The organism is Ruminococcus sp. NK3A76 (genome assembly GCF_000686125.1).
Classification (GTDB): Bacteria; Bacillota; Clostridia; order Oscillospirales; family Ruminococcaceae; genus NK3A76.
Genome location: NZ_JMMA01000002.1, coordinates 692,057 through 807,399 on the forward strand (window position 1 = coordinate 692,057; position 115,343 = coordinate 807,399).

General features: G+C 41.9%; 77 protein-coding genes and 2 pseudogenes (2 of these 79 running past the window's edge). 51 read left to right on the forward strand and 28 right to left on the reverse strand.

Translation table 11 applies throughout. The features are described from left to right. From CD05_RS17310 to CD05_RS0103365, 7 genes are all read left to right on the forward strand, one after another. A protein-coding gene (locus tag CD05_RS17310; RefSeq protein WP_051588800.1) for an SNF2-related protein crosses the window boundary here: on the forward strand, positions 1-2,868 show its end. Its footprint begins 5,766 nt before the window's first position; the window shows 2,868 of its 8,634 coding nt (coding positions 5,767-8,634); the start codon falls outside the window, past its left edge; its stop codon occupies positions 2,866-2,868. Between the two features lie 3 nt (positions 2,869-2,871). Next, positions 2,872-4,002, forward strand: a complete 1,131-nt coding sequence (locus CD05_RS0103335; RefSeq protein ID WP_028509293.1) for a DUF3848 domain-containing protein — start codon at positions 2,872-2,874, stop codon at positions 4,000-4,002. Between the two features lie 2 nt (positions 4,003-4,004). Next, entirely contained in the window at positions 4,005-5,093 is a 1,089-nt protein-coding gene (locus tag CD05_RS0103340; protein ID WP_028509294.1) for a DUF3848 domain-containing protein, read from the forward strand. Next, a complete protein-coding gene (locus CD05_RS0103345) occupies positions 5,090-5,713 on the forward strand; it encodes a DUF3848 domain-containing protein (RefSeq protein WP_028509295.1) in 624 nt (207 codons plus the stop codon). The genes CD05_RS0103340 and CD05_RS0103345 overlap by 4 nt, the downstream gene beginning before the upstream one ends. A gap of 4 nt (positions 5,714-5,717) precedes the next feature. Next, entirely contained in the window at positions 5,718-9,980 is a 4,263-nt protein-coding gene (locus CD05_RS19455; RefSeq protein WP_051588801.1) for a YodL domain-containing protein, read from the forward strand. Positions 9,981-10,273: 293 nt separating this feature from the next. Then, entirely contained in the window at positions 10,274-11,380 is a 1,107-nt protein-coding gene (locus tag CD05_RS0103355; RefSeq protein WP_028509296.1) for a site-specific integrase, read from the forward strand. A gap of 203 nt (positions 11,381-11,583) precedes the next feature. Continuing rightward, on the forward strand, positions 11,584-12,309 hold the full coding sequence (locus CD05_RS0103365) for a LytTR family DNA-binding domain-containing protein (RefSeq protein ID WP_028509298.1): 726 nt from the start codon (positions 11,584-11,586) through the stop codon (positions 12,307-12,309). Positions 12,310-12,534: 225 nt separating this feature from the next. On the opposite strand, the gene CD05_RS0103370 is transcribed toward CD05_RS0103365, so the two are convergent. Then, entirely contained in the window at positions 12,535-13,761 is a 1,227-nt protein-coding gene (locus CD05_RS0103370; protein WP_028509299.1) for an IS256 family transposase, read from the reverse strand. A gap of 191 nt (positions 13,762-13,952) precedes the next feature. Between CD05_RS0103370 and CD05_RS0103375 the strand changes: the two genes are divergently transcribed. From CD05_RS0103375 to CD05_RS0103455, 17 genes are all read left to right on the forward strand, one after another. Next, a complete protein-coding gene (locus CD05_RS0103375; RefSeq protein WP_028509300.1) occupies positions 13,953-15,095 on the forward strand; it encodes a GHKL domain-containing protein in 1,143 nt (380 codons plus the stop codon). A gap of 71 nt (positions 15,096-15,166) precedes the next feature. Next, positions 15,167-15,793: an accessory gene regulator B family protein gene (locus tag CD05_RS0103380; protein ID WP_028509301.1), complete on the forward strand. Its 627-nt coding sequence runs from the start codon at positions 15,167-15,169 to the stop codon at positions 15,791-15,793. Continuing rightward, on the forward strand, positions 15,774-15,878 hold the full coding sequence (locus tag CD05_RS20235; protein ID WP_242841225.1) for a cyclic lactone autoinducer peptide: 105 nt from the start codon (positions 15,774-15,776) through the stop codon (positions 15,876-15,878). Before CD05_RS0103380 ends, CD05_RS20235 begins: the two co-directional genes overlap by 20 nt. 121 nt (positions 15,879-15,999) lie before the next feature. Next, complete coding sequence (locus tag CD05_RS19460) at positions 16,000-18,468, forward strand: RHS repeat domain-containing protein (RefSeq protein ID WP_051588802.1); 2,469 nt, start codon at positions 16,000-16,002, stop codon at positions 18,466-18,468. Then, on the forward strand, positions 18,465-33,491 hold the full coding sequence (locus CD05_RS0103390; RefSeq protein WP_028509302.1) for a polymorphic toxin-type HINT domain-containing protein: 15,027 nt from the start codon (positions 18,465-18,467) through the stop codon (positions 33,489-33,491). The genes CD05_RS19460 and CD05_RS0103390 overlap by 4 nt, the downstream gene beginning before the upstream one ends. A gap of 9 nt (positions 33,492-33,500) precedes the next feature. Beyond that, the gene (locus CD05_RS0103395) at positions 33,501-33,962 is read left to right on the forward strand and encodes a hypothetical protein (protein WP_028509303.1); all 462 of its coding nucleotides are present in this window, start codon (positions 33,501-33,503) and stop codon (positions 33,960-33,962) included. A 66-nt stretch (positions 33,963-34,028) separates the two neighbouring features. Next, complete coding sequence (locus tag CD05_RS0103400; RefSeq protein ID WP_028509304.1) at positions 34,029-34,457, forward strand: hypothetical protein; 429 nt, start codon at positions 34,029-34,031, stop codon at positions 34,455-34,457. A gap of 187 nt (positions 34,458-34,644) precedes the next feature. Beyond that, the gene (locus CD05_RS0103405; protein WP_028509305.1) at positions 34,645-35,697 is read left to right on the forward strand and encodes a hypothetical protein; all 1,053 of its coding nucleotides are present in this window, start codon (positions 34,645-34,647) and stop codon (positions 35,695-35,697) included. Position 35,698: 1 nt separating this feature from the next. Then, complete coding sequence (locus tag CD05_RS0103410) at positions 35,699-37,960, forward strand: hypothetical protein (protein WP_028509306.1); 2,262 nt, start codon at positions 35,699-35,701, stop codon at positions 37,958-37,960. Between the two features lie 820 nt (positions 37,961-38,780). Then, a complete protein-coding gene (locus tag CD05_RS0103415; RefSeq protein WP_028509307.1) occupies positions 38,781-39,485 on the forward strand; it encodes a LytTR family DNA-binding domain-containing protein in 705 nt (234 codons plus the stop codon). 8 nt (positions 39,486-39,493) lie between these two features. Then, positions 39,494-40,780 (forward strand): GHKL domain-containing protein, encoded by a 1,287-nt coding sequence (locus tag CD05_RS0103420; protein WP_028509308.1) that lies wholly within the window; start codon positions 39,494-39,496, stop codon positions 40,778-40,780. A 105-nt stretch (positions 40,781-40,885) separates the two neighbouring features. Beyond that, positions 40,886-41,674 (forward strand): hypothetical protein, encoded by a 789-nt coding sequence (locus CD05_RS0103425; RefSeq protein ID WP_028509309.1) that lies wholly within the window; start codon positions 40,886-40,888, stop codon positions 41,672-41,674. Positions 41,675-42,362: 688 nt separating this feature from the next. Next, positions 42,363-43,061, forward strand: coding sequence for a DUF2705 family protein (locus CD05_RS0103435; protein WP_028509311.1), 699 nt, complete (start codon positions 42,363-42,365; stop codon positions 43,059-43,061). A gap of 13 nt (positions 43,062-43,074) precedes the next feature. Then, positions 43,075-43,707 (forward strand): ATP-binding cassette domain-containing protein, encoded by a 633-nt coding sequence (locus tag CD05_RS0103440; protein ID WP_028509312.1) that lies wholly within the window; start codon positions 43,075-43,077, stop codon positions 43,705-43,707. 32 nt (positions 43,708-43,739) lie between these two features. After that, positions 43,740-44,186 carry a DUF2712 domain-containing protein gene (locus CD05_RS0103445; RefSeq protein ID WP_037322775.1) on the forward strand — a complete coding sequence of 149 codons (447 nt, stop codon included), beginning with the start codon at positions 43,740-43,742 and terminating at the stop codon, positions 44,184-44,186. Positions 44,187-44,815: 629 nt separating this feature from the next. Continuing rightward, the gene (locus CD05_RS0103450) at positions 44,816-45,505 is read left to right on the forward strand and encodes a metallophosphoesterase (protein WP_028509314.1); all 690 of its coding nucleotides are present in this window, start codon (positions 44,816-44,818) and stop codon (positions 45,503-45,505) included. Positions 45,506-45,514: 9 nt separating this feature from the next. Next, positions 45,515-46,375, forward strand: coding sequence for a TIGR02452 family protein (locus CD05_RS0103455; protein WP_028509315.1), 861 nt, complete (start codon positions 45,515-45,517; stop codon positions 46,373-46,375). A gap of 83 nt (positions 46,376-46,458) precedes the next feature. On the opposite strand, the gene CD05_RS0103460 is transcribed toward CD05_RS0103455, so the two are convergent. After that, complete coding sequence (locus tag CD05_RS0103460; RefSeq protein ID WP_028509316.1) at positions 46,459-47,964, reverse strand: HEPN domain-containing protein; 1,506 nt, start codon at positions 47,962-47,964, stop codon at positions 46,459-46,461. A gap of 513 nt (positions 47,965-48,477) precedes the next feature. Here CD05_RS0103460 and CD05_RS0103470 point away from each other — a divergent pair. Continuing rightward, positions 48,478-49,575: a radical SAM protein gene (locus tag CD05_RS0103470; RefSeq protein ID WP_028509317.1), complete on the forward strand. Its 1,098-nt coding sequence runs from the start codon at positions 48,478-48,480 to the stop codon at positions 49,573-49,575. 213 nt (positions 49,576-49,788) lie between these two features. On the opposite strand, the pseudogene tnpA reads toward CD05_RS0103470, so the two are convergent. Beyond that, positions 49,789-50,269 (reverse strand): annotated as a pseudogene (gene tnpA / locus CD05_RS17325) (IS200/IS605 family transposase). Between tnpA and CD05_RS0103480 the strand changes: the two are divergent. Continuing rightward, positions 50,200-50,841 carry a hypothetical protein gene (locus CD05_RS0103480; RefSeq protein WP_156947277.1) on the forward strand — a complete coding sequence of 214 codons (642 nt, stop codon included), beginning with the start codon at positions 50,200-50,202 and terminating at the stop codon, positions 50,839-50,841. The pseudogene tnpA and the gene CD05_RS0103480 overlap by 70 nt on opposite strands. A gap of 325 nt (positions 50,842-51,166) precedes the next feature. Here the strand turns inward: CD05_RS0103480 and CD05_RS0103485 are convergent, their stop codons facing one another. Beyond that, positions 51,167-52,075 (reverse strand): tyrosine-type recombinase/integrase, encoded by a 909-nt coding sequence (locus CD05_RS0103485; RefSeq protein WP_028509319.1) that lies wholly within the window; start codon positions 52,073-52,075, stop codon positions 51,167-51,169. A 252-nt stretch (positions 52,076-52,327) separates the two neighbouring features. On the opposite strand from CD05_RS0103485, the gene CD05_RS0103490 reads away from it, so the two are divergent. Further along, a complete protein-coding gene (locus CD05_RS0103490) occupies positions 52,328-53,737 on the forward strand; it encodes a pentapeptide repeat-containing protein (RefSeq protein WP_028509320.1) in 1,410 nt (469 codons plus the stop codon). On the opposite strand, the gene CD05_RS0103495 is transcribed toward CD05_RS0103490, so the two are convergent. From CD05_RS0103495 to CD05_RS0103535, 10 genes are all read right to left on the reverse strand, one after another. Then, a complete protein-coding gene (locus CD05_RS0103495; protein ID WP_028509321.1) occupies positions 53,717-54,901 on the reverse strand; it encodes an aminotransferase class I/II-fold pyridoxal phosphate-dependent enzyme in 1,185 nt (394 codons plus the stop codon). The genes CD05_RS0103490 and CD05_RS0103495 overlap by 21 nt on opposite strands. A gap of 154 nt (positions 54,902-55,055) precedes the next feature. Continuing rightward, positions 55,056-56,252, reverse strand: a complete 1,197-nt coding sequence (locus CD05_RS0103500) for an ATP-binding protein (protein ID WP_028509322.1) — start codon at positions 56,250-56,252, stop codon at positions 55,056-55,058. A 353-nt stretch (positions 56,253-56,605) separates the two neighbouring features. Further along, positions 56,606-57,706 (reverse strand): hypothetical protein, encoded by a 1,101-nt coding sequence (locus CD05_RS0103505; RefSeq protein ID WP_028509323.1) that lies wholly within the window; start codon positions 57,704-57,706, stop codon positions 56,606-56,608. Between the two features lie 356 nt (positions 57,707-58,062). Further along, the gene (locus CD05_RS17330) at positions 58,063-60,141 is read right to left on the reverse strand and encodes a hypothetical protein (RefSeq protein WP_037322778.1); all 2,079 of its coding nucleotides are present in this window, start codon (positions 60,139-60,141) and stop codon (positions 58,063-58,065) included. 9 nt (positions 60,142-60,150) lie between these two features. Further along, a complete protein-coding gene (locus CD05_RS0103515) occupies positions 60,151-61,011 on the reverse strand; it encodes an ABC transporter ATP-binding protein (RefSeq protein ID WP_028509324.1) in 861 nt (286 codons plus the stop codon). Then, positions 61,008-63,311 (reverse strand): DUF3502 domain-containing protein, encoded by a 2,304-nt coding sequence (locus CD05_RS0103520; RefSeq protein WP_198021565.1) that lies wholly within the window; start codon positions 63,309-63,311, stop codon positions 61,008-61,010. The genes CD05_RS0103515 and CD05_RS0103520 overlap by 4 nt, the downstream gene beginning before the upstream one ends. Before the next feature lie 400 nt (positions 63,312-63,711). Next, entirely contained in the window at positions 63,712-64,104 is a 393-nt protein-coding gene (locus CD05_RS20510) for a hypothetical protein (protein ID WP_156947279.1), read from the reverse strand. 177 nt (positions 64,105-64,281) lie between these two features. Next, the gene (locus CD05_RS0103525; protein WP_028509326.1) at positions 64,282-64,689 is read right to left on the reverse strand and encodes a hypothetical protein; all 408 of its coding nucleotides are present in this window, start codon (positions 64,687-64,689) and stop codon (positions 64,282-64,284) included. Between the two features lie 102 nt (positions 64,690-64,791). Then, on the reverse strand, positions 64,792-65,472 hold the full coding sequence (locus CD05_RS0103530; RefSeq protein WP_028509327.1) for a DUF4367 domain-containing protein: 681 nt from the start codon (positions 65,470-65,472) through the stop codon (positions 64,792-64,794). Then, positions 65,465-66,001 (reverse strand): RNA polymerase sigma factor, encoded by a 537-nt coding sequence (locus tag CD05_RS0103535; protein ID WP_028509328.1) that lies wholly within the window; start codon positions 65,999-66,001, stop codon positions 65,465-65,467. Before CD05_RS0103535 ends, CD05_RS0103530 begins: the two co-directional genes overlap by 8 nt. A gap of 533 nt (positions 66,002-66,534) precedes the next feature. Here CD05_RS0103535 and CD05_RS0103540 point away from each other — a divergent pair. Further along, positions 66,535-66,936, forward strand: coding sequence for a GxxExxY protein (locus CD05_RS0103540; RefSeq protein ID WP_028509329.1), 402 nt, complete (start codon positions 66,535-66,537; stop codon positions 66,934-66,936). Between the two features lie 159 nt (positions 66,937-67,095). Here the strand turns inward: CD05_RS0103540 and CD05_RS0103545 are convergent, their stop codons facing one another. Continuing rightward, positions 67,096-68,487, reverse strand: coding sequence for a relaxase/mobilization nuclease domain-containing protein (locus tag CD05_RS0103545; RefSeq protein WP_028509330.1), 1,392 nt, complete (start codon positions 68,485-68,487; stop codon positions 67,096-67,098). Then, positions 68,472-68,810, reverse strand: coding sequence for a plasmid mobilization relaxosome protein MobC (mobC, locus tag CD05_RS0103550; protein ID WP_037322780.1), 339 nt, complete (start codon positions 68,808-68,810; stop codon positions 68,472-68,474). Before mobC ends, CD05_RS0103545 begins: the two co-directional genes overlap by 16 nt. Positions 68,811-69,347: 537 nt before the next feature. On the opposite strand from mobC, the gene CD05_RS17335 reads away from it, so the two are divergent. Genes CD05_RS17335 through CD05_RS0103575 form a run of 5 tightly spaced genes read left to right on the forward strand, consistent with a single transcriptional unit; the run spans position 69,348 to position 70,896 of the window. After that, a complete protein-coding gene (locus CD05_RS17335; RefSeq protein WP_084262248.1) occupies positions 69,348-69,971 on the forward strand; it encodes a CHC2 zinc finger domain-containing protein in 624 nt (207 codons plus the stop codon). Positions 69,972-69,989: 18 nt separating this feature from the next. After that, on the forward strand, positions 69,990-70,091 hold the full coding sequence (locus CD05_RS20515; RefSeq protein WP_156947281.1) for a DUF3789 domain-containing protein: 102 nt from the start codon (positions 69,990-69,992) through the stop codon (positions 70,089-70,091). Next, the gene (locus tag CD05_RS0103565; protein WP_028509332.1) at positions 70,081-70,473 is read left to right on the forward strand and encodes a hypothetical protein; all 393 of its coding nucleotides are present in this window, start codon (positions 70,081-70,083) and stop codon (positions 70,471-70,473) included. The genes CD05_RS20515 and CD05_RS0103565 overlap by 11 nt, the downstream gene beginning before the upstream one ends. Further along, positions 70,466-70,651, forward strand: coding sequence for a hypothetical protein (locus CD05_RS0103570; RefSeq protein ID WP_028509333.1), 186 nt, complete (start codon positions 70,466-70,468; stop codon positions 70,649-70,651). Before CD05_RS0103565 ends, CD05_RS0103570 begins: the two co-directional genes overlap by 8 nt. Then, positions 70,651-70,896 carry an HU family DNA-binding protein gene (locus CD05_RS0103575; protein WP_028509334.1) on the forward strand — a complete coding sequence of 82 codons (246 nt, stop codon included), beginning with the start codon at positions 70,651-70,653 and terminating at the stop codon, positions 70,894-70,896. The genes CD05_RS0103570 and CD05_RS0103575 overlap by 1 nt, the downstream gene beginning before the upstream one ends. A gap of 607 nt (positions 70,897-71,503) precedes the next feature. Here the strand turns inward: CD05_RS0103575 and CD05_RS0103590 are convergent. Next, complete coding sequence (locus CD05_RS0103590) at positions 71,504-71,737, reverse strand: hypothetical protein (RefSeq protein WP_028509336.1); 234 nt, start codon at positions 71,735-71,737, stop codon at positions 71,504-71,506. 241 nt (positions 71,738-71,978) lie between these two features. Here CD05_RS0103590 and CD05_RS17340 point away from each other — a divergent pair, with 241 nt between their 5' ends. The 3 genes from CD05_RS17340 to CD05_RS0103605 all read left to right on the forward strand — a co-directional run bounded on the left by CD05_RS17340 (position 71,979) and on the right by CD05_RS0103605 (position 75,076). Further along, positions 71,979-73,577 (forward strand): recombinase family protein, encoded by a 1,599-nt coding sequence (locus CD05_RS17340; protein ID WP_037322783.1) that lies wholly within the window; start codon positions 71,979-71,981, stop codon positions 73,575-73,577. A gap of 474 nt (positions 73,578-74,051) precedes the next feature. Continuing rightward, positions 74,052-74,621 carry a hypothetical protein gene (locus tag CD05_RS0103600; protein WP_156947283.1) on the forward strand — a complete coding sequence of 190 codons (570 nt, stop codon included), beginning with the start codon at positions 74,052-74,054 and terminating at the stop codon, positions 74,619-74,621. 8 nt (positions 74,622-74,629) lie between these two features. Beyond that, positions 74,630-75,076 carry a hypothetical protein gene (locus CD05_RS0103605; protein ID WP_028509338.1) on the forward strand — a complete coding sequence of 149 codons (447 nt, stop codon included), beginning with the start codon at positions 74,630-74,632 and terminating at the stop codon, positions 75,074-75,076. Between the two features lie 117 nt (positions 75,077-75,193). Here CD05_RS0103605 and CD05_RS17345 read toward each other — a convergent pair whose 3' ends face one another. The 4 genes and pseudogenes from CD05_RS17345 to CD05_RS21035 form a co-directional block, all read right to left on the reverse strand. After that, the gene (locus CD05_RS17345) at positions 75,194-76,882 is read right to left on the reverse strand and encodes a DUF4173 domain-containing protein (RefSeq protein WP_051588804.1); all 1,689 of its coding nucleotides are present in this window, start codon (positions 76,880-76,882) and stop codon (positions 75,194-75,196) included. 69 nt (positions 76,883-76,951) lie between these two features. Continuing rightward, the gene (locus CD05_RS0103615) at positions 76,952-77,152 is read right to left on the reverse strand and encodes a helix-turn-helix transcriptional regulator (protein WP_028509339.1); all 201 of its coding nucleotides are present in this window, start codon (positions 77,150-77,152) and stop codon (positions 76,952-76,954) included. A gap of 13 nt (positions 77,153-77,165) precedes the next feature. Beyond that, positions 77,166-77,642, reverse strand: coding sequence for a DUF2975 domain-containing protein (locus CD05_RS0103620; RefSeq protein WP_028509340.1), 477 nt, complete (start codon positions 77,640-77,642; stop codon positions 77,166-77,168). A gap of 337 nt (positions 77,643-77,979) precedes the next feature. Next, positions 77,980-78,366, reverse strand: a pseudogene (locus tag CD05_RS21035) (histidine kinase dimerization/phospho-acceptor domain-containing protein); the annotation flags it as partial. A 450-nt stretch (positions 78,367-78,816) separates the two neighbouring features. On the opposite strand from CD05_RS21035, the gene CD05_RS0103635 reads away from it, so the two are divergent. Together CD05_RS0103635 and CD05_RS0103640 are read left to right on the forward strand one after the other, a co-directional pair. After that, complete coding sequence (locus CD05_RS0103635) at positions 78,817-80,511, forward strand: SulP family inorganic anion transporter (protein ID WP_051588805.1); 1,695 nt, start codon at positions 78,817-78,819, stop codon at positions 80,509-80,511. A gap of 241 nt (positions 80,512-80,752) precedes the next feature. Then, positions 80,753-82,318, forward strand: a complete 1,566-nt coding sequence (locus CD05_RS0103640) for a hypothetical protein (RefSeq protein ID WP_028509343.1) — start codon at positions 80,753-80,755, stop codon at positions 82,316-82,318. A gap of 162 nt (positions 82,319-82,480) precedes the next feature. On the opposite strand, the gene CD05_RS0103645 is transcribed toward CD05_RS0103640, so the two are convergent. After that, the gene (locus CD05_RS0103645) at positions 82,481-83,485 is read right to left on the reverse strand and encodes a hypothetical protein (protein ID WP_028509344.1); all 1,005 of its coding nucleotides are present in this window, start codon (positions 83,483-83,485) and stop codon (positions 82,481-82,483) included. Positions 83,486-83,729: 244 nt separating this feature from the next. Between CD05_RS0103645 and CD05_RS0103650 the strand changes: the two genes are divergently transcribed. Further along, the gene (locus CD05_RS0103650; RefSeq protein ID WP_028509345.1) at positions 83,730-86,021 is read left to right on the forward strand and encodes a hypothetical protein; all 2,292 of its coding nucleotides are present in this window, start codon (positions 83,730-83,732) and stop codon (positions 86,019-86,021) included. A gap of 341 nt (positions 86,022-86,362) precedes the next feature. Here CD05_RS0103650 and CD05_RS0103655 read toward each other — a convergent pair whose 3' ends face one another. From CD05_RS0103655 to CD05_RS0103680, 6 genes are all read right to left on the reverse strand, one after another. Beyond that, the gene (locus CD05_RS0103655; RefSeq protein ID WP_028509346.1) at positions 86,363-86,578 is read right to left on the reverse strand and encodes a hypothetical protein; all 216 of its coding nucleotides are present in this window, start codon (positions 86,576-86,578) and stop codon (positions 86,363-86,365) included. A gap of 51 nt (positions 86,579-86,629) precedes the next feature. Beyond that, positions 86,630-88,846 (reverse strand): hypothetical protein, encoded by a 2,217-nt coding sequence (locus CD05_RS0103660; protein ID WP_028509347.1) that lies wholly within the window; start codon positions 88,844-88,846, stop codon positions 86,630-86,632. A gap of 106 nt (positions 88,847-88,952) precedes the next feature. Next, the gene (locus tag CD05_RS21040) at positions 88,953-90,275 is read right to left on the reverse strand and encodes an HD domain-containing phosphohydrolase (protein ID WP_051588806.1); all 1,323 of its coding nucleotides are present in this window, start codon (positions 90,273-90,275) and stop codon (positions 88,953-88,955) included. A 157-nt stretch (positions 90,276-90,432) separates the two neighbouring features. Then, the gene (locus CD05_RS0103670; protein ID WP_028509348.1) at positions 90,433-91,116 is read right to left on the reverse strand and encodes a hypothetical protein; all 684 of its coding nucleotides are present in this window, start codon (positions 91,114-91,116) and stop codon (positions 90,433-90,435) included. 61 nt (positions 91,117-91,177) lie between these two features. Then, positions 91,178-91,783 (reverse strand): response regulator, encoded by a 606-nt coding sequence (locus CD05_RS19465; protein WP_051588807.1) that lies wholly within the window; start codon positions 91,781-91,783, stop codon positions 91,178-91,180. Next, positions 91,764-93,065 carry a histidine kinase gene (locus CD05_RS0103680; protein ID WP_028509349.1) on the reverse strand — a complete coding sequence of 434 codons (1,302 nt, stop codon included), beginning with the start codon at positions 93,063-93,065 and terminating at the stop codon, positions 91,764-91,766. Before CD05_RS0103680 ends, CD05_RS19465 begins: the two co-directional genes overlap by 20 nt. A gap of 558 nt (positions 93,066-93,623) precedes the next feature. Here CD05_RS0103680 and CD05_RS0103685 point away from each other — a divergent pair. The 12 genes from CD05_RS0103685 to CD05_RS19475 form a co-directional block, all read left to right on the forward strand. Next, positions 93,624-94,094: a sigma-70 family RNA polymerase sigma factor gene (locus tag CD05_RS0103685; protein WP_037322785.1), complete on the forward strand. Its 471-nt coding sequence runs from the start codon at positions 93,624-93,626 to the stop codon at positions 94,092-94,094. Positions 94,095-94,177: 83 nt separating this feature from the next. Beyond that, on the forward strand, positions 94,178-94,579 hold the full coding sequence (locus CD05_RS20825; protein WP_198021566.1) for an Mbov_0395 family pilin-like conjugal transfer protein: 402 nt from the start codon (positions 94,178-94,180) through the stop codon (positions 94,577-94,579). An 80-nt stretch (positions 94,580-94,659) separates the two neighbouring features. After that, entirely contained in the window at positions 94,660-96,852 is a 2,193-nt protein-coding gene (locus CD05_RS0103695; RefSeq protein ID WP_028509351.1) for a hypothetical protein, read from the forward strand. Continuing rightward, positions 96,849-98,867: a type IV secretory system conjugative DNA transfer family protein gene (locus tag CD05_RS0103700; protein ID WP_028509352.1), complete on the forward strand. Its 2,019-nt coding sequence runs from the start codon at positions 96,849-96,851 to the stop codon at positions 98,865-98,867. The genes CD05_RS0103695 and CD05_RS0103700 overlap by 4 nt, the downstream gene beginning before the upstream one ends. Before the next feature lie 25 nt (positions 98,868-98,892). Next, on the forward strand, positions 98,893-99,855 hold the full coding sequence (locus CD05_RS0103705) for a hypothetical protein (RefSeq protein ID WP_028509353.1): 963 nt from the start codon (positions 98,893-98,895) through the stop codon (positions 99,853-99,855). Positions 99,856-99,871: 16 nt separating this feature from the next. Then, positions 99,872-102,433 carry an Mbov_0396 family ICE element transmembrane protein gene (locus CD05_RS0103710; protein WP_028509354.1) on the forward strand — a complete coding sequence of 854 codons (2,562 nt, stop codon included), beginning with the start codon at positions 99,872-99,874 and terminating at the stop codon, positions 102,431-102,433. Between the two features lie 42 nt (positions 102,434-102,475). Then, on the forward strand, positions 102,476-106,294 hold the full coding sequence (locus CD05_RS19470) for a DUF87 domain-containing protein (protein WP_051588808.1): 3,819 nt from the start codon (positions 102,476-102,478) through the stop codon (positions 106,292-106,294). 3 nt (positions 106,295-106,297) lie between these two features. Continuing rightward, on the forward strand, positions 106,298-106,597 hold the full coding sequence (locus tag CD05_RS0103720; RefSeq protein ID WP_028509355.1) for an STAS domain-containing protein: 300 nt from the start codon (positions 106,298-106,300) through the stop codon (positions 106,595-106,597). Beyond that, on the forward strand, positions 106,594-112,137 hold the full coding sequence (locus CD05_RS0103725; RefSeq protein WP_028509356.1) for a PLAT/LH2 domain-containing protein: 5,544 nt from the start codon (positions 106,594-106,596) through the stop codon (positions 112,135-112,137). The genes CD05_RS0103720 and CD05_RS0103725 overlap by 4 nt, the downstream gene beginning before the upstream one ends. A gap of 32 nt (positions 112,138-112,169) precedes the next feature. Further along, positions 112,170-113,105: a hypothetical protein gene (locus CD05_RS0103730; RefSeq protein WP_028509357.1), complete on the forward strand. Its 936-nt coding sequence runs from the start codon at positions 112,170-112,172 to the stop codon at positions 113,103-113,105. Next, entirely contained in the window at positions 113,098-113,655 is a 558-nt protein-coding gene (locus CD05_RS0103735; protein ID WP_028509358.1) for a hypothetical protein, read from the forward strand. The genes CD05_RS0103730 and CD05_RS0103735 overlap by 8 nt, the downstream gene beginning before the upstream one ends. Positions 113,656-113,783: 128 nt before the next feature. After that, positions 113,784-115,343, forward strand: the start of a protein-coding gene (locus tag CD05_RS19475; protein ID WP_028509359.1) for a hypothetical protein. It continues 1,752 nt past the right edge of the window; the window shows 1,560 of its 3,312 coding nt (coding positions 1-1,560); the start codon lies at positions 113,784-113,786; its stop codon lies off the right edge, out of view.

Here is a 115,343-nt window from a genome sequence, read left to right on the forward strand (position 1 = left end):
GGCGAATACAAGATTGAAGGCAAGTATCAGGACAGGTCGCTGGCATCTATGCAGACCTACGGTACAAGCAGAATGAGCAGCTATCATATCCTTGAAAATCTGCTCAATCAGCGTGATGTGGTGGTGCGTGATCGTCACGAGGAAGAAGGCAGAGTGTGGTATGAGGTCAACGCTAAGGAAACACAGCTTGCAAAGGACAAGGCTCGTATCATCAAGGAAGCCTTTAAGAACTGGCTGTGGGAGGATATGTCAAGGAGAGAAAAGTATGTAGATAAGTACAATAACCTTTTCAACGCTATTCGTGGGCGTGAGTATGACGGCTCACACCAGACCTATCCCGGCAAAAATCCTGCAATAAATATGCGCCCTCATCAGGCAAACGCTATTATGCGTGGAAAGCTTGGCGGCAACACCTTGCTTGCTCACTGTGTAGGTGCAGGAAAGAGCTTTGAGATGATCGCTATAACTATGGAGAAAAAGCGTTTGGGATTGATAAATAAAGCCTGTGTGGTTGTTCCAAAGCACTTGACTTTGCAAATGGCAAGTGAGTGGATGAGGCTTTATCCTAATGCAAAGCTGCTTGTCGCAAGACCGGAGGACTTCACAAAGGACAACAGGCAGAAATTCATAGCAAGGTGTGTTACGGGCGATTATGATGCGGTCATAATGTCTTTCACTCAGTTTGAAAGAATTCCTATGTCCGATGAATATCGCAGGCAGTTTATGGAGAATGAGCTGAATGAGTTAATGGAAGCTCTTGAAGATGTTGACAGCAGCGACAGAGTTTCCGTCAAGGCATTGGAGCGTCAGCAGAAAAAGCTGGAGGAAAGGCTTGAAAAGCTGATGAGTTCCAAAAAAGATAACAGCCTGTGCTTTGAAAAGCTGGGCTTTGATTACCTCGTCTGTGATGAAGCTCACTATTACAAGAACTGCTTTGTTGCAACAAAAATGTCCAACGTGGCAGGTGTGCAGACTACAGCCGCACAAAAGAGTGAGGATATGCTTATGAAAACGCAGTATCTTAATAACAAATACGGCTGCAATAATATCCTCTACGCTACGGGAACTCCCTGCACGAACAGTATGGTGGAGTTTTACGTTATGCAGAGGTATCTTCGCCCCGATCTTTTGGAAAAGGCAGGGCTTGAAACATTCGATGACTGGGCCTCGACGTTCGGTGAGGTAGTTTCACAGCTTGAAATAAAGCCTGCGGGAAACGGCTTTCAGATGAAAAATCGTTTTTCAAAGTTTGTAAATATCCCGGAGCTTATGATGATGTATAAGGAGTTTGCGGATATTCAGACACCCGATATGATACGCTTGCCTGTGCCGGAGCTTAAAACCGGCAAGCCTATAGTTGTTTCAGCAAAGCCCGACGATTATCAGAAGGAATATATGAAACAGCTTGCTCAGCGAGCAGAAATGATACACGGCGGAAACGTTGATCCGAGAGAGGATAATATGCTGAAGATAACCCACGAAGCAAGGCTGTTAGGTCTTGACTGTCGCTGTATGAACCCAGAGGTAGTACCTGCGCCGGACAGCAAGGTGAACAAGCTGCTTGATAACCTTGTTCGGAATTACAATGATACAATGGCTGAGCGTGGAGTGCAGATCGTTTTCTGCGATATAGCTATCAATGAAGATGCTGAGCATTTTTCCATTTATGAAGCGATAAAAAAAGATTTGGTCGAGCGAGGTATTCCGAGGGAGGAGATCTGCTTTGCAGGAGATGCCAAAACAGACAAGGCAAGAGCAGAGATGTTTGAGCAGCTTAGAAAGGGTGAAAAGCGTTTTATCCTTGCAAGTACATCAAAGCTCGGAACAGGTGCGAATATTCAAGACCGTATCTGTGCTATACATCATCTTGATATCCCGTGGAAGCCTGCCGATCTGACACAGCAGGATGGTCGTGGTGTGCGTCAGGGCAATATGTTCCCGGAGGTGGGTATCTATCATTATCTGACCGAAAACACCTTTGATGCATATATGATGGGCATAATCACAAACAAGGCTAAGTTCATAAATCAGATAATGACCTCAAAAGACCCTGTGCGTATTTCCGAGGACGTTGATGAAATGGTGTTGACCTATTCCGAAATGCAGGCTATTGCAAGCGGCAACCCTATGATAAAAGAGAAGATACAGCTTGATAACGATATTCAGACGTTAAAAATGCTTGAAAGCGAATACAAGAAATCGCTGTTTAGGTATCAGGAGCAGGCGGAGAGAACGCTGCCGCAGCGTATCGAGCAATACACCACTTATCTTGAAAAGGCAACGGAAGATCAGGAGAGCTTTATGACAAATCACCCCGAAGGAACTGCCTTCCAAATAGAGATTGACGGGAAGGTCTACTCGGAAGCGACTTCCGAGCACGTTCGTGAGGAAGCAGGTGAAGCCCTTGAAAAGCTTATAATCAAGGTTTCAACTACAGGAGAATCAATGAAGGTCGGAAAGTATTTCGGCTTTGACCTGCTGCTTGAACAGAATCCGCAAAACCTGAGTTTCTTTGAGCAGGGAGCGCCCTGTATCATATCCCTCTGCGGTTTACTGAAATACACAACCGAGGTCAATCTGCAAAATCATCAGGGCAATATGCGTAGAATAGAAAACCTTGCGGCAAACTCAATATCAAACCGTATCGTTCAGTATAAAGCCGATATTGAAAGGGCGCAGGCTAATCTTGCCGAGGCTAAGGAAAACATAACAAAGCCCTTTGACAGAGCAGAGGAGCTTGCTCAGAAGCAGGCAAGGCTTGAAGTGGTGAACGAAGCTTTGAGTAAGGGCGATGATGTTGTTCCGACGGTGGTAGAGGAGGTAGCTGACCAGCCAAATTTTAAGCCTAAAAATATGAAAAGAAGGTGAGTTATGACAACAAATCGTGAGGACAGCATCGCTGAGCTTGCCGAGGTGCTCACAAAGGAACAACTTGCAAATATCATATCCCATAATTATTCCGATCAGGCTCTTGCGGTAATGGCGGAGTTTGACAGGGGATATGTTGAACGCTTTGCCAATACCCTCTATGAAACCGAGAGTATGGAAAAGATCATAGTGGCATACCGCAACAGAATAATCGACTGGAAAGACATTTTGCATATTGCAGAATACTCCTGTTACGACTATTCAAGTGAAGAATACATAGATCAGTTTATTCGCTCTATTGAATCCAAAGAGGTCAATCATACCACCGCTGCACGGATACTTACCGCAACAGCCTATGAGCCCGATACATACAAGGGTCTGGTGGAGCTTGTAAAAAGCGGTGCATATTACCCAACGCAGTATGCAAGTATCGGGCTCAACTACAGGGTCGCTGCACAGCTGCGTGATATGGGTATTCCTCTTACTGCTATGCGAAAGGAAGGAATATACTATAATCTTGCAGATAAGTCTGAGTTTGATGAAGCTGTCAAAAACGGTGACAGAATAAAGCTTGTAAAGTTCCCTAAGCTGGCGGTCACGGTCAATGAAATGATGACCTATCCCGACTGGCAGGATTTCAAGGCTTGGTTCATAAGGCATACAGCTATCGACAGAGAAACGCTTACAAGCATAGGGCTGTCCGATCAGTACAGATATTTCTCTATGGAGCGTTATGCCGACAAGCTGGTGGAAAAGGTCGCAGCAGAGCATACTGCATTTATATCGGATATGAAACAGCGGCAGCCGGAGGAAATAATCGGGTCTGCTTATGAGATAGTCATCAAGGAGCAGATAAAGGCTTTTATGACCGAGGTGCCGCAGATAATACACGAAAACAAGGTAGATGCACTTATGTCAAGCAGGAACACGCTTGACGATATTTACAAGGAATGGCTTAGTGACGATGTTTTTGCTGATACCGACATTGAGATCATAGTGGATAATACAGCCGATAAGCTGATTGCCGCAAAAGAGCGTGAACAAAAGCTGGCGGCAGAGCTTGCAAAAAAGGCAGTTACAGAGGATATGCAGGACAAGCCACGTTTCAAGCCCGGTAAGAAAACACGGAGGTGATAATGATAACAAGGGGAGAGTGTTACAAAAAGATCGGGGAGATGGTCGATAATGTTGAGTTTTTCAAGATAGCACAGCACCGCTTCTCCGATTACACATTAAGCGTTATAGCTGAAAACAGCAGGGAGCTTGCTGACAGGCTGGCACATACAAAACTCAGCAGCGAGGCAGTTGAGCGCCTTGTAAAGGCTTATGATACCAATATTATATCCTACGGTGATCTGCTGCACATAGCTAATTACAGCCTTGTTTCGGGCGGCAGCGAGAAGTATCTCAATGATTACTTTTCTTCAATAGCCGCAGGGCTGGACACAAAGACCGCTTCACAGATCTTGGTGGCTTCAAAGTTTGAGGACTGGTCATATAACGAGATATATTCTCTCGTAAAGTCGGGAACATACACAGTGGACGACAACACCTTTGTTGCCCTTAATCCCGATGTTGCAAGAGAGATAGACAGGCTGGGGTTGGAGCTTTACGCCTATGACAAGACAAACGATTTTTACCTTGTCAAGGACATTGACAAAACAATTGCCGATGGTGACGCTATTACTTTTTCAAAAAGTGCGCTGGCAGTCAGGATAAATGAAATGCGTAACGATCCCGACTGGAACGCTTTTCGTGACTATATCGCTGAGGATATGGACGACATAAACAGTTTGACAGTCGATAGCTTGATTGAAGCCTATGAGGATTACCGCAAGGAAGAACTGAATATAGAACTCAGCCGTAAGGTGGATAAGTATTTTGAAGCCTTTATCTATGACATCAGAGAAAAGGGCGTTGATGAAGCCATTAAATGCTGCTATGAGATAACGGTAAAGACCAATATTCAAAGCTTTATTGAATCCGAGCCTGCGGATATATCACCGGAGCAGTACGGTGCGCTGCTGTCGGCAGATAATCCACTTGATGTTATATATGGTTCGTGGCTGAAACGGGAGTATCTGAGGACTTATGATGATATTCCGAAGGCAATGGAGTATGCGGCGGATAGTATTCTGGAATCAAAGAAAAGGTCGCAAGCAAAAGATAACGAAACGATATCCGATAAACCGCAGATACCTAAAAAGAAAGGCGGTGCAAGATGAATATGACAGATAATGATTTTGAGCCGCTGTACAAGCGGCAAGAGGGCGATAGTGCTTTTGATACTGCACGAAAGGAACGTCTGAAAAGTACTTTTGATGAGCTTTCTCACGAACCCGATTGGTCGGGCTTCAAGGACTACCTCAAAGCACAGCTTGGGGATAATATGGACAAGCTGACCCCATATATCTTGAATGATATGCGGAACAAATACCACGCTGAATTGTCAATGAACAGCCTCGCAGATAAGGTGGCAGATGAGTATGACCGCTTTATCAAGGATATAAAACAACAGCCTGCCGACAGGATCGTGGAGACTGCTTATGAGATAGTTCAGAAGGACGATATACGGGAGTATTGCAGCGGAACGGACTATGTTTTATCTCAGCAGGAGCTTGATGAGCTGCTTGCTGCGGATAACCTGCTTGACCGTCTTTACGATAAGTGGGACGAGCTTTCAGAGGTGCATAGTTTATATGATATGGATATGATGCTCGAAGAAACTGCATCCGATCTGAAAGCCGAAAGGCTGGAGAGGGAAAGGAAAGCAGAAATGTCAGAGTCAAAGCCTGATGACCTGACGGACAAACCGCATAAGCCAATGAAGCACGGCAGGAGGTGAGTAAATGGCTTGGAAGAAATCATACACCCCCGAAGAGCGAGCCGAGTACAAACGCAAGCAGGCAGAGGAAATGCAGGATGTTTTCAAGCGAATCGACAAGGGAGTTGAGGAGGTTTTTAACTCCGACAAATACAAGGAATACTTGAAATTCGTATCAAAATTCACGGACTATTCCGCCAGAAACACCATGCTTATAAACCTCCAGCGCCCCGATGCAACACTTGTAGGCTCCTACGGCTTGTGGAAAAGGCTCGGTCGCTCCGTCATTAAGGGAGAAAACGGAATAATGATAATGTCACCCGTACCGCACAAGACAAATCAGTATGTCGAGATCGAGCGTCAAGCAGAGGACGAGTGGGGCAACAAGCTATATAATGAGGACGGCACCGAGAAAATGGAAACGGTCGAAAAGGCTATTGTGGAAATAGCTTTCAGAAAGCAGTACGTTTTCGACCTGTCACAGACCGACGGCAAGCCCATTCCCGATCCTGTTCAGGAACTTTCGGGAGAGATAGACGAGGAAAAGCTTAATGTCATTTTCAAGGCAGTCAAAAAGGCTACGAGGATAGCCCCGGAGTATCGTAATATTACAGGCGGAGCAAAGGGATATTATTCTCCGAGTTCTAATTCCATTATCATAAAGTCTGGAATGAGTGGTGAGCAGGTGCTAAAGACTGTTGTTCACGAATCGGCGCACTGTCTGCTGCATGATCCCGATAAAAAGATCGTTACAACAAAGTCGCCCCGAAACGAAAAAGAGGTGCAGGCGGAAAGTATTGCCTTTATCGTATGCGAAAAGCTGGGCGTGGATACCTCGGAATACTCTTTTCCCTACATAGCCTCTTGGTCGGAGGGTAAGCAGCTTGACCAGCTCAACAAGTTTCTTGATGAGATACAGAAAGCCTCACAAACTATCTTTGAGTCCATAGATTCCGAACTGCTGAAATACAAAAAGCGTGATCTTACAGTTAATGAGATAATGGACGATACCGAGCTTTCAAATGTTCAGAAAGCCGAGATGTACCTTGATATAGTAACGCAAAACGGCATTGTCTTTTCCGAGGAAGAAACAGCAAAGATCACAGAGCAGGCAGAAAAGGAAACAGATATTGGTGCTGTTTTTAAGCAGATAGACGATACTGCCAATACCATAAATCAGCGTAACAGCTATGGCTATGATTTTCAGTATATGGATCCTATCGACACTACAGAGGAAGCACTTGCGGCTTTTGACAGGGGAGAGGCGGTCTATCTTCTTTATCCCGACGGTACAGAGGGTATGGCTGAAAATCGTGAGGAGATAGAGAACTTTTCCGGTCTGTTCGGTCTTGAAAAAGAGAAAAAGCAGGTGGTGGCTGTCGAGGATAATCCCGATCTGTATCCTGTTTCAAAGACAGAAGCGATAGAAATGTGGAGCAGAGGACTTGATGTTTTTATAGACGGAGTGCAGGCTGAGAGCTTAGAGCAGGTGGAAAACGCACCCGATTCAGCCCGTATCTGTCTTAGTGAATTTCAGTATTCGGCGGAACTTGATTTCGACAAAGGAGGTTTAGGAAACGTGAGAAATCAGCAGTTTTATGATAATTACAATCAGCAGAACTATCCTCAGCAGAGGAATAACAATATAATCGGGAACACGCCATATGATCAGCTTGGAGGCAGGGGAGAATTGCAGTATTATCGTGGTTTGAACACTCGGCACGCTCAGAATATAGCAAGACAGCTTGAAGCAGACGGTGTGCGTTTCAGCGGTGTTATCAAGGGCGGAACGACTACTATTACTATCAATCGTATGGATATACAGCGTTATGAAGCGGCTGTTGACAAGGTTAAGCAGACCTACGATCAGCGTAACAACAGGCAGGGAGGTTATATGAATAACGTTCCTTATCAGCAGAACGGTGATAGCCCTCAGCAGCTTGCTAAGGATATAGAGAATTTCCTGTATAACCACAACGCAAACGGCTATCGTAGCATTGCTCAGGACAGAGCAGTCTCGGCTCGCAGTATTCAGAATGATATTGCGACTGGAAATGTCGGTACGATAAATGAGTATCTTGGAATGGTAGTAAACAATGTGGGTAATGCACAGGTTTCCGGTGAGGCAAATGAGCTGCTCACAAGAGTTGGCAATATGGTGAACGCAAGACAGCAGGGGTATCTGCAAAACAGCTTTCAGAATAATCAGCCGCAGCAGACAAACCCAAATGTCATTGGCAATACGCCCTATGAGCAGCTTGGTGCTCGGAATGAGCTGCAATACTACACTAAGCTCAAAAACCGCCATGCTGACAACATAGCTGCAAAACTGAATGAGTACGGTGTGCGTTTCAGCGGTCTGCGAAAAGGATTCAGTACAACGATCACAATAAACAAGGCGGATATTCCGAGATATGAAGCGGCTGTCGCAGAGGTGAAGCAGAGCTACCAGCAGAACAGCAGAGTCAATAATCAGAATAATTATCGACAGAGCAGTTATCAGCCAGCCTTTGCTGCACCTGCTTATGCTGACAGAGGCGGCTTTGGAAACGCCAGACCGTTTATAGGGGATTTTGATAATATCCCACGTCAAGGCGGCAGTATGCCCGATGCTCTTTTCGATACGCTCTCAAATATGCCGCAGAGGTCAAATGCGGCTTTTGATTACAAGTCGGTGCCTATCGTGGTGGAATCATATATGGATGCGAAAATGAACGGGCGTTTGTCGGAGCTGCAAGCAAGCATTAAGGCTTCACAGGCTTGCAGGGATTACATAGAGCAGAATATCCACTCGGCTTATGAGAACAGGAATCTGTCGGGCTTTGTTCAGAATTTGGTTGATAAGTTCGGCATTGACCGTGCTATGTACACAGTTGCAGCAACTATTCAGCTTAAAATGCAGGACGGGCGCTTTACCAATGAGGTCAAGGACATGGCTCGTCAGTATATGTTCGATTCTGATAAGACAAGGCTGAAATTCTTGACCGAAACTCACCCTGTAATCGTGAATCATCTATTTGAGGAAATGATCGACAAGAAATTCCACTTGCAGAGAGAACACGCTGTGATCGAGGAAAAGACAGAGCTGCCCGATTATTTCAAGGACAAGTATCTGCTGCCTGTGGAAAAAGTGTCGCTTGTAGATGACTTTCGTGGAATCCCCGAAACCAAGTATTATGAAACCTCGGCAAACGAGTATTATGTTGAGGGTATCGGCTGGCTTGACAATGACGCTTATGACCGTGAGCAGAAGGAATCGGGGCTTGATGCTGACGAGTTTTACAAGAGGGTCACTAAGATCAATGCTCACTACATCGACGCTATGGGTATTCCCGGTGACGGTGATATGACACCGGAGGTATTTGATCTGATGCAGCAAAAGACCTATTCTCCCGAAAACAAGGAGGAATATGAGTGTTTCAAGGAGGCTCACAAGCGCCGCATTGCTACGGCAGGAGTTGCTGATCTACCTACCGAGTATTACGGTGTTAGGCAGAATAACAACGGAAAGTACGCTGTGGTCGGTATTGCTGCTGACGGTATCGTTACAGTTGTCAAGAGGAACTTATCTACTATACCGGAGGCAAAGACAGCTCTGCTTGATGTATATGAACAGCGCAAGACACAGGCTCATGTGGAGCTTACCCACCCGCAGACTATTGATGAAATATCTGCAAAAATGTACGATCCTTCGCAGGGTATGCAAAAATATCAGTACAGGATAGATAAGTGTGACGATAAGCCCGATTCCACACATATGCTTGTGAAATACACCCTTGATGAAAAAGAGGGCAGCTATTCGCAGACTGGTATTCTGTGTTATGGTGACTATTTCAAGTGCAATGAAGCATTAAAGGCTGCAATAGCTGCACCTACACCTCCCACACCACCGAAAGACAAGCCTACATTTGAGATCTATCAGTTCAAATCCGGTGATGATACGAGGAATATTCGTTTCATTAGTCTTGCCAGTCTTGCAGAACATGGGAGAAAGCCTGAGCTTTCGACCTATGATAAGGTCTATGAGGGGGATTTTTCAGAGTATGAGAAAAAAGGCGGAGACATAGCAAAGCAGCTTGAAGCGTTATATACCAAGTTCAACATAGATCACCCTGCGGATTTCAAGGGGCATAGTTTGTCCGTTAGCGATGTTGTGATTGCAAAGGGCAAGCCCTACTATATTGATACTTTCGGCTTCAAGGAGCTGACGGATTTTAAGACCGAGCCTGAACGTGAGCAGAAACAGGAGGAGCAGAAGAAGGCAGCAGCTAAAAAGCCTAAGAGATAATACAAATATCCGAGGTCGGTGACGAGCCGCCCTCGGAAAAATTTTATAAAAATAACCCGACAGCAGCGAGAAGATACTGTGCGGGATTTCGCAAATTCTGTACCTTTGCGAAAGTACACAAAGGCAATTTTAAGTATCAAATTAACGAATATGATAGAATTTTAAATAAAGTATATCATATAAAACGGCTTTTGTAAACCCTTTTTGCCAAATTTAATGTGAAAATAAGATAAAATCAGTCGGCTTAAAGTATATAAGCCGTCAGTTTAACAGTATGAAAAGGAGATAAACTTATGAGAAACGCATTTAATATTTACAAGAGAAAAGACGGTCGCTATGAGGGGCGTATCCCCTTTGGGCGCAATGATAACGGCAGCTTAAAATATAAGTATTTTTATTCGAGAGACCTTAACAATCTAAAAGAGAAAATGCTTTCGGCTTACACCTCTGCCGAAAAATACTCAGAGATAGCCTGCACTAAGACTCTATCCGAACTTTGTGGTGAATGGCTTGCTTGTGCAAAGCTGCGTGTAAAACAATCAAGCTACTGCTGCTACGAAAGAAACTTCAGAACTCACATTGCTCCGTTCTTTAAGAACGCTAAATACAGTGAGCTGAACTCGGTAAAAATCAATACTTTCATCGAATATCTCATTAATTACGGCAATAAAAACGGCGGAGGATTATCATCAAAAACAATACATGACATTATTGTGCTATTACGTTCTGTAGCCAAATATGCCGAAAGCGAATACGGATACAGAAATCCTATGAGAAATATAAATACGCCTAAACAGAATAAGAGATCAACAGCGGTTCTTGACAGAACTGAGCGCCAGAAGCTGCAATCATACCTTATAAACAACCTTGATAAAACAAATATCGGAATATTGCTCGCTATGTACACAGGAATGCGTATAGGCGAGCTTTGTGCTGTAACGGCGGGAGATATTGACATTTGCAATGGTGTGCTCCATATAACAAAAACCATTCAGCGTATTCCGGACAGTATGGGCATCAGCAAAACAAAAGTTATAGTTAGCTCTCCAAAGAGTAAAAGTTCGGAGCGAGATATTCCTTTGCCTGATTTTTTGATAGAAATTCTGAAGAACAATTTTTGTAAGAACGGGTATTTGTTGTCTGGTACAGCTAAGCCCATAGAACCGAGAACCATGCAAAATAGGTTTAAATCTGTTCTGAAGCAGTGTGGCTTAAGAAATGTTAGTTTTCATTTGCTGCGTCACACATATGCAACGGTATGTATCGAAAATGGTTTTGATGCAAAGACGGTCAGCGAACTGCTTGGACACTCGAGCGTTCAGATCACGCTTAACCGTTATATGCATTCAAATATGGAGATGAAGAGGCGGTGTGTTGCAAATCTGAATCTTGCTTCATAAAAAAGCTTCCAGCCGTCAGATTTCTTATCTTAGGCTGCCGAAAATCGCAATTATGCCTGTATTTACGATGGTTTTGCTCAAAGGTACAGAATTTGCGAAAGGGATCAGCTCTTCCTATATCGTATATTATACCACAATTCTTAAGGAAAGTGTATTGATTTTTGAAGAAATATTTGGTATAATGGCGTAAAGGCGGTGGGACTATGATAAGGATCGCAATAGTAGATGATGAACCTAATATTCTCGATAGGATAAAACAAAGTATCTGTAGTCAGTTTAAAGAACGCAATATAGCAATAACTGTAGTCAAATATACGAATGGAAGTGATTTGCTTAATGCTGTCGAAACAGGCTATTTGTTTGATGTAGTGTTTCTTGATATCGAATTACCAGATGGACTTGGGTTAAATGTTGCGAAACAACTCAGAAATTCATATCGTAATATAATAATTGCTTTTGTTACATCATTTGACAACTACGTTTATGATGCATTTGATTACGATGTAATTGGATACATCAGAAAACACGAACTGGATTCAAGACTTGGTACCGTCATAGATAGAGTAATAAAGAAATTTAGGGAAATATCTAATGAAAAGATCTTTAAAAACTCAACAGGGCAGTGCAGAGAGTCTACTGAAAATATTGTTTACTTTGAATCTGACAATCACAATATTACAATTTTTTTCAATAATGGTAAAGAGTTTTCTTATACGGATTCTCTGAAAAGGCTTGAGGATGAGTACGCAATTCATGGTTTTATTCGTATTCACTCAGGATACCTTGTTAACTTAAAATACGTTTACTCTATAGAAAAAGATTATGTAGTATTAAAATATGCAGAAAAGAACGAAAAATTGTCTGTGAGCAGAGGGCGAGCTAAAGAACTAAAAAAGGCGTTTCAACAATATTTCCGAGGTGGATTATGAGTATAGTATATTTTGGAATTGAAGTAATTGCTACTTTTTTTGAAGCATTCATAATTATGAGTACAATTTCTCATTTATTTTATATAAGAAGAGGCTCTGCGAAAAAAACTCTGTAAATTCAAAAACTGTGATAAAAACGTTAAGTTGTGAGCGGCTTGAAAATAGCCGCTCCAATTTTTTTACAGTATACAATAGATACTGTAATTTGTCAAGGTTCTTTGGATATCAGCCGATCCTGTCGGGGTACATGATCTCAAGCTCGCCCAGAACTTTGCCCCAGTTTCGCAGCGGCATGGTCCATTTCTTAGCTATCTCATGCGTTGCAAGATACAAAGCCTTCAGGAGCGCTGTATCGCTTGGAAATACGCTTCTCTGCTTGTTCAGACGGCGATAGCCGCTGTTAAGACTCTCTATTGCGTTGGTGGTATAAATCACCTTTCTGACATCAGCTGAGAACTTGAAGATCGGTGATATTACGTCCCAGTTCTTGTACCAGCTCTTCATAGCGTTAGGATAATCGTCTTCCCATTTTTCAGTAACACAGTCGAGAGCTTCCAGAGCAGCATCCTCGGAAGGCGCATGATAGATCGTTTTCAGGTCGTTTGCGAACTCCTTCTTGTTCTTCTCTCCAACGTATTTCAGCGTATTTCTTACCTGATGAACGATGCAGCGCTGTAGCTCAGTTTGCGGAAAAGCTGCTGATACAGCTTCTTTCATGCCTGTAAGACCGTCTGCGCAGATGACGAGAATATCCTTAACTCCGCGATTTTTCAGCTCGTTCAGAACGCCGAGCCAGTACTTGGCGCTCTCGTTTTCACCGATATGTATTGAAAGAACTTCCTTGTGACCTGTCATGCTGACAGCAAGGATCACATATGCGGCAAGCTTCCTGATCTGTCCGTTATCACGCACTGAGAAGTGTACAGCATCGATGAATACTATCGGATATACTTCGTCCAATGGACGTTTCTGCCAGTCCTCTATCTGCGGCAGAAGGCGGTCTGTGATATCTGATACCATACCGTCGCTGACTTCAAATCCGTAGATATCTTCGATAGTTTCGCTTATTTGGCGTGTGGTCATTCCTTTGGCATACAGAGCAATTATCTTCTGCTCAATACCTGAGATGTCCTTCTGTCGCTTCTTTACGACCTTTGGCTCAAAACTGCCGTCACGATCCTGCGGCACTTCTATTTCCGTTTCGCCGAAGCTCCCGCGTATCTTCTTGGTTTTCTTTCCGTTGCGAGAGTCAGGATTGTCGGAACGTTCATATTCCTGATATCCAAGATGCTCGTCCATTTCGGATTCAAGCATTTCCTGGATCGTTCCTCCGAGAAGGTCTTTCAGGGCATCCTCAATATCCTTAGCCGACTTGATGTCGTATTCCTCAAGCAGCATTCCTATTATGTTCTTCTTGCCCTCGCTCATCGGTTCTCTTTTTCTTCTTGCCATAAAAAATCAGCCTCCTGTGATATTAATTCTATTTTATCACAGTTTGCTGACTTTTTACAGACTTTTTTTCAGAGGCTCTAAGAAGAATTAATAAGCCTCTTATTCTTTTAAAGACATTGCCATTTATTTTTGTCGGTTCAATTACAGTTATATGCAATTACTTTGGACCTCACTATAGAGATATTTTGGATTTGGGAATTGTTGCTATATATGTTTTTCTTTGTTTGCTGCTATATGAGGGAAACCCGTTTTTTAGAATACTTGTACCCATTATATTGACCATTATCATTATGATAATAAACATATCCGTTAATATTTTTATGTCTCGAATATATGGCGTTCCATCTGAATATCTTATACAACCGGGAAGTAATTTGCGTGTTCTAGGTCTTTTTGTGACAAAAATTTCTTTTTTCTTAGTTACTCAAATTATTATAAAGAAAGTGAAAAACAGTAATTATGTTTTAAAAATAGACGAGTGGTTAGGAATGACCGTCATATTTCTGATCTCGGCGGGAATATTATTTACAGTGGGGGAAATACAATACAAGCACACTGATAAGAATTTTAATATGCTTCTTTTAATTATAGGAATTTTAATTATTAATATATGCGTGTTTTTCTTTTTTAATAAGATGACAAAGAAAAACAAAGAGCTTACTCTACTGCAGATATCACACATGCACTTTGAGGAAAACTTAAAAGCACTCCGATCTATTGAGAGTATTTATAACGAGATGAAAATATTAAAGCACAATATGAAAAATGAATGGTTTATCATATACGACGCATTACAGAAAGGAGATAGTATGAGAGCCAAGCAACTATTAAATGATATAATTGATAAAACAGACGGTGCATTTGCAGAAATGGTAACTTTATCCCAGCCGTCTATTAATTCTATAATTAACTATAAGTTAAATTGTGCAAAACAGCATGGAATCTACTGTACAAGCATGATACAAGATGATTTCAGCAGCTTTGATGAATATGATATTGTTATGCTTATTGCAAATCTAATGGATAATGCCATTGAAGCAAGCAAAGACTTAGAAAATTCAAGACTTGATGTGATGATAACAACAAAGATGAATTATCTTAATATAGTTATTAGCAATACCATAAAGAATAGCGTACTTGAAGGCAACTCTCAGCTTGATACATCAAAAAACGATAAGGATAATCATGGATTTGGAATTCAGTCGGTTCGACAAATTTCTGAGAAATATGACGGTATGCTTGATTTTTATGAGCAAGATAATATGTTTTTTGCAGATGTGTTATTGAAGAAAGAAACTCCGATTTTAGACAAAATAATACCAAATACGAATTGAGAAATACCAAACACGAATTATATATTGACTTTACGAAAAAAATTGGTTACAATTTTTTGCGAGGTGATTTGATGATTGCCGGTTTAGCAAAAATTGTGACCGATTTTTTTTTGAAAAACAATGTAATCGGCCCTGAAGATACTGACGTATATCAGTATGGCAATGAAATAATAATAAGTTCCCTTTTGGATTTACTTATAGTGTTAGTCGTTGGTCTAATATATAATGCATTGATTAACTCATTACTGTTTTTTGTGCCTTTTTTTCTGCTAAGAAGTTTTTCAGGAGGGTATCATGCTAACACCTATTTAAAATGCAAAATTGTCTTTTTAATAAATATATTCTTATCATTATTTTTATCAACTTCCGCAAGCAGTATTTATGGAATTTATTCACTGGTACTTCTATTATTATTCTCAATTTTTGTCATTTGGGGATTCGCACCTATCGAGAATGAAAACAAACCGCTTTCAGAAGAAGAATTTATTATAAATTCCAAACGTTCGAAAATCATAGGTGTCATTTTAATTGTATCAATTATTATTACATATTATTATAATAAGAATATTTCATTATCACTGTTATTGTCATTTTTTTCGGTAGCAGTTGGTATGATAATAGAATATTTTAGAAAAGGAGGTTTGCTTTATGAAAATGGTAAAGAAACTGGCAAGTGGAATGGCAAAAGCAAGTCTTAAGACTGCCAAGAGCGTAAGCTGCAGTGCATCGCTTTTCAGCTATCATCAGCCCAAAGAGCCAAAGTCGTTAAAGACTAAGAAGTAATCGGCGACTATACAAGTACAGATGGTGTGCCGGAATAAACCTTATAATTCAATAAGTTTGTTTTGGCACACTTTATCGTACTGTGTAATCGTTTTAAACAAATGAAATAAGAGGAAATTGTATGAAAAAACTTAGCAAGAAACAAATTACAATAGGTGTGGGTTCAATTGCAGCAGTTCTTGCCGGTGCAATTGTTGTATTTGCAAATATTTCAGCATCTGTTGACGACAATCCCTGGGCTCACGCGCTCCTTGCCGGAAAAACAGGCGGAAGTATAGCTGCTGAAAGTAATAAAATAACCGTGAATGGAGATCTCCGTTCAAACGGAAAAATAAGTATAGAATCTGATACGGTTGCAGTAAATGGATATGCTGCTGCCGTTTCTTCTGTTAATGCAGATATTTCAGAAGATAATATATATGATAATATTGATAGTGTTGCTTTTCCGAATGTATATGACAATGTCTATGAGATTGCCGGTGAGTATTCCGTATCCGAAAATGATGCAGTATCATATTCCTCGGATAATCTGATATTGCCGGATATGGCAAATTCCTCGGAACAACTGAACATAAATGTCAGTGCCGAAACTGCTCCATCAGCTGATGCAGGATTAAGTATTGGCGGCAAGATAGGTGCCTTTGGTGCAGGATTTTTTGCCAAAACATATTCTAATCATGAAAAATGGAATAAAATATTCCCGGTGTTATATAAAACAGAAAATGGAGAAACCAATTCTCTTGTGGAACTTGGACGGAACAGTAATTTTATACCTCTTAAGGAACAAGGTGTTGGCGATTCTTGGAGTGACTGTGATGAACTCCCCAATGATGCAATATCCAACAATTTTACAGAGACACAGCTAACTGAATATATATCGTCTCTAAAAACGGATAATCCTGTGACCTCTATATGTTCAGAGGGCAGCGTAATTATACAAGCAAATAACACAGTTAATCCTGAAAGTGCAGAAGATGCCAAAAAAATCGTTGTTGAAGGCGGACATTTTTCACTCGATGGCGATTATAGTTCTCTTGAAGAGATAAGATTTGATTCTTGGGGTGGATCTCAGCTTATCGGCAGCTATCCAAATTTAAAATACATATATAAATCATCATGGTCTGATCTGAATCTTGTTGGTGATTTTCCTTCTCTTGAATGTATATACATGGTAGGTGGACAGCTTTTGCTCGGCTCGGGAGACCAAGGTTTTAGTGCAGACGGGGTAAGAATAATAAACGATTATGGCCCTATTGCTATATATACAGCAAAAGATGTAAACATTACTAATAGCGAGATCGTTACCTCTCAGATGATACTTATGAGAGGGGCAGGTGCAGATAAGCCGGGATCGGTTTTTAACTCAGAAAACACGATAATGGCAGCAAAATACGGGATTATGTTTGAGGATATGAATGATTTAAATGTTAGACGCTACAGCAAGTTGCCTGTGTATTATTCGGTATATCCTATGTCAGTTATAAATTGTAATTTCAGACTTCTGCAAGGCACATTTGTCATTAATAATAATGCAATTATAATGACAAATGCCAATATAGACAAATTTAGAGGATTTATGTTTTCTCCCGAAGGTATAGATGAATACAGAAATTCTTCTGCTGTTGGATTCTATCTGAATACTTATGCATATAACATATCTCCAAATATCAATAATCTAAATAAGCAGCCGAATGGAAGTGAGGAGATTGGTAGGATAAGCAGCTTTGAATATGCCGAATTTCCTCGTGAGCTGATAGATAAGATCTCAGATTCTACGGTATTTCTCGCAGATCTTAGTGATCCAGATAATGAATTTGAGATCGGCGAATCCAATAAAAAGCCGGGAGAGCTTTCTATCGGTAAATTCATTTTTGCTGATGGTAATATAAGCATATCAGCAGATACGCTTGTTGATCAGGACAACAGCTTTACTGTTATTGCTTCAAAACATGGAAATATAACTATCAATGTGACTGACAGTGCGGATATAACTGCTATAATATATGCGCCGAATGGAAAAGTTACAATAACAGGCGGAGCATATAATATCAAAGGAAGAATATTTGCATGTGACATTGAGATAAATACAGATACTTTTGAAATAACCTCAGGTGACGAGGATATTTCAAATCTTGGATTCACTTACGATAATAATAATATCAACAACTCATCTGATAATGAAAGCTCTAATAATAGTGACAGTGGTGAGGATGACAATATCGAAGATTCATCCAAGACTGATTCGGGAGACGATCACAATTATGACGATTCTAGTGACGCCGATTCAAATAGTGATGTGAGTTCGGATGACAATTCGTCAACAGACGCAAATGACGATAGCTCAAATTCATCCCCCGATGATAGCATAGATGATTCAAGTTCTGATACAGATGACAGTTCAAGTGTGGATCATAATCACAGAGAAGGCTTTACAGAACCCGAATATGAATACGATCTGCTCAACAGACTCATTAAGGTTACTTATGATGAAAATAATTATATTGAATACGAATACGATGCTAATGGAAATATAACTGAAATAGTTACCGTAAAGGATGGAGAAATTCAACATTTGGAGGATGAGGAATGAAAGGATTATCAAAGAGGATAGCTGCACAGGCTGTTGCATTTGCTATGACTTTTCAAATGGTAGGACAGATAAGTTTGCCGTTCAAGACCACAAAAGCATATGCAGATGATGATTTGCAGCAAGACAATAAGTCCGAAGAGTCGGGATCGACGGAGCTGGAAAACGACGAGACAATCGACGAGGACGAAGATATTGATGAAGAACCTCAATATGAGGACATGACTATTTCAAGCGGTACCACATTAAGCACATTGACAGAGGTGCAGAATCTCTACATAAATTACGGTACGCTTGATCTCAACGGAAACACCCTTATAGTTCATGGTGACGTAGTCATTACAAATCGAGGTGAGCTTAACTTTAATAGAGGCGAGTTGATTTGTGATAATTTTTCAATAAGCGGAACATATTATACCCATTATATGTATATGCAAAATCCTAATGACAAGCTCACCGTAAACGGCAATTTTGATTTTACAGGCGGTAATTTTTCGGGAAGTAATGCAAGTGCGGGAACTATTGATGTAAGGGGCAATGTGAATATCAAAAGCGGATTCAATCCGACAAATAACAACAAGTTTATTCTCAGCGGATTGGAGCAGCAGACTCTTTACATCAATGGACAGAACTGCAGCTTTAATATTCTTGATGTAGCAAACACCGGAGAGGGCGGCGTCGTCTGCACCTCTCCCATAAGTGCAGACAGAACCACGGGTTCGCTTGGGCAGCTGCATTTTACGACCGGCGGTGTTGAAGGCACTAAGCTGATCAGTGATTCCGATACTGTAGAAATAGACGAAAGCTATTATCTTGCAGCAGGTGACCTCGACCTCAATGGCAAAACTTTGATCATCAATGGTGACTTCATACAGTCAGGCGGTAATGTTCTTCTCAACGGAGGACATCTTATCGTTAAAGGAGACTATAGGATTCAGACGAAGAACGGTGATGATAAATACACCTACAGCACCGGAACTCTGAGTATGACAAACGAATCTGATATCGTAGAGGTATCGGGTGACTTTGTCATGGGCTCGACTAAGAGCCATGAAGGCAAGCTTACCAACGGTACGCTGATTGTTGGCGGGAACTTTTCGCAGGTAAATGTAGGTTCAGACTCTGTGTATAATTTTAAAACAAGCGGCAATCATACAACGGTATTTAACGCTAATGAGAACGGACACACCATTATCTTTGCAAATGCTTCATATGGAAACTCGCATTTTACAAATCTTACATTCGGCAAAGACAGTGAGATCACAATTTCCAACACAGCTGTTGTGACCGGAGTCCTTGACGGAACAGATTGTACAGTAAGTGGATATATTAACATTGTTGGAGCTGCAAGTACCAATGGTAAGTATTGTGGAGATCTCAGGATCGGTGAATATTGTACTCTGCAAAACGATATTAAGAGTGCAGGCAATTTGTACATAAGCTCAACCCTGAATCTCGACTCACACGAAATTGAAGTTGATGGAAATATAACAAATGACAGTTATCTGTATCTAGGCAGCGGAAAACTGAACTGTGGTGGAAACTTCAGCTCTTTATATTACGGACGTTTGTTTATGCAGGATTCAAACTGTGAGCTTCATGTAGGTGGAAGCTTTACATTTGACAGCGGATACAGAAATTGTGAATTCACTGCTGGGAAAATATATATTTTCGGAGATCTGAATGCGTCTACAGGCTATCTTAGCTGTGGTTCAAACTGTGAAGTGATATTTGACGGTGATAAAAAACAGATCATCAATATTACTGATTCTAATGCGAAGCTTTCAAAGATAATAATAAGGAACACCAGTGAAGATGGTATAGAAATTTCACAGATGTTTAATTATGATACTATTACTAACGAGAGCAATGCTAAGATCTCTTTTGCGAATGGAGGAATTGTTGCAACAGGAGAACCTCAGACTGAGGACACCAAGACCATAGAGGGAGACTACAATCTCGCAATGGGCGACCTCGACCTTAACGGCAAGACCCTTATCATCAACGGTGACTTCATACAATCAGGCGGTAACGTTCTTCTCAACGGAGGACACCTTATCGTTAAAGGAGACTATAGGATTCAGACGAAGAACGGTGATGATAATTACACCTACAGCACCGGAACTCTGAATATGACAAACGAATCTGATATCGTAGAGGTATCGGGTGACTTTGTCATGGGTTCGACCAAGAGCCATGAAGGCAAGCTTACCAACGGTACGCTGATTGTTGGCGGGAACTTTTCGCAGGTAAATGTAGGTTCAGACTCTGTGTATAATTTTAAAACAAGCGGCAATCATACAACGGTATTTAACGCTAATGAGAACGGACACACCATTATCTTTGCAAATGCTTCATATGGAAACTCGCATTTTACAAATCTTACATTCGGCAAAGACAGTGAGATCACAATTTCCAACACAGCTGTTGTGACCGGAGTCCTTGACGGAACAGATTGTACAGTAAGTGGATATATTAACATTGTTGGAGCTGCAAGTACCAATGGTAAGTATTGTGGAGATCTCAGGATCGGTGAATATTGTACTCTGCAAAACGATATTAAGAGTGCAGGCAATTTGTACATAAGCTCAACCCTGAATCTCGACTCACACGAAATTGAAGTTGATGGAAATATAACAAATGACAGTTATCTGTATCTAGGCAGCGGAAAACTGAACTGTGGTGGAAACTTCAGCTCTTTATATTACGGACGTTTGTTTATGCAGGATTCAAACTGTGAGCTTCATGTAGGTGGAAGCTTTACATTTGACAGCGGATACAGAAATTGTGAATTCACTGCTGGGAAAATATATATTTTCGGAGATCTGAATGCGTCTACAGGCTATCTTAGCTGTGGTTCAAACTGTGAAGTGATATTTGACGGTGATAAAAAACAGATCATCAATATTACTGATTCTAATGCGAAGCTTTCAAAGATAATAATAAGGAACACCAGTGAAGATGGTATAGAAATTTCACAGATGTTCAATTATGATACTATTACTAACGAGAGCAATGCTAAGATCTCTTTTGCGAATGGAGGAATTGTTGCAACAGGAGAACCTCAGACTGAGGACACCAAGACCATAGAGGGAGACTACAATCTCGCAATGGGCGACCTCGACCTTAACGGCAAGACCCTTATCATCAACGGTGACTTCATACAATCAGGCGGTAACGTTCTTCTCAACGGAGGACACCTTATCGTTAAAGGAGACTATAGGATTCAGACGAAGAACGGTGATGATAATTACACCTACAGCACCGGAACTCTGAATATGACAAACGAATCTGATATCGTAGAGGTATCGGGTGACTTTGTCATGGGTTCGACCAAGAGCCATGAAGGCAAGCTTACCAACGGTACGCTGATTGTTGGCGGGGATTTTTCGCAGGTAAATGTAGGTTCTAATTCTGCGTACAACTTCAAGACGAGTGGGAATCATACAACGGTATTTAATGCTAATGATGACGGTCATAGGATTAGTTTTGATTATGCTGCAAGTTCATATTCGCATTTTACAAATCTTACATTTGGCAAGGACAGCGAGATCAAAACTTCCAACACCGCTGTTGTGACCGGAGTTCTTGATGGGACAGACTGTACTGTAACAGGCTATGTGAATCTTGCCGGAGCTGCAAGTACTAACGGTAAGTACTGTGGAGATCTTAGAATCGGAGAATATTGTACTCTGCAAAACGATATTAAAGCTACAGGCAATTTGTACATAGGCTCGACGCTGAATCTCAAATCACATGAAATAGAAGTTGACGGAAATATAAATAATGACAGCTATTTGTATCTCGGCAGCGGAAAACTGAACTGTGGTGGAAACTTCACTTCTTCATACTATAGCCGAATGTATATGCAGGATTCAAACTGTGCGCTCCATGTCGGTGGAAACTTTACATTTGACAGTGGATATAATTATTCGTTCTTTGATTCCGGTAAGATTTATATCTCTGGTAATCTAAACGCAACTACAAGTTATCTCAACTGTAGTTCGGATTGCGAAGTAATATTTGATGGTGATGAAAAACAAATTATCAATATTACGAATTCAAGTGCAAAGCTTTCAAAGATAATAATAAGGAACACCAGTGAAGATGGTATAGAAGTTTCACAGATGTTCAATTATGATACTATTACAAATGAGACCGATGCCAAGGTTTCATTTGCAAACGGCGGAGTTGTTGCGACCGGAGAACCTCAGACCGAGGAAACCAAGACCATAGAGGGAGACTACAATCTCGCAATGGGCGACCTCGACCTTAACGGCAAGACTCTAATCATCAACGGCGATTTCATACAATCAGGCGGTAACGTTCTTCTCAACGGAGGACACCTTATCGTCAAAGGAGACTATAGGATTCAGACGAAGAACGATGATGATAATTACACCTACAGCACCGGAACTCTGAATATGACAAACGAATCTGATATCGTAGAGGTATCGGGTGACTTTGTCATGGGCTCGACCAAGAGCCATGACGGTAAGCTTACTAACGGTACGCTGATTGTTGGCGGGGATTTTTCGCAGGTAAATGTAGGTTCTAATTCTGCGTACAACTTCAAGACGAGTGGGAATCATACAACGGTATTTAAAGGAAAGAACAAACAAACGATATTCTTTTCATATCCAAACTACTCATATTTTACCAATATATCATTTGAAAACACAACTGCTATTTCGCTTATTTCAAATGTATATGCGTATGGTCAAATTACTGATACTTACGGGACATTGAGCGGTGGAAGTTTATGTATATCAAAGCTTTCACAAATTAACGGAAACAGTCTCAGCGGCAATATCAATCTTACTTCCAAAGCTGATAATTCGCATCTTCCAAGAGATCTTTCTCTCGGGAATCTAACCTGCAACTATATCTATCTTGACGATTACAGATTGAATGCTAATTCCATTTCTGTAAACAATCGCCTTGATATTGGCAAGGGTTACCTTGAAGTAAAGAACAACTGCTATCTTGCCGATAACGCATATTTCTATATGACCGAATCCGAGGCATGTGTTATTATTGGTGGTAATTTTACAACAGATTCGAGTTATACGTACAACACCCTTACAGACGGCACGTTAGAGATAAAGGGCGACTTTATTCATCGTAATAGTACTGGATTTATATGCTCGGGTAAACATACTACTATACTTAGCGGAAAGAGTGCGTCAAACGGAAGAGCGTATGTTCAAACTATTTCAATGTACAAATCTGGTTCTAAATTCAATAAGCTTATCATTACAAGACCTCAGACTCTTTTTGATGTAAAGTATTACGGCACGGGTGCAAAAACGGAATTTACTGATATTTGTAATGAGTTTATAGAGGATTTTGACGATCTGGAGCCTCCGACAAAGGTAACAGGCGTATCCGCTTCCGAAAGGACCGCCACCTCGATACATCTTGTATGGAACGCTTCCGAGGACAATGTCAGAGTTACAGGCTATGAGGTGTACCGTAACGGCGAAAAGCTTGTAACAACAGGTAGAACTGAATTCATAGATCAGTCCCTTGATCCAGATACTGCGTATACTTATCAGATATACGCTTTTGACGAGGAAAGAAACTATTCCGAGGGCTCTGCTGCGTTAAACACTCGCACTCTTGAAGATACTGATGCGCCCGATACGCCGCAAAATCTTAAATTCAGCGCCATTACAGGCTCTGCGCTCACGCTGTCATGGAATTCTTCTAAGGATAATGTTGGAACAGTGGGATATATAATCTACCGTGATAATGAGGAGATCGCACGTATCGAAAGTTGTGAGTATAAGGACAGCGATATATCAAAGGATAATGAGTATTCATATATGATAAAAGCCTATGATGAAGCCGGAAATCTATCGGATTTCAGCGAAAACATCACAGGCTCTGAAGTCATGCCCAATATTTCTTTTGTTACACCTGCCGATAATTCAGCTCTTGGAGGAAACTCTCAAGATATCACCGTTGTTTTTGATAAGATTGGTGACGGCAGTGGAAACAGAGTCCTTCTGAACTGGAAAAAAGCAGGAGAAGACGAATATGAAGTGCTTACATCAGAACCGTTATATGCTGTGCCTTATTCCGCAAATAAGCTTTGTGCAAAGTATACATGGAATACTGTCGGCCTTGAAGGAAGCTATGATATACAAGCTGTGCTATATGATGCAGATGATAATATAGATACTTATGAACTTTCCTACAGTGTTACTTCGTCAGGTCCAAAGGCTCCTCAGGATCTTCAGGCAGTTTCCAAAAACGGAACTGTTGAGCTTACATGGAAAAGAACGTCAAGTGCAGACTGTAAAGAATATATAATATATCGCCTTGATCCCGACTGTGAGGAATATAAGGCGATAGCATCTATCGGTGACAGGTTGACTGTAAGATATGTTGATAAGACTGCCGAGGCTGGAAAAAATTATTCATACAAAATATCAGGCGTAAACAACTTTGACATTGAGGGCGAAAAAAGCAATGCCGCTACGGTCACTGTGAGCAAGGATAAGTCCGTCCCCGTAATAACAAAGATATCTGCCGATAAATCAAGGCTCAACAAAACCGCTAAGATAACTGTTACTGCCGAGGATAATATTGATGTAAAGAGCATAACTATTGCATATAAAACAGTATTCGATGATGAATATACTGTTATTGACACCGTAGACTGTGAATCCGGAACAGCAGTATTCAATTGGAATACCACAGACCTTATAGACGGATCGTATTCAATAAAAGCTACGGCGATTGACGTAAACGGCAATATTTCCGTAGATACGGATAATTCCGAGAAGAAATTCACGATTGATAATACTGGTATTGCAAAAATTACTTTTGATGAGAATAACTGTACTTCCGCATCTTCCTATGTAAGTCTGCGATGGAATGATGTTACTGAAACGGATTTCGGATATTTTTCTGTAGAGAAGAAGCTGCCTGACGGAACATTTGTGGAGGTGGGAATCTCCGAAAATGTTACCGGACTTCACGTTCTTGATCTTTCGCCCGATACCGAATATACATTTAGAGTTATAGGATATGATGATATAGGAAACGGCGGAATACCATCCGATGAGATCACTCTAAAAACAGCTTCTGATACGACTGCTCCTGTAATCACAGCATTTTATCCCGAATCAAAGGCGTATAATTCTTCAATAGATATAAGTATAACTGCAACTGATAATGACGCAGTAGGCTTGGTAAAGCTTGCATATTCATATGATAGCGAAGAAGATAAAACATGGTATCCTCTCACTGAAATAAATGAAAATACAAACAATGATTTCGGATATACATTAGATATATCTGAAATGAATGAGGGAAGTGTATACGTTAAAGCGGTTGCGGTCGATGCTTCGGGAAATGAAAGCAGCCCCGTTGTCAGTGAGTTTATAGTTGACCGAACTGCACCCGATGAGATATCAGATCTTACGGCACAGACCGGAGAAGGCAATATTCATCTGGTATGGACCGTTACAAGCGATGACAGCGAAAAGTTTCTTGTATACAGAAGCGAGGGCGAACTTGGCTCCTACTCGCTTATTGCAGAGTGCTCAACTAAGGATTATTATGATACAACGGCAAAGCTTGGCGTTCTTTATTCATATAAGGTAATTGCTGTTGATACAGCAGGCAATAAAAGCAAGTATTCAAATGAGGCTATTGCACAGATAACCGAGGACAATACAAAGCCAAAGCTTCTCGGGTTTAACTATAAGAGCGGTGCTTCGGTTTCTGCAAATCCGAAGATGAGTGTTGTTTCATGGGATAACTATACGCTCTCGAGCGTAACGGTCGAGTATAAGCCAAAAGACGGTGCAAGCGGGATATGGTATGAGATTGGCACGTTTAATCTCAGTACAAACTATGACGCAGCCGAATTTACATGGGATACTGACGGACTTGATGACGGCAAATACGAATTCAGAGCATACTGTGAAGATCTTATGGGTAATATAAGTGATACGTTTACTGCCGATTTCACTCTTGACACCACCGCACCTGATGCGCCCGTTCTTATGCTGCATCAGCAGGATTTTAGGATTGAGCTTGAATGGAGCGAGCCGGAATCTGAGGATGTAGATCACTATAGGGTGTACAGAAAGAATTCTGAAAACGCAGATTATTCTTTGCTTACTAAAACTGCGGATCTTGAATTTGTCGATTATGGTGTTGTACCCTATGAAAACTATACTTATAAGATTGAGGCGTATGATAGGACTGGCAATTATTCCACAAGCAATGAACTGAGCGGTTTTGCCTATGATAACGACAGCGTTGACCCTGTTATTGACATACCCGACGAACTGTACGGTATAGCAGGTGAAGAGCTTATCCTTGACGGAAGTGCCTGCACCGATAATATCAAGATCAAGAAGTACATATGGACAGTTGATAACGGTGAAGCTGTTTTCGGCAAGAATACTGTTTATACTTTTGATGAAGCCGGAAACTATACTATTACTCTTACAGTTGAGGACACATCGGGCAATAAAGCTGAAAAGGAGATTGCAGTAACTATATACGAGCCGTCAGAGTACGGCTATATAAACGTAGAGGTCACCGATGCGCAGAATACCCCTCTCAGTTATGCTTATATTTATGTTAGTTCAGGCGACAGCGAGGGCGTTCATACTTTGCGTACCGGATATGACGGTTCTCTCAGGCTTTGTGCCAAGATCGGTGACAACAAAATAGCCGCATATAAGGATGGATATCTGCCCGAAGAAAAGAATATTGCTATAAACAGCGAGGGAGACAACGGCAATGTGAAGCTAACTCTCCAAAGCGGTGAGCTTGTGACCGGAGCGCTTGAGGTTCACAGAATGTCTCTTGAAGAAATGGCAGAGGCAGGTATTGATTTTAGTGATCCTCAGAATTATCACAATGTCAGATTTACCGTAAAACTAACATTTGCACAGGAGCCCATTCCAACAGTCTATGAATACATTTATACCGGCGGAGGCGGTTCAGGTAGTGGTTTCGGCGGAAGTTGGCTGGGCGGAGGCGGAACACATTCGACTGGTTCAGGAGGTAAGGTATCTTTTACTCCCGTAGTTCGCTTAGATAACAATTCGGTACCAGATGAAACTCAGCCTATACTTGCTTATGTTTATGTAAGTCAGGGTATTTCCTTTATGAAGGATATGTTCTCTGTTAACCTTGGTGTTCTAAATAACGCTCAAGAACAGTTTGTTATCGAGGATTCAAGTGCAACACTCGAAATACCCTATGGTCTGTCGCTTGTTGGCAGCGATATGTCGCTTACAAGAGACATGGGTTCTATCTACGGTCAGGAACACAAAACTGCAAGCTGGGCAGTAAGAGGCGACAGAAAGGGAGAATATGACCTGGCTGCCGATTTCAAGGGAACTCTAATGCCTTTTGAAGCTCCAGTTTATGCAACGTTCAAGACCTCTACCCCATTTACCGTAGGAGCGGGCGATGGTATCGTTATACACGTTATGCCTGAATCATTCGCATATATAGGAGAGACCTATTATGTTCAGCTTGCAGTAGCAAATGAAGGTTCAGATACATTCTATAATCTGACAACAGATTTTGGCCCATATATTAACCCGGGTTATAAAGAAGAAATCACTGTAACTTATCCAGATGGAACAGTCAAGCCTTATAAAAATGAATCTGCATGTTATGAGATACAGAGCGCTGATGAATGCGAGTATCTTCCGGTAATAGTTGGGGGTCAAGAGGTAAGAGTAAAGATTTTTAAACCCGGTGATGTTATTTACGGAACATACCGTCAAACCTTCACGGGAAATACAGGCGATGATCCTGAAAAAGTGTATTATAAACTTATAGACTCGGTAGTCGAACATCTTACCGGCGATACTAATGTCAAGGTCGTAGTTGAACCTATCCCAAGCCATATTTCTAAATCAAATGTTGTGCAAAAAATAATAGAAAACACTTGGGCTGACCCTGTTGATATGACAACAGGTGCATATACCGACCAGGTCACTGCTATGTCCGTAAGCGGAGAATCTCAGCTTAATTTGAACCTCAATTATAACTCACTCAATGTTCCTGAGAGCAGGGAGTGCGAGGATAATGAGCTGTTCTGGTATTCGCAGAAGGGGCAGCTGGGATATGGTTGGTCACATGATTTTGAAGCATATCTTGATGTGGAGGATACTGTTATCAATGTTCATTGGAATCCCACATCATATTCAAGCTTTATTGATGAACAAAGCGCTTTGAGAAATGTAAACGGGGAAATCGATAATAACAGAATTGTCGTTCACAAGCCAAACGATACCGGCGAGAAGAATTACGTTTGCATTAACAGCGGTATGTCCGATTATTATATGAGCAGAGATGAAAACAACATCTACACCCTTGAAATTCCCGGCGGTCAGCAGTATATGTTTGACAGCGAGGGTAAGCTAATAAAAATAATTCAGGCGAATGGCAAGTCCACCACCCTTACCCATGTAGGAAATACTACAACAATAACCGAGGATAATTCCGGTGCGAAGCTGGTACTTAACTATAACAGCGGCGGTCTGCTTACCTCTATAGGCGATGGAAATGGCAGAATAACTACTCTTACCTATGAAAACGATCTGCTGACCTCAGTTACCAATCCTCTTGGTGAAAAGGTTGTATATACCTATGATGAAAATGATAGGTTAATAACAGCTGCAATTGACGGATCAGATCCATATGTAACAAATACTTATGATGATGAAGGTAGAGTAATTGCACAGGACGATGCCGATCCGAATACTCCTCTTTCATATTTCGGTTATTCCGAAAGCGAAAATAACGAGTTTATCGTTGACGGTACTGACAGGAACGGCAACACTGTAAAATACGTTTCTGATGGTATAGGACATCTTATAGCAGTAACAGATCAGAACGGGAACACAGTCAAGTATTCTTATGATCTTAAGGGCAATTTGTTGGATGAGACAACTGCTGACGGTTATAGGACAGTTTATACCTATGACGATAATAACAATCTTATAAAGACCAAGGATGCAAGCGGCAATGTAACCACTATGACCTATGATGACAGAGGAAACATTCTTACTGTTACTTCACCTACAGGTGATGAAAATGTATTTACATACAACGTGAAAAATCTTCTGCTCACTCAGACGGAGTACACATCGGCTAAAAAGAGCTTTACCTACAATCAGAACGGACAGATACTGTCCGAGGCGATAGAGGGGCTTGGAGTTAGAACGTATGAGTATACCGACGGCAGGATAACTGCTGTCAATGATTATGAGAATAATACCTCATACAATACCTACGATGAGTACGGCAATTTGCGTTCGGTGACCGACAGAGAAGGGCATCAGACTGTATATAATTATGATCTGCTAAACAGACTTGTAAGTATTACTAACGAGGACGGCACTGAAAGCTATACCTATGATGCAATGGGCAACAAAACTTCCGTTACCGACTCAAGAGGTAATACGACAACTTACGTCTACGATGCTAATAATTGGCTTATAAGTGCAACTAACGCAAAGGGTACGATTTCCTATGCTTATGACAATGAGGGCAGGCTTGTACGTCAGACTAATACGGATGGAACTACTATAGTAAATGAATATGACAAGGTTGGCAATGTTGTTTTAACTACAAATGAGAACGGAGAGGTGACGACTTACTCATATGACGCAGCAAACCATGTTGTATCGAAAACAATAGTTGACGGAGATAGTAAATATACCGAAAGCTATTCTTATTATCCGAATGGAAAAACTAAAAAAGTAACATTTGCTGACGGAACAAGCGAGAGCTATACCTATGATAAACAGTGGCGGCTCATTAAGACTACAGACGCCAACGGCAATTCTGTTACCTGTGAGTACGATGCAAATAACAATCTACTCAAAACAACAGATGCGGAGGGCAACAGCACTTCCTATACTTATGATAAGTATGGAAGAATGACAAGCTCGACCGATGCTAACGGTAATGTTACGACCTATGATGAATATGATTTTAACGGACTCTGCACGAAGAAAACTCTTCCAAATGGTCAGAGCATTAAGATTGTTTACAACAAGGAGGGAATGATAACTCAGACTACTCTGCTTGCAGGAGAGGACGGCGGAGAGGATATTTCGGTATTCTATGCATACGACGCTGCCGGACGGGTGACCGAATACACCAATGAAGAAGGCTATACCGTATATACTGAGTATGATGAGAATGGTAACGTTATAAAGCTTACAGATGCAGAGGGTAATGTAGTTACCAATCAGTATGATGAGGTGAATGCTCTTGTTCTGACGACCAGCGCTATTGACGTTGATACTGAGTACTCTTATGACAGTGTTGGCAATCTTGTAAAGACTATTGAGAACCTCAATACTACAAGAGAAGAACAGACAACCAATACCTTTGACAATCTCGGTCGTGTAAGCACATCAACAGACGCAGAAAATGGCACTTCGAGCTATACCTATGACAGACTCGGTAATATTGCTACCGTTGCCGATCCTAACGGTGGTGTTAATAAGTATTCCTATGACAGCATGGGCAGGATCACCGGGTCGGAGAACGCCATTGGAAGCAAGAAGACCTATACCTACAACGATGTAGGCGAGCTTGCATCTCAGAAAAATGCAAGAGGTCAGGAGACCACATATGAATACTACAAAAACGGCTGGATAAAGAGCTTTACCGATGAGCTTGGCACGGTTTCTTACACATACGATGGGAACGGAAATGTACTTACGGTCACCGATGAAAACGGTACTATAACAAGGGAATATGACTGCATGGATCATGTTACCAAGTACACCGATTTCAGAGGAAACACTATTGAGTATTCTTACGACCAGATCGGCAACCTTGTTGCCATAACTTACCCGGGCGGCAGGATAGTTCGCTATACCTACTACAAGACAGGAAAGCTTAAGAGTGTTACCGACTGGGAAAACAGAGTTACTTCGTATGAATATGACGGAAACGGCAGGATTGTCAAGACGACCAGACCTGAGGGCAGCATTGAAGAAAGGACATATGATGCTGTTGGAAGGCTTGTAACTATTGTTGACAAGAATGGCGATGATGTCATTAATCAGACGGTTTATTCATATGATGAATCGGATAATGTGACTGAAGTTACAATGTCGGACGGTACTTCTATTGACGGGCTGACAAGTGCTGAGATGAAGTACAACGCCGCAAATCAGCTTATAGAGTACAATGGCGAGACAGTTGAGTATGACGCTGACGGCAACATGACCTACGGACCGCTTAACGGCGAGATGGTCACATTCGTTTATGACTGCCGCAACAGACTTGTTTCGGCTGGCGGTATAAGCTACGAATACGACGCTGAAAACAACAGAATCTCGCAGACTGAGAATGATGTTAAAACAAGCTATGTTGTTGATAGCAGCAGTAATGCTCTGAGCAGAATCCTGCTGATGACAAATGGCGATGATACTACCTATTTTGTGTACGGCGCAGGGCTTATAGCTCAGGAAAATGGTAGTGAATATCTAACATACCACTTCAATAATATAGGAAATACACAAGCAATAACTAATAAAAATGGTGAAATAGTAGAATCTTACGACTATGGGCCATACGGTGAGTTGCTTTCCGGCAGTGAATGTGGTATAATATTCCTGTACAATGGACAGCTTGGTGTTGTTACTGACAACAACGGTCTGTACTACATGAGGGCGAGGTATTATAACCCCGAGATCAAGCGTTTTATCAATCAGGACGTTTTAACGGGAAGTATTACCGACAGCCCCACGCTCAACAGATACGTTTATGTAAACGGCAATCCGATAAGCATTAATGATCCATTCGGACTTAGTCCGTTGCTTAACTGGCTTAATAATATAACCGGACATGATGTACTTGATGTTCTTGGAATGATACCCGGCATCGGTTTTGTCTTTGATGGGATCAACTGTGCATGGTACGCTTCCGAGGGTGACTGGTTTAATGCTGCATCAAGTTTTGTATCAATGCTGCCGGGTGTTGGCGATGCAATAGGTGCTTTCTCAAAGGCAGGAAAATCCTGCAAACTTGTTTCAGCGTTCCATAAGGCCGGAGCAGCAGGTAACCTGATGCTGAATTCCTATACTTTAGGTAATATAGCAGACAAATACCTATTTGGTGACGGAGAACATTCTTGGGAAGAAATAAAGAGCGACCTGTTTACTGTCACGATGTCCGGTGTTTCAATGTGGGGCTCTGCGAAGGATTTCGGAACTTCGTATTGCTTTGTTGAAGGAACTCTTGTTACAACGGCAGACGGCTTCAAGCCAATTGAAGAAATTGAAGTTGGCGATGAGGTTCTTTCTGAAAACGAGATAACTGGAGAGATAGCATATAAAAAAGTTTATGCAACTTCTGTTAGTGAAACCAATGAATTCTTCCATATCCACGTTAATGGTGAAGAAATTGTTGCCACAGGAACTCATCCTTTCTATGTTTACAAGTTTGGCTGGACAACTGCAAGAGCATTGCGCGCAGGTGATGTACTTGTACTTTCAAACGGCGAATTAGTAACTGTTGAGTGGATTGAACACGAAATCCTCGAAGAACCGATATTTGTATATAATTTTGAGGTTGAGGATTTCCACACTTACTTTGTTGGTTCAAGCGGAATTCTTGTTCACAATGGTAAACCGTGCGAGACTAAAAACAATTCTATTGATAAGAATAGGAAAGAAGCAATGAATGAAGCTAAAGATATTGCAGGAGTTCCTCATAGTCAGCAACCCTCAAGACAATGGCAAGTAGGTGGTGATATTAACAAAAAAGGGTTAAATCTATCAAATTATGAATACAATTCCGCTTCGGGAAGTTTTGGAAGATATTATGAGTATGATACGTCTAAAGGAAAGCGGGTTATTGTTGAACACATTAATGATCAACAGACTAATCATTTTCATGTCGGAGAACCTAAAGATAAAGACAGGTTGCTAACTTACGATTTTAAAAAAGAAAGATATCAGAAAGTGTATAATCCAAAGACAAATGATCATCATATATATTATAAAAAATAAGGTGTTATTATGAATAATATTAATATGTATAGAGATCCTAGATATAAGGAAATAATTAAAAGAAGAATATTAAAAAAACTAACTTCATATGACAGCATTAGAGTAATAAACGTATTTTATTATGATGATAACAAATTAGTGCTTCTTCCATATTCGCAAGCTATCAAGCGCATTCTGTCATATGGTTTTCCAGTCTATAAAAGTGTAAAAGATGTTTATTCATTAATATCAGAGATAAAAAACATTTATAATAAAAATGGAGATCATATTTATTGGCTCTTATCTTCTTATGATGGAAGTAAATGGTGGATTGAAATAGAGATACTCGATTTAGATATGTTTTTGTTTGATGAATATAAAAAGGAAAAATATCAATTTATTATCATTGATCGAAAGAATAATTTTGTTATGGATTCAGATTTAATTGAAGGAGATCAATATCAAATTCGCATACTTAGAATCGAATCTTAGTGAATTGTATTCAAAGCAGCGGAGAAATCCGCTGCTTAATTACTATAATAACAGAGGATGTTTTTAATGAACAACAAATCAAACGCAAAACTGTACATAACAATAGGCACAATTCTGATACTTGTAGTTGGATTTATAGCCTATAAGAATGTAACTAAAGTACAGAACTATAAAGAAAACGGCAAAGAGGTTGAGTGCGTTGTTACTTCCGTGACACAAGGGCGAAAAGGAAGGCAAACCGTCGAGGCGGTTTATACTGATGAATCGGGCAATCAGGTAACAGCAAGCACCATAAGAAATCAATCGACTTATGTGGGCGAAAAATTTACAGGGTTAGTCGTTCCCGAAAAGCCTGATGAGATTTATTGTATGCCTGCGGAATCTACCCAAATGATAGTCTACTGTATTTTCGGAGCACTTGGGCTGACAGGTTTGGTTCTTATCGTTTGCGGTATAGTAAGTGCAGTTAAGAATCGCAGGAGTTCTTGCTTTTAATAATTGTTTTAATTGAATTGGAGCAGTTCGTTTTAATTAACGGGCTGCTCTTTTTTCGACCAAAAATGCAAATTACGAACAGAGACCTACCAAATACGAAAACCATATTGACATTTAATTTTTAATGGTTTATTATTATGATGGAATTGAAGCTTTGTAAATGAATATATGAAGGGAAGAGGTGCATATGTTTACCAAAGATAAACAGTTCACAGAAGAAAAATATAAATACGGTCTGGAATCACAAAAGATTAATCTTCAGATAGAATCGGCAAGAGAAAACATCCTAAATTTTTATAATAATAATAAAAACATATGTGATAAGGCTTTGCATTATTATGATGAATTCAAAAACAATCAAAATAAGTATATATGTAACCCTGAAGGAATAAAAAAAGAATTATTTAGAAAAAAATTGCATTATAAGAGAATATTAGTTATTACTTCTAATCCAATTGAAAGAGGAATATTTCTTCGATGGTTATCTGAAAAGAATAATGGGCCATTAAAAACGTATGTTGTAAATAATAATGCGTATAATATATTTCACGAAACAGATGAAATAAGTATAGTGCATGTACACACCATCGAAACAGGAGAAGAACCCACTAAGCAGGTGATAGATGATACTTGTAACATATTTATTCCAACCTGTATATGTTCTTTGGGAATATGTTATGGCTTTAATATATCCCGACATACAATAGGTTCAGTTTTTCTTTCCGAAAAAACAGATTTGATTAGAATTAATTTTCGTGATTCTGAAAAAGATGATATAGTTTTGGAATTAAAATCTATTCTTTCAGGAAATTCATCTTATCCTCTCATAAGGATTCTAAAATCTAAACTAATATCAATAAAATCAACCAGCATATTAAGCGAAACACAGTCTCCATCAACTGCTGTGTGTGAATTTGGTGATTTTATATCAGCCAATAGTCTAATAAGTAATTGGAAGGTAAAAAACACAATACTTGCTCTAAGTGGATTAAATAGTCATAAACTGCTTGGAGGAGAAATGGAAGGTGGAGGCATTTTGACGTCAAATATTGTACAAACCAAGGAATACAATAAGTGGATTATTATAAAAAGCATTTGTGACTGGGGTGAATGTAAAAATGAAATAATACCAAATAACCTCTTATATAGTAAAACTATTAAAGACAGTCTGCAAGCTTATGCCATGTCAAATTCATGCGGTGTATTTAACAATATAATCTGCGAGATGTGTGAGGTGTGAAATGAAAAAATTCTATAATAATATTAGTTCTAATGAATGTGTATATTTATTAAAAGCAACTCCATATACAAAAGAAAATCGAATTAGGTTTGATAATAATCTTACTAAAGAAAAATTCTTTAGATTTCTTTATACTGAAAGATCCTCAAAATCTGAACACAAGGCTGAAAACGACCTGTTCGATAATAAAATAAATGCAGCAAAAGAAGATCTTCAAAACGAATTTAGTAAGGTGAGTATGATACATATATCAGGATATGGTGGTTGTGGAAAAACAACGTTCATACATCATTTTCTTTGGACGTTAAAAGATTCTATAGGTGTATATGATGTTATAGATTATGAAGGCTGTACCAAAGCCGCCGAACCGTTTATAAAAAGAGTAGCAAGGTTAATTTATAAGGTCAAAAACACTTTCGGCTTAATTGATTATTTTGAAAACATAGTTAATAATACGCTTTTTAATACTTATAGGTTTAGCAACCAAATTCCAGTTCTATATGATTTTTCAAATAAGCTATCTATGATTATTGGCGGCAATAACTATACCGAAAACTCTTTATGTGCTTTTTTGATAAACTTTGAAAAAAACTATATCTCGGAAGATTGCAAGTCTATTGTGGGCAAAGATTTTGTTTCTTTTTTGTTGTTTTTGGAGTTTATCCTATTGTTGTTTGATAGATTTGAAAATAATAACGAAAGTTCGATGATACTTGTTATTGATAATGCAGATTCATTAAGTGATTTATCAGAAGAGCATCTTCTTTTGAAATCAATTAGAGAATTTGAAAATAATTGTAACTATTTTTTTGGATGGAACCTTGAAAATGATGGTGTATATAATGAAAAAAAAGTTTCGGATGTATTAAGAAGAACAAAACTCACAATGTTCTTTACAACAAGAGTGGCAACCATAAAAAAATATGAGATTATCGAGCCTGACTGGGAGAGAATCGATGGCTGGATGAGTATAAGATTCCCCGAACACTACTATGAACACAAGGATATAATTAATCATAGAATCGAGTACTATTTAAGTTTGGAGTCACCAAAATCAAATATTGCAGAGGAACTAACACTAATTTCAAAGTTGGTGGAAATTGCATATCATAATTATAATTTTATGAGACTCTTCAACGGCAGTTATCGTACCTGTGTTGAAAAAATTTGTGACATATTAAAAACGATTCATAGTAGTCAAATAAAAGAAATGATTAAACTATACTCTGCAAGAGCTGACAACAGAGACGCTATAGAGGGCGCTATAGGTTATTATCTTTATATGATTTTGTGTGTGCTGAAAAACGAAAGAACATATACAGATACACTTGCTCTTAGTCCTTGCAGAAAAGATGGCACAATTAGTCTTTCACGAATTATACTTACAATAATTCGTGAAAAGGGCGATAGATGTTCTTTATATGATCTTTTTTCTTTGCTTGTACCTATAGGTTATAAACCAAATATGATATGTACACAAATATGGAATTTATGTGAGGTTGCAAGAAACAATGCTTGGCGTAGACTCCTCTTATTTGATTTGATAACGCCGTCAAGTCTGGATGAGTTAAAAAAGCAAGCAGACATATTTAATAATGGTGATGAAGAAACAAATCATTATACTGAACTAATAATATGTACTGCAGGGCAAGCATATATGGAATTCGTTGTACCTCATTTTGAATTTATGCTCAGCAGACATGAATTGGGGGTGGGAACATCGGTTCAGAGTAAATATCAGCCATTATTCTCGAGCAGTAGTGAGGAACTGATTAGAGATGGGAATGGAGAAACAATATATAGGTTTGAAAAGAAAATTAGTTGGGTATTTAAGGATGTAAAAGACTGTTGCTATAATTCTGTAAAATTTGCTGATAGTGTCGAAAAGAAGTACCATTTATCAAAAGACGAATATATAAATAACACATTCTTCAATTATCATTCTGTTGGATGGGATAATAATGTTGGACCTAAGCAAAGCTACGAATCCAGATTGATTTTTAGACATATTGGTTATATAGAGAAATATCGTAACTACTTACTGAAAAAAAAGAAAGATATTCCTCTAGATGAAAGAATTGCAATAAACAAAAAACTGGTCAATTGGATTATTAAGTATATAGAGCTGTATTATAACAGCGAGATTTGCTATAGAACAGAATATCAAGATGCAGCAGCTAAAGATTTAATAGATTTATCGAATAAAATAATAGATTCAAACTATAAAGATTTTGTGACAAGGATTGAGAGAAGTAGTGAATAAAAAGCTTAAGCAGCAAAGGAATTCGTTGCTTTGGGCTGTAATTGCAAATTTCGAACAGAGAACTACCAAATACGAATTTCGTATTGACAGTAGTATAAAAAAAGGATAGAATTAAACTGATATCTTTACGGGCATTTAAGCATAAAAAATAATCAAAACAATCTATGGTCAATATCGAAAGGATGATTACTATATCATACGAAGAAGTAGTTGAAACAATCAAAGCAAGTTCAAAAATCTCAGTTTTGTCAGAAAAAGATATTCAACACTGTAAACACCCCAAAATGACACACCCCACCAATCGCAGCCATATTCGATAAAAAAGCAAAGGTTCAGCGACCATTTATAGTTGCTGAACCTTTTTTATCATTACCAAAACCTATAGTATCGAGCTTTACATTATTATAACGTAACCGCCAACCACTCCCCACCCTATCCAAAAAATCAGAATATGATATAATAACTCCGACGGAAAATCAACAACCTGAGGAGATGATAATCATAGAACGGATAGAAGAGATCAAAACACATTTGCGACACCAAGAGTGAGCTGATGTGGTTTAATAATGCCAGACAAGCGGAAAGAGTACCGAGGAATGGTGCGGACAAAATGACATTAATGTCTGCATCTACTACAAAAGACTTCAGCTCCTGAGAACAGAGCTTATTGAAGAGGCAGAAAAGTGAACGATTATTCTCGTCAACATTAATGGAGTTCTTACAAAGACCACCATTAATCCAAAACTATAGGTATATAAAAAAAGATTATCGGTATTGAGATTTTCCTTTTATTGTGATATAATACTATAGGGTGAAAAAAATGTATGTTAATATCGCAGTATGTGATGATGAAAAAATAATATGTGATAGAATAATAAGCCTTGTTACTGAAATTAGACCGGATGCAAAAATAGATACCTACTTATCTGGTGAAAAGCTACTTGAATCTAAAAAGAAATATGATATTATATTGCTTGATATAGAGATGCCCGGCATTAATGGAATGGCAGTTGCTGACGAGCTTAGAAAAATGGGGGACAGAGTGTATATTATCTTTCTTACAAGCCATTCAGAGTTTATGCCAGAAGCTTTTAAGGTAAAGGCTTTTAGATTCTTAAAAAAGCCTGTGGACAAGACTGAGCTTGCTGAGGCAATCTCTCAATCAGAAAAGGAAATACTTAATTACGAAAAAATCATTATTGAGGAAAAGGGTCACACAAGGCTTATTGGGCTCAGAGACCTTGTATGTATCGAAGCATTTGGCGACGGAGCGTTTCTTTATACAACAGATGAAGTGATAGAAAGCAGCCGATCACTTAAATATTGGCTTACAAGACTTGGATCTGAACATTTCTTTCAGGTACATAAATCATATGCCGTTTCAATGGCACATGTTATCAATATTGAGAATGGCTGCGTTTATCTTCATAATATGAAGGACTCTGTACCTGTTTCAAGAAGGAATATCGCACGCTTCAGAAAAGAGTTTTATGAATATGTGAAACGTAATTCAAAGTATATTTAGGTGATAATATGGAAAGCATTATATATAGTCTATTGTTATTCTTCTTTGAACTTGTAAAAATTATAACAATAGGAAGTTTTTTACTGGAAATTAAAATAAGAAGACAACATAAAAAAGTAGCCATTCTATTCATTGCTTTTGCAACACTTTCGGTAATTCTCGGCACATTCACAAAGTTTTATGCAGCAATCGGTCTTCTTTCTACAGTGGCATATTGTCTATTGGCAGATAATAAGAAAAACAGGATAAATATTATAATAGCTTTTATGTTTTTATATATGCTAAATATGGCATCTGATCTATTCATTTTACAGGGCAATGTGAGCACACACAGCTATTTGTCTGATTTGCTGGTAAAGCTTGTGCCCTTAATAGTGATAATTCTTTGTGTTTTACTTAAAAAGCTTTATAATAAATATCACCCTAATATGTATGGGTACTTAAGGTTTTTGCTGCCCGCATTGCTCTTGGCTATATTTGTATATATCAGTCATTCATATATAGAGCTTAATACTTATGGTACAAGTTATTACTCGGTTGAAGATTTCAGCTTTCTTGGCTTTGGTATTGGCAGTATAGTCATGTTATCTCTTTTGATGCTTTTGCTTAAACGACATAACGAGCAACTCGAAACAAACGCACAAATTGCACAGCAGCTTATCGAGTCTCAAAAAAAATATTATACAATGCTTTTGCAAAAAGAGGAGGACAGCAAGCGTTTTAGACATGATATAAAAAACCATTTATTCTGTATAGACACTCTTTTTAAAGAGGAAAAATATGATGAATTAGGGCGTTATCTTACAGAACTTGTTAATAGATCATCAAAGCTCAGTAAGCCATTTTCCACTTCAAATGAGCTGGTTGATATTATTTTGAGTGAGATATGCTTGCAACACCCTGATGTGGCCATTAGTGTTATTGGAGTTTTTCCCGGAGATATGAAAATGACACAGTTTGACCAGTGTGCTATTTTTTCAAATCTGTTTAGCAATGCATTTGAGGCCGCTGATAAGTGTGCAGATAAGAAAGTTAATATCAACATCAAAGCACTTGGTCAGAATTTGTATATAAGTGTTTCAAATACATATAATGATACGCCACTTGATAAAAATGGAAAACTTATATCTTCAAAACAAGGATTAGCACATGGTTATGGTATTAGTAATATAAAATCAAGTTTAAAAAGATATAACGGAATCTATGAATTCTTCTTTAATGAAAAGGAATTTATATCTGATGTTGTAATACCCGGTATTTTTGTAGATGATCAAAAGATGTCCGTTAATCGTTAAAAATGTACCGATAATCGTAAATGTATTGATTTATAATCTTATATGTGATATAAAGAGTTTAGAAACTTATCTAAACTCTTTATTTTTTGAAAGGATTTATGTACTATGGTAAAAAGCGAGCTTAACAGAATTATGAAAACAAAAAAAGAAATGGTAGCTTTACTAATTATACTTGCATTTCCGATTGTAGATTTTTTACAGCACATATACTTTGATGTTATTGTTTATGGTGACTTGGGGGCATATCATCTTAAACACCCAGTTTATACTGCTTTTTTATCCGGTTCATGTATGGGGCATGTTATGCAGATACTCTTTTTCTGGATATTGCCAATCTATTCTATGATGCTATACGCTGACAGCTATACCGATGATGTGAAATCAGGATATTTAAAGTGTCTTACTTCAAGAGTGGGAAGAATAGATTATTATAAGACAAAATTCATAATTGCAGCCTTACTGCCGGCGATACTTTTATTGGGTTCTTTAATAATAAACTTGATGATGTGTATAATTCTCTTTCATAACGGTAGTATGTTTGGCGGGCTGGAGGACTTTTATGAGACGATGGATAACTGGTTTATCTTCGGTTTTAATCATCCATATTTATATTATATGTTTTATTCCCTTTCTGCTTGTATTATATGTTCTCTGTCAAGCATACTTGGATTATGCTGTTCTATTATTTTTAAGAATCATTTTAAAGCATATCCTGCTGTTTTTATAGTATGGTTTATACAGATACTTATTCCGTACGGAATATCAAATACCGTTCAGCCATATACAGAATACGGAATCAAATATTGCCTTTCAGGGCTCGCAATATTGATAGGTGTTACCTTAGTCTTTTGTATTACTGCATATTGTATGAGGATAAGAAAAGATGAAATATAAAAAAAGAGCGGCTATTGAGTATGGATTGTTTCTGTGTTTTTGTATGATCTATCGTTTTATAATCACTGGCAGAAATGAGAATAACAGCTTTTACAGCATCTATGATTTTACAGTAAACACACAAAACTATATGACATACATTCATACATCGACATTCTATACGCTTTTCTTTGCTTTTATTCTTAACGGTATGATTATTAAAATGAATGAACAGTCATTAATAAGGCTGTCAAGAGGAAATATCGTGCGTATAAATATTATCAGATCTGCAGTAGCTTCATTGATATTCTGTATTATATTCTTATTGCCGCATATAGTTTTTATGACAAAAGAATTCGGTGTCGACAGGCTTTATAGCATTGATTTTTACAGTGTAACCGTATTGCAGCTTTTTGCAAATATTCTCTATTTCATTTTAACTTCTCAGATATATTTGTTTATATATTATAATACTCTAAGTGGAGTTATAAGCTGTGTATTCTTATTCTGTATAAATGCGTTACTTATGTTTGCGTATAGGATACTAAAGTTTTCAACACCTATCAAATTTACACTTATCTATTCAGGGTATTATAATGAATATAAAAGCATTTCAGAAATGCTGCGTTCAGTAATTCTGCTTATGCCGGTAATAGCTGTAATAGTATTCTTATCAAGATATAACGCACAGGAAAGAGATGTTTTGTAGATGAAAAGATCAATTTGGTTTATTCTTATATTGTTCCTATCATCTTATATAATGCAATCAGCTCTTCCTGAAAAAGGACTGTTAGGACTTATTAACGGTGTTGATGTAAAAAATCATATCACACTTTTGTCTTCTGATTTTTTCTTTGCCGCATTGATTGTTTTTTCAAATTTTGGACAAACGGAAGGTTTTCTGTTTGGAATTGGCAAGTATCAGCTTATGAGGTATAAAAACAGAAATTCACTGCTGCGCAAGATTATTTTAAAATCATTTATCATAGTGGGAATCATGTGCTTGTTAAGAATCATTATCTATATGCTGGTACTAATGTTGCGAAACAAGTATGTATTTGATTTACAAATCAGCGACATAATGATATATATATTATTCAGTATTCTTTCGTTTATTATATTAAGTCTTATACAGATATATTCTGAGCTTTGCATGGGTTCTTTTGCAGCTGTTTTGATATGTATGATATACTATATTATTACTGTAGTGACAAGTGGAATAATGCTTGAAAATGATAAAGAATTTATATCTATGCTGATTATAACAAACTATCCGATGAAAAACAGAACGGAGATAATGCATGAAGAGGGGCTTAGTTTTTATACTATGTTTTTTGTAATGGTTGCTCCAATACTGCTTCTGGGGACAATATGTAAAAGGGCAATAAATAAAAAGGATATTTTTTAGAGGAGGAAAAGAAATGTCAACCATAGTGATAGAAAATGTTACGAAAAAGCTTAAGGGTAAAACAATACTTGATAATGTAAATCTAAACTTTGAAGGAGGACAGATTTATGGGCTCGTAGGAAAAAACGGTTCGGGAAAAACTATGCTTTTAAGACTTATAAGCGGTCTTATTTTTGCTGATGAAGGATCTGTAATAATTAATGGAAAACAACTGCATAAGGATATATCTTTTCCCGAAAGTTGTGGCGTGATAATTGAGAATACAGAACTTCTGCCATCAATGACAGCTTACGACAATCTTAAAATTCTTTCAAATATCAAAAATACAGCAAGTGATGAAATGATAGTAAATGCTCTTATCAATGTCGGCTTAGATCCTAAAAATGATAAAAAGGTAAAATCATTTTCTTTAGGAATGAAACAGCGACTCAGCATTGCTCAAGCTATTTTTGAAAATCCTGATATTCTTTTGCTTGATGAACCGACCAATGCACTTGATGATGAGGGTGTAGAACTTATCAGAAAACTTTTGACAAATCTTAGAGACATTGGAAAAATCATATTAATAGCAAGCCACAATAAAGAGGACATATCTCTTTTGGCTGATAAGGTCATAAAGGTGACCGAAGGCAAATTTTCTTGTTAGTAATAATGTATTAAATATATGGAGGTTTTAAAATGGAGAAAAACGCAAAGAAAAAATTAGTTAGTTTCGGAATGTGTCTGGCAGTATCAGCTGCTTTACTGTCAACATCTGCAATTGCTGCATATCAGGATAACGATATTGATTATTCTTTTAGAATTCAGGGTAGTGTGGATAATGCTCAAGAAAAAACAGGAAGGTTTAGAGACACACGTGAAAACACTAATAGTTGGAAAGTTCAGTTAGTAAAATCAGGAGAAGGTAAAGGTTCTTTCACTAATTTCTGGATTGAGAATAAAAACGGAAGTAGTGCCAGCGAGGAGTATAGTATCAAACAAGGTGATAAACCAAGATATAAGCCTGCAAATGATAAGGGAGATCATATCACTGTATATTTGACAGCAGAGAATAATAATTGGTTTAGCACCGAACAGTACAATGTATCCGGTATTTGGGACGAGGAAACCGGAAGATACTTGTAATAGAAACAATAACAACAAATTAGAGATTTTAATACATTATTGCATAGTGCATCATTAAGTAGGTTAATCTTACTTAATGATGCATTTATATTATACAATGATTATTATAAATAGCTATGACTTACATATTTGCATCCTATTTGTTCTGTAAACGTCATTTCTGATGCATAAATTACGAAAATCTATTTTTTCACTATTCAATTATATTACCAATATAGGAGATTTACAATATGTCTTTTCTTAAACGTTTCTTAAAATTGAGCTGTTTTGAAATGGCATCGGTATAGATATAACTTGCATAAAGTGAACCATATATATTCAGATCCAATACAGCAAATCTTTACAGCCATCTGGAATACAATGCAAAGGTCAGCTCGGCAGAGACAATAGCGAGGGCACTTGGTAGAAAAGATGGTAGAAAGGATAATTGAAAGCAGGTATGGGATTCAACAAAAAAACTTCGTAGATTCAATGAATTGGCACTCCCCTAAAAGAAATGCTGATATGATTCTCGATTATATGGGATAATCAGGAATCATACCAGCAGAAAATGCCCACACACCTTGAATTTACGCGGTTTCTGTGCTATACTATAAATAGGATGACTGATTTTTGAAGAAGGTGAAGATATGGTTTATATCACAGGAGATATACACGGTTCGGCAGATCCGTTATATGATCTGTTCGTCAGGTTTCAGCCAACAGAAGAAGATATTATCGTTCTGCTCGGAGATGTAGGAGTCAATTATACCGGTAAGATGCGTGATCGCCTGCTGAAGCAGGAGCTGTGCGATATGAAGTCCACGTTTTTCTGCATACACGGCAACCACGAGAACAGACCGCAGAATATCTGCTCCTATCAGGAAAAAGAGTGGCACGGCGGACGTGTGCTGTACGAGGAGGACTTCCCGAATATCCTGTTCCCGATAGACGGCGACATTTTCGATATAGAGGGCAAGCAGTGCATTGTGATCGGCGGCGCTTACAGCGTGGACAAGTTTTACCGCCTCCGCATGGGATACAATTGGTGGCCGGACGAGCAGCCGACTCCTACGATCAAGGAATATGTTGAGCAGCAGTGCCGGACACATCCTGTGGATATCGTGTTTTCGCACACCTGCCCGTATAAATATGTTCCGACGGAGTGCTTTCTGCCGGGAATAGACCAGTCTACCGTAGACAACAGCACGGAGCATTGGCTGGACACGATAGAAGAGATGCTGGACTACAAAGCCTGGTATCTCGGCCATTGGCATATAAACAAGAGAATCGACAAGCTGCATTTCCTTATGCATGACGTAGAAATGCTGATAGAATGAGGTTTATTTATGAGAGACAGAACTCCGGACATTCAGATGTTTGAAGATACAATGCAGATACTGAAACAAGGCTTCTATGAGAAAGGCGGCAGGAAAATTCTGCTGAAACTCACCGCCGGGGAGAGGGAAGAGATACAGGTATATCTTCCTGACGATGTGAAAGCGATTTGCAGCAACAAGGATTTCAAACCGGCTGCTGTTGAAAGCGATGGCTGCATCCACAGTTGCGAGAATATTGACTCCTATGCGCTTGCCAGAAAGCGTGTAGCCGAGGGCATAATGAAAGTCCTTGTACTGAATCTTGCAAGTCCTGTTCATCCGGGCGGCGGTGTCCGCAGAGGTGCAAGAGCGCAGGAAGAGGATCTTTGCAGAAAAAGCTCGCTTTTATTGTCGCTTGAGAGCAAGACAGCCAGCAGATACTACAAATTTAACAAGAGCCTACACTCTTTTATGGGTTCAGATGCTCTAATGCTCACACCGAACGTGGAGATCATCAAGGAGGAAAACGGTGTGCTGCTGGACGATACTGTTGTTGTATCCGTACTCACTTGCGCTGCTCCGAAGATATCCGGCGGCAAGGAAGGCATGATCGAAGCCGAATACAGGCAGCTTGTCTATAACCGCATTTTCGGGATGCTGAAAGCAGCGGCTTTTTTCGGATACAGACACCTCATCCTCGGAGCATGGGGCTGTGGTGCCTACGGGAACGATGCAAGTGTGATCTCCGACCTGTTCCGCAGGGCACTAAACGAGCTGGACTATAACGGGTTCAAGGAGAATAATCTGTTCAGCAGGATTGACTTCGCCGTACTGGATCGAACGCCCACACAGTTCAATTATAAGCAATTCAAGAGGAATTTTCAAAAGTGATAACGTGAATATCCAAGAATTGTGAATAGCATCATCGTTGTAAACAGTAACCCCCGATGAAAACCATTTCACCGAGGATTTACTCATTCATTAGTTTTATTATTCTCACTTGTTTCTGTAGACTGACTTGTTTCTGTAGACTGATCATCTGGATTTTGAGGCTTATCTGTCCGGACCAAAATTTCATCAAGAATAAGCTGGATCTCTTCATCCTCATATCCAAGTTGTCTAAGGACTATTGCATAGTTTAAATGTTCAACAAGTCGAACCGCTCTGATCGTGTTAATATTTGGCTCATATGATCTTTTTGAATGAGCAAGTTCATTTCGCCATTCGTTTACTTCATGACCTAGTTCTCTTATTTCTTTTTCACTAAACCATTTTTCAGAAATACATGCTTTCAAAGGTGACCATGTGCCGTATCCTTTGTAAGCTTTCCATATTTTATCCTCGAGTGCTGGTTCGGTTACAATATGCTTGGCCATACTTTTGGCAAGTTTTTTAAGTGCTGCAGAAGATTTTTCATCCTTGATAAGCTCCTCAAATACTGCTTTCATTTTTTTGTGATGAGCCTTTTCGGTAGCCATAGGCGGCAAATATGTTCTTACATAGAATTCAAATGCACCTGTAATCTGCAAACTTTGTTGAAGATCAATTAGATTTCTGCGCTTAACAGATGGGTGAATACTAGAGATGGAAATAAGACCGCCAGTTTCTGTATCCCCATCCAAATCACTAGCAACCATTTGAAAAAGTTTATCTATACGGTTTATTAAATATCTTGCATTCCATGTCTTTGAAATTATATCTTGACTTTCTGGCGCTTCACGATATTTATCAAAAAAGAACGCATCGCATGATACCCAATTATCGCATTCAATTAATTTGTGATCGGCGAGTTTTTTCCCTTTGCAAATTCCGTTTAATCTCATTGAATAAAAGGCAATGTTTTTCCTATTGCAAATGAATGAAAATACCATGTCTACTAATTGATATACCTGATAAATAAACTTCAATTTATCTGTTGCAGGGAAAAGAATTCTAATTTCAGAAACAGCCTCCATATGTGAATGAGCTGCGCCTACAGTACCTGTTGTACTTAAATTAATCATCACTTGGCATTCTATAGAATCAAGTTTTACAGTGAATTCCTTTACCTTTTTGCTTCCAGAACGCAAAAAAACAATATCGCCCAACTCATTTTCGGATACTACATTTACAGAAGGACAGAAATACTGTAATTCATCAAAGCGTATTATTGCTTCTGTAAACTGAGTCCCTACCTTATAATCTCTGATTACAAAATCAGGTCGCACCTTCAAATTTCGCGGAATAGCATGAAACACAGAGAGCTTCTCGAAACCAAAAGGTAAACAAAAGAGATACGGTGTGCCAGAATATTCATGACCTATAATGAGCGGATTTTCATATATTTCCGGGATACTCTCATATGCATGAATAACTAATTCGCCATCATAAAAATCATACGCATACCGATGAATACTTAACTGTTGATCCTCAGATGATGTCTTAGTATCATTATCGCGTTTTACACATACATATCCAGAGTGGTTGATTAAGTCTAGCATGATTATTCACCTCATAAAAAATAGTAATATAAGAAATATGCTATCGGTAGAAGTATGCTATTTTATAGTATAACATTTTCATGAGATAGATGTCAATATGTTTTTTTCTCTTTCATGTCTAATTATTTTTGTTTTATGTATAATTTTTTTGCTATAGGTATGAGTTTGTTAACTATATGCAAAGCTATAAAACAATCTCGCTCAAAAATTGATCAGAATTTTATAATGTGTTCTTGACTTTTTGGGCGATATTATGTATAATAATAGTAGATTCTGTATGGGCTAAAACTATATTGTTACAAGGAGGCGCATTCATTATGACTATGTCTGCAAATGAACTTCTGGAAGTATACAACGCTCAGGTATCCACATCCGATTTTTCTGCTCATGACAATGGCCACGATAATAGTGGCTCCGATGGTCCCTACCATAACGATTCACACGATAACAACCCCAACGACTAATTTCAAGTTTTAGCCCATATAGAGTCTTTTATCAATGCGGTGCTAACCAATGAATAAACAAATTAATCTTCTTATAATGCCTAGTAACAGATGTAATATGAAATGCATCTATTGTTTTCACGGTGATGCTTTAAGTCACTCGCCAATTATGTCATTGGAAACCTTCAAAAAAACCATTGATGTTGCCGCTTATGACTATGAAACAATACAAATAGTTTGGCACGGCGGAGAGCCGTTAATGACTTCAATGGATTTTTATGAAAAAGCATATAGTTATTGTCAGAATCTTAACACTAGATTTCTTTTTTCAATTCAAACTAATGCCACCTTGATCAACGACAAATGGATTGAGCTTATAAAGAAAACCAACACAAAAGTAGGTGTATCATTTGATGGCATTACAAATGAAAAAACTCGCGGACATAGTGATTTAATTAGATCTAACATATTAAAAATCAAGGAATCGGGAATAAATATTGGCTGTATTCTTGTGGTTTCAGATATTAATGTTGGTTTCCTAAAAGAAAACTATAGTTTTTTCAAAGAACTTGGAGTCTCAGTTAAATTCAATCCGCTATTTTGTCAAGGAAATGCTGAAGAACAATTATCATTATCATATATGCGTTATGCTGAGGCTTTTGTGGAATTATTTAAACTGTGGTTACATGACACAGAGTGTAATATCAATCTACAATCGTTTTATGATATCCTTAATCTTATAACTACTAGACACACAGGTGTATGTTCTTTTAATTCTTGTTTAGGATCATGGCTCTGTATTGATTATAAAGGTGATATTTTTCCTTGTGACCGTTTTTATTTCGATGACTATTACTTAAATAACATCCATGGTATTAGTTCATTCAACGAAGCTTTCAACTCGGACAACTATATTTCGTTATTATCAAAGGCAATTAACCGAAGAAATATATGTAAAGCTGATTGTCATTATTACGAAATGTGCCATGGCGGTTGTAATGCGACTGCTTCGCTTGGCACAAGTGTAGCATATCCTAATAAGAACTTTTGCGATATGCATACTTTCATTTTATCAGAATTAGTTCCGCTTATTGATTCCATAAAAGGGAAATATCCTGACATTTCAATTAATCCTAGACTAACACGTTATTTTCAATACAATAAATAGGATTGAATACTTATAGGTAATTATGTAGCCGTTTAACATATCTCTTTTGGACGACAACAAAAAAACGATAGCTTTAGGCAAATTAAAACCACCCGTTGAACGGGTGGTTTGCACTGGCCCTAAAAGGGCCTGATACTGGCGGGCGACTGAAGTCCCACTGAAAAGTCCGCCAACCGCATTGTTTTTACGGGCAGCCGCTAAAGCGGCTGTTCTTTATTTGCCCTGTTTTACTTTGTCACCCGTAAACGGGTCTATGTATTCGTTAAAACTTATCTGATCACAAGCTATATCTTCTTGCAGCTGATTCCTTATGTATTCTTCAATGACCTTTTTTATTCCTGCCTACTGTATCAACATAATATCCTCTGCACCAAAAATGCCTGTTCCCATATTTATACTTTAAATTTGCGTGTCTATCAAATATCATCAGGCTACTTTTGCCTTTCAAATATCCCATAAACTGTACAACACTCAGCTTGGGTGGAATGGACACAAGCATATGTACATGATCTTTGCACATTTCTGCTTCATGTATCTCTACACCCTTTTGTTCATAAAGCTTTCTTAGTATCACCCCTATATCCTTGTATATCTTTCCAAATATCACTTGTCTGCGATATTTAGGTGCAAACACAATATGGTACTTGCAATTCCACTTCGGAAATTGAGAGACTTGAAAAAATAATGTCCAAATATACTACGCCTCAAAAATTGGATAAGAAAATCAATGATATTCTAAATGGTCTTACAAATGCTAAAGGTGAAGTATTTGAAACGTATCATAAAGATCTCGGAGAAATCATGGGATATCAAGCATCAAATCCGAAAGGGACAGGAGATCCTGATCCATATTGGATCATTAATGACGATATTTGTATTGTATCGGAAGATAAGATATATGACCGAGATGATCATAAAATCCCTCTTGATCATATTTCACAGGCAAATCGGCATGAAAAGTGGATACGAGAGAAAGTCAAAACTATTCATAAAAATGCCAATATATATACTGTTTTTATTACTAACACTTCAAACATTGATGAAGCAGGACGTATTTACGCAGAAAACATATACTACTGTAGTCGAAACGATTTGATATCTTGGGCGTATAAAGCTTTAAAAGTTTTAAGAGACTGCTACAACACATTTACTGAAGAAGGAGATCCAGCATGGAGAGAGTATGTTGGGAATGAATTGATAAGAAATTCTGTCACCCCTGATGACTTTATAAAAATGATCACAAAAACTAAGCTTAGTGATCTATAATTGTTAGTTGATTAAAACGCTAATTGCTCATCCTTTGACTATAAATAAGAGAGACCCTTCTATCATTTGCATTTTAAATAAAAAGTAACTCTATGATTTAATGAACCGTTTCTGGAATTTGTATCTATATATAAGTAATTATGCCAAATCAGAAAAACTATCTGTTGATTTCCGATTCGGTTCTATTTATATAGGATTCTACTACCTGTTTTTATACGTTGCCGTTCAATAATTACAAGATGTGTGTTATTTTTGCCATTTAACCGAATTTTTTACCAAATTCACTTGAAATTAGCATCAAAAAGTGGTATAATTATATAAACTATTATATGATTTTCAGTTTGTTCCGAGGGTGCTTTGTTTTAATGATTTCTTTCTGTTTTGCAGAGGTCACATGAGTATATATCTGAGTGGTAGTTATCGAACTATGTCCCAACATTCTCTGGATGTATCGTATGTCAACATCCTCTTCAAGAAGCAAAGTAGCAAATGAATGACGGAACATATGCGGTGTTACATGCAGCTCGATCCCACAAAGAGCGCAGTAGCTGTTTAGCATATTCCTTACGGACTGCTCTGTGGTTCTGTTTCCAAATTTGTTTACGAAAAAGTATTTTGCTGATGTGATTTCTTCTTTGTTCATTATACGGTATCTATTCAAAATACTAAGAACCGCCTGGTTCTCAATAGGAATTATTCGCTCCTTTGACCCTTTTCCATAGAATTTTACCGTGCCGCCCAAAACGTCAACGTCCTCCGAATGCAGAGTACATATTTCAGCCACTCTGCCACCGGTCGCAAACAGCAGTTCTATAATTGCTGCATTTCTTACTGCACATTTTAGTTGATAATCTGTTCCTGCCAACGAGATCTGTTTGTATGAGAAAGATATGAGTCTTGAAATAGTGTCAAGAGGTATCGTCTTGGGAAGCATCAATGGTTCTTTTATTATCGTTTCGATTTTGTCGAAGGGATTGTAGTCTATAAGATCCTGCATAAGTAAATAGTGAATAAACGCTTTCAAGGTGGCCAGTTTTCGCTTAGCCGTCTTAGGCTTATACCTTCTATTCAAATATTCTATGTAATTCCAAATGGATTCTTTGGTAAGTTCATTTGAAAAATCATGGTACTGAGACATATCTATTTGATAGGCCTTGATCGTTTTATCGCTGAGTTTCTTATGAAACTGGCAATAATTAAAGAAATCATCCACAAACAACTGATATTCAAACATTTTTATCAACTCCGGGTTATGATTATTTGTGTGCCGGATAGACACACTTAGATTTATTATATCATTTTTTGAAGGCTAATTAAAGATTGTTTTTGTAATGTTTTTAATATTGTTTGTGGTTGATAAAATAGTATTTGTGATCCTATTAATTAGGATTTTTGAAAAAAAAGTCAACAACCGATAACTTAATATTATCTTATGATATTAAGGAAATAATATTTGTCTTATTTGTAGGCAGGAAGGATTAAACATATGACGAATGTTCCAATTTATAATCAAAACAGCTTCTTATCAATGAAAAAATTTGAAGCACAAAATCTATCATATTCAGTTTTAAAAGATACAGATTTTCATAAGTATTCACATACTGTTTCTTTTTTTAGAAGTGATTTTAGAGGAACAAAATTTGAAAATGTATCTTTCTACAAAAACAATCTCGATAGAAGTGATTTTCTCAATGCTGTTTTCTTGAATTGTTCTTTTGATAAAGTGAATTTTGGGTGTTGCCAAATTAAAAACTGCTATATTGAAAATGGAACATTCAAAAACAACTTATATAGGAATACATCTATACATTCAACAACATTTGTAAATTGTATTTTCCCAGATGAAAGTTTTCTCATTAATATGCAACACTGCGAATTAGTTAATTGTAAATTTGCTGGATGTAATTTTGAAATGTCAACAACTGATAGCAATGTATTTAAAAACTGCAATTTTATTAATACTAATTTAGCGACGATGCATGCAGAAAATCATATTTTCATAAAATGCAACTTTGATAATGTTTATATGGATTCTAGTTATTTCTTTGGATATTCAATAACAAAGTGTGATTTGAAAAATATTATCTTTTTGTACAGAGGAGAATATGTCAATTTTGACTCTTTTAATTTAGATGAATTGATAAACACGTTTAAAGATGAACATCAATACAGTAATTTGATAAATCTGCTGAAGTATACAAATAATGGGTGTTTAATCCCCAATATCATAGAAGAAGCAATTGCTTACTACAAAAAACATCCTTATGGAAGAATGCTAGATATTATAACCGTTATAAACGCTTTAATATTCTCGGCTCAATATGAAGAAATCGATTTTAATTCTCTTTATATTACATTTAATCTCTTAAATAGTGAAAACTGGGATGGTCTTTCTTTTTTTGAGAAAAATGAAATAGGGGCAATGGTTTTAAAGTTTCAAAATGCTTTATTCTTAACTTCATATTCTAATGAATATTTATATAATATTGATCAAAGCCAATGTTCATCACTTACAATAGTATTTACAAGTGATGATTACAATTTATGCTTAAAAAAAGCAGAAGCTCTATTTAGATCTTTTTTAGGAATAAAATGCTGGGAATTAATTGACAAGAAGCAAGGATCATGGATTTTAACGTTTGCATTACCTACATTTGCTTTGGTATATATTCTTCCTCGTATTATTAAAAATTACTCTGATGTATATTTTGATATAAAAACAAAAAAAGCATTAAGCAAAAAGCTTCTAGATAATTTAAATAAGCCTAATTTATCGACAAAACAAATAGAAAAAATAGAGTCAAACATTGTTTCTGCACAGTTGTTACTCCCCTCAGGCAAGTGCATTAACGAAAGTGATATAAAAGATATACAGTCATTTATTGCAAATGTATAGGAGCTTTTTTATATTATAAATTAAATCAGAAGTTTCTAAAGATAAATTAATTCTAAAGCAGTAATAGTTAGGCAAGCTGTAGTAATATCTTGAGTGTGGAATGGTTAGAATTTTGCATTTTTGGTATATTTCTATTGCAATATCCTTATCATGTTTACTAACAAAATGTTTAGTCGGTATAGCAATCAAGGAAAAATAACCACTGTTAGAATTGCAAACTAAAAAATCTGTATCAATAAGCAATGATTTTATTAAATAATAATTATTCTGAGCGTAAGAAACAGCTTTCTGTAACGTTTTAATTAGAAGTGAATTATTCTTATCTTCATAAACTGAATTCAGCAAAGATTCTTGTATAAAAGATATACTCCCTTGACATATTTCGGAATCTTTATTAATCTGTTTTATAATATCTGAGGTGCTATATATAATTGCACTTTTCATTCCATTTAAAAAAATCCTTTTCGGAATTGATTCGTACAAGATGCAATATTCTGACTTTAAAGTCATATCAACTAAATAATAATTATGCAGTTTATTGGGAGTTTTCCATTCCATATTACCATATACATAGTCAATAATTAAAAAAATATTATTGTGGGTACAAATATAAGAAAGCTCTTCTAATTCTTTCATGTCTAAAGTTAAACCTGTTCCAAAAAAAGGAAGCGTTATGATTATACATTTAATATTATTTTTATTAATTTCATTTTCTAACAAATTGAAATCAATAGATAATTCACTAAATGGATTGATATTCCAATAAAACATTTTTTTATGATACATTTTTAAAAGATGATAATATGTGAAATATATCGGACCGATAAAAAGTATGTTCTGTATACCTCTTTTAAACATTTGCAATAGAGATATGAATGCAGCACTTGTACCATTTGCTACTATCGTAAAACAACTGCTGTTTATACTGTAATTGTTTTTCTCGAAATTATTTACAATAAGTTTTTTTGTCTCATACATATCTTTTGACATAATGTATGAGTTTTGATGTTCTCTATTATTTAAACTGTCTTCTATTATTTGTGAATCTATGTTTAAAATTTTCGAATCTTTATCCCAGCCAGAAATAAAAAAAGTACCATCATCTTGCTTTTCCAATATCCAATTTATATTTGTTGAATATTCGTTAACCATTTCTATATGCAAAATATCAACTCCTTATGGTTCATCTTATTAAATAACAATATAGACTTTCATCATAAGATAATATTAAGTTATCGGTTGTTGAGAAAAAGAAATCACCAAAATCACAAACGCCTGCCACAGAATCATTATGATTCCATGTCAGGCGTTATTATTTTTATTTCCCCAAAAGCCATTCCAGCACATATTTCTGCCGTATCCCGTTGTATGATACAGGTGGGTCGTTGTCCATCGTCAGAATGTATTTCGGATTGTGATCCGGTATGCTTTCCAATGCACCCAGTTCTCTTTTTAGTGTCTGCTCATCTCTTACAGACCACGAAACCTGATAGTATTCTGTGTTCCCGTCAATATCCTGAGCCACAAAATCGACCTCAGCGCTTGCATTTTTGCCGACATATACCCTATATCCTCTGCGGATAAGCTCAAGATAAACCACGTTTTCCAGAATATGCCCCATGTCAGCATTGGCTGTGCCGAGCAGATAATACCTCAGCCCCACATCGGCTATATAGTATTTGTCAAGCAGCTGTAAATGCTCCTTGCCCTTTATGTCATATCTGCTCACACGATACATAAGCAGGCTGTCGGTCAGGCCTTCAAGATAATTCTCCACCGTATGATTAGATATCTTTCTGCCCTTGCTCGTCATGGTGTCGGATATCTTCTTTGCGGTGCAGGGATTTCCTATGTTGTCAAACATAAATTTTATAACGCTTTTTAGCATCAAAGGGTCATTTATTCTTTTTCGCTGTACTATATCGTTAAGAACTATCGTATTGAACAGCCCGTCAAGATATGCATAGATATTGCGCCTGCTGTTAAGCTCAACGGTATATGGGAAAGAACTGTTATACACATAGTCTTTGTACAGATCTTCAAGGGATCTGTTATCATCAAATGCACTTACATATTCCTTGAATGAAAGCGGCAGCATTTTTAGCTCGACATATCTGCCCGAAAGAAGCGTTGCCAGCTCGCTTGACATAAAATAAGCATTTGAACCTGTTATATAAACATCTGTGTTTTTCTTTATAAACAGGCTGTCCACAGCTTTCTCAAAGTTAGGTACGTGCTGTATCTCATCAAGAAAGATGTAGTTCATCTTATCGGGAAGCATTTTAGACTTCACAAATTCATACAGCTTTTTATAGTCACAAAGCTCCTCATTCTCTGCATCTTCAAAATTCAGCATTATTATCTGCTCAGGTAACACACTGTCATTTTGCAGCCTCGTGCAGAACAGTTCAAATAATGTGGATTTGCCGCATCTTCTGATGCCCGATATAACTTTGATTATCTGCTTGTCCTTCCAGCTCATCAGAAAGTCCAGGTATTCATCTCTTTGTATCAACATGGTATAATAGCTCCTTTCTCATAATAGTATATGCTTTCTTGGAAGTATTATACCACAATATGCTGAATTTGTCAATAAGTTGGAAGCACATTTCCATATTTTGTAATGCGCAATTGGAGATGGAATTAGCTTTATACATCTATGTACATCTTATACCCCCTTCTTAAATATATCTGATATTCCTGTTTTAGTTAAATAAATGGCATATAGTGGGTGAACAATTTGCGCTATATTATTCGTATTTACGACTTACTATACACTCGGATATGATGTAGTATTATATGTTGTGGTATCGGTATGGTATGACGATAATTTATAATGCTAACCAGCTATTATTCTCCTGTCAATAATCAATCTTTATATTCATTTTGATTATTTATAATTGCAATAATACTACATATGTTCATCACCTCTTCAGGGGGTATTTCCACATTCATAGCTTCAGCATATTCTTTTATATTTTGAGTTATACTTTCTATTCTATCCATTGTTTCGTCGATGTCATTCTTTTCTTTCTCTATTTTAAGACGATTAAGTTCAATCTCTTGCTCCTTAATATTAAGATCCAATTCTTTTTCTTTTACTTCAAGCTCCCTTAATCGTTTTTGGTATTTGTGATCAAGTATTGACATAATAAAACATTTTATAGATGGAGATTCAATTGACATTCCTTTTGCCTCATATTTGCCACCAAAAATCAGAACAAATAGACACAGAATAGCCATCCAATTCTGCCCTATCTCAGATAGAGCGTATAGAATATAATAACCAGGAGATTTTAATGTGGTTTTAACGTTTATTTTCACAGGATCAATATCCGTTAATTCACTTAACAGTAGCACAGATTGTTCCAAAAGCTTTCCGAATGTAATTGCTGAATAATGCTCCCGATTAACCATAACAGAAAGATATAGTGTATCTTTAATTTTATAAATCGGATAAATCAACCCATAAAGGCTAATTAATAAAGATAAGGAAGTAATGGGCTGTAAGTCCGTACTGATTTGATCAGATAATTCTTTTAATACAGATGGAACATATGGAGATTTAAGGATTCGTAAAGTTTTTGAATTTGTAACATGCACTCCATCTAAAGTTATAGAAATATATGCGTATTCTTTATCTGCTTTACTTAATATGCATATAAATGTTTGTGGATATGAATTGTATTCAAATAAAACTTTGCGCTCTAAAGGGGAATGTCTCCCCATTCTTAATATCGCATCACGTCTTAACTTCAATGATGTACGTTTTATTTCCGCTCCATATCTGCTACCGTCTATTATTTCCTGTACTAATCTATAATCATTTTTATGTACAATTCTATCGTAAAGTGAATTGATTCTTAATTTTATATATAAAACTGGAACAGTTGAATTAATGTGCTGACACTTATATTCTTTATAAAGGGCTTTAACATCAATATCATAATGATTTTTTTCGACTTTCATATATAATAACTCCTTTTTATCAAATTTGGGGTATAAGCAAGACTGGCAGGTTTTTGTAAAACATATCCTTAGGGTAAATAACACTTATTCATTTACATGGTCATCTACTTTACATACCGTATCAATGCGGAAATACTTACGTTTTGCTGCACACAAAAGGAACCAGATGATCAAACAGTTTTTATCCATTTTCATCAAGCTCCTATAAATATACATATTCGTTATAACACGCACGAATGCAGAAGTCAAGCTTTTTTTACTGTAATAGTATTCTTAAAGTGTTTATTGTCGCTTTAGCATAAAACAGGCGCTTGTCAATGTTTATTAAGTATATAAGCTTTATTCTATCGATATGCTCATATATCCCCAATTAACCCCGGCGTTATCCCTATCCACCCAAACACCTCTATCCCTAAAAGATATAAAACAAGCGGCAGTATAAACACAGCTGTTTCAATCAGTAAAGCCGAAATAAAACTCTTTGCTTTCTTTGAGATAAAGAATATCAAAAGCATAGCTGTTATAAGCGTAAGATATCTTACTACGCAAAGCAGGATAAGATAAGCCTTTATGCTTAGATTAAAGCTTTGCAGATGCTCCATCGAACAGGCAGGCGCAGTTATTTCCCTTGTTCCGTAGGCTTTGAGTACACCATAGAAATACGGCAGATAGGTCATAAGATATATTATCGTTACTACTGCCGTTCCAATTATGAGTTTGCGGATGAATACTGCACCCCTGCCTTTGAGAGATGTGTGCAGCAGTATATTTGCACCGGTCTGGGATTCGATGCTGTAAACATAAGTCAAAGTAAGTATAAGCATAGCCATAGCAGTAAGCGCCATCGTGGTGTCTTTGCTGCCTGCACTTTCATCACCTGTAAGCAGCTTGTAACCGGTGTCGTAAACTATCTCTCCGCCGTTTTGCTTTAAATAGTCTATATGGCTGATAAATGATTCGTAAGCCGAGCGCTTTTCGGCTAAGTCCTGCATTTTTATCATTGAGGTTATCTCGTCACCGCTTGTGTCAAACTCATCAAGCGCTTCGCCTTCAAGTTCAATAGCCTGCTCTTTCTCCGCAGTAAGCTCGCCTTCGTACTTTAGGATATATTGCTTTAAGTATATCTCCTCTTTTGAATAAAAACGTTCCTTAATTGGCGTGTATGAAGCATATACAAAAGCCGCAAATGCAAGCATTACGAATAATACCTTGCCGTTTATCAGTATCTTGTAGCACTCGTGCAGAAACAGGCTCGTGTGTCTGATCTCCGGTAGGTGCAGCGATATCCTCTTTGTGTGGTTCCTTATAACTCCACGCCTTGCAAAAGAAACCACCGATAAAACCGAAAAGAATATCAGCAAAACTATTGCCGAGATAAAAAAGATGTAAAAGTAATTATACGGTTCTCCGAAAATGTTAAGATTAAGATAATCCGAATAAAGCTGTCTGGTATTTGCAAAGGCAACAAGGTTTATGTATTTTAGTGGACAAAGATAGCTTGTAGGCTGGATAGTATAATACAAAACACTCTCGCCTGCAAGAATAGCTGCAAGTATGGCATATACCTTTACTGCACTGTCTGAAATGGCTGTAACAAGATAGATAAGAGCAGCAAAAGCACAGTAAACAAGCAGCTTTGTAAGAAGAAAGAATACAAAATACTCTGTAACGGTTATTTTCAGGCTGCTTGCGTTAAAACTCATAACAGACTGAATCTGCCTTGTAACATCGCCAAAGCCGTATGTATTGTAAGCTATTATGAAGTTGACAGAATAAAGCAGCGCCAGAGAAACAAAAGCGGCGCTAAAACAGGTAAACAGCTTTGCCGCCCCAAGTGATGCCCTGCCTTTAAACGTAGTACGTGATAGCAGAAGCTGTTCAAGCTCTTTTTCCCTGGTAACTATAGTTACTATCACTGTCATTATCATCAGAAAAGCAACAACATCTGTAGGAAGAAAGCCTGTAGCCATATCAACACCTTTGGAGGGTGATACAGTAAGTGTTGAGCCTTTTAAGTGTGCAAAGTCATCAGGCGTTTTTGCAATATTTTTATAGCTGAACGAATCGGGATCAGCAAATAATGATATGGCGGTCATTTTCTTTGCTCGTTCATCAATGCCGGATAGGTAATCATCATACTTAGAGGCTGCCTCAACTTCTGCAAGCACAGCTTCTGTTAGTTCAAGCTCTACAAGATCACTCTCGGTCTCTTCGAGGGTGTTTTTTCTTTCAAGCAGTTCATTATATACATCAGCCGCAGGCTTGTCTGAGATCTCAGAATACATCTCCTTATACTGTTTTGAAGTATATACTGCATCGGTACTGTTTTCGTTAACATACAGCATAACGCCGTTCAAAACGGTGAGCGCTATAAATACACCTATCGTACTTTTGCGGCAGAATGCCTTTATTATCTCGTTTAAAAGTATCCTCATCAGCTCACCTCAATCAAAATGGTAAAGATAGAGGTCTTCAAGCTCAGGCTTACAGAGGGTGAATTCATGATCTGAAGGTTCGCTGTCTGAGATCACTCTTACATAGACATTCTGCTCGTCCTTTGATATATTGCCTACTTTATACTTTTTTGATATACCCGTCAGTTCATCTTCGCTGCACTTTATCTCATAAACCTTACCTGAAAGTTTTTCGCACAGTTCATACGGCTTGCCGGAATCTATTATCTCGCCATGATTCAACAGCAGGACCTCTTTTGCTATGAATTCGATATCCGGTACAACGTGTGTTGCTATTATAACTATCTTTTCAAAGGCTATCTCAGCGATAAGGTTGCGTATCCTTATTCTCTCTTTCGGATCAAGTCCTGCGGTTGGTTCATCAAGTATTATTATCTCAGGGCTGCCGAGCATTGCCTGTGCAATAAGGGCACGCTGTTTCATTCCGCCCGAAAAGCCACCGAGTCTTTTGGTGCGTGAGTCGTTAAGATTAACAAGCCCTATAAGGCGCTCGATATCTGCCTTTGCTTCATTCTTAGGCATACCTTTTAATGCAGCCATATACCAAAGAAACCTTTCAAGTGTGAAGCTGGGGTACAGCCCCTGCTGCTGCGGCATAAAGCCCAGTATCCTACGAAACTCAGCACCCATAGATACAGTATCCTGTCCGTTATACATAACGCTGCCGGAGGTGGGCTTTAAGTTATCTGTAATGATATTCATAAGTGTTGATTTACCTGCGCCGTTTGGCCCGAGCAAGCCATAAACACCGGGGGTGAATTCATAGCTAAGGTCTTTAAGGGCTGTGAAATTGCCGTATTGTTTTGTGAGGCTGCAAAGTGACAGATTCATTTTTTGTCCTCCAGGTATTTCTGATACTGTTTATTTAGTTCTGTAACCACATCATCTATTCCGGCATCGTGAAGCTGCTTGTTTATATCTTCAAGTGCGCTGTCAAGTGTATCGTATTCGCCGTAGCTTGCGTAAAATAGCTTGTAATTATTCATATATATATTACTGCATTTATCTATTTTTTCCTTAATCGTATCAAGCTCTGGCTCAAAGCCTGCCAGCGGACTTAGTTTAATGCTTTTGGAAACTTCCGTAAACAGTTTTGGTTTATCACTGCATTCATAAGCAGCTGAATCCGCAATAATATAGTTTGCCGGAGTATCCTGGTAATCATCATATGTTCTGGCTTCAAGATTTTTTATCATTCTGCCGTTTTCATTGTATTTATAATTTCGCCCGTCGGTACCGTTATAGATGATATTTGCAAGCTCTTTATCAACCGTACAAAGTGCAAGCAGTTCAAATGCTTTTTCGGGGTCTTTGCACGAAGATGTTACTCCCTGCACAAAATTCAGATATCTTCCGTCGGTATATGGTGTTACCGTCAGATATGAATCATTACTTAAATACGATGTAGGTGTGATAAGATTAGTTGATAACACAGCTGTTTCATGCGTCATTGGAGAATCATCAGTTGTTATAAAGCCTTGCTTTTTAAAGCTGTCAAGCATTTTAAGGTATTCGCTGCATTCTTTTGATCCAAACAAATTCTCAAACTCATTTGTATTTGTATTGAAGAATACACCGTTAAAGCTTATAAAGCCAGCATTCTCATAATAAACGAATACTGTCGGATCAATAAACAGCACCGGCATTCCTGTTATATCCTTGGCGTATTTCAGAAATTCTTCCAATCCGTTCAGGGTTCCGTCAAAGTTTGATACATCAACGCCGAATTCTTCGGCGGCTTGTGTATTAACGCTTAAACCAACACAATGTGCGCCAAGTGGAAAGAAGCCTCTGCCGTATATCATTCCGTTTTCGTCTGACAATGACTGCCAATACCACTCAGGATAATAATCATACAGCTTCTTCCCTAAATCTGTATCAAAATACTTATTTAAAGGTATAAAGTATCCGTCATCAACAAATTTCCTGTACGAATAAGCTCCGTCAAATCCTGCACCGCTTGAAATGATATCTATCTGCTCGCCGTTTTGTAGTGCTTTTTCATAATACTCCCTCATGGGTTCTATTATTTCTGTGCCATCATTTTTGATTTGGTTCTCTTCGTGATATATGAATTTTACTGCAAAATCATATCCTTTTTCATCAAGATATTTGTTAACTTCATTTTGTATATGGTTTTTATCATCACTGCTTTCGCTTAATGCCCATACAAGTTTGGTTTTCCCGTCAAAGTAGCTGCTATCCTCTTTTTCAAGATTTACCTCCTGCGAGTAATAGAAGGCATTATCATCTGTAACAGCGTCTGTGCCGTCACTTATATTATAGCTATCATTGCTTTCAGGCTCCTCGTTGTCACGCATATCAAACGGAACGCCTTCGAGTTTTACCATATTATTAATCCTGCCGTTTTTAAGATCACTGACGGGTATATAAAAGTATTCTTCTCTGTCACTCCAGCCGGTATTCGGTGTCCTTACTATATATGCATTATCGCCTGATATAGTCTGCAAGGAGTAGTTATACTGCGGCGAATTACGAATACACTCCCTAAGATTTCCGTCACTTAAACAGTTTATCGCCATTATATTTTCAGGATCAAACACGCCATCGGGCGAAGAGAGTGTTGTCATAAATACATCATTGCCGTTTTCTATAATACTCGTTATATACTGACTTATCTCAGTTATCTTTTGGCTTTCTTTATCAGCAATAGAGTATTTGTAAAGTCCTTCTTTACTATCACCGTTTATTTTTTGATAATAAAATGCTTTTTTCCCAAATCCGATAGGGAAAATGCTCTCATCATTCCCTGCATCCATTATCAGCTCAGGGGCACTTGCAGACAGCTTATATATCCCGGTTTTATCCGAATAAGTCAGCCATGTATATATATCATTATCATATACGGTGAAGCCTGAGAGCATAAGGCTTTCATCGAGTTCGATAATGTTCATTTCTTCCTCATCAAGATCCAGTTTAGCTATCGCACAGCTTGAAGTTACTTCATTAGTTATTTCATCGTAATTATCTTTATACACGCATATGTACAGCTTTCCATCATCAGCACAATAGCTGCTCGTACCCTTTATACCGTAATCATCGTTTTGTGCTATCAGTTTTCTGTTGCCGCCATCTTTATCGGCTGTATATATCTCAAAATGATTACCCATTGAGAATATCTCATAAAGTGAATTATTATATATGAATACTCTTTCCCAGCCCAGTTTGCTTTCGGGTGATCTTGCACTGCATCTGGAGTCATTATGTTTACAATCCGGATCACTGCAAAGCGGCATACATTCACCCGAGGCAATATCATAAACATACATTATATTATTCCGGCATTTGAATATATAGTTATCACCATACCACGCTTCGGAATAGAAAGATCCCATACCGGTTTGAAGGATATCATTTTTATTCTTCTTATTTATACAATAAATGATAATGGCCGAAAAAATAATGATCAATAAAGCCACTATCAGGACAAGTCTTTTTTTCATATTATACCAACTCCAAAACCGGTATGATCTTTGACCGGGGATCATGTTTTCATCTTTTACTCAGGTATTATATGTAGAGCGTTTGTTGAGAAAACATTATTCCATTTCTTGAATGCTGAACAGTAGTTCGTTTATATATTCCTCCTGCCGGAGTCGTTACTGATTTACTTGCAACATTTGCGCCTGAATCACCATTTCCATAGGTATGTGAATTACCATCGCTGTCTTTATACCTTATAACCAGATTGACAGATACTATATTGGTCGATGATAAATAACTCGTTGTACACGCCGATGCTACAACTCTATTAAATGCATTATAGTAGGATTCACCATGTATATATGGATCAGTACCATATGTATATGAGTCATTAGCACTTGTTGAAATAGACATACTTGCCATACTTGTTGAAATAATAATCGTAGACACTATAGCTGCTATTCTTTTTCTAAGTTTCATAATTAGTTCCTCCATTTTAATATAGCATATCAATCCTAAGATATCAATGCATATGTTCCTTGACATAAAGTCAATTACCTTACAGCTTACAAAATATTTATTTGTTATAAATATAGCTTCATCAAATCATTCAAACCATTGGAATCACTCTCCTCCTTGATTTGCGATACATATTCATTAAATAATTCCCTGAGCGCTGTACTTTAATAATGTTTCGAAATAGCTTCCAGCGTACACTATAAAGGAAGATTTTAATCGATATGTACCGCTTGAAAGACCTGTGTACGTTTTGGTAAGTGTTCCTCTGTAATTATTTATAGTAGCACTTGCATATTTGACAGATGTCCAATTACCGGAAGAGTCTCTTTTTTGCAGTGTTTGCCCAATAACTATCTGGGTAGTTTCACCTTTATATCCGGTCAAAGAACTGATACAAGTTGCTGTATTACCTGATATATACAATGTTGAACTGTAGTAATCAGTATACAACAGCTTTTCGCCGCTTTCCGGAGTTGTTGCTAATGCGTTTAACGGAAAAGCCGTCATTAACACTAATGCAAGCAGTATAGTCAGAATCTTTTTCAAAAACAAAACCTCCAATCATCATATATTAAAAGCGTTGACCGCTTTCATATACTATGACTTATTGGAGGCCTTATCTCTGACAGTTTTTTTATTGGAAATACATTATTCTACCTTTTGAACAGATTTTGCTATGTTTATTAGTTCATCTTTACTAATATTTGAACTGATGAATATAATATAATCTCCATTATCCCATAAAATATGATTATAATTATGATTATCAGTGTAGAATATAGCTTCATGTTGATTCAAATCGATAGTTGTAGTTTGAACACCTTCAGTATTTATTCCTATATCAAAGTGTTTTTTTGTGTATTGATTAAATCCAATAAATGCACCATTGCTGTTTTCATAATCAATACTATATGATATTGTTGTTTTTTCAGTATATACTATACTATAATTTGTTAAATACTCATTTGATATACAATAAAGATTATCAATAGTTTCCGGACATATGCTGTTATCATTATCATCCGATCTGACTATTGAGAACTTTTCAAAAGTATTTACTATGAATGATTTGAACGCTTCTCTGAATGAAGCCACGCTCATAACAGTTGTAAATGATGCAATTATTATGATTCCAACAATACAGGCAACACGTTTTGCAGCAGTATTGATCATCATATAGTATGGCTTGCTTCTTCGCTTGACAAGCTTATACATACGCTTCTCAAACCCCTTTGAAAATGTATGCTCGTTTTCGACCTGCGGCAGCATATCATCATATTCGGGCGTAAGCGCATCAAATATTGCTCTTTTATAATTACTTTCACTCATTTATCTCACCCTTTTCAAGCAGCCGTTTTAGTAACGCTCTTGCTCTTGACACTCTTTTATAAACTGTATCAATAGATATATGAAGTGCATGGGCAGTAGCCTTTGTGCCTATATCAAGCAAATCATAAAGATAGATTATATCCTTGTATTTCGGAGGCAGCTTCTTTATTGCATTATAAAGATCATCATATTCAAAGCTGTCAAAATAGCTGGGATCTATTATTTCCTCTAAAGGAGTATCATCATTCTTTTCAAGGCTTTTCTTATTCTGATTATATCTGTCTATTGCATTGTTCCTATTTATTATGACTATATAGGCACGCATTTTCTGACGATTTTTTTGTGAAATTTCTGTAAAGTTATCAGCTACTTTCAAAAAGGTATCTTCGACTATATCCTCAGCATCTTCAGGGTTTTTAACTATGGAAAGTGCATCAAGGTAAAGCGATTGCCTGAGTTCTTTATATATTTCTTTAAACCTGTTTTTGTCTTCATTCGTTTCTATTGCGGACAAATAGAACACCAGCATCTTGTCACTTCCCTATTTCAATCAAATAATAATCACTTACATTGTAGCATAAAAACTATAGGTATGCAAGCATTATGTCACGAATGCCCGTTTTTTTGACACGAATGCAAAACAGCTTAATACTCTCTATACAATTCGTGCATATCAACCACCCCCTCAGCGTTCGATTTCTGCACTTATATGAAATTTCTCACAGGGCATTAACTATTTTTCTTCTCAATCAGAATTAACTTACGAGAGGGATAATCAAACAGAACTAACTCCAAAACACATTGGAACATATCGCCATGTTCCGATATTGGAATGATATACTATTTGAACAACTTCGGCTAACCTATTTTGTTCAATGATACAAAGTTTTGCTCAGCGCCCTGAAACTGCCTTAACTTTTCATGGGAAATCCTAGGTAATAGTAGAGACACTTATTGTTTCGGCTGCATACGCAGCGGTCAGTTATTTATGCAGCCTCAGCCCATACGGGCTGAATGATTGGTTCTATGATGAACCATTTATTTTTTTCAGGCATTATACCAGTGAATATTCCTAAGATAATGAAGCATTTTATCGATTCACAGAAGATTATTCATGATGAATATACTGAGAAATTTGCTGAATCAGAAGGAAGGGAGCGTTTTCTGACATACCTTTCTCCGATAATAAACGGAGTCGGGTCTTACAGTATTGAGGAGCAGACTCGTGACCACAGACGTATGGATATTGTTATACACTATCTTGGCAAAAGATATGTGATTGAGCTCAAAATCTGGCATGGTGAGCGCTACAATGAAAAAGGCGAGCAACAGCTCAAGGGTTATCTCGACTTTTTTGGGCTTGATGTTGGATATATGTTGAGCTTTAACTTTAACAAGAAAAAGGAATTTGGCGTTCAAATGATCAAGGTCGGAGACAATACCTTGTATGAGGGAACGCTGTAAGGTGTTTTGAGAATAATTGATTGCTGCTTATTCTTTCAGGTTATATCAGGTATCTGAGAAAGTGTCAGAAACGACATAAGTAGAGTCTCATTATGCTCTGAAGTTATTGTATACATTTTATCACAAACCACCGGAAATTGCTAACCCCTGCGGAAGATTTTATATTTTTCGTTTATCCTTCTTCGCAACCTGCTTTCTCCACTGCTTCTCCTCCTCAACCAAATCAGAGATATAGTCATCTTTGGATATTTCCCCATAAGTTTTTGAAATATCCGAGTAAACATCATACCTATTCCTACAGCCTTCAAGGTTTTCCTTAAGGGCTGATATTTTTATGCCTAAATGACGAGTCTTTTCACGCAGGCTGTCTGCATCAGCAGGGGAGTGAATATCATTCTGCTCCAAAGCCTGCCTGCAAACAGCGAGTTGAAGCTGTTCTGCATCAGATAGCTTGCCCTTATTAGACAACTCCTTAAAAAGCTGTGCCTGTTCAAGCAGGCTCACCATTCGGTTGTATTCCTCAATATGCTCGTTTATCTCCTGCCGTAGATTTTCATATTCATTTTTCAGCTTTGCAATCCTGCCCTCCAAGTCACCGATAGAACGTATATTATCCTTGTTTATCACAGATAGCTGTGCAGACAGCCTGTAAAGATCAAGATCATTATCTACGGAGTATTCTGCTGTGATAATTCGTTTGCGAGGCACTTTCTTCCGCTGGATGGCAAGTATTCGGACATCAGAGAGTATCGCAGCATAGTCAGCCCTTAGCTGTGATTTGTTGTCAATCACGGGCGTAGTTCCGGCACCCATTTCACGATAAATAATTCGAGTGTTAAGACTATCTTCGGTGTATTCCTCACCGAGAGTTTTAGTTCTGACAAATCGCTGCTGCCCGGGGGCTTTGATAGAAATATACTTGCCACGCTTGACCTCATACCCACGCTCTTCAAGCGCCTGCAACAGATCATCAAGTGAATTGAACGAGGGTATCAGTTTGTCGATCTCCTGCCTAATCTGCTCCTTCCACGAGGAGCCTTTCTTGTTTTGTTCCCATTCATAGTAGCTAACAGACCGCCCCTTGTTTTCAAAATTGAGTGCGGGAGTAACTCCAAAGGCTCGGCATACTCCATTGGTGGTTTCCCTTGCTTGGCGTAAAGAACTGCGGTTGGAATAATACTTCTGCCCCGACAGCGAATAAGAATTTATTATCACATGATTGTGGATGTGTGAAGCGTCAACGTGTGTTGCAATGACCGCCTGAACATCATCACCAAAGTTTTTTCTAACAAAAGCCTTTGCAATCTTATGGGCAAGTTCAGGCGTGACATTCTCATCATCTGCAAAACTCATAACATAGTGAATCGCTTTGACAGTACCTTTTCCAATTAATGGCGGAGGACTGTCAAAGCTATCTCTCGCAAAATGATCATAAACTGTTTTCATCTCCAAATATGCGTCACGGGCGTTGGTTATGCAGTTGACCGAGGCTGTGAGCACCAAACCATCGGTCTTGTCGGGATTGAGTATGTACCTTAAACTTTTTTCCACTGTAGTGTGGATACAAACTGACTTAACGTATGGGATAAGCACTCCACTTCCTTTCTCAGCTTTTCAACGTCCCCGGCATAAAGGTTGTTCGTTTCATTTGCTTTGCGGGCTATCTGGTTTATGTTATTGGAAATTGTCCTCATACCGTTTATCAGAGGGGCAAGCCCCTTTAAGTCTAAAACCCTGACCTCCGAGCTTACAGCCTTATCACGAATAAATGACGTTGTAGTCTTGTTGCAGGCATCAGCCCTTCTCTCGACCTCCGCCCATTGTTTCATATCAAATGTGATCTTCTTCTCTTTTACTTGCTTGTACTTTCTCATGTTTATTTCTCCTTCCTGTTTATTAGCTTTTTAAAATGATTTCCCTCGACAGAGGGCTTGTGTTAAGGGTGAAGGGTTCCCTTAACCGCCAAATCGGAGGGGTTACACCGACAATTTGGAAGAAAGTGGGAGAGTACGCACCACTTTCTATACTTGCTGGTAGAATGTTTTTAGCGAATGACGATTACTGCCATTCGCACAATTTTCAGCCCGTATGGGCTGAGGCTTAAAAATGTCAAAGCTTTGTTTAAGTCCATAAATGACTATGCCCTCTGAATAATAGGTCACTTTTAACCGCTTTTTTAGCAGTAGCTTACAATTTTTATCATTTCATACAATCGGGTAATAGCCAACTACTTCTAAATTTGTACAAATATACAAAGATATAATTTTACTACTAAAAAACTGGCTTGAAGTGACCTATATAGTGAAAGCGCAAATCCTACCTTGGTGAAAGTTCGCCAAACATCACCAAAAAACGTCAGGGGGGACAGCCTTTCAAAATCGCCAAACAAATTTAAAATGCTGGGAGGAGATATGACAAGCAATATCTTTCAAGATATTAAAGATAGGGTGGATCTTAAAGACCTTGTTCGCTATTACGGTCTGGAGGTGGACCGAGGCGGCTTCGCCTGCTGCCCGTTCCACAACGAGAGGCACCCTTCCTTTAAAGTCTATGAAGATCATTACCATTGCTTCGGCTGTGGTGAGCATGGAGACCACGTTGACTTTGTTCAGAAGCTGTATGGGCTTACAAATATTGAAGCTGCAAAGAAGATTAGTCACGATCTGGGGCTTGGTCTTGATAACGGTGAACTCGCCATTCCCGTCAAGTCAAGAATACTCAAGCCCCAAAAAGATGAGGCTTTTCTCCTGTGGCTCGATGAATCGGTGCATACGCTGATTGAATACAAGAAGCTGTTGCAATACTGGGAGAAAATATATAACCCCCGAAGCCCGATAGATAAGGTCAATGACCGTTATCTTGAAAGCATAAACAAAAGGGGCTATACAGAATACTATCTTGATAAGCTGCTATATGGAAATGAGTACGAACAAAGACAATGCTATGAGATAGACAGGGATTATCCATTAAGAATAAAAAAGCGGCTGGACGAGCTTGATGCTGTCAGCCGGAAAGCGCCTAAACACGCTAAATAAAATATGGAGGAAAACATAATGATACAGTTTATTATAGGTACAATGGTCGGCGGTACCGTCGGCTTCTTTGCCGCAGCTCTGCTTGCAGCAGCCAAGAGGGGTGACGACTATGAGGTTTGATAACAGGGATACCGAGGTTTTTATGTATCTCGTCAAGACCTTTGTTGCCGATAAGCATACATACCTGCTGCCGACAAGTGAATTCTATATGACGGACTCTACAAAAACGCTGCTCGGCTATTATGACGAGGAGTATGTGTACCTAATACCATCGGTCATGATCGGTATGTGTGATGATTACCTGACAAAGATGGGCAAGCCCGGAGTAAATATTCAGAATGTGCTGAATACTCTTTTCAGGGCTAACCTCATCAAGGTCGGTTGGGTAATGCGCAAAGATATGAGATACCGCCCGGAAAAGAGGATCGGCGGCAAGCGCAGGAGATACATAACCTTCATCAGAAAAGAACTTACAAAGGAAAGGAACAAAAAGAATGGCTAATGAAAAGATCGTTATGATGATGCTGTGCTTCGGAGTCAGCATAAACGAGCTTGCCGACCAGCTTTTAATAACAGAAGAGGATATGGTAGAAAAGCTCTGTGCTGAAATGGATTTTGTAAAAAACTTCGAGGTAATGCTGGCGATAGTTGATATCGTAAAAAGAGGGGAGAGGGCATAATGGATACACAGGAATTTACAAGAGAGCTTGCTGCCCGCAAGGGTATTTCCGAGCAGACAGCATACCGCTACATAAATACAGTTATGGACACTATCCGGCAGGTACTTGTCGAGGGCAAAGAGATCAAGATAGGCAGCTTCGGAAAGTTTACTGTTGTCACCGATCTGGAGGGCAACAAGACTGCTATGCTTTGTTCGGGTAAGTCGCTTAGGCAGGCATTGACGGCGGGGGAGGGGATAGTCTGAAGGAGCCGAAAGAGGTACACCGAAAGGTTTGCGGCTGTAATGTGACTATCACTTTCAAGGGGTATAACCCGGATATCAAGGATAAAATACTCGACCTGCTGTGTGATAGCTTTGAACATCGTGTTATGAACGCTGCAAGGGAAAATGGTAATATCTGCCCTTTGGACAATACTGCTGATGAAAAAAAGCATAAAACTGATGGTGGTTAAGATTATCACATAGATTCAGTTGATAGGGTAAAATGGAGAGTATGGTAAGATTCGGCTTTTTAGGCAAAAAAATGTGGGGTGTTGCCACGCAGCATCCCACATTTCTCAGAGCCTAAGCTCAATTCCGTCGTCGGTATCGGCATATCCGACAGCTAGCTCACCATAGATACGCTAATTAACTTCAGACCCAATATCACGCTTGCACATCGATAATCCATCTTTAACACAATTCATATATACTGTTTCGCTTATTCTATTATCTATATATAGTTTCTTAATAAGGCAAATTGCTGCATATATCATATCCTCGTTGATATTCTTAGATTTGTCAGTTCTTTCCGAGGTGCTCTGTGCTTTGATCAAATTATTTAACTCCTTTTCATCAAACGATACAATTTTTAGTTAATAAGCTTTTCAATAACAGTCATTATCTCATTAAGCCGCTTTTCTCCAATACCGCTGATACTGCCTATCTCCTTACGTAGCTCATCAAGGTCAACGCTGGCGGTTTCAATGCTTTCAGCGCCTTGTTTGTAAATATCGGTGAGAACAGCCTGCATTTGTTCTCGGCTCATTTTCTTGAATTCTTTGTATAGGCTGCGGGGCAGTTCAAATCCTTTTTTTGCGGACATTGCTTAACTCCTTATATTAATATAGTATATGTATATTATATCACACCGCACAATAGTAGTCAATAAATAGTTAGCTAAAGAGTATATCGGTTTCACGCTTTAAATTGTTGACAAATCAGTCGAGATGTGCTATACTATTATAAAAGGCATCTTGACAATCGAATATCTCCATATTGGATAAGAAACAACGATTTATCTACCGATATTAAGAATACAAATCTGAAATCGGAGGTAAAACGTAATGAATATAGCTTATACATTATATAGAGTGTCAACTAAGCAGCAGGTCGATAAAACTAAAGACGACATACCTATGCAGAGAGAAGCCTGTCATGAGTTCGCTGACAAAATGGGCTGGACGATAGGCAAGGAATTTCTTGAAAAGGGTGTATCAGGCTTCAAGGTTTCTGCGAATAACAGAGATGCTATTCAGGACTTGAAGGCTGCGGCACTAAATAAGGAGTTCGATATTCTTCTTGTATTTATGTTCGATAGGATCGGACGTATTGATGACGAGACACCTTTTATAGTTGAATGGTTCGTTAAGCAGGGCATAAGAGTATGGAGCGTTCAGGAAGGTGAGCAGAGGTTTGAGAGTCACGTTGACAAGCTGATGAATTACATAAGATTCTGGCAGGCATCGGGCGAGAGTGAAAAGACCTCAATGCGAATCAAGACAAGGATGCAGCAGTTAAGAGCAGAGGGCAGCTATACAGGCGGACCGGTGCCTTTCGGATATACTCTTGTAAATACCGGAAGAAAGAACAAGCGAGGCAAGGACGTTCACGATCTTTCAATAGAGCCTGTTGAAGCTGAGTGGGTGAGAGATGTGTTCTCAAAGACTTTGCGTGAGGGCTATGGCTCTTTCAGATGCGCTGAATACCTTAATAAGCAGGGTGTGAAAACGCATAACGGCTCAAAATTCCAAAGCAATAACATCATCAGAATGCTGAAAAACAGGTTATACTGCGGATATATGGGCTCCGGCGAAAATGTATCCCCTAAATTGAAGGAGCTTCAGATAATCGACGAGATGACCTTTGAGAGAGTACAGTCGATACTCGAACAGAGAGCTGTCAAGTACGATAAAAAGTGCGAGGTCGCAAGAATGACCAAGACAAAGCTTTTGCTTTCCGGGATAATGTACTGCGGAAGCTGTGGTGGTGCGCTGACAAGCATGGGTCACAGCGAAACGTGGAAATGCAAGGACGGCACAAAAAGGGAAGCCCCTCGTCCGAGATATGTTTGCTACCATAAGAACAGAAAGCTTTGCAAGTGTGATGGTCAGACGACATACGTTGCTTACAAGGTTGATAATATTGTGATTGAAACTGTGAAGCTGATGTTCAGCCACATCAAGGAGTCTCCCGATGAAGCGGTTCTGAAAAGAAACTATGAAAAGGACATGAGAGGCTGCAAGGCAAAGATCACCAAGATCGAACATGACCTTGAAAAGGAAAAGAAAAAGCTGACAACTCTTGAAAATGAGGTTGCCGACAGTCTGCTCGGAACGAGTCAGTATTCTCCTGAACTATTGAATAAGCTTATATGTCAGCAGAGTGATGTTATAAGACAGTACGAGGCTGATAAGGAAACGATACAGACAGAAATGGCAAACAAAAAGAGATCAATGGAGAGTATCAAGCCTATGTATGACATTTTCAAGGGCTGGGCAGACGAGTTTGATACTTGTTCCCTTGAACGCAAGAAAATGATAATTTCCCAGCTTATAACTAGAATTGAGCTTTACCGAGGATACGATGTAAAAATCGAGCTCGATATGAATTACAGGCAGTTTTGTGATAACTGGGACATAATAACAAACACTAATAATGGGTAAACACAGGGATTATACACCCTGTTTTTTAATCCTATTGGAACGTACAACTAATTGCTACATTTAGAGCACTCGGCTGTTAACCGAGTTGTCGTTGGTTCAAGTCCAACAGGGGGAGCCATATTTATCGGGCGAAAATGACGCAAATACGTTGTTTCCGCTCTTATTTTTTGTCTGGGCTTTGTTTGATGTATATTGCTGTTTTATATCCTCTTTTTCTGCCAAATGTACGTTTATGCAATAATTTTAACCATATCAAACAAGTATAACCTTCAATGGCTCTGAAAACTCAGATTATAACTTGACATAAATGTTAATTTGTGTTAAAATCACAGCATAATTAAACTGTACAAACTAAAAGCACTATGTTAAAGGATTTTGTAGACTGTTAATAATCTGACAGCCTTATCCAAATCTTCTGCGCTTAGAGGAGAATAGTACACGTTAACTCTTTGCTGCCTGTATGCAGTGATTGATATGTATAATACACTAAAGGAGATGAAAATTAAGAAAACCACAAAACACAAGCTGATGCAAAGGCTCACAGCGTTTAAAACTATGCTGTGTATGGTATTCACCATGCTGCCGATCAATGCCCTGGCGTTTAACCCTGACTGGTACAAAACCCATATAACGAGTGTATCTATCGGCAAGCCGACAACTGACTTAAACGGCAAGAAGTATCTCCATGTTACCGTCAATTTCTCGGCGGAGGAGGATATAGGCGACACTAATGCCGTGTATTTCCTTGAAGGCTATCTTCTGGCAACGCTTAAAAACGGTACAAAGGCAGAGGGCATTGTAGGCAACGGTATGACCCTTATGGGCCCGTTAAAGCCCGATGCACTTGACGGTGCAGGCGCAAATGCCTTTTCCTGGGTATGGACGCCGGGTCAGGGCTTGGATATGTGCAGCGGCAAGGGCGTGTTAAAATATAATATCCCCCTGCTTGATGGCAGCGCCACACAGACTGTTGAAAAAGCCCCTACACAGGTCAGCAGGAGGTCAACGGCCTTAAGGTCGGTGACCAGGTCTCCTTCAAGATAGAGACTGTTATGAACACAAATACCATTCCTGCCGACGTTCTCCCCGAGGGCGGCAGCCTTATGTCTGATGAGTTCACGGTCGTTATTGAAGATGTCAGCCAGTACCCCAAAGATATAACAACAAGCGGCGGTAGCTGCAAGCACGACGGCGAGAAGAGCTACTCCAAATATACTCCTGAACAGCATAAGGTGTATTGTAATAAGTGTGATCAAGAGATCGGAACAGAAGATCACGATTTCTCACAACATCTGACCGGCTATCAGGTGACCTACTCGACATCGAGCAAGTTCACAAAGGCTGCGACCAAGTCGGTCAATGTCAAGGGCACTTCAAAGGTGATAAGCAAGCTCACCAAGGGCAAGACCTATTACGTCAAGGTACGCACCTACAAGACAGTCGGCAAGACTAAGTATTACAGCGGATACAGCGCTGTAAAGAAAATAACGGTCAAATAATACTGATCATATGAGCTTAATGAATGTCAGACCCGTGTTTCTTTTAATACATATTGAGTTTACGACAAAAAAGCAAAAATCACCGCTGTTTCTTTTAAAACGGCGGTGATTTTTATGTCAGTCTATATTCGACCTGACCTTTAAAGCTGAAAGATTAAAGCTGTTGTATGCGCTGCGGTCGAGCTTGGTCTCGGCACGGTCTGCGAGGAATTCGCAGCCTGTTTTGTGATTGGAGTATATCTTCTTTTTGTCTGCGTTTATGTCGTCGTATTTCCGGTTTATAAGCTCACGGTACTGCGGCTCGGTTATAACAGCGGCAGCGTCGGCCGAGAGGTCGGTCATCTCAACTATGTCACGGAAGTTTATGGTGTTCTGGCAGTTTTCAAGATTGTATCTTGCAATGACAGCGTCGGGGCGTGAAAAGCACAGCACGGTGAACATCAGAGTGAACGTCACGGCAGCAGCCCTCACGATAGGGAAGCTGCTTCTGAACTGCCTTATGATGATGAAAACGAAGATAAAAGCTGTGAGAATCATGAACCATGTTGTGTAAACACGCAGCTGTGTAAGACCGTAGTTGCTGATGTACATTACCATCTTGCTTATTGCGGTGGCGGATATCAGCAGCGTGAAAACTGATATCACAACTGAGTAAACTTTCAGCGTCAGCGGCTTTTCCTCGCCGGTCTTTTTGGCGAAGAAGTTTATGAAGAATATCACGCCTGCGTTTATTAGCATTATCGCAAACAGCTCAAAGAAGCCTCTGCGTGCATATTCTGCATAGCTGTAGTTTTTGGGGAGCGTGTTATTGAATGCCGAGAGGAAGTAATTCGCCTGAGATATAAAAAACATCACATAAAGCAGGCAGATAGGCGTTACCGCCGAGTAGACTGCAATGTTTGTCACAAGACGTATTTTTCTGATCTTCGTCTCGCAGGCATCTTCGCTCAGGGCTGGTGTTTTCTCGGGGTGGGTGTGTGAATAGAGCATACCGAAAAGATATCCCGATACAGGCACAGTGACAGCTGTTTTCCATGCCAGCGAGAATGCATTGTTAACATTCACCATTTTTGCTATTGACCCGAGCATATTCTCGACACCCTTGTCGGCTGACATCAGTAAAACTGCAACAACGACTGTCAGCGGAACAGCAAACATCAGCCCTAAGAATATCGCCTTGAAATTCGTGCCTGTCTTTGTAGCCTTTACCGAGCTGTTTAAAGCATTGAATTCCTTGCCAAAGTGTGAGAAAGGGTTTTCTAAGGTGCATTTGAAAAACTCAAAGGGCGCAAACCTTCCGAACATCTCATTCCCGGTGGTAACAGAGTATACAAGATAAGCGCCGCCGAGAATCAGGAACACCACATCGAGCCCCTTGATAAACTCGTTTGCCGTTACAGAAAATGCGGCAGAGAATATCATCATGACAGCCAGCCATACCTTGTGCGATGCCTTGAAGGTATGCCCTGTCTTTTTCAGGAACACCGATATTGCCGTAAACAGCATCATGTAAAACATCGTAGTGAAAAACCCCGAGGTGTTCCACAGCACAAAGTGTACAAACATAAATGACAGCCCGGCAGATGCAAAAGCAAATATCTTTTCAGGGCGTGAGAACACCACCTGCTCCTGCGGCTTTGCGGTATACTGCGCATTGCCTGCGGCATACACCGCCTGCCCGTAATTGTATCCGGGAATGAGATTACTGTACTGCCCCTGCTGCACGTTTGCGTTTGCCTGATTTTCAGGCTGGGTATTCTGCCCGTTATTCGGCTGCTGCCCGTTATCTGGAGTATTTTCAAACATTGTTTACAGCTCCTTTATCTATCTTTGTCTGTTTTGTATAAGTCTTTCCGTTTTGTTGTCTTTTTCTTTTTATTCGTGTTCAAGAATATCTCCGGGCTGGCATTCAAGCACCTCGCATATCTTGTCGAGTGTCGAAAACCTGACTGCTTTGGCCTTGCCTGTCTTTAGTATCGAAAGGTTTGCAGCGGTTATACCGACTTTCTCTGCCAGCTCGTTAGAGGAGATCTTGCGTTTAGCCATCATAACATCTAAGTTCACGATAATTGCCATACGTCTGCCTCCTTTAAATGGTAAAGTCGTTTTCTGATTTGAGCTCTACGGCCTTTTCAAAAACGTTTTTCAGCACACGCATCACAAGCCCTAAAAACATTGCAAAAAACGATGCAAACAAAAACTCGCCCTTCCAGAGTGAAAAGAATGCAAAGGTCAGCCCTGCGAATACACAGCACCAGGATATCGCACGCAGACAAAGAGTGTTCTGCGGGATAAAGACCTCGTCCTTTGAGATGTTTGAAAGCAGCTTGTTAAGGGCTATCACGGCTATGATAGCAAATACATCGCATATGTATATCATCACCGTTACTGCGACAGAAACATTGCTGTGTATCAGTCCTTTGCCGACTGATATTGCAGCGAACCAGTCACCAATGATGTGCGCTGTGAACAGTATAACTATCAGCAGGCAGAAAAGCCCTAAAACAAGAAACCTTGAAAGTTTGAGTGATTTCATTTGCGACCAGCCAGTCAATTCATTTACCATAAGATATCCTCCATTTTTAAGGCAACACCGTACAGAGCCGTAAGGCGCTCCTTGTATGGTATTGCATTCTTGTCGACAATAAGCATCAGGTTTATCTCCCTCAGCCTGAATGTATTATAACACATCAAAATTCGTTTGTCAATACTTTTTTATCGAAAAACAATAAAAAATATTTGTAAATCGAAAATCTGATATCGTTTTTCAAGAATCACGCTCCCGCAAACGGCGTATCTGCGCAGGTCTACAAAAAAAGATGCCGTACTCCAGAATAAGAAGTACGGCACCTGTTTGCGGCTTAAATATTCGGTTTTATAGCTTCATCATGCGGTGTGGCGTAGAGCAGGTTCTCTACCATGCCTATCAGCCACATCGACTCGGAATATATGTCGGCATATATCTGCTGTCTTGCACTCTCTTCAAGTGTGCTGCCGCCTGTGATAAGCGTGCTTGCATTGCCTGAGATGGAAGTGAGCGGCGTGCGCAGGTCGTGCGAGATTGCACGCAGCGACCAGTAGGTAGCCGTGTCCTTGACTACGAGCCATGTCACACAGGTGGCAGATACGGCAGTGAACAGCGAATCCGAGAATGATGTCACGCAGCGCTCTCTTGACGAGAAGGGCAGCATGAGCAGCAGTCCCCCCACCAGTATCATTCCTAAGAAGCTGAGTATTATGACCTGGAAAGAGGTCAGTTTTTTTCGTTTGTGTTGCCTTAAGCAAGACATTACACCTCTGTCATTTTAATGATAGTATCATTATAGCATACAAGAAATAAATGTGCCGTTAAGAATACACAGGCGGCGTTAAGATTGTGTTAAGGTGAGGCGGTATATGGCTTTTTTATGTATTGTTTTAGTCATACTGCCCTAAAAATCCTTAACTATCGACACTGTTCATACTGAGAATTTGGGCAGTATGACAAAACGCCTGATATTTCAGCCTTGCCGCATCGCCGCATTTTTTATCTTCTTCGTATAGTAACATCTTACAAAATATCACTATAAGATTTGTGCATAATGCCTACGGCACGCTGACAATAACTTGCCTGATTATACAACTGTACGAAATATTTTTCGTAATAATTTGGTAATAGTTTTTCGCAAAATTTAGTTTATTAAAGTAGTATAATAGTATTTGTCGTTTGAAAATATATGATGGAATGGAGTAATCAGGTAATGTTTGCAAGTAATGTACACCGTGTAAAACCTACCGAAGAAAAACTAAAGCCGAAGCTGTTCTCAGTCATCAAGGGCTATACGCCGCAGCAGTTTGTAAAGGACCTGACAGCAGGCGTTATCGTCGCTATAATCGCACTTCCGCTCTCGATAGCACTTGCGCTCGCATCGGGCGTTAACCCCGAGCAGGGTCTTTATACTGCTATAGCAGCAGGCTTTATCGTAGCATTCCTTGGCGGCAGCCGTGTTCAGATAGCAGGCCCTACGGCGGCATTTGCAACGATAGTTGCCGGCATAGTCGCCTCAGAGGGTATGGACGGCCTTGTGATATCGACTATCATGGCCGGTATCATAATGATACTTATGGGCGTTTTCCGCTTCGGCAAGCTGATAAAATATATCCCCGGCACTATCACCGCAGGCTTTACCTTTGGCATAGCCGTGACTATCGTTATCGGCCAGATAAAGGATTTCCTGGGTCTTACATTTAAAAACGCCCCTATCGAGACAGTCGATAAGGTGACAGAGGTGGTAAGATGTGCTGACACATTCAACCCCTATGCGCTGCTTATAGGCGTTATCTCACTGGCGATACTTATCCTCTGGCCAAAGAAGCTCGAAAAGATACCTGCATCACTTATCGCAGTTATCGTATGCTCGGCAATAGTCAAGCTCTCGGATATGAATGTTAATACTATAGGCGACCTTTATACCATATCCTCTGAACCGCCGAAGTTCGCATTTCCTGCTGTCAGCTTTGCAAGGATAAAGGCGCTTATTTCCCCGGCATTTACTATCGCACTGTTAGCAGCCGTTGAGTCGCTGCTTTCCTGCGTTGTCGCTGACGGTATGATAGGCTCAAAGCACCGCTCGAATATGGAGCTTTTCGCTCAGGGTGCTGCAAATATAGGCTCGGCGCTTTTCGGCGGTATACCTGCTACAGGCGCTATCGCAAGAACAGCTGCCAATGTCAAGAACGGCGGCCGCACACCTGTTTCGGGCATAGTTCATTCGGTAGTCGTGCTGCTTATCCTTGTGCTGCTCATGCAGTTTGCAGCTATGATACCTATGCCGACTATCGCTGCTATACTGTTTATTGTCGCATACAATATGAGCGGCTGGAAAAACATCACCAACACCGTTAAAAAAGCCCCCAAGAGCGATATCGCAGTCCTGCTGACAACACTCGTGCTGACTGTCGTGTTCGACCTCGTTGCGGCAATAGGTGTCGGCATGGTCATGGCATCGCTGCTCTTTATGAAGCGTATGGCAGACGTTACCGAGGCTCACACATGGCTCGATGTCGATGATGAGGAGAGCGACCCTGATAATATCACCTTAAAGCGCATACCCGGCCGTACAAAGGTCTACGAGATAAACGGCCCGATGTTCTTTGCGGCATCTCAGAAGTTCGGCTATATGCTCGATGAGGAGGACACCGGCGTGCTCGTTATCAGAATGCGCAATGTCCCGGCTATTGATGCTTCCGGCGTGGCGGCGCTTGCCGACGTAGTTTCTCAGTGCAAGAAGCAGAACGTCAGAGTCGTGTTCTCACACGTCAACCCGCAGCCTATGGGCGCTATGAGAAAGGCAGGCCTTACCGAGACAGTCGGCGAGGAGAATTTCTGCGACCATATCGACACAGCTCTGCTGCGTGCTGAGAAGATAACCCTCTCAGAGCTTGAGAGCGCATGATACTAAGGCATATATGTCACTACACGGCAGATGTGCCTTTTTATACGATGTGTTGTATGCAACAAAATTTATGCTCTTAGTGAGTAAATTTTGTGAAAAAGGTAGTTTGTAAAAAATCGCTGCATTTTATGCACCCAAATGATCCTTCGCAGGGTATTACTTACGGAAAACGCAAAAACGTTTTCGTGAAAGTTAATAATATGGACGAAAAGTCCATTGTAATTTTAAGGAGGAATTTAAAATGAAAAGGATAATCTCAGGCGTGCTCGCAATGGCACTTGTATTAGGCGGTACGGCTGCGCTGCCGCAGGGGGCATTGTTTGGTGAGAGCGTGATAACCGCAAGCGCTGCTCAGGGCAATTATTACGGCTTTGACTACGGCACCTACAATGACGGCACCGTAGAGCTTCTTAGGTATAAAGAGGACAGTGACACAACTATCACTATACCCTCTGAGGTGGCAGGCAGCAACAAGATCTATTTCAGCCGTGAGCTGGTGTCATACTTAAACTATGAGACACCTGCGACCGCTCTGACCATCGGCCCGCAGATACGTGATTTTTCTTCCTACAACGTCACATATACCGATGCATTTGGCGTTATATATACCTACTATGACGGAGATAAGGGCGCTCACCCTTACATAATCCCGAACGGTATGCACGAGCTTACTGTTTCTGATGGTCTGGAAAATCTTCTGACCCTGAGCGGCACACCTATCGTGGCAGGACGCACAAATATTGAATACATTACTCTTCCTGCTGACTTAAAGGAGCTTGGCAGCTATTCTCTGTTCGGCCTGACAAATTTAAAGAGGATATCCTTCCCCAAGGAAAGCAAGCTCACACTTAAAGCTATCGAGGAGAGCCAGCTTGGCTACTACAAGAAGGGCTCAAGCTATGTAAAGAACACCAGCTTCGTTATCGAGTGCTACAAGGGCAGCGCTGCTGAGACATATGCAAAGCAGAACGGCTTCAAGTGCTGGATAGTAGATGCTGACGAGCAGGACGCATTCAACGGCCTTATCAACATCGCTGAAATGGATATCTCGACCCCCAAGGACAAGTATGTATGCACAGGCAAGCAGATAAAGCCTGCTATTATCATCAAGAACGGCTCAGATGTGCTCCAGGAGGACGCTGACTATACACTCGAATATCAGAAGAACATCTATGTAGGCCAGGGCACCGTTACGATCAAAGGCATGGGCGACTATTCCGGCAGCAAGGTGTTCACTTTCAGCATCATTCCCGCCAACGTTTCCGGCTTCAATGCTTTCGCTTACTCCAAGAGCGCAACAGAGCTCAGGTGGAACGCTGTAACAGGCGCAGATGGCTACATAATCTATAAGTATGACGACGCTGCAAAGACATACAAGCGTGCAGCTGTTATCGAGGGCGGCAAGGTGACACAGCACTTCTTCTGGGCACTCAAATCCGGCACTACATATAAGTATGCTATCAAGGCATTCGGCATTGCAGGCTCAAGCAAGGAAGTCACAAGTGCAAAGTACCCCACAGCAACAGTTTCCACAAAGCCTGACACAGTAAACTTCAAGCTCACATCTGCAAAGAAGACAGTCAAGATAACATGGGACAAGGTAAAGGGCGCTAAGGGCTATATCGTATACTACAAGACAAGCCCGAACGGCAAGTGGATAAAGCTCACAACAACAAACAAGACCACATTCAAGCAGACTGGCCTTAACAGAAACACAACATACTACTACACCGTAAAGGCATACCGCAAGGTAAACGGCGTTCAGTATAACGGCGGCTTCACAACAAAGTCGATAGCTACAAAGTAATCTAAACGGCGATATCCCCTAAAGAGCAGACAAGTTCTTTAGGGGATATTTTTTGTACAGATAAACAGAGCAGGGAACAGGGCAAAGAATAAGCACCGCATAGCTTTTTATCGCTGTGCAGTGCTTATCTTTTATGTTATAATTCTATAGGCTAAATCAATATCAGCTGTCAAAGTCGATGCTTGGTCTTAACACAGGGCCGTCAGGAACTAGTTCCTTATTTACCTGAGCTTCAATAAGCTGCTGCTTTGCGTATTCTGCTGCCATGTCTTCCTTGATAAGCTCCCGGCCTGCCTTGAACAGCTCGTCCTTTATCTGCTTTCCGCTGCCGTCTAATGCTTTGGCTTTCAGGATATTAAGCTCTTGTTCGCTGGTGATACCCATCATCATCTTATTGAAGTCGTCTCTTTCCTTTATCATATTGGCGCAGGACTTGACGTTTTCATCTGTCAGCATATTCTCTGTCAGAGCCTTTATCTCATCACCGGTCAGAGCTTCTCCGACACCCTCGTTTTCCATGTCCTCCATGCCGACTGCAAGGCTCTTGATGTTGTTGGATATGAGCTGTACTGCAAGGATATTCGCAATGCTGTCAGCCACATCTGCCTTCTTCTGAGCAAAGCTCCTGGGCTTCTGGGAAGATGTTGCGGTCTTATTGGGGTCTTGCGAGGATTCGTCCTTCCGGGCAGCTTCGCCCTCCTCGACGATAAGCTCCTTGTCTACCTTGCTGAGCTCGTTCTGGTAGACCTTTATCATATTGTCTTCCTCTTCGATATTCATATCCCTGACCTTCTGCTCGGCCAGCTTGTTTTCCTGATCTGACATAGCCTTAAGCACTTCCGGCAGGAACTTGTTGGTCATCTTTTTAACAGAATCAGCATAGGGGTGGCCGCCGTATCTTGATGCAAGATCCTGCATCTCCTGGAGATGCTTGACTATCACTATGTATTCGTAGGCGATAGCGTTCTTTGCCCTTTCACGCTCTTTTCTCTTGCGTTCTTCTTCATCAAGATAATTTGCAGTACACAGGTCTATCGTCGCATTCACCATCTGGGCGAGAGGCTTTATCTCGGCGTTCTCCTTGTTTTTCTGGATCTTTCTTAGCTCCTCGGCTATCTGCTTCTTTTCGATATCAATGGTTCGTTTTTTTTCAGCTTTTACAGGCATGACTTATCCCTCCGTTTTTGGAAATTGTATAAATTCTTGCTGTTTTTTGCGGCATTTAAAACTGCCTCTGTAGTATATACCCTTATTATCATCATTTGGGTGCATAAGTTGCCGATTATTTTGATAAAATATTCTTTTTTTGCCAAATCCGGAAATAATATTGTATATCCTGCACCCGATCAGAGCTTTTCAGGGTATTACTCATGAAAGCAAACTTAAGCACACCAAACAGGAGGGATACATTATGCCTAAGAAGAACGCACAGGAAGTACTTGAAGAAGTAATTGATTCACAGAGCTTTGATGAAGTAGCAGCCAAGATAAATGCTTACATAGTCGGCGGTGCAGACCCTGCAAATCAGGAGGATACTGAGATACAGGGCATCGGCAAGGTGTTTGACAGGCTGATACGCAAGGGCGATAATGACACACTTAAGCCTGAATCGCTCGACAGGATAACACGGCTGCATAACAGCTTAGTCGTGTACGGCGATAAGCTCAAGCTCCAGGCCGGCGAGAAGGTCGATCAGATAAAGGACAGGATAAGACGTGGTGAGGTGCCCGGCACGGAGTTTTTCCTTGCTGAGGACGATGAGAAGATAAACAACCTCGCAAATAATATATTCGTTGCAGAGAACCCTGAGCTTGTCAAGAAGATGAAGTCAAGCGCCGCTGCGACCGAGCTTTACAGAAAGCATTTAGAAAACTACAAATTCATCGGCGAGATGGAAAAAGTAGACGAGAACAACAACAGGCGCAAAGAGAATGTAAACATTCCGCTCATAGAATACCTCCAGGCGAAGACTGATGAGTTCGTGAACAAGAAGTTCGTAAACGACGAGCAGTTCAGAAAGCACGCAGCCAAGAGGGAAGAATACTTCGGCGTAAAGACTGAGATCGAGAATAAAAACGGCTTTGAGATAAACCCCGAATACAAGCCCGACGTACAGGGCGCAGAGCTTTTTTCAAAGCAGCCCGAGGAGATATCTGAGTTCATGGCCTGCTCTACAAAGGAAGACTACGAGGAGCAGAAGGAAGCCGCAGAGTTCAAGAAGGACGCCTGCGACAAGTACATTGACAACACAAATGTCCTTGCAAAGAATGCAAAGGCCATGCTCGAAGAGCTTGATGCTATACAGAGAACAGACGGCAAGGAAAACTCTGTAGAGTATGACAATATGCGCAAGGCTCTTGAAGCTGTCAGCAAGCTCGGCAAGCCCATGCAGCTTGAAAACGGCCAGGAGCAGATGCCTAAGTTTGTTCCGGCTGAGATAAATGCAGCTATTGACGAGCTCACAGCAGCAACTGAGGCTTATCAGAAGAAGAACGACGCTATATACAAGAAGAACGACTTTGGCAGGGAAAGACTCAATATGTCAAAGAGACTTCACAACCTCGCAGAGATAGCAAAGCCTGTTATGGATCCTAAGAAGTACGGTCTTGGCGAGTTTATCGCACTTGATGAGATAAAGGCCGAGCAGGACAAGAAGATAGAAAGGCTCGAAGCTGCAAGAGTAAAGAAGGGCTTTGATGAGCTCAAGCCGCATAAGAAGAAGGAGCTCACAGTAAACGAAAAGCTCATAAAGGCAAAGGAGCACGGTGAGGCTGCAAAGAACAACGTCATGGGCGGAAGCTCAGAGTACGACAAGGCCATAAGAAGCTACGACAAGCTCGTGGAAGCATACGAGATATTCAGTCTCGTAAAGGCTGACCCTGAAATGGACAACAACGTGCGCAGAGCAATGCTTGAAAAGGCAGACAAGGCGATCGCAAGCTCAAAGGCTGACCTTAACAAGTATATCACCCGCAAGAACAATAAGGGTCAGATACAGAAGGGCTCGACTGTTGACCTTAAGTCGCAGAAAAGAATAAATGCCGTAAACGAAGGCCTTGGCATAGTTAAAACTATCGAGAAGGAGATTTCGGAATACAAGGAGTCGCTCATCATTGCTGAGGAAGCCGCAGAGGCTGAGGAAGTTGTAAAGCTCGATGCAGACAACGCCGAGATAACCAAGATAAACAACTCCCATATCCAGAACGAGATAAAGACTCTCAGACAGGCTCACGCAGCCGAGGAAGAGGGCTCATTTATGAAGCTGTCAGCCAAGTATGCGATGAAGGGCTACAGTAAGCTGTACAATCTGATGAACGATGCTGCCGAGCGGCAACTAACAGCTGATGAAAAGAGCAAAGCACTTGGCGCAATGGCGACTGTTACCTACTACAGTATGCTTTGCGGCCTTGACAAGCAGCAGGTAAACCAGGCAAACCAGCCTGATAAGCGTTTTCTTGAACACCAGCTCATAGAATTCATGGATAAGCCTGAGTTTACAAGAGTTTTAGGCGACGGCAGTGAGATAACCCGTGAGCAGATAACTGATTTTCTCGCAGACCCGACAATGGTCAAGGACAAGATCATCGCCAACCGTGAGAAGGTCAGAGAGATAAACGCAAACGTCGATGCACAGCAGCAGAGACAGCAGAACCAGCCTCAGGTCGAGCTCAACAACAACAGAGGAGCGCTGGATATGAACTAAGCTATATACATGATTTTCTCCTATAGAGTTTTCCCGGTACGGCAATAGCTGTGCCGGGACTTTTGCTGTCTTTTTGACAACGGAAGCAGTGAACAGAGATCAGTGAATAGCGAATAGAGAAGTTTGAATAGTTAAGGCAACATCGCAATCTTTGTGCGGTGTTGCCTTAAGGTATCGGCTGCACCGATGTTATTATAGAGCATGGCAGCAGGGGAGTGTATCACATATCCTGATAGTGTGAGACAGCATACCGTAGCAGGTATAGTAAAGAGCCGCAGTATATACTAAAACGTCCGCAGGGGCTTTTCCTGCGGACGTTTGTGTATCGTATTATCAGGCTGTCAGAGCACCTTCTTGTTGTTCTTGACAGGCTTTGCGATCTCACGCTGCTGCTGTCTTGTCTTTTTAACAGGCTCGGCTGTCTTTCCGGCACGGCGTGCCCGTTCTTTTCCGAGAAGCCGGACAGTCTTGGCCATGTTATCGACTATCATTTCTTCAATCTTCGGTGTCTGCTCACCAAGACCCTTCAATGCTGCCTCTATCCTTTGTTCATTCATTTTTGTATACCCTCCGTAGTCAGGAATAAAGATCCCTGTCGTAAATGTGTCTTACAGCTTTTTGCCGCCGAGCTGTGCCTGGGGCTTGGGCTGTTCTGTAGTAATGGGCTTTGCCTTGGGCTCAAGAGCCTTTCTGGCAGATGCGAGCTTGGGAAGCAGCCTTTTGCCGCCGTCCTCCATTGCTGCGTTGTAAAGATCCCTGCGTGAATTCTTTTTAATCATATACTTAAAATCATCACGGTTCTGAAGATCTGCTGCCGTGTGCTTTACCATCTGGTTGAATTCCTTAACGGTCTTGTGGTTGAGCACCATTTTATGTGTCTTGTAGATATCAGCTACCATTTTGACAGCCATTACCTTTGCGATAGCGCCTGAAAGGTCAAAGCTGCCTTCATCGTGCTGAGTCTTAAGGTCGTTGACAGCCTCGTTGTAGGCCTTGCCTTCGTAGCTCTTGTCACTGAACTTCTGGCTGCTTACTCTTTTGGCCTCCTTGGCTCTGTCAACGTATTTTGATGTGCTGTTTAAGTCATATTCAGCCTGCTTTTCAAGAGCCATTATGTCGTCCATAATAAACTCCTTGGCAAGCTCCTCTATCCTTCTTGCTGCCCGGAAGCGTTCCTTGCCCATAGGCAATCTCGGCTCCCACTTGTTGTCGTACATATCAGCACCGGCCTGTGTCATTTTCTCGTTCTGATACTTGACACTTGCCTTGTATGCTTCAAGCAGAGCTTTTCTTACATTCGGGTCAGCCATTGCAGGCTCACCGACACCACGCAGCGAATTCTCGAATGCCTCAGTCTTCTCACGCAGGTCTATTATGCTCTGTGAATCCTTGTGGTTCCTCTGGAATATGTTTGCTGAACCGGGCTGTGTATTGAGCCCCTTTGTTATGCCTGCAAGCTCCTTTTTGGAAACTATGCCCGAGCTTAACAGCCTTACGTCCTTTCGGTAGGAATCCTTTATGGCGTTGAATTCAGCTGTCTTGCCTTCTGAGAGCTCTGCGGTCTTTTCGCTGTATATCTCGGAGTGGGGGAGCGTTTCAGCGCCGGTTACCCGGAACCGGAGATCAGTCTGGTTTATAGCCTTCACGACTGATGCCGGGTCTTTGGCGTTTAACAGCTGCTTGTAGAGCGGTGAATCCTTCATCTGCTCCTTGTAGTGTTCAAGCAGCTTTTCCTCGCCGTTATCCTCAGCAAGTATAACTTCTGAATGTGTTATATTGTGGTCTCTGTATTTGGTCCTTGCTTCGCCTTCTGAATTGGCGGCCACTCTGCCGTATGCCAGCTGAATATCGAGCGGCATTTTTTTGAAATCCTTCCCCTGCAGGTGGTTAAGCAGATTGTCAACATACTCTGTGCCTGACTGCGAAACGTTCTCCGGGTCAGAAATAATGTCGCTGTCAAGCCCTGCGAAGTCATCTACTGACGAAGCAAGGTCAGCGAATGTCTCCTCCTTTGAGATTATATCAAGGGCGTTGACATTAGCTACTGTCATGTTCGAGAGGTATTCTATTACCTGCTTTTCACGCTCAGCGCTGCCCGGCTCGGCGTAGTTCTCGATCATATCCTTTGCGGTCTTGTTAGCCTTTTCAAAGGCTTCGAGCTTCTTTGCGTTGCCCTTTATCCTCGCAAGATCTCTGGGCGAGAACATATCTTTTACGCCGAGGTCAGGGTCGTCCATAAACTTAAGTATAGTCTTGTAAAAGCCCTTAAGATATATTCCGCCGCCGCTGAGGTCGCTGTAGGACTGACCGCCTAAGTCGTCCTTTATATATTCGGCAATATTGCCGATAGCTTTCTTTACTCTTTCCTTGTCGCCGTTGTTGTATGCATCGAGGATCATCTTTGTCTCATATCTTGCCTTTGGCAGAACGTCTGAGAACGGCATCGTCCTCGAATCCTTCTTTATTATGTTGTCTGCAACGTATGTCTTGTTGAATGTATACGGATCCTTGCCCGATGTGGACGAGCTTGTAAGGATCTTGCCGATGTATTTTTTGTCCATGATAGTGCCCATAGCAACAAAGGCTATCATGTCATCGTCCATTCCCTCCACTTCGGGGAGGGTTATGGCATTGTACTGCTCAACAGCTGCATCGTCATACTGCTTTTTATTATCTTCCATCAGCTCGTTTGAGAGCTTGCCGTTCCTGCCGTAGCGATCAACAACATCTGAGAATACCCTTTTTGAAGTATTTATAGTCTCGTTAAGAGAGTTTATTTTTTTGAGTGCAGTTTCGTCTATAATTATATTTTCAGGATTTGGCATGATAACACTCTCCTTTTATAGATCGATGCTTTTTATCCCTCTGTAAGTAATACTCTGCCGTGCGGCAAACGGGTGCATGATTTATAAATATTTTTGAGGGATATTTTCAGCATTCTCTCATTCTGTATTCCTTGTCGCTGTCGATAAGCCTTAGCATTATCCTGCCAAACTCCGGATCAAACTGCGTGCCGAGCCCTTTTTCTATCTCCGAGCGGACTACCTCCTGCGGCAGCACGTCACGGTAGCTTCTCTTTGACGACATGGCGTCATATGCATCGGCAACTGCGATTATCCTCGCTATCTCGGGTATATCCTCACCGCCTAAGCCCTCGGGGTAGCCCTTGCCGTCGTATCTCTCGTGGTGGTAGTGAGCCCCGATACTCAGCTTCGGGAAGCTCGTTATCTTTGAAAGTATCCTGTTGCCCTGCACCGTGTGGGTCTTTATTGTGGCGTATTCATCATCGTCAAGGCGTGAGGTCTTGTTGATTATGTCGCCTGGCACACCTATCTTGCCGACATCGTGCAGCAGGGCGATAAAGTATATCTCCTTGCATTCCCTGACGCTCTTGCCGGCTTCTCTTGCTATCATCTCGGAATACTCAGCCACCCTTGCCGAATGGCCGCTCGTGTATTCGTCCTTTGCTTCGACTGCGTCAGCGAGCGCATAGGCAGTCTGCCCGAAGATTTTGCGCATGGTGTTCTGTTCCTGCTTCAAGTGTTCTATCTCACGCTCGTGAGCTGTCTGTATCATCAGGTTTAAGTCAGTCAGCACGAATATAAAGAGCACTATAGTCACGAGGGCTATTGCTATGTTCACTATCGAGATGCCGTAGGTGAACGCCTGCACTATTGCCGCCGCCGGCAGCGCCAATGTGAATATCAGCATGGATATACGCATGGTGATGCGCAGATTGCCAAAATAGTGTATTATCGCCGAGAGCTGTATCGCAAGTATGACTATAGGCACTATGTATGATACGAAGAAGCCCCCTGCACGGTGATAGGTGTTGCTGCTATCAAATGTGTATAAATACCCTGTGAACAGGTTTATAACTATAAGCAGCGCCCCGGCCGGTGCAAGCAGCTTTACAAGGCTCAGGCGTTTAGGCACCTTTTCAAGCCCTGCTTCGTTGATGCACAGGTCACACATATACTCATTGAACGTCGCAAGGATAACAGGGTATAGCACATACACCAGAAAATTGCTCACCCTGACCATTGTATGCGCTGTGCTGCCAGACTCGCCACGGTAGATGTATGCAAACCTGTCGGATATAAGCAGTATCATAGCTTCAAACTCTATCAGCACGAGTATCACACGCCTTTTGCGTGAGAGCGACATTGTCATCGCTGAAAATAGCGAAAGCACGCCGCACACAACGCACAGCGTAAGCATTATATCCAGCTGTTGTTCTTTGAAAGTTCCCATTTTAAAACTCCTGCATAACGCGCCTTAAGGCAGCACCGTTTTTTTCGGTACTGCCTGTAGGCGGAAGAAATTTATGTATTAAGGCAACACCGCACGACCATTGTGTGTCAGATGCGCCGTCCGAATTTTCGTCAGAATGCCCATTTTTGCCGCAGTTTTACTGGCGTAAAACAAGGTGAAATTGGGTATTATGACGGAAATTCGGCAAGCAGATGGCACACAAAGGCCAGAGCCGGTGGTCATGCGGTGTTGCCTTAAGCGTTTTTCCGATATCGGCTGTCTTGTCAAAGGTGTTCGACCTCTGAATGTTCTCGGCATAGTCGTCCTTTATCTTCTGGAAGCTCTCCTCACGCTGCTTTTCGTGATGAAGGTTCTGAATGAAATTGCCAAAGAACTGCTTGCAGCCGGTCTTGACAGCGTTATCGGCTATCCTGTTGAGCGCACCGACAGATGTGCCGCCGTAGTCCTGAACGGTCTCCTTGAAAGAGGGGCTGTTCATTATCTCCTCAGTATCGGTGTCAAAATCAGCATATGAAGGCTTTTCGGCATCACCCTTCATCAGGTGAGCTCTTGCGTTGATATACATGGCCATAGTTTTTAAAGTGCCTGTCTTTGCATCATCGCAGCTCATAGTCTCGAGCTTGCCCTGTGCATTTTTCATCAGGTCAACATATGTCTGCGGGTTCATGTAATCAAAGCCGGGGTCATACTCCTGCATTTCCTGCTCAGGCTCGTCCTGCTGCTTTTCCTCCTTGGTAGTGTAGTCTGGTTTTGCGTTTTCATAAGTAATACCCTCCGCACGCTGATATGGGTGCAGCGAATTTGCAGAAATATTGCACAAAATCAGCAGCCCCGAAGAACTGCTCATTTGTTAATTATTGTTATTTATTATACCTGAGCCTTTACTTGTGCTCTCCCTCCATGAGCTTTCCGGGGTCAACAGCCAGCACCTGTGCGAGCTTCATGAAAGTCACCACATCGGGCAGCCTCTTGCCGCTCTCCCAGCGTGATATCGTCTGAACTGTGACACCCATTTTGTCTTTCAGCTCGTCACGGGTCATGCCACGCTCCTCACGGAACTTGGCTATACGCTTGCCGATAAGGGCGTTGCCTGACATCTCCTGCTCTATCATGTCATCGGTTATCTTTGACACAGGGTGACGCAGGTTGTTCAGCGCATCACGCAGCATCTCGCCCCTGATAGGCTTTAAAAGGAATGCGCTCGCATAGGTCTTGTAGCTTTCGAGTGCAAAGTCTGCAAAGCCTGTTATGTATATGATGTTGAGCCTTGGCTTTTTTGCAAGCAGCTGACGGGCAAGCTCAATGCCTGAGATGCCCGGCATATCTATGTCCATTATAGCGACATCGAAGTCGTATTCATCAAAAAGCGGCACCACATGCTCGGGGTCGCTCGTGCCTATGCACATGGCATCAGGTACTATGCGGCTCAGCTCGTCAAGAAGGTCGTCAACTATGAGCCTGTGGTCGTCAGCTATCAGTATTTTCATTTTCGTCACCATTTTCAGTTTTATTGTCGGGGATAGTTATAACAACAGTCGTCCCGTGGTCGGTTATGTTCATTTCGAGCTCACCGCCGCAGAGCACTTCAAGGCGCTTGCGGGTGTTCTCTATGCCGATGCCTGTGTGTATCGGCTTGTTTGCGTCCTTGGTCTTCTTTGCCGAGCCGTTGTCGGATATGCGTATCAGCACGCAGCCGTTGCCCTTCTCGGTGATAATGGATATCCTGCCGTTGTCGTGGCTGATGCCGTGATTCACGGCGTTTTCAACTATCGGCTCAAGCGAGAGGGGAGGTATGTCAAAATCCGTCACAGGCGTGTCGTAGAATACTATAAGGTCTCTCGAACTGTCCGCCTGCACCAGCGAGAGATAGACCTTGACGTTGTAAAGCTCCTTCTCAAAGGGCACCGGCGAGTCGGTCTGTATAGCGCCGATGTGGGCTTTTAAGTAGTCTGAGAAGTTGTCGATGCACTCAACAGCCCGGTAGCCGTCACGCTTTGCAAGCGAGCGGATAATGGCAAGGCAGTTGTATATAAAGTGCGGCTGTATCTGATTTCGCAAGATCAGCATCTTGTCCTGGGATATTCGCAGGTCTCTCTGCGATATGGCATCACGCATCTCACGCTGGTAAACAACGCACAGATAAGCGTAGTATTCAAACATACACAGCGCCGTGATGTCGTTTGAGTGCCCTGAGAGGATGTTCTGATATTCCACATAGGCCACGATGAGCGTCTGAATGATTATCGCAAAGATTATGATGCTGCGTTTTGAGTTTTTCTTGAAATACCTTATCGAATAGATAGCCAGAAACAGCACATAGAAAAGCTGCGAGAAGTAGACCGATGTGCCTAAAGGCCCTCTGTGCCAGAATAGGTCCTGGTCGGTGTAGAATGCTATGTGGCTGCCTGTAAAGGCCGTGGAGTAGACAACCGTGTTTACCGCCGCCGGTATCGCAAAAAGTGCCTTGTACCGCCAGCCGGGGAGGATTATCAGAAGCTCTGTGAATATTATAAAAGGCCTTATGATGTAGCTCATGGCACTTGCCGCAGTTTTTATGCTTATCTGCGTTGATTTGGAAAACGGCAGAGCCTGTATTGTTGCCATGTCGTTAAGCCAGTCTGATATAATGACCGCAAAAAGCAGTGCTATGCTCAGAAAAAACAGGTCTGATGCCGGCAGCTTCGAGTCACGGTTCATGACGATAACTGCTATAAGACCTGACAGTATCATCAGGGTCATGAAATTTGTTGTTAAAAAGCTAAGTATCACCGGCGGCTTCCTCCTTTGTATGTTGTGTGTGAACGTCGGCTTTACGTCGGCATACCGTTTATGCCGCATACATAATTTATTATAACATAATTTGTTCTGCAAGTCATTTCTTGGCGGGAAAATGTATACAACTTTGTGAATAATGTACATTGCATAGCGCAAAACTACCGTGTCAATAGTCAGAGTATACAAATTTGTCTGTACCGGCTTTACACCTGCAACTTTTGGGCTTATTCTGGTGGTATTTATTACAGAAAACGCAGCAAAATATCAACCATTTTGCAGGCAAAAGCTGGAAGGAGCGGTGATAAAAAAGTGCTATTTAAGTCAAAAATATGAATTTATACTGCAAATATGTGTATGGCCGATAAATTGACAAGTGATATCTTGTAGAATATTAACAAAGAATGTCGATGTACCAGTATGGTAATTTACTTTTAGGGCGATATATATTATAATTATGGTATAGGAACACAAGGTTCTTATATACATAGGCCAGAGGGTGTATAAATTTTTGAAATAGTATGCACCCGATACACGACGCTGAGGGTATTACTTATGAATGACGAAGAGATAGTAAGAAAGTACAGCGATATGATATATGGCGTTGCTATGAGATACGTCAGGAACAGGACAGATGCCGATGATGTTTATTCGGATGTGTTCTACAGGTATTTCAGAAGGGTAAGGGAGTTTGACAGCGAGGAGCACCGCAAGGCGTGGCTGCTTCGTGTAACAGTCAACAGCTCGAAGGAGTTCCTTATCAAGCGCAAGTACGGCGAGGAACTCAATGACGATATGTTCGGCAGCGAGACTCTCTACGGAACTACCGAGGCCAGCGCTGAGGATATCATTGCTGTAAGAGATGCACTTAAAAAGCTCGATGAGGATCACCGTGAGGTCATAGAGCTATATTACTTCAGCGGGCTTTCTGTCAGCGAGATAGGGCAGATGCTGCAAAGGTCAGTCAACACTGTCAAGTCGCAGCTGCTCCGTGGTAGAAACAGGCTAAAGGAGATACTCGCTTAGTTCAACACGTTGACAGCCGTTTACAGCAAACGGTGTATATAAACCTTGTTAATTAATAATGCTAATATTAGGAGGGCATAATTATGAAGAATTCAGTAAAGAGAAAGATGATGCTTATGTCAGCAAAGGCTATGGGTGCCGTTGCTGCAGCACAGATGACGATGCTCACAGCTTTTGCTGACAGCAGCTCGTCCAAGACAAATGATCCCGATGCAAACCTTGGAAAGGTAACAGAGCCTATCATAGGCCTTGTAAATCAGGTGCTCAACGTACTTATACCGCTTATCGCAGCAGTAGGCGCAGTATTCTGCATCAGCCTCGGCCTTAAGTACGCAAGAGCAGAGGAGCCGCAGGAAAGAGAAAAGGCAAAGCAGCACCTTAAGAGCGCTATCATAGGCTTCGTGCTTATCTTCGTTCTCGTTGTTGCACTTCGTCTCTCCGCAGAGCCTCTTACAGACTGGATGAATTCCGCATCTGATAAGTGATCTGACATAAAGACAGGTCATTTCGATCACAGACACTATCCGCCCCGTTATCGGGGCGGCTTATGTAAAGGACGATAATTATGAAAGGTTTTTCCCGAAAGAGAAAAAACAGAATAAAAACGCTCGTACTCTGCGCCGCATTGGCTTTCACCTTTGCGGCCGACAGTGTGTCAAGGCCTTTTTCCTTACAGGCCTTCGGCTCGGATAAATCGACCCCGGCAGATGCCGAAGATGGGGACGATACAGAGCAGGTAGACGCAGCGGTATCGTCCGATATCTTAAAGGACGTTTACGGCAGTATCGAGTTCTGGCGCTGGGAAAGGGTAGGCAAGAACAACTATCCCCGCGATGACAAGGAGCACCTTGCGATGTTCGTCTTCGGCCAGTATTACGATTATAACGGCATCTCAGTCGGTGATATCGGATCGCTGATCGCCAGTACGGTATGCCCGGGCGTTACACTGGTTTATAATGCTGTGACCGACAGCGAAAAGAGCGCTGTCATCTATGACAGCAAGATGTTCTCAGCCCTGGCACCGAGAGATATCTGGGTGGGCCCGTCAGCAAATGCCGTGCCGGGCGTTCCGAGCGGCAACCTGATGGAAAACAGCGGCGAATACGGCACATTCGTAGGCACAGGTAATAACCAGTGGGGCGACTCTATAAGAGAGCAGTATGCTCATTATATAAAGATGGACACCACCTACAGAGACCCCGGCCAGTATATGAAATACGGCGTTGATACCAGCGAGGATCTTTTCTTCACCACATCTGATATGAACACCGTGTTTATCAAGTATGCAGGAGCAAGCGCACACGTTGACGGCGTTGACGGCAAGGACTCTCCGATGTATACGATAAGGCTAAAGAGCAGTAACAAGACGAATTATTACCTCAATGCTACAGATAAGAGCAATGAATCGCTGCCTTACATCACCACAAAAGAAAGTGAGGCCGGCAAGTGGACCTTCCGTTCGAGCGAAGACCCTAACAGAGGCGTTCTCTACCGCCCTGTAATATTCGATAAGGGCAACGACGATGAGGGTCTTGCAACAAGAAACACCGGCTTCGTTTTCACACTTGATGACTCAGACGGCGGCTATTCTTCCGATAAGTGCAAGCTGTTCATCGGCACAAAGATGCGCTTCTCGGCTCTTAAGGGTACTACTACTATAAGAAGCGGTCAGATACTTTCTGTATCGGCCAATGACTATGTCACATCATCAGGCGATATCGAGTCGCAAAACGGCATAATGCTCAAAAACGGCGATAAGATAGTTATTGAAAAGGGCGGCATACTCAGTATCGAGGGCAACCTTATTAATAATGGTACTATAGAAAACAGAGGCGGCACTATCCTTATAAAGAACGGCGGAAACATCTTCCCCTTCCAGCAGGGTACATCGCCTGCGAGCAACGGCTGCGGCACTATCAAGTGCATAGGCGGCGACATAATAATCCAGGAGGGCGGCGCACTTTACGCAGGCCTTTCAGATGAAAACGGTGCTCTGTGTCCCTTCCAGCTCGATGAGAGCTCGGTGCTCATAAACCAGGGTCTGCTCGTTTACGGCACGCTTCGTCTCGGCAACGGCGCAAGAGTCGAGCTTTATGAGGACAGCAAGACCTACGGCTCGTTCGCAGCAAAGAGCGATGTCGGCGGTGCCGTCATCGAGATACCTCCTCAGCAAAAAAGCTGGACTGTAAAATATAAATTCAATAATAACGGAACTTATTCCGAGATGACTTTAAATGATTATATTTACCTTAATTACAAGACGCAGGATGACGAGCTCTACAGTGAATACAGGATACTGTTTGACGACAAAGATACACCCCTTGAAAAGAAGCAGGAATTTGCAGATAAACTCCAGAGTGAATCAAAAGAGAAGATAGAAATCGTCTATGCGGTCACATACGGGTTGCCTGATAACGGCGTGACCACCGATTTTAATGAAATGATAAGAAGAGTCGAGTCATACGGCTTCTCATTCGTAAAGCAGAAGGATGACGGCACACTCTGCTTTGCACAGTATTCGTTCAAGGCGAAGTTCTATGACCTGCTGAGCAATAATAACGCTTCGTTCCTTATGGGCAACCTTTCCGCTGTCAAGTTCCTCACAGCAGCCAAGGGGCTTGCAGGTATGTACAAGTGGGAGGATTCGACCAAGGATCCTGTTGTGCTGAAGGTCGACAGCGCATATCTTAATGATGACAATATGATAACTGACAAGAGCAAGACGGGATATATAGAGGTAGGAAAGCTGACGATATGAAAAACATATTTGCGTTTTTGAAAAGTATTCCCAGAGGGAAGATAATCAGAAATATAATAATAGCCTTTCTGATACTTGTTGTCGGCGGCTTTGCCATGCGCACCCTTATGGACTATATAGTCACGATAGGCAGGGGCGGCTTTAAGGTGCATCTTATGTACTTTGTACAGCCGAAGACATGGCTCATAGGCTTCCTTGCGGTCGTGGCGATAGGCGTTGTGTGGCTCTTTTCGAGCAACAACCTCGACCTTATGCTCGGCACAGGCAAGGGGCTGCTCGGCAAGAAGGGCAAGGTCGATGTCGTAGAGGGCAGCCTGGAGAACAGCCGCTTTCTTACAGACAAGGAAAGGGATAAGTATTTCCCCGGCTACGATTATAAAGACCTTAAAGACTGCAAGAAGGACGGTATACCGGTAAGGGCGGTGCTTGACAGCTCAGGCCATTTGCAGGTAAACTTCCTCTCGGGCGCACACAGCCTTATAATAGGTGCTACCGGTTCCGGTAAGACGACCACCTTCATCAACCCGATGATACAGCTGCTCGGCGCTACCGCCTGCGGCAGCTCGATGATAATGACCGACCCTAAGGGCGAGCTTTTCTCGCTGCATTCGCAGTTCCTTGTAGAGCGTGGATATAACGTTCTGCTGCTTGACCTGCGTGACACATACTCCTCCAGCCGCTGGAACCCCCTCGGCGATATATGGGATATGTATCAGCAGTATGTCGAGCTTGGCAAGGGCATAATCGCCCACAAGGACAATATGCTCTCGTACCCCGAGCTTACACAGCCCGACGGCCCTGCAAAGGAAGGCGATATCTGGTTTGAGTGGAACGGCAGAGCTTACGCCGACCCCTCGCACTGCCAGGACGATGTGTCGGTCGGCAGGCAGCAGATATACGATGAGATGTATGAGGACCTCAACGACCTTGTATCGGTTATCTGCCCTGTAGAGAACGAAAAGGACCCCGTCTGGGAAAAGGGCGCACGTTCTATCATAATGTCTACCTGCCTGGCAATGCTCGAAGACTCGGAAGACCCGAGACTTGGCATGACAAAGGATAAGTTCAACTTCTTCAATATAAACAAGGCACTTACAAACAGCGAGAACGAGTTTGCAGCGCTTAAGGATTACTTCAACGGCCGCAGCAAGCTCTCGCAGGCATATACACTGTCCCGTCAGGTGCTCTCGGCAGCTGATACGACGCTTTCTTCGTATATGTCCATCACATTCGATAAGCTCAATATGTTCAACGACCGTGGTCTGTGCGGCCTGACAAGTGCGACAGATGTCGATGCGGCAGGCTTTGCTGAAAGACCTACGGCACTGTTTATGAAGATACCTGATGAAAAGGATACACGTCACGGTCTGGCGGCGGTTTTCATTCTCTGTATGTATAAGGCGCTCATTAAGGTCGCATCTGCAAGAGAAGACCTCTCGCTCCCGAGAAATGTATACTTTATCCTCGATGAGTTCGGTAATATGCCGAAGATAGAGAAGTTTGACAAGATGATAACCGTTGGCCGTTCGAGAAAGATATGGTTCAATATGGTCGTTCAGTCATACTCGCAGCTGTCAAACGTGTACGGCAACGAGGTCGCTGATATCGTCAAGTCAAACTGCGGTATGAAAATGTTCATCGGTTCAAACGATATAGGCACCTGTGAGGAGTTTTCAAAGCTCTGCGGCAATATGACCGTAAGGACTTCCTCCACATCATCTTCTATCGGCGGCAGAGAGGGCGATATAAACCTTTCGAGCCAGACGCAGGTAAGGCCTCTTATCTACCCCAGTGAGCTCCAGATGCTCAACAACAAGGAATCAACGGGCAATGCGATAATCGTTACCTTCGGTAACTACCCGCTGAAAACAAAATACACCCCGAGCTATAAGTGCCCCTTCTATAAAATGGGTACTATGGATATGGGTGAGTTAAGATCGCATATGTTCAAGGCCGATGAGGTTTACTACGACCTTGAAGAAAGAAATGACATCGTGCTCGGCAAGGCTGAGTAGTGATCTTTAGAAAGGAATTCGGGCAATGATCGTATCTAAGCTGTTATCGCTGTCTATGGCTCTTATAATGTCAGCTTCGGCCACGACCTCATCGGGGTTCGATATGGATTATGAGGGCGAGATAAATATTTACACCGGCGAGCCTATTGTCGATGAAGAAGATACCGAACAGCAGACGGTCGCTATTGCAGACGGTGTCACATACGACTATGAGCAGAATGAATACACCTACACGCTGCCTAATAACAACACTATCAGCGTAAGATCAAATGTGCCCGATAAGATGATAACCACAAAGAGCGTGAGCCTTTATTACGACAGTGATATCTTGGCAAAGCTCTACCTCGACGGTGAGGAGCTCGACACGACGGATATGGATCTTACCGAGATAGAGGACGTCGGGAGCTATGCGCTCGTGATATCCGACGCTGATTCGGAATATCAGCTGCTCTCATTCACTATCGTTCCTGAAAAGACGGGAATGATATCCAACTATCAGATGCCCGACGGCTTTGAGATCGTCGAGGTTGCGATAGACGATGAGGTGCAGAACATCAGCGACAAAAAGATAGCCAAAATGAAAAACGACGGCGATTATCTTGTTTCATACAAATGCAAGGCATCAAAGGTGGAATATGTGCTCAAAGTCACGATAGACCACACGCCACCGGCTTTGGAGATAGACGGTGTGGACGACGACGGCAGGGCACACGGCCCGGTAACAGTGTCGGGTATCGAAAAGAACGACAGCGTTACTGTTACAAAGGACGGAGAGAAATTCAAGCTCGACAAAGAGGGCTACATCAAGATGCCCGGTAAGTACGAGATATCCGTGACAGACGATGCAGGCAACAACGTCACAAGAGAGTTTGAGATAAAGTTTTATCTCGACAGACAGGGACTGCTGTTCGGCCTGCTGGCACTTGCGGTCATCATAAGTATTGTGGTGTATATGGTCAGGGCAAGGAAGAAGCTAAGAGTGAGATAGTAAAGTGAGATAACTTATGGGAAACATCGTAGACGGACTTATTGAAAAAATTGAAAATATGATAGGTTATCTGTTCTACCTGCTTGAATCGGCTCTTTGCCTTGTTATCCAGTGGATGCAGAAGCTGTTCAACGTGTTTACGGGTATCGAAGATGTCAAGTATAACGGCGAAGACGAGCTTCTGATAAACGTATTCTTCAACAACAGCGTCATCAAGAGCATTTACTGGGGCATGGCGGCAATTGGCATGGTGCTCATCTTTACATTTGCCATTATGGCAGTCGTGAAGAAAGGTTTTGACCTTGACGACAAGATGAAGCAGTCATACGGGCAGATACTCAGGAGTATCCTCCGTGGTATGCTCGTTATCGTCAGCATGAATGTTGTCATAACCGTAAGCATTGAGTTTACCAACTATCTTATGGACGCTGTGAACGAGGTGTTCGACAACGGCCCTTCGCTGGTCGGCGATGACCCGAGGATAGTCTACACCGAGGAACAGTATGCGGCGATGGGAAGAATTTTCAACACCGTCGGCAACTATTCACTGAACCCCTCCTATAAGAACAGATACAATATCAATACCTGCTACAACGAGATAAGGGGCGACCTGAGATATCTCGCTGACACAGGCGTGTTCAATTACTATTACGACGAAAAGGACGCAAACAACAATCCCCGCAACACCTGGCAGTCGGTGCTGCAGGAGATATATAACGCAGGCGATGTCAACCGTGAGCTCGCAGCTGACGTTTACGACGAAAAGGTAGCCAAGAGCCTTGACCACTGCATGACTGTCCTTACAACAGACCCCAACTTTGAAGCGCTTGACCATAAGGACAAGACAAAGTATTATGTCAATAAAGACGTTCCGCTTGACAGGGTGCTCTTCCTCATAGGTACTATGGGTATGGCAGACACCGCTGCCGCAAGGAACGACAAATACAACGAGAATCCCGATATGTTCGACGCAGCCCGTGGGCCTTTCTATTCGGGCGAGAGCGACATATATGACTACGACCAGGTAAATGAAGTGTTCAACCCCTGGGTCGGCAAGACAAACTACCTTGTAGTGTACTTTGCAGGTATGCTCATCATTTCAAACCTTGCCGTCATCTCGGTAAACTGTATAGTCAGGATATTCAACCTCCTGTTCCTCTATCTGATAGCTCCGCCTATAGTTGCGGCTTCTCCGCTTGACGACGGCGGCAAGTTCAGACAGTGGACGATAGCATTCGTTATACAGCTTTTCTCAGTGTTCGCTACGGTAATATCCATGAGGGTGTTCCTTGTGTATATCCCGATAGTAATAAACCCGAACCTTAAGCTCTCCAGCAACATACTTGTTGACTCTGTAGGCAAGCTCGTTATGATATGGGCAGGTACAAAGGCAGTTGAAAAGGCTAACGGCCTTCTCACAGGTATCCTTGCAGACATGGCAGGTCACCAGTCACTCATGGCAGGCGATATGTCCAACGCAGTCAAGGGCAGCACAGTCGGCAAGATGGCAGCAGCTGCAAGAAGCAAGTTCGAGAGCGCTGCAACAGCTCCCGTTCGTGGTGCTGCAAACCTCGCAGTAGGCGCTGCAACAGGTGCTTTAAAGACGGCAGGACGTGTGGTGGCACTTCCTTTCAAGCCTCTTACCGGTGCTGTGACTAACGCAGGCAAGCGTATAGACAGTGCTCTCAGTCAGAAGGAAAAAGACTGGAGCAATTCTATTATCAGATCGCCCGAGCAGAAGGCTGAGGATGATAAGCAGCTCAAGGCATATAATGACGCTCACCCCGATCCTGCACCTTCCAAGGAGCCGCTTGGAAATCCGCTTGACAATATGAACCATGGCAATGACCATAACGGTAACGACGGTCACCTGCCCGATATGAACAACGCCCTTGGCAATAACGGCAATGATATGCCCGATATGCCTGATAACGGCGGCGCAGGCGGCGATCAGGAGCTTCCTGAAAACAACAATAATATGGGCAACAACGGAAACGACAACAACAACAATAATAACCAGCCTCCTGCCGGCGGTGGCGGCGGTGGCGGCGAAGATATGCCCGGCGGCGACCAGCAGCTCCCCGATAACAACAATAACATGGGCAATAATAACAACGCTGATGTTGGCGGCGAGGGCGGCAACAACAATAACAACAATGTTCCTCCTCAGATGCCGGGCGGACCTCAGGGCGGACCTCAGGGTCAGCCTCCTCAGCAGGGACAGCATCCGCAGGGCGGACCTCAGGGTCAGCCTCCTCAGCAGGGTCAGCCTCCTCAGCAGGGACAGCCCCCGCAGATGCCGGGCGGCAATAACAACCGGAACAATCAGAGAAGGCAGCCGCCTCCTCCGAGAAACGGCTATAACAGGCAGGTGCAGAACCTGTTCGGTGTTGACGCTCAGGGCAATGTCAGAAACAACCGGAACAACGCAAACGCTCAGGGCGGCAATAACAACGATCTGTTTCGACGCAGGCCTATGAATAATCAGCTGAACCCCAGGGCACAGCAGTTGTTCGGAAACAACGATAACAACGGTAATAATCCTCCTCCGCCCAATAATAACTATCTGGGCCACTAAAGATAAAGACCCTTTTAAGACTCAGCAGAAAGGAAAACAAGCATGAGACTGATACCCGGAAAAACCAAAGTAAAAATTGAATTATTCCGTGGCGTGACTTTGGGTGATGTCATTGTCGGCATCATCACCATAGTCCTTGCCGGGCTTGTTCTCCTTTCTACTGTCCCGGGTCGCTTCTACATAGCCATAGGCATAGTTGCCGTGGGCGGTATGCTTATTTTCAGGCTCGACGCACAGGCAAACTATATCTCTGTGCTGCATTTCCTTAAGTATCTTGCGCTTCCAAGGCGATTCCGCCGTATGTTCTCCGACAAGCACCTGCTTTCAAGGTCGAGAGAGGAAAAGCGTGGCGACAACTGGAACGAGTTCTTCTCTGACAAGTTCGAGGCAGATGACGAAAAGTCTCTGCGTGAGAGCATCGAGCAGGCAATAAACCAGAAAAAGCAGAAGAAGGCCGAGGATGAGCTGCTTGCAAGCGAAGATGTATCAGATGATGAGAAAAACGCTGTATGGCAGGCAAGACGTGAGAAGGAGAAGGAAAAGCTAAAGAAAAAACAGGAAAGCAAGGATTCCTACAAGAACGAACACGACATCGAGGAGATAATACCCTTTACAGGTATCTCCGACGGTCTTATCGAGTATAACGGAAAATACTACGGGTCTGTCATCGAGATCGACCCTGTAGAGTTCCGCTTTTTCAGCCAGTACAGAAGACGTGCGTCTATCGAGAACTATCTCGGTAAGATCATGCGCTCGCTGAGAATGGAATACTCGGCAAATATAATCAAGATAGACAGGCCGATAAAGTATGACAGCTACCTTGACAGAGAGTACGACAAGCTCGATGCGCTCAAGGACTCGTATGAAAAGGGCTTCCTCACCGAAGCGGAGCTCCAGAGCAGAGTTGAGATACAGTATGAGCGTATCAACGAGATGCGCAATATCTGCTATGAGAACAAGGTCATACAGCCGTTTTACTATCTTGCACTGTTTAATATTGATAAAAGACAGCTGCTCATTGATACTGATGCGGCTTTGACTGCGTTAACACAGGGTGAGCTCACCGTCCGCCGTATCAAGGAGGACAAGGAGCTGGCTATATTCCTCAAATACACCAACACACTTGACTTTGAGGAGAACGAGATAGACGAGCTCGCACCCTCTGAGTATATCAAGTGGGCTATGCCCGAGAGCGTGTCCTTCACAACAAGAAAGGCTGATATCAACGAGATATATACCCACCATATGAGAGTTGTCGGCTATCCGTCAGATGTCGGCGACGCATGGCTCGCAGGAGTTATGAGCGTTCCGGCTACCAAGGTGGTAGTCAAGATAACCCCTATGGAGAGGATAAAGTCGATAAAGGCTATCGACCGCTCGCTTCAGGAGCTGCGTGGCCAGCTGATGTCAACAGGCGTTGACTCGAAGATACTTGAACTCCAGGCGCATATCGAAACGCTCAGCAGCCTGCTCGTGACACTCCAGCAGGAGAATGAGACGCTGCTCACAGTGAATATCTACATCACGATGTACGATTCACTTAAGACCTCTGAGTGGGGCAACCCCGAGAGAGTAAAGCGTTCTTCGCTGCCTGTCATAGCTGATATGAAAAAGACAGTAAGGCGTGTATGGCAGGAGACAGGCATGAGGCTCAACGGGCTCGATTTTGCGCAGCTTGAAGGCTTCATAGCTTCTCAGGTGTCAGGCTACGACCCGTTCATAAAGGACGGCAGAGGTATGCCTGCCAACACAGTCGCAGCTATATACCCCTGGATATATGCAAGAGTATCCGACGTAGGCGGTATCAGACTCGGCACACAGGACGGCGTGCCTGTTATAATCGACTTCTTCAGGCGTGACTCTGAGAGAGTAAACTCCAACATGGTAATAATCGGTAAGTCCGGTTCAGGTAAATCCTACGGCACAAAGAGCCTGCTTACCAATATGGCATCTGAGGACGCCAAGATATTCATTCTCGACCCCGAGAACGAGTACACCGAGCTTGCACATACTCTGCACGGCAAGATAATCAACGTCGGCAACGCCAAGTACGGCAGACTCAACCCCTTCCAGATCATCACAACGCTCGATGACGACGACAACGACGATATGCAGGGCACGGGCTATTCGGCACACTTGCAGTTCCTTGAGGAGTTCTTCAAGCAGATACTCCCCGATGTTGACAAGGAAGCTCTCGAATACCTCAACTCGCTCGTTGAGAGAATGTATACAAACTTCGGCATAACAATGGAGACAGACCTCTCCAGATTAAAGCCGACAGATTACCCGATATTCGATGACCTCTACGACATAGTTTTAGAGGACTTCCAGAGAACGAACAACGAATACCTCAGAACGATGCTCCAGACGCTTATGAACTACGTTTCCAAGTTCGCAACAGGCGGCAGAAACGCCAACATCTGGAACGGCCCGTCTTCTGTAACAACAGAGGAGAACTTCTCGGTATTCAACTTCCAGTCGCTTCTTGCAAACCGCAATACTACCATTGCAAATGCACAGATGCTCCTCGTTCTGAAATATATCGACAACGAGATAATCAAGAACCGTGACTACAACCGCAAGTACGGCCTCAACCGCAAGATAGTTGTAGTAATAGATGAGGCGCACGTCTTCATCGACACCAAGTTCCCGATAGCACTTGACTTTATGTTCCAGCTGGCTAAGCGTATCCGTAAGTACAACGGTATGCAGATAGTCATCACCCAGAACATCAAGGACTTTGTAGGCTCAGAGGAGATAGCAAGAAAATCAACAGCTATCATCAATGCCTGCCAGTACAGCTTTATCTTCGGCCTTGCGCCGAACGACATGGACGACCTCTGCAAGCTCTACGAAAAGGCCGGCGGCATAAACGAGGTCGAGCAGGATCAGATCATCACGGCACCACGAGGCAACGCCTTCACGGTAATGAGCCCGACGAGCCGTTCCTCATTCAAGATAGAGGTGCCGCAGTCGATGGTCGATATGTTCGAGCAGCCTGATTATCAGAGCCTCTACTTCAGCGGCGACCAGGGCATGAGAGAGTGGGAGAGCTTCATATCAGGCAGCAGAACGATGCACGATGCTTACCTTGCTGACAGAATGAAAGACAAGGCAGTCTATGACGATGAGCCTGACGATATGTATGACGACCACGCAGGCATAACATTCAGCGAGATATCTGCCGAGGAAGCAGATGCACTCGGCTATGAAAGCCAGTCTTCGGGCGGTGTTACATTTGAGGAGATACCGATGCGCCCGAATGACGATAACGAGGGTATTACTGATAGGAGCACAAGTGAGCAGACAGTTAATGTTCAGCCTACAGTTTCACCTATTATAATGCAGCCTGTCCTGCAGCCTGACGGCACAACAGTGATGCAGCCTGTTATACCGCAGGTAGTTCAGCCGGCAGCGCCGCCTGTGGATATGTATGAGATAATCTCGACTATCCGTGAGGAGGTAAAGCGTGAGATGCAGCAGCAAATGGCATCTGCGCAGATACCGCCGCCGCAGCCTGCACCTGTGCCGGTACAGCAGCCTGAGCCGCAGCCCGAGCCTGACTTTGACGATTCCGATGAGCTCGATGAGCTTGATAACAGGCTCGAAGGCTTCGATGACGACTTTGATGAGTTTGACGAGCCCGATGAGCCCGAGGAAGAGGATGAGGACGAGGACGAGGAAGACAGCAGCTTCAAGCCGAGCTTTGATATCATGGCTCTGCTTGACGAGCAGCTCGACAGCTACGGCGAGATGACGCTCGATGAGCGTATGGAGGAGATCGACGTAAATACTATGGAGGTCTCGCTCGATGAGCTTTCGAGCTTTGTAAAGGACAGAAGAAAGAAAAGAGGCGCTTGATAGATGGACATTAAATTAGTTAACAGGGGCGAGGAAGGCGAGCTCATACTTGCCGGAAGGCTCGATACAAAAAATGCAGACGAAGCATCTGCGGTGTTCTTGCAGGTGGCAGACAGATTCAAGGACGTCACCTTGAATATGCAGGATATGAAATACATATCCAGTGCAGGGCTTCGTGCTCTTAAAAAGCTCTATATGAAAGTCAGGGGTAACGGCGGCGAGCTTTCCGTTACAAATGTTGCCCCGTATGTAGCTGAGGTCTTTGAAATGACCGGATTTGCGGAGATGTTTAGTGTAAAATGAAGATAACTTTGAATGCTCTCGTGAAAAATACAGCAAAACGCATTTTAGCTGCGGCGATGGCGCTTGCCATGCTGCCGGGCGTGCTGTCATATCAGGATGTATTTGCTGCATCGGATGATCCGTCACAGCAGACTGGCTCTGCTGACAGCACGACTTCCGAGCCCGAGGGCATCACTATCTGGAAGGACGGTAAGATGCAGCAGATAGACGCCAAGACCGGCGCTGACTGGATCGAATCCGATGTCTCCGGAAGCGACGACCCGACCCTTGCTGCCAAGAGCGTGTCAGAATGGACGAGCAAACAGGACTTCGTGTCTATCGGCAGCGGTGAGAATCTTTACAGCCTTACTGCCGCTACAGGTATCAAGCCCGGCACAAGTGTCGAGTATTTTGCCGTGCGCTATAAGGTCGGCACAGGCAGCAATGCCGTTGCACAGACCAAGTATATATTCCCTAAGGTGCATACACTCAGCGCTACAAATGACTACATCAACAGTCTTAAGAAGACCGAGAAGGTAAGCGTTCTAAGCGGCGTTACGATAACAGGCCTGTATTCTCCCGGCCCCAGAGTAATGGTGCAGTCCACATCAAGATACTATAAGGTATCAAATGATGAGGAGATAGAGGCTGCCAAGGAGGAATTCCTTAAAAAGGCTTCAAGCATATCAAGTGTTCAAAAGCACTATACAAAGGTGGATAAGCAGTTCTCTATCGCTGAGAACCGCACTATCGCTGACAGGCACGCATATCTTAAGGCATTCAACTATAAGATAAATGAGAACACCCTGACAGAGAACGCTCTCTCATCATGGGGCGTTGACGAGTTCCTGTTCAAGACTGAACAGCCTATCACCGAGGTGACGGGTATCGAAGTGTTCATGTCAAACGGCAGCTGGACAGTACAGGGTCTTACAGTCAGCAAGGTAAACAAGGTGGGCGGCTATAACGAGTACGGCTACTATTCCGGAAAGTATTACCTCTCGCTTGAAAAGGAGATAATCTGCCAGCTGTCAAAGAAAAAGAGCGGCACGCTCACTCTTTCGGCAAACGGCGATACTTTAGTCAATGTAGGCGGCGAGGATTCGATATACTTCGCACTCACAAAGCCTGAGACGACTGTTAAAACATCGCTCGGCTATGAGGACCTTTATACATTCAGGCTCGATTTTGCCGACACGGTAAAGGGCGGTATCGAGAGCCTGCTGAGAAATGATTCAAAGATAAGCGACCCGGCAGTCGGCAGCATAGCTGAAGACCTTGCTATCGAGATAGAGTATAAGGACATAAACGGCTATATCAGAATAGTCACTATGCCGGTGCTTCTCTCAGTACTCGGGCAGTATAAGGAATCGGGCGACAATGTCCGCACGATAGGCCTTGCACAGAGAGGTGACACGCTGGCGTTCACAGGCTGCCTGCCTGACTTCTCGTCAGTTATCAACACCAAGCTCTATGTCGGCAAGGCGGCAAGAGATGTCCTTGAGACTAACTGCGGCCTTGATTTCAGAAAAGACAACGAGGTCGATTCGACACTTCTCTCAGACCTTGACAAGGACAATATATCGCTTTCGGGTCTGAGCATATACAAGGGCACCTGCCGTATGTCCAACACCAAGGACGGCACTGAGCAGGTGACAGAGAAGGACAGCTCGGGCAAGGAGAAAAAGGTCAAGAAGACCTACCAGAGCTACAGCATAGCATTCTCATTCTCCGAGAAGACCCCGATGCTCTACTACACGACCACACAGAAAAACGGCTATAAGGTAAATGCCAAGACCTCTGACAGCTTTGCGCTCTCGAAGTATAAGTCGGGCGACCCTCTCATAGCTACGGGCCTTGCAGGCAACTTCCTTATCAGATTAAAGACCGGCGAAGTTCTGGGCGCTGACACCACAGGTGACATAAAGGCGCAGATATTCTACCAGGATACACACGGCAACGAGAAATCCTCCTCAGTATACAATGTAAAGGACGAGGTGGAGAAATACCTCGGCTACTGGCCGAGCAAGTTCAACAGGTTCGATAACTTCGGCTATAGCTACGGCCTCTCGCAGGGCAACTATATTGAGTTCCCTGTAGAGCTCTCTGACGCTGCGGCTATCACAAATATCCAGCTCTCGCTCGACAAGTTCGCAGACGAGTGGCAGATAGCATCGATATCGGCCGCTGCTATCGACGGCGTGGGCAAGAGGCGTGTTTATGCACAGAACCTCACCGCCGGCACAAACGGCACAGACTACCGCATAGTAAGGCCTATGGCAAGAACTGTCATACCGCCTTTCCCGATAGACCTGAACCTGCTGTTCACACCGGGCGATACATATTCTGTATCGACAGGCACGGGAACAGTCATCACCTCCGAGGAGATAGACTATAACTCAATGCGCTATTCGATGACCTATGACCAGACCAAGTATGACCTTGGTTTCGTAAAGGCCAAGAAGATATACGATGTGACAGTTAAGGTCGCAGATGACCCCGAATCGAGCAACGCAAACGGCGACTCGGGCTCGACGAACCAGTTCTACTTCCAGCTCAGATTCAAAAACGGCAGCAGCGCATTCGTTTTAGCGAACCAGCAGCTCTCGGCCGACGGATTCAGGGCAGGGCAGGAAGAAATGTTCACTATCCAGACCAACCGTGACTACGGCGAGCTCAAATCCATAAGGATAATCCCTGAGGACACCTCTGAGGACAACGATGTGTTCGATAAGCTCAATATCGAGTATATCACAGTCACCGAGCAGTCAACAGGCGGCACGGCTTTGCAGTATGTTATAAACAATGTCGGCTGGATAGACATCGACTACTACGACAAGTCAGAGGACAACACCTCGCAGGGTCGTGACGGACGTTCTATCAACACGCTCGCAAGACCGTTCGCTGTTTCCTACAAGCAGAATGTTGTAAATCTCCTCTGCGAGATAACGGCAGACCCGTGGGAGCAGGATTACAACCCCTTCGAGGCAAGCCTCTCATGCACTATCGACTATATCGACACCAAGGGCGAGCCACGCTCGGTGAGCTTTGATGTTGTAAAGCGTATGTATGAATACATGAAGAAGACCCCGACTGTGCTCAGCGCAGGCTATAAGGACGACCCGAACGCCTCGCTGTATGTCAACATGGGCACGGTGTCTGATTCAAACTGGATGCTAAGACCTAACCATAAGGACAGATTCATTCTCCCGGCACTTGCAGATGTAAAGACCCTTGTCAGCATGACATTCAAGGGAACTAACAGGAGCAAGGGCACGGCATACTGGGTGATAAGCGGCCTTTCCATCTCCAGGATAGACACAGACTCAGGCGTTATCAGCATCGACCAGAACGGTGAGTATGTAAGAAACATGAAGACTATCGCACACTGCAATATGGATTCTGCTTCTGAGACAAAGACGCTCATACTTCCTTCCGGCTCGGCACAGAAGATAAAGATAAACCTCACCCCCAAGGAGATAACCTGGTCGGCAGACAAATCATGGATATCGGCTGTTGAGAGAAATCCTGACACCAACAACGATTCGCTAAATGTTTATGTCTTCCCGTCAGAGAACTCAAGAAATATCGACGGCGTGAACCTTAACATTGCAGCACAGTACACAATGCCCAATGACAAGGTGATGCAGGTCAAGCAGAACAAGATGACTGTTTACGGCAGCGGCACGAAGGACGCAATGTTCTACTGCACAGGCCTGACAGCAAACAATATGCAAAACCTCAGCTCGCTGTGGCTGTCGTGCAGGAGCACTTCCACGACATTCACCCATGCGATAGTTGAGCAGGTAAGAGAAGACGTTATAGTCGGCCGGTATGTTGTAAACTTCGGCAAATCCGGTGCAACGCTGGGTCTCAGGGCATCGCCCTCTCCGACCTCGACGGTGTTTGACCGCAAGAAGCAGGTGCTCACGCTGTCATTCGGCGAGCTTACCTCAGAAGCAAACATCATTCCTCCGACAGAGGAGAACTCAAATGTCAACGACATAGCTGTAGCTCTCGTTTATAAGTCTTCACTTGACCCGAGTGCTGCAACCTACTCGTCGTCGTATGTATACCTCGGCGATGTGGGCATCAAGAAGATATCGGCAGGCCAGATGGTGGATATACCTTTCGATGTGCCTTATGTCAAGGAGATAGTGGGCTACAAGATAGGTATGTTCGGCGACCTGAAGGCAGAGGTCAAGGGCGCTATGGTGCGCAACTATTCATACACCGACAGAAGCCTTGATGAAACGACCGGTATGTATGTGACAACAGGCGACACGCTCGATAACATCTACTGCTTCAGCAAGTCGTTTGAAGTTCCCAACAGCATAGTAACAAATGAAGTCACCTCAAAGAAGGGCATGGCAAAGGCCGGCTCTGTAACACCTCTCGAACTCAGCTTCGTTACATCTGAGGCTGATGCGGCAGAGGAGGCAGGCATCAACACACCTGTTGAGGCTAAGATATGGTACAAGGATATCAAGGGCTCAGAGCAGTCATACGACATAGACGACCTGCGAGTATATATCCAGCCCGAGGAGGAGACTGTCACAACTGACGAGACGATAGGTGAGTCTACCTTCAACAAGACGGCAAAGACCAACACCGACCACAAGCAGTTCACGACAGGCTCGACAAAGACTATCAAGCTGTTTATCCCTGAATGCATAGAGATAACCGATATCGAGCTCAAGCCTACCAAGCAGAACTGGAGCATCGAGCGTATCTACGGTACTATGGAGTATTCGTGGAAGGTCGAGAAGGACGACGACGGCAACATAACGTTCACCAGCCAGCCTATAAACAGGATAGTCAAGGATACCTTCACGCCGGAGGGCAAGAGGATATCGCTCAGAAACGTTGACCTTGTTACACACATCTACGCAGGCACCAAGTATCTCGGCATTGTTGAGGAACACGAGAGAAGCATAGTCTGCGACGGTGAGACTGAGATAAGAGCACAGGTAATGGTTGAGAACGGCTTTGACCTTAAGGTCGAGCTGCTCGGCGAGAAACCGGCTGAGATGCCAAACGGCACATATATCAAGAACGACGGCACATTCAGCTTCATGCTCCCGAAGAACAACGGCTCAGTACAGGTAACATACAGGATATCCGTAATATCCAAGGAGAACCCGAATATCGTCGATGTTATAAACATCACAGTTCCGGTGCCTGAGCAGAAGCAGCCTGCCGGCGGCAACACGGGCGGCAACACGGGCGGCAACACGGGCGGCAACACAGGCGGCAGCTCCGGAGATGATTCCGGCAGCACAGGCACAGGTGACAACACCGGCTCAAACACCTCTGACAGCGGAAACAGCTCCGGCACAGGGGATAACAGCCAGAACACAGATAATACTGACAGCCAGAGCCAGGGCGGCAGCACTGATGAAAGCAGCTCACAGGATAACACCCAGAGCAGCCAGACTCAGAATGACAGCCAGCCCGGCGGCGAGGCTGACAGCAGCTCGCAGCAGGAGCAGGACACAGGCGACGCTTCATCGCAGCAGGAAAGCGAGCAGAAGCCCTCGTCTGAGGAAAGCAGCTCCTGACAGGGCGATAATAAGTAAACGGAAAGTGCAGTATGAATAATTTTGTAAGGAACATAAAACAGCATAAACTCGCAGCACTCATCTGCTTCCTGCTGCTCGCAGCTATCGTTGCCGCTGTTGTGGTAATGGTGATAAAAGAGCGAAACGGCGCTGCTGACTCCTCCTCATTGGCTGAGGTGGAGCAGAAGGCCGGTGAGCAGTCAAGGACGACCGAGTATTTTGGCGACACAGATTATCCCGTCAAGGTGACGACAAAGGACGGCAAGGTGACTTTAGACCTTGACGGCTCCAAGACACCTGACCTTACCTGGCAGGTCGTATCAGACGATACTGAGCAGGCGGTGATAAAGGCTGAGAACGACGGCGAGGAGACAGAGGGGCGCTTAAGCACCGTGATAACTCCCGTGTCGGTCGGCTATGCGACTGTCAGCTGCACAAGGGGCAGCGAGGTGTCGGGCATTGCGTTCAATGTATCGCACATCGAGGCTGAGGTGTACACATCAATTGATGAAAACGGCAATATCTCGGCTACCCTCTCTGATATCAGGCAGACAAAGTCTCTCGGCGGTGCGCTTGATACCAAAACGCCCTTCCTGCTTGACAAAAACGCCATTATACTTCCTAACGGCGGCGACTGGACGGTAGAGATCATTCTTGCTGACGGCGCTCCGGCAGATCTTTTCAGAGCTTTCAGAGATGAAGGCGAGGGAGATCTTGTGCGCTACTACTTCGAGAAGAACATCAGCGCTATCAAGTCAGACGATCTTGGTGAGATAACAAAGATGCTCGATGACAGCAAGATAGTTCTCAAAAACGAGACGCTCGGCATTGAGCAGCGGCTTGACCTTACCATGTCACCCGAAAAGGAATGGGTGTTCTCGATACACGAGGACAGCGAAGACGAGGACAGCGCTGATAGCAATGCTGACTCAGAGTCTAAGTCAGAGGAGCAGTCATCTAATGAGTGAGCAAGAGAATGTAACCAACACCAAAGAAGGCGGTGAGCTTTCTGACAAGAAGCGCAAAAAGCTCGAAAAGAGTGCCGCCAAGGACAGGCGCAGCGAGATAAGGAACGTGCTTCTCGGAAACTTTTCTATCGACGAGCAGGGCAGGCTTTGCTCCGGCTCGGGCGGCTGGGTAACGCCTTTCGGCTTCGGCGACGGCGCACAGCAGACTATCGCCTTTGGTGTAAAGCACAAGACTTTTCTTTACAGGACAAAATACAAAAACAACCAGCAGGCGGTATTCAACGCCTCAAAGGCTATGGCGGACATAGGCAGGCAGCTCTATCTGGAGACAGCGCCCGATGCGGCGGTGTGCTATGTAAAGAGTATGTTTTTCAGGCCGGTGGTGCTTATCTTTGAAGAAAGAAAGCTCGACGACGGCAGCACAAGGCTGGAGCTCTCAGCTCACTGCGGCCGCTCACCCATAGCGATAATACCTGTCCTCAGAGCGGTGGCACGCTTTAACAAGGCTGTGCCTGAGGAGATAGTACCGTTTAAGCGTGAAAAGAAATAACAAGACCCACCCAAAGCCACATCATCTCACTACACGATGACGTGGCTATTTTTAAGGTTCCTGTACCCGGACATGGGGCTGCGGGGGTATTACAATGGAAGAAAGAATCTTACGGAGGTCACCTAAACATGAGACAGTATGAGCAGCTTAACCGCCTCGGTCAGGAAGAAATAGCAAGGATAGAGGGGATATTCAACGACCAGAGGGCTTTCAGAAGAATGCCTGAGAATGAAAGAATATCCCTTATGAAGGACTATATGTATCTTAGCGCCAAGAACCACCCCGGCCACACCGACGATAATGACAGGAGAATATTCTCCGAGATAAGGTCAAACGCCGGGATAGAGAAGACCTTCGGCAAGCTGTTGAAGGCTTCGCCGAGCGGCAAGGGCATCATAGACGAGCTTAAGACTGACCTTCTGGTGGAATATGCAGCAGGCCGAAATCTTCTCGGCAAGAAGGACGTTGCCGACAGGCTCGCTAACTACGAGCGCTTTCTTGACAGGGGGCAGCGTGGCCTTGATGAGCTGTATGCCCAAAGGCAAGAGCAGGAGAAGAATAGGCTTGCCCGTGAGCAGAGGCAGAGAGAGGTAGATAACTACCGTGGCCCTGTTGTCGATCAGGACGAGCTTGCATCTTTCGATGACATATTGGCGCATGAAAGCGTTAAGGTCGCTGAGGACACCGAGCAGGCAAGAGAACAGGAGCAGCAACGCCTTCAGCAGGAGGAGCAGGCAAGGCAACTGGAAGAACAGCGTCGCCAGCAGGAGCAGCAGGCAAGGCAACTGGAAGAACAGCGTCGCCAGCAGGAGCAGCAGCGCCTGAGAGAAGAAAACGAAAGGCGCATTACCCGGACAAACAGGCGCATAGCTTACGACGAGCAGCATAGAAAGAGCTTACAGGCTCAGATAGATAACATAACCAGGGTGACAGAGCTCGAAGCGCAGTTTAACGACCAGCAGAGCTTTGAAAAGCTCAGCAACAAGCAGAAAAGGACGCTTTTCGGCGACTATCTGCGTGCTGTGGCAATGTCTGACCCCGAGTACAGGGCTGACATGGAGAAGACGCTCAACGATGCGATATCGCTTGTAATATTTGACGAGCTGCTCGGCCAGGTGGCAGACAAGGTAAAGGTCGGAAGCGACTGCTTAAAGGAGCTCGGCAGCGATTATATCAGAAAGCAGGCTTTCAGAGACACGCTGGTGCCTTTTGATGCAGGTGCCACCACCTACGAGGAGGACGCTGAGTATACAGCTCACCTTGACAGCTACGCCGGCGTCACAGCCGAGAGAGAGACACTTGCAAAGCTCAACTCGCTCACAAATTCGGGCAGGTATGACGAGGCAGCAGAGATACTGACGGATATATTCTCTACAGCAGACGTAACTGATACCAAGAACACGCAGATGCAGGCCGCACAGCAGTTCCTTGACGGGCTGTTTGCAATGGGCGGAAGTATGTCTGCGATCGAAAACAGCCAGGCAGTGCTCGGCATAGCTTCGGCAGTCGCCAAAAAGCAGGCAGACATTCAGATAGCCGCAGGCAAGAAGATAGACGAAATACAGCACAGCATATACCTTCACGAGGTAGACGGCACAGAGCTTATAGCTGATGACAAGAGGCTCAGCCGGATGGTGGCGCATGACCTTATGCTAAAGCAGGAGCCTGAGGGCATCAGGGCAGCAGGA

Coding starts and splice junctions, on each gene's coding strand:
- CD05_RS0103620 (WP_028509340.1), bottom strand. CDS start 77,642: ATGGTAAATGAATTGACTGGCTGGTCGCAAATGAAATCACTCAAACTT.
- CD05_RS19455 (WP_051588801.1), top strand. CDS start 5,718: ATGGCTTGGAAGAAATCATACACCCCCGAAGAGCGAGCCGAGTACAAA.
- CD05_RS0103710 (WP_028509354.1), top strand. CDS start 99,872: ATGGGAAACATCGTAGACGGACTTATTGAAAAAATTGAAAATATGATA.
- CD05_RS0103425 (WP_028509309.1), top strand. CDS start 40,886: ATGGTAAAAAGCGAGCTTAACAGAATTATGAAAACAAAAAAAGAAATG.
- CD05_RS0103730 (WP_028509357.1), top strand. CDS start 112,170: ATGAATAATTTTGTAAGGAACATAAAACAGCATAAACTCGCAGCACTC.
- CD05_RS20515 (WP_156947281.1), top strand. CDS start 69,990: ATGATACAGTTTATTATAGGTACAATGGTCGGCGGTACCGTCGGCTTC.
- CD05_RS0103590 (WP_028509336.1), bottom strand. CDS start 71,737: ATGTCCGCAAAAAAAGGATTTGAACTGCCCCGCAGCCTATACAAAGAA.
- CD05_RS0103440 (WP_028509312.1), top strand. CDS start 43,075: ATGTCAACCATAGTGATAGAAAATGTTACGAAAAAGCTTAAGGGTAAA.
- CD05_RS0103485 (WP_028509319.1), bottom strand. CDS start 52,075: ATGTTTGAATATCAGTTGTTTGTGGATGATTTCTTTAATTATTGCCAG.
- CD05_RS17340 (WP_037322783.1), top strand. CDS start 71,979: ATGAATATAGCTTATACATTATATAGAGTGTCAACTAAGCAGCAGGTC.
- CD05_RS0103415 (WP_028509307.1), top strand. CDS start 38,781: ATGTATGTTAATATCGCAGTATGTGATGATGAAAAAATAATATGTGAT.
- mobC (WP_037322780.1), bottom strand. CDS start 68,810: ATGAGAAAGTACAAGCAAGTAAAAGAGAAGAAGATCACATTTGATATG.
- CD05_RS0103575 (WP_028509334.1), top strand. CDS start 70,651: ATGGATACACAGGAATTTACAAGAGAGCTTGCTGCCCGCAAGGGTATT.
- CD05_RS0103520 (WP_198021565.1), bottom strand. CDS start 63,311: ATGGGTAATCATTTTGAGATATATACAGCCGATAAAGATGGCGGCAAC.
- CD05_RS0103570 (WP_028509333.1), top strand. CDS start 70,466: ATGGCTAATGAAAAGATCGTTATGATGATGCTGTGCTTCGGAGTCAGC.
- CD05_RS0103640 (WP_028509343.1), top strand. CDS start 80,753: ATGAAAAGGATAATCTCAGGCGTGCTCGCAATGGCACTTGTATTAGGC.
- CD05_RS21040 (WP_051588806.1), bottom strand. CDS start 90,275: ATGGGAACTTTCAAAGAACAACAGCTGGATATAATGCTTACGCTGTGC.
- CD05_RS0103655 (WP_028509346.1), bottom strand. CDS start 86,578: ATGAATGAACAAAGGATAGAGGCAGCATTGAAGGGTCTTGGTGAGCAG.
- CD05_RS0103345 (WP_028509295.1), top strand. CDS start 5,090: ATGAATATGACAGATAATGATTTTGAGCCGCTGTACAAGCGGCAAGAG.
- CD05_RS20510 (WP_156947279.1), bottom strand. CDS start 64,104: ATGAAACTTAGAAAAAGAATAGCAGCTATAGTGTCTACGATTATTATT.
- CD05_RS19465 (WP_051588807.1), bottom strand. CDS start 91,783: ATGAAAATACTGATAGCTGACGACCACAGGCTCATAGTTGACGACCTT.
- CD05_RS0103410 (WP_028509306.1), top strand. CDS start 35,699: ATGAAAAAATTCTATAATAATATTAGTTCTAATGAATGTGTATATTTA.
- CD05_RS0103615 (WP_028509339.1), bottom strand. CDS start 77,152: ATGGCAATTATCGTGAACTTAGATGTTATGATGGCTAAACGCAAGATC.
- CD05_RS0103355 (WP_028509296.1), top strand. CDS start 10,274: ATGAGAAACGCATTTAATATTTACAAGAGAAAAGACGGTCGCTATGAG.
- CD05_RS0103600 (WP_156947283.1), top strand. CDS start 74,052: ATGTATAATACACTAAAGGAGATGAAAATTAAGAAAACCACAAAACAC.
- CD05_RS19460 (WP_051588802.1), top strand. CDS start 16,000: ATGAAAAAACTTAGCAAGAAACAAATTACAATAGGTGTGGGTTCAATT.
- CD05_RS17330 (WP_037322778.1), bottom strand. CDS start 60,141: ATGAGGATACTTTTAAACGAGATAATAAAGGCATTCTGCCGCAAAAGT.
- CD05_RS0103565 (WP_028509332.1), top strand. CDS start 70,081: ATGAGGTTTGATAACAGGGATACCGAGGTTTTTATGTATCTCGTCAAG.
- CD05_RS0103645 (WP_028509344.1), bottom strand. CDS start 83,485: ATGCCTGTAAAAGCTGAAAAAAAACGAACCATTGATATCGAAAAGAAG.
- CD05_RS17345 (WP_051588804.1), bottom strand. CDS start 76,882: ATGTTTGAAAATACTCCAGATAACGGGCAGCAGCCGAATAACGGGCAG.
- CD05_RS0103720 (WP_028509355.1), top strand. CDS start 106,298: ATGGACATTAAATTAGTTAACAGGGGCGAGGAAGGCGAGCTCATACTT.
- CD05_RS0103370 (WP_028509299.1), bottom strand. CDS start 13,761: ATGGCAAGAAGAAAAAGAGAACCGATGAGCGAGGGCAAGAAGAACATA.
- CD05_RS0103380 (WP_028509301.1), top strand. CDS start 15,167: ATGATTGCCGGTTTAGCAAAAATTGTGACCGATTTTTTTTTGAAAAAC.
- CD05_RS0103695 (WP_028509351.1), top strand. CDS start 94,660: ATGAAAGGTTTTTCCCGAAAGAGAAAAAACAGAATAAAAACGCTCGTA.
- CD05_RS0103685 (WP_037322785.1), top strand. CDS start 93,624: ATGAATGACGAAGAGATAGTAAGAAAGTACAGCGATATGATATATGGC.
- CD05_RS0103490 (WP_028509320.1), top strand. CDS start 52,328: ATGACGAATGTTCCAATTTATAATCAAAACAGCTTCTTATCAATGAAA.
- CD05_RS0103735 (WP_028509358.1), top strand. CDS start 113,098: ATGAGTGAGCAAGAGAATGTAACCAACACCAAAGAAGGCGGTGAGCTT.
- CD05_RS0103390 (WP_028509302.1), top strand. CDS start 18,465: ATGAAAGGATTATCAAAGAGGATAGCTGCACAGGCTGTTGCATTTGCT.
- CD05_RS0103455 (WP_028509315.1), top strand. CDS start 45,515: ATGAGAGACAGAACTCCGGACATTCAGATGTTTGAAGATACAATGCAG.
- CD05_RS0103365 (WP_028509298.1), top strand. CDS start 11,584: ATGATAAGGATCGCAATAGTAGATGATGAACCTAATATTCTCGATAGG.
- CD05_RS0103340 (WP_028509294.1), top strand. CDS start 4,005: ATGATAACAAGGGGAGAGTGTTACAAAAAGATCGGGGAGATGGTCGAT.
- CD05_RS0103335 (WP_028509293.1), top strand. CDS start 2,872: ATGACAACAAATCGTGAGGACAGCATCGCTGAGCTTGCCGAGGTGCTC.
- CD05_RS0103395 (WP_028509303.1), top strand. CDS start 33,501: ATGAATAATATTAATATGTATAGAGATCCTAGATATAAGGAAATAATT.
- CD05_RS0103635 (WP_051588805.1), top strand. CDS start 78,817: ATGTTTGCAAGTAATGTACACCGTGTAAAACCTACCGAAGAAAAACTA.
- CD05_RS0103535 (WP_028509328.1), bottom strand. CDS start 66,001: ATGCTGGTGTTCTATTTGTCCGCAATAGAAACGAATGAAGACAAAAAC.
- CD05_RS0103605 (WP_028509338.1), top strand. CDS start 74,630: ATGAACACAAATACCATTCCTGCCGACGTTCTCCCCGAGGGCGGCAGC.
- CD05_RS19470 (WP_051588808.1), top strand. CDS start 102,476: ATGAGACTGATACCCGGAAAAACCAAAGTAAAAATTGAATTATTCCGT.
- CD05_RS0103650 (WP_028509345.1), top strand. CDS start 83,730: ATGCCTAAGAAGAACGCACAGGAAGTACTTGAAGAAGTAATTGATTCA.
- CD05_RS0103400 (WP_028509304.1), top strand. CDS start 34,029: ATGAACAACAAATCAAACGCAAAACTGTACATAACAATAGGCACAATT.
- CD05_RS0103420 (WP_028509308.1), top strand. CDS start 39,494: ATGGAAAGCATTATATATAGTCTATTGTTATTCTTCTTTGAACTTGTA.
- CD05_RS0103660 (WP_028509347.1), bottom strand. CDS start 88,846: ATGCCAAATCCTGAAAATATAATTATAGACGAAACTGCACTCAAAAAA.
- CD05_RS0103470 (WP_028509317.1), top strand. CDS start 48,478: ATGAATAAACAAATTAATCTTCTTATAATGCCTAGTAACAGATGTAAT.
- CD05_RS0103505 (WP_028509323.1), bottom strand. CDS start 57,706: ATGAAAGTCGAAAAAAATCATTATGATATTGATGTTAAAGCCCTTTAT.
- CD05_RS20235 (WP_242841225.1), top strand. CDS start 15,774: ATGGCAAAAGCAAGTCTTAAGACTGCCAAGAGCGTAAGCTGCAGTGCA.
- CD05_RS0103725 (WP_028509356.1), top strand. CDS start 106,594: ATGAAGATAACTTTGAATGCTCTCGTGAAAAATACAGCAAAACGCATT.
- CD05_RS0103460 (WP_028509316.1), bottom strand. CDS start 47,964: ATGCTAGACTTAATCAACCACTCTGGATATGTATGTGTAAAACGCGAT.
- CD05_RS20825 (WP_198021566.1), top strand. CDS start 94,178: ATGAAGAATTCAGTAAAGAGAAAGATGATGCTTATGTCAGCAAAGGCT.
- CD05_RS0103435 (WP_028509311.1), top strand. CDS start 42,363: ATGAAAAGATCAATTTGGTTTATTCTTATATTGTTCCTATCATCTTAT.
- CD05_RS0103700 (WP_028509352.1), top strand. CDS start 96,849: ATGAAAAACATATTTGCGTTTTTGAAAAGTATTCCCAGAGGGAAGATA.
- CD05_RS0103405 (WP_028509305.1), top strand. CDS start 34,645: ATGTTTACCAAAGATAAACAGTTCACAGAAGAAAAATATAAATACGGT.
- CD05_RS0103515 (WP_028509324.1), bottom strand. CDS start 61,011: ATGAATCTGTCACTTTGCAGCCTCACAAAACAATACGGCAATTTCACA.
- CD05_RS0103445 (WP_037322775.1), top strand. CDS start 43,740: ATGGAGAAAAACGCAAAGAAAAAATTAGTTAGTTTCGGAATGTGTCTG.
- CD05_RS0103530 (WP_028509327.1), bottom strand. CDS start 65,472: ATGAGTGAAAGTAATTATAAAAGAGCAATATTTGATGCGCTTACGCCC.
- CD05_RS0103450 (WP_028509314.1), top strand. CDS start 44,816: ATGGTTTATATCACAGGAGATATACACGGTTCGGCAGATCCGTTATAT.
- CD05_RS0103705 (WP_028509353.1), top strand. CDS start 98,893: ATGATCGTATCTAAGCTGTTATCGCTGTCTATGGCTCTTATAATGTCA.
- CD05_RS17335 (WP_084262248.1), top strand. CDS start 69,348: ATGACAAGCAATATCTTTCAAGATATTAAAGATAGGGTGGATCTTAAA.